Genomic DNA, 112,434 nt, shown 5'->3' on the forward strand with positions numbered 1-112,434 from the left:
AAAACCCCCGACCTTGAATCAAGGCCGGGGGTTTTTGCGTTGGTTTCAAGCCGCAATTTGTATATAACGGATCAATTTAACGTAGCGTCATAATTTGACTTGTCACTCAGAGCAACAGCCGTATAATCGTATGTAATATTCAGGTATATGATAGCCCACCAGCCGGACAAATTATGACCACTTTGCAGCCAATCAAGCGTCAGACACTGACTAGTGCAGTTACCGAGTCCTTGCGCAAGCGCATTCTTTTGGGTGAGTTTGCTGATGGCCAACAATTGAGGCAGGAAGCCTTGTCCAATGAGTACGGAGTCAGTCGTGTGCCTGTACGTGAGGCTTTGCGCCAGTTGGAAGCTGAAGGGTTAATTCAGATCATCGACCACAAGGGCGCCCTGGTTTCCAAGCTGTCGTTCGAGGATGTACAGGAATTACTGGAAATTCGCGCCATGCTGGAAAGCAGTGTATTGATGGCTTCTATCCCGCGCCAGACTCAGGAGGATCTGGATCTGGCCGAGCAGACACTGAAGGCATTCGAGCTGGCGCTTGCCGAGCATGATGTCAAACAATGGGGTGAGCTGAACTCACGCTTCCATCTTGCCCTGTACCGCTCGGCTGACCGGCCCAATACCTTGTCTTTGATTGAGTCACTGCATAACAAAACGGATCGCTATACCCGGATGCAGATTCTGTTTACCCATACGATGGAGCAAGCACATGCCGAGCATACCCGCCTGCTGCAACTGTGCCGTAGTGGTGCGGCAAAAGAAGCCGGCGAGTTTGTTCACTTTCATATCTTGTCTGCCGGGCGCGCCCTGGAAGCGTACCTGAAAGGGCAGTCTGCCGTAGCTGCATAATCCTGTCTTGATTCAAGGTATGGCTGGTGCGGGTTTGGGCAGGGCTCGCATGCGGTCTTGTGGATGGGCAAAGGTCACACTGCCTATCCGGACGATGCCTATTAGCGGGATGCTGTCGTCGATGGCTTCGTGGTCATGACGTGAGTAGGGGCGCTCATAGCGGGCGATCACCCCTTCCACAGGGTTTCTCAATTCTTCCAGCGCTTGCACTAGTTTGACGCCTCCCTCGCCTTGGCTTTCACGCAGGCCTTGTGCCAGCAGTAACATTCCATCGTAACCTTGAGCCACAGCTGATGGCGAGCGCATACGCTTGGTGTGAAAGCGTTGATAAAAGCGCTTGGAAAATGCTTGCTGGCGGATTTCATTACTGTTTTCGATAAAAGTCTGCACCATGCGGGTTCCTTCTGCGTTTGGCCCCGCCTGATCAATGAAGTTGCTCATGGATAAGGTCCAGCTACCCATAATGGGGACGTGCCAGCCCATTTTTTTCATGCCGTTGGCGATAGCTGCCAGCGGGGAGCCTATGCCATAGGTCAGTAGCGTTTCGGCACCGGCATCTTTGCTGCGCGCCAGAGCCAGGTTGAGGTCGCGTTCATTTTGGCCGAAGTTTTCTATATTGACGGGCTTTAACCCGCGCCGGGCCAGTGCCTTCAGTAGCTGGGCTTGGCCGTTGCGCCCGTAGGGCGTGGTGTCGGCAAAAATGGCGACCCGCCTGAGTCCGTCGCGGCGTACGGCTTCCTGCACAATCAGTTCTGCCTGTGTGTCGTCGGGTGCGGAAACGCGAAAAATATAATGAACCGGCGCTTGCTGATGACGCTGCAAAATTTCGGGGGCGGTGGCGATGGTCACCATGACCGGCATGCGGGCCTGTTGGTAGATCCCTATGCTGGCAAGTACGACCGGTGTATTGACGAAGCCGATGACGGCATCCAGTTTCTGCCTGGTTGTAAATTCGTGTGCGATGCGAATGCCCCGCTCGTTCTGGCCGGCATCGTCACGCTCGACCAGTTGCAGTATTCTGCCGCCAATCCCGCCCTGACTATTGATTTCCTCTGTCGCCAGACGAATGCCTTCGCGCATGGACAAGCCCATGGGCGATGAGTTGCCGGTAAATGCTCCTGTAACACCTATACGCAAGGGGGGAGGGGTGGAGGGGGCCGCTTGTGCCGTGCCCAGCAAGAGAGGCAGCATGGCAAGGCAGGCGCGTAAAGTAGGCATTATGTGCTGTTCGCTGGCGTATTTCATTGACGTACAATAAGTCGATAGACCATGTGGTTTCAAGTTTAATGAATTAAATACTAAAAGCATTGAACGGGTGGACTCGGGTAGACTGTCGTCTTCTTTCGCCATTTTTGCTGTGCCTATGTTTTTGTTGCCCTGGTTTTCCCGCCAAACAAGTGGCCGCCGTCTGCCTCGCTGGTTACGGTTGGTTCCCAATACCACCATTGTCCTGTTCTTTCTCATGATGCTGTTGGTGTGGTGGATGCTGGATGTGCGCGAGGCCGAGCAGCGTCAGGTCGAACTGGTCCGCGATGTGCAGTGGGCCGAGCAGACCATACAGTTGCGGCTGGAAGATGATGTGAGCCAGTTGGCAACGCTGGTTTACGCCATTACCCATGAAGAGGTGAAGCGCGCCGATTTTGAACGTCAGGCCGCCGAATTGATGGCCAATGCGCCAGAAATCGTGCAATTGACCCAGTTTGATGCGCAGGGTAATTGGCTGGCTGGAGCCGTTCTACCCGAGCAGTTTTTGCCACGGTTAAAGGGCAAGGAGCAGACCGGTTTATGGCCATCCTTATTGCTTAACGCACGTCCTGTTTTCAGTCGACCCTACAAGCTAAGCAATCAGAACTGGGCGTTTGCCTTGTTGTTGCCTATCCAGCGGCAAGACCGCTTTGCCGGTGCCGTGATGGCAGTGTTTGATGCGACGGCCTTTGTGCGCCATGTGCCGCCGGCCTGGTTTAGTGAAAAGTATCAGCTGGCCTTGCAAGACCAGTCGGGTGTGACGCTGGCGCGTAGCGCCGCACCCGCGCAGGAATACGCCCGCTCTGCCGCCCGCCTGATTTTGCCGGGGACCGGCTTGGTTTTGCGTGCCCATCCCTTGGGGAGTCCTTTCTCTTCTGCCCTGACATTTCAATTGGCTTTGATTGGCGGCTTGGCCTTGCTGACACTGATCAGCCTGATTCTGCTGTCGCGCCATATCGGGCGCCGGATAGAAGCTGAGGATGATCGCAATATGGTTTATCAGATGTCCCAGGAAATGTTGGGCCTGATGCGTGCGGACATGACTTTGCTGGATGTCAATCCGGCCTTTTCTGCCGCATTGGGTTATAGCCAGGCGCAGTTGGTGGGGACTTCTTTGTTGAGTTATTTGCAGGAAGAGGCGCGCGAGTCCGTGCGCGAGAAGTTATTGCGGATACTGGACGGTACCGAGCCGGATATTTTGCTTGAAACCGGGCCGCTTGCAGCGGATGGCCGTGTGCGCTGGGTCTGTTGGGTCATCAGTCCGCTGCGGGATCGCGGGCTGCTGTATATGTCTGGTCGAGACCTTAGCCATATCCGGCAGGTGGAAGCAGCCTTGAGGCAGGAGTCGGCTTATCGCAAGGCGATGGAAGATTCGCTTTCTGCCGGCGTTCGCGCCATCGATCTGGAAGCGCGTATCTTGCATGTCAATCCGGCTTTTTGCCGTATTACCGGCTATTCCGCCGATGAACTGGTGGGCTGCATCCCGCCTTACCCTTACTGGTTAGCTGGCGATGAAGGCCGGCGTTGTCACGAGACGCTCATTCAGGCGATGCAGGGCGCCTACAACGAGGATGGTTACGAACAGGTTTACCGGCGCAAAAACGGCGAGTTGTTTTATGGCCATTTGTTGATGTCACCATTGATTGACGAGTACGGCAATCACAACGGCTGGATGGCGGCATTAACCGACGCCAGCGAGCAGCAAGAGAGCAGGCAACGCCTGATGGCTGCGCATGAACGCTTCGTTACCGTGGTAGAGGGCCTGAATGTGGCGGTGGCGGTGCATGATGCGGCCAGCCACGAGTTATATTTTTCCAACAGACTGTATGCAGAGCAGATGGCTGGGAATCTGGTGCCGGATGCGCCTTGTTGTGATGTCTTTTTGTGGCGTTTGATTCAGACTCAAGGCGATTTTGATTTTGAGCTGCAGTGGGGCACAGAGGGGGGCACGCGCTGCCTGGCTGTGCGTCGGCGTATTGTGCGCTGGGTGAATGGCTGCGATGCTGAAATGATCTTGCTGGATGATATTACGGCTCAGCGTGAAGCTGAGCAGCGCTATCAGTCCCAGTTGATCCAGATGCAGGCGACCAGCCGTCTGGTGACCATGGGGGAGATGGCCTCTACCCTGGCGCACGAGCTGAATCAGCCCTTGGCCGCGATTGCCAACTATCAGGCTGGCTGTGTCGCCCGTATTCGCCAGGGCAAGAGTTCTGCCGAGGCACTGTTGCCTGTAATGCAGAAGATTACCGAGCAGGCGGAACGCGCCGGCAAGGTGGTGCGCCGCGTGCGCGAATTCGTCAAGCAAAGTGAGCCGGATCGACGTCCTTGTCTGCTGGCCGATATCATCGAGGCGACGCTGTCAATTGCCGATATCGAAGCCAGACGCCTGGGGGCGGTGATCGAGTTGCAACTGGCGGCCGATCTGCCTGCCGTGTGGGTTGATCCCATCCTGATCGAGCAGGTTCTGCTCAATCTGATCAAAAATGGTATCGAAGCCATGCAGCAACTGGAGCGTCCGCAACGGGTGCTGACGATTACGACGCATCAACTGGATGCAAGACAGATCAGGCTGGCTATTCGCGATCGCGGTCATGGTGTACCCGAGTCCATACGCGGCCAGCTGTTTGATGCTTTTTTTACCACCAAGCCTGATGGAATGGGAATGGGTCTGAATATTTGCCGCTCCATTATCGAGATGCATCAGGGGCAACTACGGCTGGATGCAGCCAAGGAGGGGGGCAGCGTGTTTTCTATTACCTTGCCGGTAGCGGAGTCTGTATGTCTGAGCGAAGCATGAAAATCCATGTAGTGGACGATGATGATGCTTTTCGTGATTCCTTGTTATGGCTGCTGGAAAGCCATGATTATCAGGTGGAAGGGCATGATAGTGCTGAAGCTTTCCTGATCGGGCGTACGCGCGGGGAAGTGGCCTGCCTGATAGCCGACGTCAGGATGCCGGGGATGAATGGCTTGCTGTTGTTGGGCGAATTGCAGCAGATGGGGATTAACTGGCCGGTCATCTTCATGACCGGGCATGGGGATGTGCCAATGGCGGTGCAGGCCCTCAGAAATGGTGCCCATGATTTTCTGGAAAAACCGTTTGATCAGGCTGCGTTGCTGGCTTCGCTGGATAGTGCATTGGCGGTCGCCCTGGACAGGCAAAGCAAGTTGCTGGCCTACGAGCGGGTTGCTGCGCGTCTGGCGCTGTTGACGCAGCGTGAGCGCGAAGTGCTGGATCTGGTTGTACAGGGCAAGATGAACAAGGTGATCGCCGACGCCTTGGGTATCAGTATCAAAACGGTAGAAGTTCATCGAGGAAAAATGATGGACAAAATGCGTGCCCGTTCGGTGGTTGAACTGGTGCAGGCGCTGGTGAGCGTGCAGGAATAGTGCGTTAAAGCATGGCCGACGCAAATTAAAGCATCTAGCTTTTCTGCCGATAAAGTAACATCTCTTGAAAATAATCGTGGGTGTGCATAATGAGCATTTTCAAACCGAGTGCGGCTGTCTTTTTGCTGGTTTCCTGTGCAGCATGTGCTTCTCCGGCTAAAACCACCTCGGCGACGCCAGCGGGCTGGATGGTGGTGGCCGATGTGCCGGCAGCAACGGGGCGTATCGCGAATGCGCCGACCATGGGGCAAGGTGGTGTTGTGCTGGGTAGCGGTTATACCGGACCCGGGCAGGACCCTAAAGTCATCGTGCAGGAAAAAGTCGTCGTCAAACAGGCACCCGCACCACTTTACGATGCGCTGCGGGTGCGTGTCGTCGGCTATGGCGCACCGCCCGTGACGCGCTCGGTATCGTCCGTTCAGCAGCGTTTGCTGGCTAAACGCGCTTCGCAGCTGGATGCCTACCGTAATATTGCCGAGCAGGTGCAAGGCTTTCGTTTGACCGGCAGCAGTGCGGTGTCCAATCTGGTGGCGGTCAATGATATTTTCCGCGTGTATGTGGATGCTTATCTGCGCGGTGTGCGCGTGATTTCAACGACGCTCAAGCCGGATGGCAGTGCCGAAACCATCGCAGAAATTGTGCTGGACGAGGCATTCTATCAAGCCTACCGCACCGCCTTGGCAGGGCAGGGCCAGCAGGTTCAGCGTGCGGCCGAAGCCATGCCGCATGGTCCTGCGCCGGCCAAGTTGTCCAGTGCCTGTAGCGGCAAGGGCTGCACTTGGGACAATAATTTCTATATGGCGCAATAATGCGCACGACCCCGCACTTGCTTGGCCTGTTGCTTGCCTTGTTGCTCGGGGTGAGCGGGGCCAATGCCGAAGTTTATCAGGCTGAAGGCATGGCCTCGCTGGAAGGCGGGCGTACGGCTGCGCGTGAGCAGGCTATCGATGACGCGCTGGCGCAGATCGCTGTGTCGCATCGTGGACGCTTAGTTGGCGTGAGCGAGCTGGGGCCTGAGGGTTTGGCCGAGTCTTCCTTGCTGGGGCCACGGCGGGTGCCGGGGCGTATGAGTGTAATTTCCGAGCGTGAAGGCGAGCAGTTGCTGTATGTGACTGTCAGTCTGGATACCGGGCAAGCGTCACCGGGGGCGTCCCCCAGAATAACAGTGCCGGATACACAAGCCGGTCAAAATGGCTGTGCCGGCGCAAGCCTGCCTCCGGGGCGTTTTCTTAAACGCCGTGCACTGACAAGCTTCTTTGCGCTAAAGCATCCGCAGCAAAGTAGCGGGCTAGGTGAAATTTCGTACTGGTTGCCTGGCGAGCTGGCGCGCCGATTGTCGCTGCAAAGCAATGTAAGTGCCATGGACGGGGGGCGCTACACGCTGTTTGCGCCCGAGGTGCTGGATGACCCCTTATCCGGGCAAGATAGTGCCCGCAAATTGGGGGCGCGCGAAGGGGCGCAGTTTATCGTTGCCGGTCAGGTGGTGGAGAGCCGGATAAACCGTCAGGCGCCGCGGGTTTCTTTATTCGGTCCTGCCGATAGTCCGGAGGCCGGCATCACCTATAACGGCCCGTTTGCCGGCTTTTTGGGGGCTTCGGTGCGCGTCGCGCCGGTGGCGCGCGAGTTTGCCATGGATATGTGGCTATATGACGGGTTTACCGGTGCTTTGCTTGCGCGCGAACGCTTAAGCGGTGAGGCAAGCGGTGATGTCGCGCCATCTTCGGCACGCAGTCTGACGCCTTATGCGCTGGCAGATAGCGATTATGGCCGCATGATTGATGGCCTGATCGATCAGGCCGTGGAGCGTTTGTCGGTCAATATGGGGTGTTTGCCGTTTACCACGCGCGTGGTGCGCGCACAGGGCGGCAAAGTCTATCTGGGCGCAGGGGCGGTGGATGGTCTGGCCGTTGGCGACCGTTTGCTGGTTTACCGTCAGCAGCCGGATACGCAGATCCGTTCGGCCTCGGGCGAGGCTTTGGGGGTCCCTGAGGTTTTGCTGGGCGATATCTCCATTACTCAGGTGCAGCCCCGTTTTGCCCTCGGCATCATGAATGGCGGGCGGCAAGCGCAAACCGGCGATCTGGCTCGCTTTCCGCGACGACTTTAACCGGGTTTGAAGCAAAGCAAAATATTACAGACTGGTGTTGATAATTATTATCATTCACATTATTATCGCTGCATCACAACCAAGTCGTGCAGGAGAGTAGCTTGAACAAGATGCTGATGATGGGTGCCGTATTGGCATCGCTGTCTACATGGTCGCTGGCGGAAGAGCTGGTGGTATATGGTGCCCGTGGCGAGCAGCTGGTCAAGCCGCTGTTTGATGCCTACCAGAAGGAAACCGGCGTCAATATCCGTTATGTGATGGATAAAGAAGGCCCGTTGATGGAACGGCTCAAGGCCGAGGGCAGCAACTCGCCGGCCGATATTCTGCTGACGGTAGACGCTGGCAATCTGTGGCAGGCATCGCAGATGGGCTTGCTCAAGCCTTATGCTTCCAAGACGATCGACGCCAACGTGCCTGCCCACCTGCGCGACCCGAAAAAGGAGTGGACCGGCCTGTCGATCCGCGCCCGCACCATTTTCTACAACACGCAGAAGGTCAAGCCGGGCCAATTGTCCAGCTATGAAGATCTGGCCGATCCGAAGTGGAAGGGCAAGCTGTGCTTGCGTACCTCCAAGAAGGTGTACAACCAGTCGCTGGTTGCCATGATGCTGGCCGAAAACGGCAAAGTTGCCACCGAGAAGACGATCAAGGGCTGGGTGAATAATCTGGCAACCGATGTTTTCCCGGATGACACCAAAATGCTGGAAGCGATTGCGGCCGGTCAGTGCGATGTGGGCATTGCCAACACCTATTACTACGGCCGCCTGATGGAAAAGAGCCCGAACTTGCCATTGGGTATTTTCTGGGCCAACCAGAAAGCCCGTGGTACGCATGTGAATATTTCGGGTGCTGGCCTGACGCGCTACACCAAGAAAGAACAGGCGGCGACCCGTTTGCTGGAATGGCTGTCGTCGGACAAGGCTCAGAATATGTTTGCCGACGTGAATATGGAGTTTCCGGTGAACCCCAAGGTCAAGCCGGATGCCAAGGTGGCCGCATGGGGGCCGTTCAAGCAGAACGTGATCAATGTCTCCAACGCGGGTAGCCGCCAGACCGAAGCGGTGATGTTGATGGACCGCGCCGGCTATCGCTAAACCGTTTAGCCGTGACTGACAAAAGCCGGACCGCAAGGTTCGGCTTTTGTCTTGGACCGCCGGTATAATAGCGGCGACTCCTAAGCCCAACTAAAGATAGTTCCTGCCTTGCCTAAACTACCTGCCTTGTCCGGCCTTACGCGCTGGCGTGTTTTGCTGCTCTTGCTCAGCCTGCTGACTTTATTGCCTTTGGCCGTGATCATTCCGGCGGTCTTTAGTCCCGATCCGGCCATCTGGTCGCATCTGGTCGATTATCTGTTGCCGCAGTTGTTTCTCAATAGCGCTTATCTGATGTTGGGTGTGGGGTGTGGCGTTCTGCTGATCGGTGTGTCGCTCGCGTGGCTGGTCGCGGTATACGATTTTCCCGGGCGGCGCTTTTTCAACTGGGCGCTGATGTTGCCCTTGGCCATGCCGGCCTATGTGATGGGTTTTTCCCAGCTGGGCTTGTTTGACTATACCGGCCCCTTACAAAGCTGGTTGCGGGCAAGCTGGGGAGACTCGAGCTGGGTGCCGTCCATACGCTCGACGCCGGGCGTTATTTTAGTGCTGACGCTGGCTTTTTACCCCTATGTCTATTTGCTGGCGCGTAATGCTTTTGCCACCCAGGGGCGACGCGCGCTCGAAGTGGGGCAGTCGCTGGGCTTGTCGCGGGTGCAGGGCTTCTGGCGCGTGGCCTTGCCGATGGCGCGACCGTGGATTATGGGCGGGCTGATGCTGGCGCTGATGGAAACGCTGGCGGATTTCGGCACGGTGTCGATTTTCAATTACGACGCCTTTACCTCGGCAATTTATAAGGCCTGGTTCAGTTTCTTCTCGCTGGATACTGCCAAACAACTGGCCTCCATGCTGGTGCTGATTGTGTTCGTGCTGGTGGTGCTGGAGCAGCGCGCCCGTGGCCGGCGTGCCTACACCCAAAGCGGCCGTGCCGCCCCCTTGCATCGCTTGCCTTTGCAGGGCGGGGCTGCTGCCCTGGCGGTGCTGTTCGCCTCGCTGGTGTTGTTGCTGGCCTTTGTACTGCCGTTCGGCCAGATCGTCTGGTGGTCTTATCAGAGTCTGGAGGCCGAACTGAATGGCGACTTGTTGTCCTATAGCCTGCATTCGGTTGTATTGTCGGCGCTGGCGGCGCTGTTGGTATGCGCGGTTGCGCTTTTGCTGTCGTACGCACAGCGGCGCGCACCGTCGCGCGTCAACCAGATGCTGGCCCGTCTGGCTACCATGGGCTATGCCGTGCCGGGTACCGTGCTGGCGGTGGGAATTTTTGTGCCGGTGGCGTGGCTGGACAATGTGCTGCTCGGTCTGTTTTCCAGTGTGCTGCCACAAGGCACCACAGCCATTCTGAAAGGCTCGCTGCTGGTCTTGCTGCTGGCCTATCTTGCCCGTTTTCTGGCCGTCGGGCACACCTCGGTGGATGCCGCCATGCACCGCATTACCCGCTCGCAAGAAGAAGCTGCGCGCAATTTGGGCTGGTTTGGCTGGCGTCTGGTGACGCGACTGCATCTGCCTTTATTGCGTGGCGGCCTGATGACGGCACTATTGATGGTGTTTGTCGATGTAATGAAGGAAATGCCGATTACGCTGATGACTCGTCCGTTTGGCTGGGATACCCTCGCGGTGCGCATTTTTACCCTGACCACCGAGGGAGAGTGGGAGCGGGCCGCACTGCCTGCCGTCGCCATTGTTCTGGCCGGTTTGCTGCCGGTGATTCTGCTGTCGAAAGAGGAAAATTAATATGTCTGCTTTGCTTGAATTTTCCGCTGTATCGCATGCTTATGGTGCACGGCGCGTGATTGATAGCATGAGTTTTTCGCTGCAGGACGGGGAAATCGGTTGTTTGTTGGGGGGGTCCGGTTGCGGCAAGACCACGGTTTTGCGCTGTATTGCCGGTTTTGAGACGCTGGGTGAGGGCGAGATCCGCCTGAGTGGACGGGTGCTGGCCGATGCGGCCATGGCGGTGCCCGCCCATCAGCGCGAAATCGGCATGGTGTTTCAGGACTATGCCTTGTTTCCCCATTTGACGGTCGAAGACAATATCGGTTTTGGCTTGTCGGCTTTGGCGCGCAGTGAGCGCAAGTCGCGGGTAGCGGCGATGCTGGCATTGGTCGGTCTGGTCTCTTATGCCAAAAACTATCCTCATGAGCTCTCCGGAGGGCAGCAGCAGCGAGTCGCGCTGGCGCGGGCGCTGGCCACGCGGCCGCGCCTGCTGCTGCTGGATGAGCCTTTTTCCAATCTGGATGTGGATTTGCGCGAACGACTTAGCCGCGAAGTGCGCGACATCCTCAAGCATGAGGGTGTCAGTGCGATTCTGGTTACGCATGACCAGCATGAGGCATTTGCCGTGGCCGACAAGGTTGGCGTGATGCAAGGCGGGGCTTTATTGCAGTGGGCGACGCCTTATCAGCTTTACCATGAGCCGGTTTCGCGTTATGTGGCCAATTTTATCGGTCAGGGGGTACTGGTGCCGGGCAAGGTGAGCGGGCCGCGCTGCCTGACGCTTGAGGTCGGCGAATTCTGCGGCTTGCTGCCTTTGGGTTTTGCCGGCGGCGACACGGTTGATGTGCTGTTACGGCCCGATGATGTGGTGCATGATGATGCGAGCGAGCAGACGGCTGTGGTGGTGGACAAGGTGTTCCGCGGGGCGGATTTCCATTACACCCTGGCCTTGCCCTCAGGTCAGCATGTATTGGCGCAGGTGGGCAGTCATCACAATCATGCCATCGGGGAGTCTATCGGTATCCGGCTGGAGCTGGATCACCTGATTGCGTTTAAGCGGGAATAGGGAATAGGGGCGGCTAGCGGGTTTCGTTTTTCGGGAACGGGAAGCCGGGATTTGGGAACCGAGGTGTTGACGTGGTTTGGTCTGTCCTAAACACTGAAACCCGAGTCCCGAGTCCCGAGTCCCGAGTCCCGAGTCCCGAGTCCCGAGTCCCGAGTCCCGAGTCCCGAGTCCCGAGTCCCGAGTCCCGAGTCCCGAGTCCCGAGTCCCGAGTCCCGAGTCCCGAGTCCCGAGTCCCGAGTCCCGAGTCCCGAGTCCCGAGTCCCGAGTCCCGAGTCCCGAGTCCCGAGTCCCGAGTCCCGAGTCCCGAGTCCCGAGTCCCGAGTCCCGAGTCCCGAGTCCCGAGTCCCGAGTCCCGAGTCCCGAGTCCCGAGTCCCGAGTCCCGAGTCCCGAGTCCCGAGTCCCGAGTCCCGAGTCCCGAGTCCCGAGTCCCGAGTCCCGAGTCCCGAGTCCCGAGTCCCGAGTCCCGAGTCCCGAGTCCCGAGTCCCGAGTCCCGAGTCCCGAGTCCCGAGTCCCGAGTCCCGAGTCCCGAGTCCCGAGTCCCGAGTCCCGAGTCCCGAGTCCCGAGTCCCGAGTCCCGAGTCCCGAGTCCCGAGTCCCGAGTCCCGAGTCCCGAGTCCCGAGTCCCGAGTCCCGAGTCCCGAGTCCCGAGTCCCGAGTCCCGAGTCCCGAGTCCCGAGTCCCGAGTCCCGAGTCCCGAGTCCCGAGTCCCGAGTCCCGAGTCCCGAGTCCCGAGTCCCGAGTCCCGAGTCCCGAGTCCCGAGTCCCGAGTCCCGAGTCCCGAGTCCCGAGTCCCGAGTCCCGAGTCCCGAGTCCCGAGTCCCGAGTCCCGAGTCCCGAGTCCCGAGTCCCGAGTCCCGAGTCCCGAGTCCCGAGTCCCGAGTCCCGAGTGAAGTCTTAACCTGCCAGCCAATGCCCTGGCTGTGCTTCCAGCCAGGTCCGGATATTTTTGGCGTCATTGGTACGGGCGTTGCTGGCTTTGGAGTCCAGCAGCACGATCACCAGTTGCTGGCCGCCGACGGTCGCATACATGACCAGACAGCGGCCGGCTTCCTGGATATAGCCGGTCTTGGACAGGCCGATATCCCACTCTCCTTCACGCACCAGCGCATTGCTGTTTTTGTAGTGCAGCATGCGCCCGGCGCGGGCGATAGTGTCGTGTTCGGTCGAGGTGCTGAACTGGCGGATCAGGGGGTAGCCGTGTGCCGCGCGCACCATGCGCGCCAGATCCTGTGCGGTCGAGCTGTTGCGCATATCCAGACCCGTCGGATCATAGAACACGGTATTGTTCATGCCCAAGGCGCGGGCCTTGCTGTTCATGCGCGCGACAAAGGCCTGGGTGCCGCCGGGGTAGTAGCGCGACAAGACATGTGACGCGCGGTTTTCCGATGACATCAGCGCCAGCAGCAGCATCTCGCGGCGCGACAAGGTGGTGCCGACGGCAAGGCGCGAGCTGGTATTTTTCAGCCTGTCGATTTCGGCATCGGAAATGGTCAGCATGTCGTCCAGCGGCTGGCCGGCGTCCAGCATTACCATCGCCGTCATCAGTTTGGTGATGGAGGCGATGGGGGTGCGCATGCCGGCATTTTTCTGGTACAAGGCTTCGCCGGTGCTGGTGTTAAGGACAAGAACCGCGTTCGAGCTGAGCTGTGGTGCGCTCTGCTGGAAGGCGGCAAGGTGGTACACTGGCTGGGCCGCATGCACCATAGGGGGGAGGGCCAGCAGGCTTACGCTCAAGGCGGTGATGATTCTCAGCATCCCGTGAACTCCATATAAGGGTGTCTGAACAGATTCTGTGACGGCGATTTTAAACACAAAACTCCCGGATGTCGCTGTTCTTGCGGGGGTTTATCCAAGCGGATGTTTTCATTATGGTTGTCACCTTTCCCGGTAGCCCGTTTCGCCTGCATCAAAGCTTCGAGCCGGCGGGGGATCAGCCTGCTGCGATTCGCGCGCTGGACGAGGGCTTGAGCGATGGGTTGTCCTACCAGACCCTGCTTGGGGTGACCGGCTCGGGCAAGACTTTCACCATGGCCAACGTGATTGCCCGCACCGGACGTGCCGCCATCATCATGGCGCACAACAAGACGCTGGCAGCCCAGTTATACAGCGAGATGCGCGAGTTTTTTCCCGAAAACGCGGTCGAGTATTTCGTGTCCTACTACGACTATTATCAGCCTGAAGCCTACGTCCCCAGTCGCGACCTGTTTATCGAGAAAGACTCCAGCATTAACGAGCATATCGAACAGATGCGCTTGTCAGCGACCAAAAGCATACTCGAGCGCCCGGACTGCATCATTATTGCTACGGTGTCGGCCATTTACGGTATTGGTGACCCTGCGTCCTACCACCAGATGATTCTGCACCTGAAAGAGGGCGAACGTCTGGCACAGCGCGAGATTATCGCGCGCCTGGTGGCGATGCAGTACGAGCGCAACGATGTCGATTTTTCCCGTGGTACCTTCCGTGTGCGTGGTGACGTGATCGATATCTTTCCGGCCGAATCGGCCGAGCTCGCACTGAGGGTCTCGCTATTCGATGATGAGCTGGAGACCTTGACGTTGTTTGACCCGCTGACCGGTGTGACGCGCCAGCGTGTCGGGCGTTATACCGTGTTTCCGTCCAGTCACTATGTCACGCCGCGCGACAAAGTGCTGGCCGCCTGCGAAAAGATCAAACTGGAGTTGGCCGAGCGGGTGGCGTGGTATCAGAAAGAAGGCAAGCTAGTTGAGGCGCAGCGTATCGAACAGCGTACCCGTTTCGATCTGGAAATGTTGTACGAGATGGGCTTTTGCAAGGGTATCGAAAATTATTCGCGCCTGTTTTCCGGTCGCGGCTCAGGCGAGGCGCCGCCGACGCTGATCGACTATCTGCCGAAAAATGCGCTGATGTTTATCGACGAGAGTCACGTCACCATTCCGCAGATTGGTGCCATGTATAAAGGCGATGCAGCGCGCAAATCGAATCTGATCGAGTACGGCTTTCGCCTGCCGTCGGCGGCGGACAACCGTCCACTGAAGTTTCCCGAGTTCGAGCGCCTGATGCCGCAAACCGTATTCGTGTCGGCGACGCCTTCGGTGTACGAGAAAGAGCATGCCGGGCAGGTGGTCGAGCAGGTGGTGCGCCCGACCGGCCTGACCGATCCTGAGATCGAAGTGCGTCCGGTCGCGACCCAGGTGGATGACTTGCTGTCGGAAATCACGCTGCGTGTCGGCCGGAATGAGCGGGTGCTGGTCACCACGCTGACCAAACGCATGGCCGAGCAGCTGACCGATTACTATACGGAGCATGGCGTCAAGGTACGCTATCTGCATTCGGATATTGACACGGTCGAGCGGGTCGAGATTTTGCGCGACTTGCGTCTGGGGATGTTCGATGTACTGGTCGGCATTAATCTGCTGCGCGAGGGACTGGATATTCCCGAAGTGAGTCTGGTCGGTATTCTGGATGCGGACAAAGAGGGGTTTTTGCGTAGCGAACGCAGCCTGATCCAGACCATAGGCCGCGCCGCGCGCAATCTGCATGGCCGTGCCATCCTTTACGCCGACCGGATTACCGACAGTATGCGTCGGGCGATGGATGAAACTGAGCGTCGCCGTACCAAGCAGATTGCCTTCAATCTCGAGCATGGCATTACCCCTAAAGGGATAGACAAGAAGATCAAGGATCTGATTGATGGCGTCTATTCCGCGGCGGCCAGTAAACAGCACCTGGTTGATGAGGCACGGGTGGCGATGATGGACGAAAAAACGCTGGCGCGTGAAATCAAGCGACTGGAGAAGGAGATGCTGGCAGCGGCGCGCAATCTCGAGTTTGAAAAGGCGGCGGCCTTGCGTGACGAGTTGAAATCGCTCAAAGAGCTGGCGTTTATCAATGATCTGTAGGGATTCATGATGCAAAATCCGCCACAAGACAAGAACAAGCGCGACCGGCCGCTGCCGGCGCTGGAGGTGTCGCCCAGCCTGAGTGCCGATGTGATTTTGCCGCGCCAGACTGGGCGCGCACAAGGTCGGGGCGGATTGCTGGCGATGGGGTCGTCCACGGGCGGGACCGAGGCTTTGCGCGTGGTATTGGCCGGTTTGGCAAGGGATACGCCGCCGGTGATCGTGTCGCAACATATGCCCGAGATGTTTACCCGTTCGTTTGCCGAGCGCCTCGACAGCCTGTGTGCCATTCATGTGAAAGAGGCCGTAGACGGCGAAGTTTTACGACCCGGTACGGCTTATATCGCACCGGGGCATTCGCACTTGTTGCTGCGTCTGGCGCCGGATGGTGCTTATACCGTCAGTCTCAATCAGGGGCATCCGGTTAATCGGCATAGGCCGTCGGTCGATGTGATGTTCCGTGCCGCTGCCAATGTCGCAGGTAGCAACTGTATCGCGGTGATCCTGACCGGCATGGGGCGGGACGGCGCCGAGGGTATGCTGGAGCTGAAGCAGGCCGGTGCGTATAATCTGGCGCAGGATGAGAAAAGTTGTGTCGTATTCGGCATGCCGCGCGAAGCCATTTTGCGTGGTGCCGCCGACGAAGTGCTTGCCTTGACCGATATTCCCGCGCGTCTGACGGCCTTGTGCCGGCAGCGCTTCAATTTGCGGTTGCCTTGCTGATGAAATTTTTACCTGTACTGGTGGTTGAGGACGATGCCGACCTCAGGGAAGCGATTGTCGACACGCTGGCGCTGGCCGGTTTTGCCGTGCTCGAGGCGGCGGATGGTCATGCGGCTTTAGCGCTGATGCAAACTGAACCGGTTGGTCTGGTTGTCTCCGATGCGCAAATGGCTCCGATGGATGGCTATACCCTGTTTGCCAAGCTGGCCGAGTCTTATCCCGGCGTGCCTTTTATCCTGATGACGGCATACGGCGTGATTGAGCGAGCGATTGACTTGTTGCGCGCCGGTGCCGCGCATTATCTGCTCAAGCCATTCGAGCCCAAGGCATTGCTGGCCGAGGTGGAAAAATACCTCCTGCCGCTGCCGGCAGCTCAGATGGATGGCGTGGTTGCCGAGTCGCCTGCGATGCAGCAATTGCTGGCACTGGCGCGCAAAGTCGCGCCATCTGACGCGAGCGTACTGATTTCCGGCCCCAGTGGTGCCGGCAAGGAGGTGCTGGCACGCTTTATCCATCGCAATTCACGGCGTATGGCGGGGCCTTTTGTTGCGGTCAATTGCGCGGCGATTCCGGAAAACCTGCTGGAGTCGACGCTATTCGGTCATGAAAAGGGCGCCTTTACCGGTGCGCAAACGGCGCTGGCCGGCAAGTTCGAGCAGGCACAAGGCGGGACCTTGTTGCTGGATGAAGTCACTGAAATGCCGCTGGCCTTGCAGGCTAAGCTGCTGCGCGTATTGCAAGAGCGCGAGTTGGAGCGGGTGGGGGGGAGCCGTACCATCAAGCTGGATATCCGGGTGCTCTCGACCAGCAACCGTGATGTCGCTGCCGAAGTGGCGGCCGGCCATTTTCGCGAGGATCTTTACTTCAGGCTGAATGTTTTTCCCTTGCGCGTGCCGGCGCTGGCCGAGCGCAGTGAGGATATTCTGCCCTTGGCACGAATGCTGCTAGTGAAGTATGGGGATGCCTGTAGCCGGCAGTCTTTGATGCTCTCGCGTGAAGCCGAACGTCATTTGACTGCCTATGGATGGGAAGGTAACATTCGCGAGCTGGAAAACGTGATGCAAAGGGCGGCAATTCTTGCCGCAGCGCCGGAAGTTTCCGCCGCCGACCTGATGCTGGACACGGTTTTTCCGACTGCCGTTACCTTGTCTTCCGTAGCTGGCGACGACACCGACATGAAGGCGCTGGAGCGGCGCCATATACTGGAGACGCTGTCCCAGTTTGGCGGAGTCAGGAAGCTGGCGGCCCAGAAGCTGGGCATGAGTGAACGGACCTTGCGTTACAAGCTGCAACGCTATCGTGAAGAGTCCGGGCAGTAAATAAAGGTAAGCATCAATGTCGACACAGGGAATTAATCAGCTTTTAGGCGAGCTCAGAGCCATGTCGGCGCTGGCGGGGGGGCAGTCTGCCTCTGTGCAGCAGCAGCCGGGGGCAGTCGAGTTCGGCGATGTGCTCAAGTCGACGCTGGAGCAGGTCAATAGTGCGCAAAAGGCATCGCAGGATCTGCAAAAAAGCTTCGAGCTGGGCGATGAGGGTGTCAATGTGCAGGACGTGATGGTGTCCATGCAGAAAGCCAGCCTGTCATTCCAGACCATGGTACAGGCCCGCAACAAACTGGTGTCGGCCTACCAGGAAATCATGAACACCCAAGTCTGACGCTTGCGGCCGGCATCCGCCGCGCGCGGCGGACATCTAACGAAACCACTGTATGGCTGAACTGGTCGATCACGCAGCGCCAGCCTGGAAAAACCGGGCAAATGAGGCGCTGGGGCGTTTCAAGGCTCTGCCCAATAATAAGAAGTTGTTATTCTTTGCCGCTATCGCGGCTGTTTTGTCTATCGTTGTCGGCTTGCTGGTGTTTAACCGCGAGCCTGCGCAGCGCATCCTTTTCTCTGGCTTGTCCGATCGCGATGGCGGACAGATTGCCGCCTCCTTGCAGCAGATGAATGTTCCATACCAGCTGGGTGAGGGTGGCGTTATCAGTGTGCCTTCCGACAAGGTCTACGATGTGCGCCTTAAGCTGGCGGCGCAGGGTCTGCCCAAGACCGGTGGTACCGGCTTTGAGCTGATGGATAACCAGAAATTCGGCATCAGCCAGTTTTCCGAGCAAGTCAATTACCAGCGCGCGATTGAGGGCGAGCTGACGCGCACCATAGAAAGCATCGCCTCGGTCGATTCGGCCCGCGTGCATCTGGCCGTGCCCAAGCAAAGCGTGTTCGTGCGCGAGCAGCAGCTGCCTACCGCTTCTGTCATGCTGACCCTGCACCCCGGGCGGCTGATGGATACGGCACAAACGGCCGGCATCATGCATCTGGTGGCCAGCTCCGTGCCCAATTTGCCCCTGAAAAACATCTCCATTGTCGATCAGGAGGGCAATTTGTTGTCCGGGTCCGCTGACCCCAATAATGCCTCGGGTCTGGATCAGCGCCAGCTATCATTTGTGCGCCAGATCGAGCAGGACTATGCGCGACGTATCGAGGCCATACTCGAACCCATCTTCGGCAAGAGTAACGCGCATGCGCAGGTGACGGCACAGGTTGACTTCTCCGAAGTCGAGCAGACTTCTGAGACCTATCGCCCTAACTCTTCGCCTAATCCGTCCGCAACGCGCAGTCAGCAGATCAGCGAGTCGCTGGGTGGTGGCGCGCCCGTGCCTTCCGGTGTGCCGGGTGCCTTGTCCAATCAGCCGCCATCGGCTGCTTCGGCACCATTGACGCTGCCGCCGGGAGCCGCTCCCGGCACCGTGACCCTGTCCGGTCAGCCCTTGACGGCAGCGGGAGCCACGCGGCGCGATATCACGACCAATTACGAAGTCGACAAAACCATACAGCACACCAAGCTGCCCAAGGGCTCGGTCAAGCGCCTGTCGGCGGCTGTCGTCGTCAATTTCAAGCTGGTGCCGGATAAGGATGGCGAACTTAAGCCGACGGCGCTCACGGCTAAAGAAGTCGAGCAGATCAATAATCTGGTGCGTGAAGCCATCGGTTACAACACCGAGCGTGGCGATTCGGTCAATGTGGTGAATGCGGCCTTTGCCGATGCGGTATTGCCGGCCTCGGTGCAGGACAAGGTGCTGGATTATGTCGGCAACAATAGTAGCGAGTTGCTCAAATATGGCCTGCTGGCACTGGCGCTGCTGTACCTGATGTTTGGCGTGGTGCGCCCCATTATGCGGGATGTATTGCGTCCTGCGCCGGGTGTGCAGCCTGAGGCGGAAGGCGATGCCCGCGTAGCGGCGACCCGCGGCGGCAGCTTGCTGGCTGTGGCAGGCGACGAGGACGAGAGTGAGGATGGTGTGGCCGGCAGGTCCAGTGTGCTGACCGAACGCGAGAAGCAGCGTCTGGAGTATGAGGCCAATTTGCAGGCCGCACGCGAGCTGGTCAGGGCGGATCCACGCATGGCGGCGCAGATAATCAAGGAATGGATAAGCGACGATGAGTGATGCCGGAATCCGTCGCAGCGCGGTGCTGCTGTTTAGCCTGGGGCAGGCCGAGGCGATCGAGGTGTTCAAGTACCTCGGGCCGAAAGAAGTGCAGAAACTGAGCCTGACCATGGCGGCCGTCAATAACGTCAACCATGACGAAATCGAAACCGTGGTCGGCCAGTTCCGTGAAGAGTGCGCTTCGCGCGCCAGTATCGGTGCGACCGACGAGTATCTGCGCAATGTGCTGATCGAGTCGCTGGGTGCGGACAAGGCCGCCAACTTGCTGGACAAAATTACCCAGGGTAATGATCACAGCGGTATCGAAAGCCTGAAATGGATGGATCCGAGTTCGGCCGCCGACCTGATCCGCAATGAACACCCGCAGATTATTGCCACCATTTTGGTCCATCTGGAGCCGGATCAGTCCAGCGGAATTCTGGCGAGTTTCCCCGAGCGCATGCGCAATGAGGTGCTGATCCGTACCGCGACGCTGGAAGGCGTGCAGCCGCAAGCGCTGCGCGAACTGAACGAAGTGCTGACCCAGCTCTTGTCCGGTTCGGATCGGGTCAAGAAAAGTGCGGCTGGTGGTATTGGCATGACGGCCGATATCCTCAACTTCCTTGGTTCGAATGTGGAAGCCTCGGCGCTGAGTTATATCCGCGAATACGACCCCGAGCTGGCACAGCGTATTCAGGACAAGATGTTTGTATTCGAGAATTTGCTGGATATCGATGACCGCGCTATCCAGACCATCTTGCGCGAGGTGCAGTCCGACTCGCTGGTAATTGCCCTGAAGGGGACAACGCCGGAAATGCGCGAAAAAATCTTCAAGAATATGTCGCAGCGCGCTGCCGAAATGTTGCGTGACGATCTCGAATCCAAAGGGCCGGTCAAGCTGTCCGAGGTTGAGGGTGAGCAAAAAGAGATTCTCAAGATAGTGCGCAAGCTGGCTGACGAAGGCCAGATTGTGCTGGCAAGCAAAGGGGGGGATGAGGGCCTTGTCGAGTAATCCCATTATCTCGGCGGAAACTCTGGGGGCCTGGACCAGCTGGCAGCCCGGTGCGCTGGGCGCTTCAGTTCCGCTTGCTAAAAAGCCCGTGGAAGAGCCTGCGCCCGAGCCTGTAGGCATCGCGGTGCAAACTGTGGTGGATGACGCGCAGGCAACACGCGATCTGCTGGACGCGGTGCTTGCCTCTGCCAGCGAGCCGCGCCCGGTCACGATGCAGACCCCTGTGTCGTTAGCGACCGAACCTGCGGTGCTTGAGCCTGTCCCGGCTGCGATGAGTTACCCCACTGCCGCCGAACTGGAGGCTATCCATCAGGAAGCTTGGCAAGCCGGCCATGATGCCGGTTTTGCCGAGGGGCTGGCAGATGGGCATGCCGAAGGCCTGGATCTGGGGCAGGGCGAAGTCAGGGCGCAATTCGAGCAGGCATGGGCGCCGTTGGCGCAGCTGGCGAGCGCCTTGACTGACCAGCTCCCCCATCTGGAGGCTACCTTGTCACAAACGCTGGTGGCACTGGCTATTGAGTGCGGGGAGCGTTTGGCACAGGCGCATTTTGTTCATGCGCCGCAGGCATTGGAAGGCTTGGTGCGCGAGGCGCTGGCTTCTGCCGTTGGCGAGTTGTCGCAGATCCGGGTACGGGTACATCCTGAGGATGCACAGGTGCTCGAGCACTTTTTGAGTCAGGAGTATCCGAAGAGCCATATCAAGTGGCTGCAGGATGCGGCCATCAGCCGTGGCGGCTGCATGATTGAAACGCAGCTGGCGCATTTTGACTTGTCCTTGGAAACCCGTCAGTCAGCCTTGCGCGCCGCTTTGGGTCTGGCCGTTGCCGGGCAGCCGGATGAGTGACTGGCTTGAGCGGCAACTGACGCAGTTGCAAGCCTGTCGTCAGGTACTGGCCGCTGCGCCGACATGGCGTGCTCAAGGTCATCTGACCCGTGTCACCGGTCTGGTGATGGAGGCGGTCGGGCTCAAGCAACCGGTGGGGAGCGCCTGTCTGATTCATGTGGGCGGCGGGCATACGGTAGAGGCCGAAGTCGTGGGCTTCTCCGGCGAGCACCTCTATTTGATGCCGGTTGCCAATATTCACGGCTTGTTGCCCGGTGCCCTGGTCGAACCCCTGCGTACGGCCTTTCCCCCTGTTTACGGACAAAAACCCATGTTGGCGCATACGGGTGCCAGTCAGGGGCGGCAAGTGCCGGTCGGTATGGGGCTGATGGGGCGGGTGCTGGATGCGCTGGGCCGGCCGCTGGATGGAAAGGGGGCGATTGTCCCGGATGCTTGGGCGCCGCTGTATAGCCAACCATTGAACCCGCTGGCGCGCACACCGGTGCGCGAGGTGATGGATGTCGGCGTGCGCGCCATCAACGGTCTGCTGACGGTGGGGCGTGGCCAGCGTCTGGGTTTGTTTGCCGGCTCCGGTGTTGGCAAGTCGGTGCTCTTGGGTATGATGGCGCGCTTTACCCGCGCCGATGTGGTGGTGGTCGGCCTGATCGGCGAGCGGGGGCGCGAGGTCAAGGATTTCATCGAAAACATTCTGGGCGAGGCCGGGCTGGCGCGGGCTATTGTGGTGGCTGCGCCGGCGGATATGCCGCCTTTGATGCGTTTGCATGGCGCGGCTTATGCCACGGCGCTGGCCGAGCATTTTCGTGCCGAGGGTAAGGATGTCTTGCTGTTGATGGACTCGGTGACGCGTTATGCCATGGCGCAGCGCGAGATCGCACTGGCTATTGGCGAGCCGCCTGTGACGCGCGGCTACCCGCCTTCGGTGTTCGCCAAACTGCCGCAATTGATTGAGCGTGCCGGCAACGGGGAGGAGGGGGGCGGTTCCATTACGGCCTTTTATACCGTGCTGTCCGAGGGCGATGACCAGCAGGACCCGATTGCCGACTCTGCACGCGCCATCCTGGATGGTCACTTTGTTCTTTCGCGTGAGCTGGCGGAGTCGGGCCACTATCCGGCCATCGATGTCGAGCAGTCGATTTCGCGGGTGATGGTGGATGTGGTGAGTCGCGAGCATATGGAGCAGGCCCGCAGCTTCAAGCAACTGTTTTCGCGCTATCAGCGCAGTCGCGATCTGATCAGTGTCGGTGCGTATGCCCCCGGCGCCGATCCCATGCTTGACGAGGCGATACGGCGCCACCTGCCGCAAGTCGGTTTCCTGACCCAACCCCAGCACGAATCCCACGATTTCTCCTCCTCGCTTGCGCAGTTGTCGCAGACGCTGGCTGGCTGAGCTTAGAACATGAGCCAGTTCGAGCTGCTGGTGCGTCTGACTACACAGTCCCTGGATACGGCCGCCGAGCGGATGCGGGAGGCGCAGCAGCGCCAGGAAGGGCAAAAATCGCGCCTGGCACAGCTGGATGACTTTATCGGCGACTATCGTGCGCGTCTGCTGGAGCAGGGCGGACGGGGAATGGGGGTCGAGCAGTGGCTGGATTTTCGTGTTTTTCTTAACAAGCTGGACGATGCGCGCGAGGCCCAGCAGCTTGAAGTCGACCGTGCAACTCAGCGCTACTTGCTGGCCAGGGAAGCATGGCTTGCCGAGCGCAAAAAGCTCAAGGCTTATCAGGTGTTGCTGGAGCGCCAGCAGGCCAGGCAAGCGTTGAAAGCGCACCGTGCCGAGCAGAAGCTGGTCGATGAGTTTGCCATGCGCAAGCACAGGGAAAAAGACGGCTCGGGGGTGTAGGGTCGTGCTGTTTTTGGTGGCATATATTTTGCTTTTAATTATGCGTGCTTATCTGATTCGAGGTTGTCCTGATGGCTATACCCTCCTTGTCGCTACAAGCGCCGGCGCGTAACGCGGCATTGGCCCTGCCGCAGTCGGGCGAACTGGCTGCGTCTGGTGATTTGTTCGCCTCCTTGCTCGGTCTGCAAATGGGGGGCAAATCGGTGCTGGCCGGCGTCGAGCCTAAGCTTGCCGAGATAAAGCCTGATGTTAAGCCCGGCAAGGAAGCCGGTGCGGCAGAGCAGCCGCAGTTGTTTTTGTATGGCGCGCAGCCTGCCGTTTTGCCTCTGCATGTTTTGCCATCGGTGCCGCCAGAGGCGTCTGCGTCGCATCAGGCGGGCGATATGCTGGACTTGACGCAGGAGATGCTGGCGGCAAGTCATGTGGCAGGTGGCAAAAAGTTGCCGCATGAAACGCGGCAATTGCTGCAGTTTTTGCCGGATGGCAGCCAGCTTGCACAAAATATCCGCCCGGCGGATGCGCCCCAAGGCGGGCAAATCGTGCAATTAACGGTTAATACGCCGTTAAGTCCGGATAAGGCATGGGGTGAGGCACTGGCCGGGCAGGTGAGCGGTTTGATCCAGATGAAGGCCGAAGGTGCGACCATTAAGCTGAATCCGGCACATCTGGGGCCGATCGAGGTTGCGCTGAAGCTGAATCAGGATCAGGCCCAGATCAGCTTTGTGACCGCCACGCCACAGGCGCGTGATGCGCTGGAGCAGAATTTGTCGCGCCTGACCTCAATGCTGGCTGAAAGCGGTGTGCAGCTGACAGATGCGCAAGTCTCGTATGGCGGGCGTCAGCAACAACAGGAGCAGCAGCAAGCGCGGCGCGGATCGGGTTTTGCTGTCGATGAGGCCTCCGTGATCAGCTCTGCTCTGACGGGGGATGCGGATAATGCCGGGCTGAGTATTCGCGCCTGATAAATTCTTTGGCAATCAACTAGTCATTTCGCCGTTATTTCTGGGACAATAAGAGAATATCAAAATACTCTCTTATCGATAGAAGCGCGGAAGACAATAATCCATGGCGGAAGAAAAGAAAAAAGCAGCAGGCGGGGGCGGCAGCAAGCTGATGCTGATCGTGATCGTTCTGCTGGTTATCCTGATTGCTGCAGTTGGTGCACTGGGAGCCTACCTTTATCTGAATAAGGGCAGCGGGCTCGCGGAAAACGGCGCGCATGCCAGCGAGCAGGTGAAGAAAAAGCCGGAAGGCCCGCCTATTTTTGAAAAAATGGATACTTTTGTCGTCAACCTGGCCGGCGGTTCCGGAGCCCTGCTGCAGGTAGAAATGCAGGCCCAGCTACTGGACATTGAGTCCAAGAAGACGCTGGTCGAATATATGCCCAAAATCCGTAGCGGGCTGATTTTGTTGCTCTCGTCTAAAACTGCGGAGGAGCTGGCCAGCGCCGACGGCAAGGTCAGGCTCAAGGCGCAGGTCAAGAAAATCATCAACGAATCCATTGACCTGCCCGGGCAGGAACCGGTGGAGAGCGTGCTGTTTACTTCCTTTATCATCCAGAATCAGTAAGCCCAGATGGCTGACGATATTTTATCCCAGGAAGAGGTGGATGCCCTGCTGCGCGGGGTGACCGGGGATACTGAGGATGAGGGTGATCATGGCGATACCAGTGGCGTCCGCCAGTATGATATCGGACGCCAGGAGCGCATTGTGCGTGGGCGTATGCCTACGCTGGAAATCATCAACGAGCGTTTTGCGCGCAATTTGCGCATAGGCTTGTTCAATTTCATCCGCCGCAATGCCGAGATCTCGGTAGGTCCGGTCAGGGTGCAGAAGTACAGCGAATTCATTCGCAATCTGGTGGTGCCCACCAACCTTAATCTGGTGCATGTCAAGCCGCTGCGTGGCACCGGGCTGCTGATTTTTGACCCGGATCTGGTGTTCCTGGTTGTCGATAATCTGTTCGGCAGCGATGGCCGTTTCCATGTGCGGGTCGAAGGGCGCGACTTTACCCCGACCGAACAACGCATCATCCAGCGCATGCTGAATGTGGTGTTTACCGAGTACCAGAAGGCGTGGGAACCGGTCTATCCGCTGCAATTCAGTTATCTGCGCAGCGAAATGAATACCCAGTTTGCCAATATCGCCACGCCGACCGAGGTGGTAGTGGCGATGTCCTTTCATATCGAACTGGGGGCCGGCGGCGGGGACTTTCATGTCTGCCTGCCTTACTCCATGGTCGAGCCCATCCGGGATGTGCTGTCCAGTACCATGCAGGCCGACCGTACCGAGGTCGATAACCGCTGGGTCAGCCTGATGTCGCGTCAGGTGCAAACGGCCGAAGTCGAACTGGTCGCGGAGCTGGCGCATACCGAGGTGACGCTGGGGCAGGTGCTGAACCTGAAAGAGGGCGACGTCATTACGCTGGACATACCGGAACGGGTGGTGGCCGATGTGTCGGGCATTCCGGTGCTGGAGTGCAAGTACGGTACGGTTGAGGGCAAGTATGCCCTGAGTGTGGAAAAGATACTGGCCGGGGCGCATGACCTCGGCGATACGGAGTCGGGAGAGCTTAAACATGGCTGAAGAACAGGGCACGCAAGGCGCGGCCGATGATGTAATGGATGACTGGGCCGCCGCGCTGGCCGAACAGGCCGAGCAAGCCGCTGCCACACCGCCGCCAGTACAGCCGGCTTCTGGCCTGTTTCAGGAGCTGGGCGGCGCTGCGCCGGCCAGTGGCACCATTTCCCAGAATCTGGACATGATTCTGGATATTCCGGTGCAGCTGACAGTGGAGCTGGGCCGCACCAAGATCGCGATCCGCAACCTGTTGCAGCTGGCACAAGGCTCTATCGTCGAGCTGGATGGCTTGGCCGGCGAACCGATGGATGTGCTGGTCAATGGCTGCCTGATTGCACAGGGCGAGGTGGTGGTGGTCAATGACAAGTTCGGTATCCGCTTGACCGATATCATTACGCCGGTCGAGCGTATCCGGCGTCTGCAAAAATGAGCATCAAGCCTTTTTTGTTATGGGCCGCGCTGCTGTCCGGCCCCGCATGGTCAGCCAGTGCGCCTCAGGCTGTTGCGGCCCCCTCGGCTTTTATGAGTCTGGTGCAGGTGGTGTTTGCGCTGATGCTGGTACTGGGCGCGATAGTCGGCTGTGCCTATCTGGTACGCCGTCTCGGTGGTGGTGCCTTAGGTGGCAGCCGCGACTTGCGCGTGGTCGGCGGGGTGATGGTTGGCCAGAAAGAGCGGGTGGTGATTGTCGAGTCCGGCGACGAATGGCTGGTGCTGGGTGTGACTGCACACAATGTCAGCCTGCTGTCGCGTCGTGACAAGCCTGAAGGCGCCGAGTTGCCGCCGCAGCCGCCTTTGCCCGAGAATTTTGCCCGCCTGTTCAAAAGCGTACTCGCCAAATCCAAGTCATGAAGAAAAGCCCCTCTTTGCTGCTGGGCGCTCTGTTCGCGCTGGCGCCTGTTCTGGCCGACGCAGCCGGTCTGCCGATGATGAACAGCAGTCCCGCGCCCGGTGGCGGCCAGAACTATTCCTTGTCCTTGCAGATGCTGCTGTTTATGACCGGGCTGTCGTTTATCCCGGCCATGGCGCTGATGATGACTTCGTTTACCCGCATCATTATCGTGCTGTCGCTGCTCAGGCAGGCGCTGGGCACCATGCAGTCGCCGCCCAACCAGGTTTTGGTGGGGCTGTCCTTATTTTTGACGCTGTTTATCATGGGGCCGACGCTGGATCAGGTGTACCAGAAGGCGTGGGTGCCGTTTTCCGACGACAAGATCAGCATGATGCAGGCGGCCGACGAGGCGGCCAGGCCGATGAAGGCCTTCATGTTGTCGCAGACGCGTGAAAAGGATCTGGCCTTCTTTATCGAGGTGTCGCGCTCGCCGGCACCGGCGAGCCCGGCCGATATCTCCCTTAAGACGCTGGTGCCGGCTTATGTCATCAGCGAGCTGAAGACGGCTTTCCAGATCGGTTTTATGATCTTTATCCCGTTTTTGATTATCGATCTGGTGGTGGCCAGTATCCTGATGGCAATGGGGATGATGATGGTGTCGCCGGTGATTATTTCCTTGCCGTTCAAAATCATGTTGTTCGTTCTGGTTGACGGCTGGACGCTGGTGTTGGGTTCGCTGGTAGAGAGTTTTGCCCAGCGTTAAGCGCAAGGAGAGAATATGAGTCCGGAACTGGTCATCAATCTGGTGCAGCAGGCGCTGTTTACCCTGATTATTGTCGCAGCGCCCGTATTGGGCGTGTCTTTGCTGGTGGGCTTGCTGGTGAGCATTCTGCAGGCGGCCACCCAGATCAATGAAATGACCCTGACCTTCATTCCCAAGCTGATGGCGCTGTTTCTGGTGCTGCTCTTGGCCGGGCCATGGATGCTGAACACCATGATGGATTTCACCATCCGTCTGTATCAGAGCATTCCCGGCGCGATCGGTTAAGGCAAGATGGCGGCCAGTCTCGTTATTTCCGATCTGCAGATCAATGCGCTGGTCAGCTTCTTTGTCTGGCCGTTCGCGCGCATTCTGGGCCTGATGCTGTCCGAGCCTATCTTCTCCTCGCGCAGTATTCCGCGCCGCTTCAAAGGCGGCTTTGCCCTGATCCTGACCGTACTGGTCGCGCCCTTATTGCCCCCCATGCCTGCCGTGCCGCTGGTTTCGGCCGAGGGTGTGGCTATTTTGCTCAACCAGCTTTTGATCGGCATTATGCTGGGCTTTGTCATGCGCATCGTGATGACGGCGATGGAAATGGCCGGCATGATCGCCAGTGCGCAGATGGGTCTGGGTTTTGCCATGTTCTTCGACCCGCAGCATTCGGCCTCGGTGCCGGCCTTGTCGCGGGTACTGTCCATGTTTGTGACCTTGCTTTATCTGGCGCTAAACGGGCCGCAGATCGTGCTGTCGGTGCTGATAGACAGCTTCAATACGCTGCCGGTGGGGCAGGCGCTGCCAACGGACAGTCTGCAGGCGCTGGCGGTGTGGGGCGGGCATATCTTTAGCTGGGGCTTGTGGCTGTCGTTGCCGGTGGTGGCTGCGCTGTTGGTGACCAACCTTGCCATCGGCGTGATGACGCGTGCAGCGCCGCAGTTCAACATCTTTGCCTTCGGCTTTCCGCTCACGCTGATGATAGGTTTTATCGCGCTGTATCTGGTCGTGCCCTTGATGGTGCCGGCGATTGAAACCATCTATCAGCAGTCTTTCGGCCTGATGCGCAGCCTGCTGCAGGCCGCGCCGGTGGCTGCGCCTTAAGCGGCTTTTTGCTAGAATCCGGCATCTACAGGATTTTTTGTTACCACAATCCGGGGGCTTGCGTCCGGATTTACGCATACCGAGGCAACTATGGCAGGTCACAGCAAATGGGCAAACATCCAGCACCGCAAGGGTAGGCAGGATGCCCGGCGCGGCAAGATCTTTACCCGCCTGATCAAGGAAATCACCGTAGCCGCCAAAATGGGCGGCGGCGATCTGGCAACCAACCCGCGCTTGCGTCTGGCGGTGGACAAGGCCAAGGCCGAGTCCATGCCCAAGGACAATATCGAGAATGCGATCAAGCGCGGCACGGGTTCGCTTGATGGTGTGAACTATGAAGAGTGCCGTTATGAAGGTTACGGTATCGGCGGTGCGGCGGTGATGGTGGATTGCCTGACCGACAACAAGACCCGTACCGTGGCTGATGTGCGCCATGCCTTCTCCAAGTACGGCGGCAATATGGGTACCGATGGCTGTGTGGCCTTCCAGTTCACCCACTGCGGCTATATGTTGTTTGCGCCGGGTACCGATGAAGACGCACTGATGGAAGCGGCGCTGGAGGCCGGTGCTGACGATGTGGTCAGCAATGAAGACGGCTCGATCGAAGTGATTACCGCGCCTTACGAGTTCTCCGACATCCAGGCTGCGCTGCTGGACAAGGGCTTCAAGTCGGAAATGGGCGAAGTGACCATGCGCCCGCAAAATGAAACCGTCCTTGCCGGTGATGACGCTATCCGCATGCAGAAGCTTTTGGATGCGCTGGAAGATCTGGATGATGTGCAGGAGGTCTACACCTCGGCCGAGCTGGAAGACTAAGCCGGTTTCTCATGATCCAAGACAAGGCTTGCCTGCGGGCAAGCCTTGTCTTTATCCGGAAAGGCCGCCATGCCATCGCTTCGCATGACGCACCTGTTTATGTTGCTGAGTCTGCTGTGGTGGGGTTTCAGCCTGTATATGCTGCTCAAACCCGCCGGTACCGAGCCCTCGCTTATCCCGTATTTCGACAAGATCGGCCATTTTTCCCTGTTTGCAATACAGGCCGTCTTGCTGCGCCTGGCCTTGCCGCAACAGGCGTGGCCGCGCTTATTGCTGATGCTTGCCTTGTGGGCCGTGCTGTCGGAAACCTTGCAGGGCATGTTGACCACGGACCGCTCACCGGAGCTGGCCGATGCCGGTGCCGATATTCTGGGTGCGGCCACGGCGCTATGGGCGGTACGCATGCTGCGGTGTACACTTTCGTCATCTTTGCGGCGCGAAAAATAGCGCCGGCCTGAATCTATTTGCAGGGGGCACCATGTATTCGAATCATGTACGCCGGCGTGCGGCTTTGATGGCGCGGCTGGAAGGGGGCGTAGCGGTGTTGCCGACTGCGCCCGAAGTGCTGCGCAATGCCGACAATCCCTATCCTTACCGTCCTGATAGCCATTTTCTGTACCTGACCGGTTTTACCGAGCCGGAGGCGGTGCTGGTGCTGGATGGCCGCGCCGGGCGCGCCATTTTGTTTTGTCGCGACAAAGACGAGGCCAATGAAATCTGGAACGGCCACCGTTACGGGCCGGATGGCGCGCGCGAAGCCTTCGGCTTTGACGAAGCCTATCCGATTAGCGAACTGGATCAGCGCCTGCCCGATATCCTGTCCGGACAAAGCTGCTTGTACTGGCCCTTGGGACGTCAGGCCAGCTTTGATGCGCGCATCGCGAAGGCGCTGGAGGCGGTGCGTGCGCGCTCTCGCAGCGCTGACATGCCGCCGGCCCGTTTTGGCGATGTTTTGGCCTTGCTGGATGAAATGCGCCTGATCAAGGATGACTTCGAAATCGCTGCCTTGCGTCACGCCGGGCGCATTTCCGCGGATGGGCATATCGCCGCGATGCGCGCCACGCGCCCCGGTCTATACGAATATCAGGTCGAGGCCGAGCTGCTGGCCGTTTTTTGCCGCAACGGCGCACGACAGCCTGCGTATGAAAGCATCGTCGCCGCTGGCGCCAATGCCTGTACCTTGCATTACGTCGGCAATCACAGCCGGCTGGATGATGGCGCGTTGCTGCTGATCGATGCCGGTTGCGAGTTCTCCGCTTACGCCGGCGATATCACGCGCACCTTTCCGGTCAATGGCCGCTTTAGCGGTGCGCAGCGCGATGTCTACGAAATCGTGCTGGCGGCCCAGCTTGCGGCCATTGCCAGCATCCGGCCCGGTGTACGGCTGAATGTGCCGGGCGATGCGGCACTCGCGGTGCTGGCGCAAGGGCTGATCGATCTGGGGCTGCTCTCGGGCAGCGTGGACGGGGTGATCGAGTCCGGTGCCTACCGGCGCTTTTACATGCACGGCATCGGCCACTTTATCGGGCTGGATGTGCATGATGTGGGGGCGCGCAAGCTGGACGGGCAATGGCGCACGCTGGAAGAGGGCATGTGCACCACGGTCGAGCCGGGGCTGTATATCCGCGCGGCCGATGATATTCCGCTTGCGCTACACAATATCGGCATCCGTATCGAAGACGATGTGCTGGTCACCCGCAAGGGGCACGAGGTTTACACCGACAGCGTGCCCAAGCAGATTGCCGAAATCGAAGCACTGATGGAGAGGCTATGACGCACGCCGATGTGATCGTGGTCGGTGCCGGACCGGTGGGCGCACTGGCTGCCTTGCGTCTGGCGCGGGATGGGCGGCGCGTGCTGATGATAGAAGCGCGCGCAGCCGGCGAGACTGTGCGCGATGCGCGGGCGCTGGCGCTGTCCTGGGCCAGTCGTGCGCTGTTGGCCGAGGTTGGCGCTTTTCCAGACAGTGTGCCGGTGTCGATGATTGATACCGTGCATGTCTCGCAGCAGGGACGCATGGGGCGCACGCGCATCAGCCGCGATGATCTGGCCTTGCCGCATCTGGGCGTGGTGGTCGATTATCCGGCATTGACCTGCGCGCTGGCCGGTGTGCTGGAAGAGGCCGGGGTTACGGTGCGCTGGCAGTCGCGGGTTTGCAAAATCAACACGCTGGCGCGTTATGCCACGGTGACGCTGGATAGTGGCGAGCTACTCAGTGCGCGCCTGCTGGTGCTGGCCGATGGCGGCAGCTTGGCCGAAACCCTGCCCGGCATCCGTCGCCATGTGCACGACTATGCGCAAAGCGCGCTCCTGGCGCAGATTGAATTTGAAGAAGCGCCGGCCGGCATCGCTTTCGAGCGCTTTGCCGATGCGGGGCCGCTGGCCTTATTGCCGCATGCCGGCGGCTATATGCTGGTGTGGACGCGCACAAGCGACGATGCTTTGCGTCTGCAAAGTGCTGCGCCTGAGGTGCTGGCGGCCGAATTGCAGCAGTCATTTGGCGAACGTCTGGGGCGGATTGTCGGCGTAGGCGAGCGTGCGCTGTTTCCGCTGGCGCTGCGCCAGTTGAACCGGGTCACGGCGAGTCGGGTGGTGATGATAGGTAATGCGGCGCAAACCATGCATCCGGTCGCCGCCCAGGGGCTGAATCTGGGGCTGCGCGATGCAGCGCAACTGGCCGACAGCTTAAAAGGCGCAGCCGATCCGGGCGAAGTGGCGGGGCTGGCGGCTTATGCCCGCGCGCGCAAGCGTGACAGTCACGCCGTGGTCGGCTTTACCCATGGCCTGATCCGGCTGTTTGACGGCTCATCCACCTTGACCGGCGCACTGCGTGGCGCCGGGATGATGACGCTGGATGCCATCCCGCCTTTGCGCCGGCGTTTTGCCGGTCATCTGGTTTTCGGAGTATGAAATGAGCGGACAACGCAGTGATGTGATCATTGTCGGCGGTGGTTTGGTGGGGGCCGCCAGCGCCCTGGCGCTGACGCGCGCCGGGTGGCGCGTGGTGTTGATAGAGGGCCGGTTGCCTGACTTTTCGGCACTGGAGCAGGGCTGGGATGCGCGCATTTATGCGGTCAGCCCGGCCAACCGCGCCTTTCTTGAGCGCCTGAATGCCTGGCCGGATGGCAGCAGGATAGGCACGATCAACGTCATGGATGTATGCGGAGATGCCGGTGGTCGCATCGCCTTTCACGCCTCCGATGCGGGCGCCGAGGCCTTGGCCTGGATTGCCGAAAACCGCTGGCTGCTGGCCGCCTTGTGGCGCGAGCTTGAAGCGGCGGGGATTGAAGTGGTGTCGGGCGTGCGCCCTGTGGCTTTGCATAGCAGTGCGTCCGAGGCCAGCTTGCAGCTGGATGATGGCAGCACGCGCCGTGCAGCGCTGATTGTCGGTGCCGATGGCGCCAACTCCTGGGTGCGCGAAGCCTGTGCCATCAAGGGCGCCATCAAGCCCTATGGCCAAAGCGGGGTGGTGGCCAATTTTGCCTGCGAAAAACCGCATCAGGGCGTGGCGCGACAGTGGTTTGACGGCACCAGCATTCTCGCGTGGCTACCGATGGCGGGCGCACGCATTTCCATGGTGTGGTCGAGCCCGGACCCGGATGCGCTATTGGCACTGTCGCCGGACGATCTTGCTGAGCTGGTCGCCGCTGCTGGCGGCCATGCCTTGGGCAAGCTTGAATTGCTGGCGCCGGCGGCGGCTTTTCCGCTACGCCTGATCCAGCCCGAAGCGGTCATCGCTCCGCGGGTCGCGCTGGTGGGCGATGCGGCGCATACCGTGCACCCGTTGGCCGGGCAGGGCGTCAACCTGGGCTTTCAGGATGCGGCGGTACTGGCCGAACTATTGGCTGGCGGCGGTGATGCCGGAGAATGGCTGACGCTGCGCCGTTATGAAAGGTCGCGGCGCGAGGCGGTGCGTACCATGCAGCACACCTGCGATGGCCTGTTTACCCTGTTTCACCAGCTGGATAAGCCGCTCTTGGGCTGGCTGCGTAATGCCGGGCTGTCGCTGACCCATAAACTGCCGCTGGTCAAACGGGAACTCGCCCGTCGCGCCATCGGTTTTTGATACTGTCTGATAAGGTTGAACTGAATGAAACGTGTATTTCGCTTGTTGCCTGTCGTGGCTTTGCTGACCCCCTTGCTGGCTTGTTCGGCCACCAATGCTTCGGATAATCCCGATGCGGTGAAAAAGGCCTTCAAGGCGCGCTTTCCTGACCGTGAAGTGGTCAGCGTGGCCGAAAGTCCGGTCAAGAATCTGTTCGAGGTGGTGATCAAGGGGCAGAATCGCGGGCGTGATGTCTATAGCGTGGTGTATAGCGATGCCAAGGCCGACTACTTGCTGGTCGGTGACCTGATCGATGCCAAGGCGCGCAACAGCCTGACCGAGGCGCGTATGGAGAAGCTCAACAAGGTCAGCATTGATGTCAGCAAATTGCCGCTGAACAAGGCGATCAAGGATGTGCGCGGCAACGGCAGCCGCCAGCTGGTGGTGTTCTCCGATCCGGATTGCCCGTTTTGCAAACAGCTGGAACGTGAAAGCATCGCCAAGCTGGATAATGTAACGGTTTACACCTTCTTGCTGCCGCTGGCGCAACTGCATCCGGATGCCGAGCGCAAGAGCCGTGCGATCTGGTGCAGCAAGGATCCGGCCAAGACCTGGGCTGGTTTTATGCGTGAAGGCAAGGCTTTGCCGGATAACGTAAATTGCGACGCGCCGCTTGCCGAGGTCGCTGCCCTTGCCGAAAAGTTCGGCATTTCCGGTACGCCGGCGCTGATTTTCGCCAATGGTGATCTGGTGCCCGGCGCGATTCCTGTCGCCGAAATCGAAAAACGCCTGTCGGCCAAGAAGTAAGCCGCCATGTCTTGGAAAACGGCCGGATTGCCGTTGGCACTGGGTTTGTCGGTGCTGCTGCATCTGGCCGTTTTGCTTTTGGCGTACACGCCCACCCCTCCGTCCGTGGGCAGGCCCTTGCAGGTCGGCTTGCTCGCTCCCGTTGCCAGCCCTGCCAAGCCCTTGTCTGCGCCCATCCCTGCTTTGCCTGCGCCAGAGGCCAAGCCCGTACTGTCATCTGCGTCCATTTCGCAGGCCCCGCCGTCGGTGGCGAACTCCATGCCGATGCCGGCCTCGGCCGAGATGGCGAGTGCCCCGTTGCCTGAGCTTGCCGCCTTGCCGATTGATGTGGAGATGGCAGCGCCAGCGGACACTGTATTTGGCCTCTTGCCGCAAGCAGGGGATGAGAGCCAGATGCTGGGCTGGAATGTTTATGTGCCGGCCCGTCTGCTGGATGGTCCTTCCTTGCCGCTGGAAGAAATCCTGCTGCCCGAACCGGATGAAGAGGGTGCTGGCTCGGGGGAGATGGCCGAGGCCGAGATCAGGGTTTACGTTAATGAGCGAGGCGAGGTGGATGGGGTGGATATTGTGCGCTCCGAGCCGCCAGGGGTGCTGGACGATATCGCGCGCGCGGCATTTTCCCGGGCGCGTTTTGAGCCGGGTATGCAGCAAGGGCGTGCGGTGCGGCACTACAAGCGTATTGTCATTAATAAGATGCTGTAAGGCCAAAGATTCGGGTAAGATGGCAGCAAGCCTTCATAGAGCGGCTATTGTTGCTAATCACTGCGTCAAGTACGAGCGCAAACACTACGAGGAACTATCATGTCCGATTTGCAGACCCTGTTCGCCCAAGCCCAGCAAGACGTTACCTCCTTGGCCGAGCGCCCGGATAATGCTGCCATGCTGCAGCTGTATTCCTTGTTCAAGCAGGCGACGAGCGGTGACGCAACTGGCGAGCGTCCGGGAATGATGGATTTTGTTGCCCGTGCCAAATTCGATGCATGGGAAAAATTCAAGGGCCTGAGCGCCGACGAAGCCATGCAGAAATATATCGATCTGGTCGCTGAACTGAAGGCCTGATCGTCACGCCTGTGTGTGCTTGCCCGCCACCCCCGATAAGGGGCTGGCGGGTTTTTCTTGCCTGACGCTCAAGGAGGAGGTGCTATTGTGATGTTCTTGAGTTTCGGATGATGACGCCATGCCTGCACCTATGCCAGATCGAGGTTTAAGTTCGGCCAAGGCCGCAGCCTTGCTGCAGCGCTATGGCTACAACGAGTTGGCCACCGACCAGCGTCGGGCCTTGTTGCATATCGTGCGGGAAGTTGCCTGCGAGCCTATGTTTTTGCTGCTTTTGGCGGCAGGCGGTCTCTATTTTCTGACTGGCGACCGGCATGAGGCGCTGATCCTGCTGGGCTTTGTCTGCGTGATTATTGCCGTGACCGTGGTGCAGGAGCGGCGCACCGAACACGCGCTGGCCGCACTGCGCGATTTATCCAGTCCGCGGGCACTGGCGCTGCGTGACGGGGTGCCGCTACGCATTCCCGGGCGCGAAGTCGTGCCGGGCGACTTGCTGATGTTAAGCGAGGGCGACCGCGTGCCGGCTGATGCGCGCATTCTTGAGTCGCACGAGTTGGCGCTGGACGAGTCGTTGCTTAGCGGCGAGTCGCTGACCGTATTCAAGCATGCGGCGGGTCAGGGTAGCGACGCGCAGGTTTTTGCCGGCACTTTATTAAGCTCGGGGCAGGCACTCATCGAGGTGTACGCCACTGGGCCGGCTACCGAACTTGGCCGTATCGGCAAGTCCTTGCAAGGCATAGACAGCGCATCGCGCTCGCCCTTGCAGGGTGAAATTGCCGCTTTGACCCGGCGCCTGGCACTGATAGGCGTGGGCCTGTGTCTGGTCTTGACGCTGCTGTTTATCTGGCTGCGCGGGGGCTATCTGGAAGGATTGCTGGCCGGGATTACGCTGGCCATGGGGATTTTGCCGCAGGAGTTTCCGGTCATTATGATCGTGTTTCTGGCCCTGGGCGCGCGGCGTCTGGCGGTGGCACGCGTGCTGACGCGACGCCTGTCTGCGATCGAGGCGCTGGGCTGTGCGACCGTTTTGTGCGTGGACAAAACCGGTACGCTGACGCAAAACCGCATGGCGGTGGCGGCGCTGGTCGTGGGCGATGAATGGCTGGATGTGCCTGATGCCGCAGCCTTGGCCGATCTGCCGGAAAGCTTTCATCCTTTGCTGGAGTATGCCGTCCTGGCAAGCGAAACCGAGCCGCACGACCCGATGGAGCGGGCATTTCATGCCTTGGCCAATACCTGTCTGGCCGGCACCGAGCATCTGCATCCCGATTGGCGTCTGGCGCACGAGTATGAACTTTCTCCCGAATTAATGGCGATGTCGCACCTGTGGCAAAGCCGCGAGCGCAGCGCCGATACGGTCGCCAGTAAGGGTGCCCCCGAGGCGATTGCCGATCTGTGCCATTTGCCGCCGGCCATGCTGGATAAGGTGCTGGCGCAGGCGGCGCAACTGGCTGACCGTGGCTTGCGGGTTTTGGGGGTGGCATATGCCCGCTACGATGGCCAGGCGTGGCCGGCGGGGCAACATGATTTCGATTTTGAATTTGTCGGTCTGATCGGCCTGGCGGACCCGCTGCGCGCCGAAGTGCCTGCTGCGGTCGCGCAATGCCATCAGGCGGGTATCCGTGTGCTGATGATGACGGGAGACCATCCGCGTACCGCGCGCGCAATTGCTTTGCAGGCTGGCTTGCCCGCCGGGCGGATACTGACCGGTAGCGAATTGCAGGCTTTGCCGGCGGCGCGTCTGCATGCCGAACTTGCCGAAGTCGATGTATTTGCCCGGGTGACGCCGCAGCAAAAGCTGTTGCTGGTTCAGGCTTTGCAGGCACAAGGCGAGCTGGTCGCCATGACCGGGGACGGGGTCAATGATGCGCCGGCGCTCAAGGCGGCACATATCGGCATTGCCATGGGCAAGCGCGGCACCGATGTGGCGCGTGAGGCGGCTGCGCTGGTGTTGCTGGATGACGACTTTGCCGCCATTGTCGGTGCCATTCGCCTCGGGCGGCGCATTTTCAGCAATTTACGCCAGGCGATGATTTATACCCTGGCCGTACATATCCCCATTATTGGCTTGTCCATTGTGCCGGTGTTGCTGGGCATGCCGCTGGTGCTGGCGCCTTTGCATATTGCTTTTCTGGAGTTGGTGATAGACCCCGCCTGTTCCGTGGTGTTTGAAGCCGACAAAGGCAGCCCGCATTTGATGGCGCAAGCGCCGCGCCGTCAGGGCGATCCGTTACTTTCTTCGCGCCAGTTGGTGCTGAGCCTGAGTCTTGGGGGCTTGGCAACGCTGATGGTGATCGCTTTATATGGGGTATTGCTCGCGCAAGCCACGGCGGTGGACGAGGCGCGCACCTTGGCGTTTGCCGCTTTGCTGCTGCTCAATTCGGTGCTGATTTTCAGCAGCCGCTCATCCGGGCCGCAGTGGATGCAGGCTTTTTCCGGGCTTAGCCCGGTGACGTACTGGGTATTGTCCGCGAGTTTGACTGCGCTATTGGCCATCTGCCTGATTCCTGCGCTGGCCAGTCCCTTCGGTTTTGTTGCGCCCTCGCTCGCCGGCTGGCTGGGCGTATGCGTATTAGGCCTGATTGGGTTTTTGGGTTTCGAGTCGGTCAAGCTCTTGTTGCAGCGGCGCTGGGGCTAAGTGCATAGCGTGTGGTGCCGTACCTGTCTTTAGTTGTTGTGAAGCGTTTTGCAGATAGATAACCTGCCGGTTTTTGCCGGGCGCGAGTGGTGGATGTGCTGGCTGCGCAGATGGGTGAATGACCGTGAAAATATAATGCCGTACTCATTTCTTTTATATAGAATGACCAGCTAAATCAATAGATTTAATAAAATAAAATGGAGAGGAAATGGCATATTTTTGGCGGATTTATACCCTGATAGAACGTACATTCTGGTTCTCCCTCGGTCGAAAATTATGTAGTTTTTTCTTCATCAGCCTGCTGCAGCTCGGTCTGGTGGTATACGTTTACTTTGCACTTGAAGATATCCGGCAGTTGCTTTCTGCCGCCGGCATTCCTGCCGCGACAATGCTGGAAATCAATGCCGTTCTGGGGCGGGCCTTGTGGTGGTCGCTGGGGATCTGGGGTTTATGTTTTGTTTTTATCGGTTTTATGGTCTGGTATCTGCGTTACCTGATTGTCCGGCCGCTCAAGACAATCATTCATATTCTTCGTGATATCGGTGCAGGAGAAGGTGATCTTTCCGGGGAAATCCCTGCGTCGACTTATGACGAAATCCGTGATCTGTCCGAGGCGCATAACCAGTTTTTGCGGAAAATGCGTGAAATCATCGGAAAGGTGCAGCAAAAGACGATACATATCGCGATAGATTCGGTGCGCTCCCGTATCAATATGGCGGACTCTCTGGCAGTGGCCAGACGTCAGGATGCGCTGACAGCCGAAGTGAGAGCGGTCAGTGAAAAGACATCGGACGGCATTCATCAGGTTTCTGGCGAAACGCAACATATTTCGGCCAGTACCAGCGATAACCTGCAGGTTGCGCGAGAGTCTTACACCGAACTATGTGCCGTTGCGGCAACGATAGGGGCAATCAGTAGCAAGGTTGAGCGTTTTAATCAGACAGTGACTGACCTGAGTCAGCGTTCGGCCAGCATCAAGGATATTGTCGGGCTGATCAAGGACGTTTCCGATCAGACCAATTTGCTGGCGTTAAATGCGGCAATCGAGGCCGCCCGTGCAGGAGAGAGCGGGCGCGGCTTTGCCGTGGTGGCAGATGAAGTGCGCAAACTGGCGGAAAAGGTCAAGCTTGCAACCGATGAAATTTCCGGCAATATCGACGGTATGCTGCAGCGGGTCGGGGAGACCGAGGACGAAACCGGACAGATCTGCCGGGATACCGGGGCCGCCTTGCTTGTAGTAGGCAAGGCATCCGAGCATTTCGGCAAGATGGTTGTCGATTTTGAGCGTGCTGCCAGCGGTTTATCCGGCATTGCCGCGACCATGGAGTGCTTTGCTGTCAGCAACCAGCAAGTCAATCAAAATGTGCAGGTGGTCAATGAGCTAAGCCAGCAGGTCAGTGCCCAGCTTAAACAGTCAAGTGATGTGTCCCGGCAGTTGTCGGGAGAGGCGGAGGAGATTCAGGAACTGGTGTCGCGTTTTGTCTTGGGAGAGGGCGCGCTGGATCATCTCAGCCAGCAGACTAGAGGCTTGCGTAATCGTCTGCAGGACATGCTGGAGCGCTGGCGTAATCAGGGCTTGAATGTGAGTGACAGCCATTATGTACCGGTGGCTGGCTCTTTTCCCCTTAAATACCATACCTCATATGATGGAGCCGTCGAGGCGGATATACAGCCACTGCTGGATCAGATTGTACGCAGCAATCAGGGTGTGATCTATAGCGTGCTGGTAGATGGCAATGGTTATGCGCCTACGCATAACTCGTTTTATTCCAAAGCGCCAACCGGCGATGCGGCCAAGGATTTGCTGTATAGCCGCGATAAGCGTTTATTCGATGACCCGGTTGGTATTCGTTCTGCCCGCAATACGCGATCGATGTTGCTGCAAACTTATGCGCGCGATACCGGTGAGGTTTTGTCCGAGATTGCCTTGCCTGTGCAATTGAATGGACGGCATTGGGGGGCATTGCGCCTGGGGTTTGATCCGCAGCAGCTATTAAAGTAGCAAACGGCTCTGGCGAAGGTTGCGGGGTTTTGAAAAAGAGCGGCACATGCAAAGATGCATTGCCGCTCTTTTTATCAGATTGCCAGCGTGACGATGCCAAGCACGGCAAACAGGCTGGCCGCTACGCGGTGGACGATATGCTTGGGGAGCTTGCGCGCCGCCACTTCACCCAGTAATACGGCGGGCACATTGGCTATCATCATGCCCAGCGTAGTTCCGACAACGACCATAAACAGGTCGTGATAGCGGGCGCTTAGTGCAACGGTGGCAATTTGGGTTTTGTCGCCCATTTCGGCGAGAAAGAAAGCGATGAGCGTTGCGCCGAATACACCAAAACGATCCAGCAGTTTGGTGTCGTCGTCCAGCTTATCGGGAATCAGCATCCAGACCGCCATGGCAATGAATGAGCCGCCCAGTATCCAGCGCAAGGTATCGGCACCGAAGAAGCCGGTAATCCATGTGCCCAGTGCTGCAGCACCTGCGTGGTTGAGGATGGTGGCAACAAAAATACCGAGAATAATGGGGATGGGTTTTTTGTAGCGGGCGGCGATCAAGAGTGCCAGCAGTTGGGTCTTGTCGCCGATTTCGGCAAGCGCCACGATGCCGGTGGAGAAAAACAGAGCTTCCATGAGGGGTCCTAAGGGGCTGCAGACAAGCCATGACGCAGCCGCGCGGCAGCCCCTGAACGGGCGCGCGGTACGTCATGGGTCTTGCCAAACCTTCTCAGGTCGCGCATGCCATGGCCGTTAAGCCAAGTGTGTTGACATGCACCGGTGCTGTCCCGCACCGAGGCTACTCCCCCAGAGTCGGCGCATGATAAAGCAATTTAATCGCGTGATCAAGCTGCCGTTCTCCGGATTCAGCCCAGTTGGGAAGTGCAGTGCGGGCAGCGACTGGCTTTTAAAGGAATGCTGCTCAGGCAATAAGGGCAGTCTTGTGTGGTTGCGGGTGCTTCAGCCTGAACTTCTTCACGTTTCAGACGGTTGACGACTTTGACCAGCATAAAAATGGCAAAGGCGACAATGGTAAAGCTGACCATTGCATTAATGAACAGGCCGACATTGAGTGTGACGGCTCCGGCATCTTTGGCTGCAGCAAGCGAAACATAGGGGCCTGCCAGTTTGCTGCCTTGCTTGAGGACGAGAAACAGATTGGAAAAATCGATATTGCCCAGCAAGATGCCGATTGGCGGCATGATGATGTCGTCAACTAGCGATTTAACGATGGTGCCGAATGCGCCACCAATAACCACTGCAATGGCAAGGTCTAGTACATTGCCACGTACGGCAAAATCACGAAACTCTTTCAAAATGGACATGTCGCGACCTCTTTATGATATAGGGGGGAGATGACATCTTAGTACTAAGGGTAAGCAATTTTTTTGTTACATGCTGTTTTTTTGATGCATCAAGGTGAGCATGATGTAAATGGATATGCAGGGGGAGGCTTGTGTTTGTGGATGGGTCTGGAAGGGTGGTGCGGGTATGGAAAAAGCCGAACGTTTTATCGTCCGGCTTTTTTAATTCTGGCTCCCCGAGCAGGGCTCGAACCTGCGACCTGCGGATTAACAGTCCGTCGCTCTACCAACTGAGCTATCAGGGAATTGCTGAGGCACAAACTATACCCCGGTCGTTTTTTTGAGTCAACACCATGGGCAAATTTGTTTGGCCGGAGTGTCGTGATGCATCCGTTTGGCGGATTGAAATTTCCGGATTTGTCCTAAGTTACCAATCATTGAGCCTCTATAAAGAGGGGGCTTGCCAACAGCACGGTAAATGATATGAATGCAATGGTAAAACAGTGGCTGGCGCAAAATGGCGCGGTGTTCAACGAGGAGGGGACGCTGGCGGTGGCCGATACGACCGCCGCCTGGCAGGGGCTATCAGAACGGGCTGTACTTGCGCCGCTGGCTGGTTTTGCCGTGTTGAACGTATCCGGTGAAGATGCCGAAGCCTTCCTGCAGGGGCAGCTGTCGAATGATGTGCGCGAGTTGAATGGAGCGAATGCACAGTTCACGACTTACTCAACGGCAAAAGGGAGAATGCTGGCCAATTTTCTGATGTGGAAGGATAAGGGGGAATATCGCTTATTACTGCCGCTGGATCTGTCTGCTGCCATTATAAAAAGGCTGCGCATGTTCGTGATGCGCTCCAAGGTGAGTATTGAGCTGGCTGATTGCATGCCAGCTTTGTTATCAGGCCCATTGGCTGCCGATGCGCTCGCTGGTGCCGGTTTTGCTGTCGGCGCTGATGGAATGGGGCTGCATGCTGTGAATGGCGGTGTGGTCGTGACCTTGCCGTTTCCATCTTATTTGCTGGTGCTTGAGCCGGATGATGTTTCGATGCAATGGCAAAAGCTATTGTCTTATTGTGCACTGGGTGGGCATGATGTCGTTAATTTAGTCTTTGTCCGATCCGGTTTTGCCTGGGTCGTTGCGGCAACCCAGGAGGCATTTGTGCCGCAAATGGCTAATATGGAGCTTGTTTCAGCGATCAACTTTCGTAAAGGTTGTTATCCAGGTCAGGAAATCGTTGCCCGCATGCAATATTTGGGCAAGACCAAACGCCGTTTATACCGGGTTGAAGCCGATGAAGGTGGGTTGCTGGTAGGGGACGAGGTATTTGCTCAAGGGGATGCTGAGCATTCGTTGGGGGTAGTGGCGGCTGTTGTGACGCTGGAAAATGGCAAGCAGGAGGCATTGGTTGTGATGCTGATCTCCGCTTGGGATAATAAGGTTTGCGCCGGGCGCAATTCAGTTTTGTTGCATTGTTTGACCTTGCCTTATGTCGTTCCTGATATTATTTGAATATATGGCAGCTAACCGGTTGTCAGTATTATTGACGTAATAAGTAAAAATAGCTAACTTGTAAAAGCTACAAATAAACAATAGGCGCTCACCATGCAAATCGAAACACTGTCTTACCCTGAACTTCTCCAGCTGAAATCCGATGTTGAGTCGGAGATTGCCAAGCGCGAGCAAGAAGAGAAGTCCAAGGCACGCAAGCAAATTCTAGAAATCGCCCGCACTTATGGGCTAAGTGTCGAAGAAGTACTGAGCAAGTCGGTCAGCGTACGCAAGCCAGTTGAGGCCAAATATTGCCATCCTGAGCACCCTGATATGACTTGGACAGGTCGTGGCCGCAAGCCGGTATGGGTTGTCGAGTTGCTGGCAGCTGGAAAGACGCTGGCAGATCTGGCTATCTGATCTGTGTTTTGAGTTCAGGAAAAGCCGCGATTTGTTCGCGGCTTTTTTATTGATGAATGTTCTATTGCAAAGAGTGTGACGGGTTATACTTGAAAAGCATTCAGGGTCGGGTTGTGTTGCGGCCAAAGCTACCATGCCAATACTAACGAGATGCACATAGTGATGAGCAGGCTTGATTTTCTTTCTTTTGGTGCCGGCAAGAAAAACCCGGCAGGTCCTTTTTCCGATGGGAAAAATGCCGCGCAGTGGTTGCAGCAGCAACGAGATGAGCATGGTGCTGCTGCGCATGAAATATTGTGTGATGAACTGGCGCGCTTCAATGAGGCCGGGCAGGCTCACCAGCATGATGCCGACACCTTAGAGGCTCTGCTGGTATTGAATCGTCTGTCCCAGCCCTTGCAATCACAGTTGCGCACTCAGTATTTGATGAGTGCCCGCATGCCTAAAGTGATGGAATCACAACTGCGCAATCAGATGTTGCGCTATAGCCAGCTGTTTTGTACCGCTTATCAGCGTTTTCTCGTCATCGAGATGAAGGACGATGAAGGCATTCGGGCATTATTGCCGGAGGCTATGGCGTGCATGATGCATTATCAGGCAGAGCATGCTTTGTGGCTGTATTTTCGCCACTTCTCGCCGGACAAGGTGTTCTGGACAAATGTGCATCAGCTATACCGGCTGGCAGAGACGCGTGGCATGGCTATTGCACCGGTCTTGTTATTCGGTCAAGAGACTGGGACGACAGTTCAGGACCAATACCTGGTGCTGTTGTTGGTATCCTTGCTTGGTAGTGGCAATTTGCAGCCTCGGCAGATCAATATGGCCTATATGCTGGCTCAACGCTTAAGCAGTTATGTCAGTCTGGTTGCCGAAAATACGGGCGAGCTTAGTTTTTGCGTGAATCTTGCCGTAGGCTTGCCGCCTGCCCGTCCTTCTATACCCAATGTTCCGACAATGCGTTACTGGGGAACTTCTGCGCTGATTGAGCAAGTAAATACCTGGCTGATTATGCTCGATAGCAGCCGGATGCCGGAGGCGCTTAAATCCCTGCGGGAACCTGGTCTGGATGCGGCTTTATTGCGCTATTTGCAGCGAGAGTGGGCATCACAGCCTTATCGTTTTGAGCGTGCCGAGCGTTTGCCGGTCTCCGGTAAAATGCTGGAGCTCGCTTACCGTCTGCCTTTGTTGCATAAACTGGTACGCGAACCCGACGAGAAAAAACATGCCAGCGAAGCGGCTTCGTCTTCCGACGAGATGGCCGAGATCCGGATTTATGGTTTTGTCACCAGTCGTAGCAGACCTCCGGCACCGGTTAGCCGGGAAGGTGCAGAACCGAAAGAAGTCCTGCCACAGTGTCTCGTTGACAATCAAAGTGCAAGCGGCTTAGGCGTTTCTCTGGCCACTATAGGCAATGAGTGGGTTTCTATTGGTGGTTTACTTGGTTTTCGCAGTGGAAGCGAGGCTTCATGGAGCCTGGGTATCATGCGCCGGATCAACCGGCCGACTGCCGAAAAAATATATCTTGGGGTAGAAATCCTGTCAGAACGTCCGGTTGCCGCTTCTATCCGGCCGGAGGGTGGGGGAATGCCCGAGTTGCCGGCTGAGCGAATGTGGCTGGGCGGGGAGGCTGCTCTGTTTGTGCCCTGTATTCGTGAGGGGCGCAAGATAAATGCGATGGTGCTTGCCATATCTTCATATTCGCTGGGAAAGCAGTTTTATATGACTGCGCGTGGCAAGCATTTTTTGGTGGCACTGGGCAAAGTGCAGGAGAGGGGAAGCGACTGGTGCTTATGCGAGATCGAGTTGATCAGGCAGGTTGAAGCGCTGCCTTAAGTTTTTTGCCGGAAAACATTGCCGCCCTGAATAGGCCGGGCCGGCTTGGTCAGGAAATCTGCTTGCCTTATGGCAGGCAGATTTCGTTTGGGTCTCTGATTTGATTAGTATGCGCTGAGGTAGGCATCAGCCGGGTATAGCGCGCTTTCCATGCCGCTATGCGAGCGGAAGGTTACTTCGACCCGGCGGCCAGCGGGCTGGACATTCACCACTTCGAAGTGCTGGATATCGCCATTGTCTTTGTGTTCGCTGATCCGGAAGCCGGCTTTCAGTTCGCTGATTTTCATCATCATAATAATATTTTCTTTCTTGTCGGATTTCCTGCCATCCGGCTTATGCCGGATTTGCCGATTATCTGTGACTGCCAATAGTGTCAATGTGTGGTATTCAACCGATAGCAGAAGGCCAGAGTCGGGCCTGAATTGTGTAAAGCAGGATAATATTTATAAAAAAATGGAAGCGCGTCGTGCAGACAAAGCTGCCGGACGTAAACATCAAGGAAGACCGGGAATACAATGAAGTGCCGCTAGAAAAGGGGGACTACGATGAACTGCTGGAGTCTGCTGCTTGAAATCTTGCTTGCGGCGTTTATACCGGCTTGTGTGTAGCGGGTCAAGCAGTTTTTGTCTGATAAGTTAAAGATACGGCGTTTAAATGGCCGTCATGATGTCTGTAGAAAGATCCTTTGTGCAAACTGTTCTGATTCTGGGAGCCAGCGGCGCCGTCGGCCAGCAGGTGCTGGCGCAGGCCTTGGCTCACCCCGGTATTGCCCGTGTGGTTGCCCCGACGCGGCGAGCGTTACCACCGCATCCTCATCTGGATAATCCTCTCGTCGATTTTTCCGCCTTGCCGGATAGCGCCCCGTGGTGGCAGGCCGATGCCGCCCTGTGCGCGCTGGGAACAACACGCAAGCAGGCCGGTTCCGCCGCCGCCTTTTACCGGGTTGATCACGATTATGTGCTGGCGGCGGCGCGCTTGGCTCTTGCCGCTGGAACGCCTACGTTCGTGCTCAATTCTTCACTGGGCGCAGATGAAAAATCATACGGCTTGTATCTCAAGACCAAGGGCGAGACCGAACGAGACCTGTCGGCGCTGGGCTTTGCTTCGCTGGCATTGGTGCGCCCATCCTTGCTTGATGCCGGTACCCGGGCCGATTTTCGTCTGGGGGAGGAGGTTGGGCTATGGCTAAATCGCCATCTTGGCCGTTGGCTGCCAGATGCATGGCGTGCGGTGGCCGTGGGCGATGTAGCAAAAACGATGCTGGATGCGGCGCTTGCGCCGGTACCTGGCATCAGGATCATTGCATCAAGCGAGATTACCGCCTCGCAGTGAGGGAGTTGGTGCAAGGTGCTCGGACTCCACCTTGCGTGAGTCATCCTGCCGGATGGCGTTAACTTAGCATCGGCATGTGAATGGCAGATGATATGTGTGTGACCTTTATATGAAATGGCCGCGTTGATATATATTTTTGGCCTTCCGGTTTATCTTGCCCCATCAGCCTATACTCGGTCAGCACCTGCATTTGTGGGCGCTTATAAGGAGCAGCATCATGGGCAAGATCAGACAGAGCACCAAGGAAGCCAAAAAGCCGGCGGCGATGACCGCCAAAGAAAAGAAAGCCGCCAAGGCGATCAAGAAGCATCCCTTGAGCATCGCGCCGATCATTCCGCGTTAAACCGCGTACCGCGCGCGGCCCTTGCCAGTTGAAGCCATGCCCGCCCGGGAGTAGCCGGAAGCCGGTATGGCTTCTGTCTTTTACGCCATTTTGTCAACGGTGCTTTATTGGCTGAATCTGCTTACACTCACGCCCTTGTTATCGGGAGCGGGTACATGGAAACCAAATGGCTGCAGGATTTTCTGGTATTGGCCGAGGTGCGGCATTTTTCGCGTGCGGCTGCCCTGCGCCATATTACCCAGCCGGCCTTTGGCCGCCATATCCAGGCGCTGGAGCAGGCCGTCGGGCAGCAGCTGGTCGATCGCAGCACGACGCCAATCAGCCTGACGGCTGCCGGCCGGCAGTTTCACAGCCTGGCGCGCTCGCTGGTGATGCAGCTGGAGCAGGGGCTGGATGCACTGAACGGGGCCGATCCTGCCCTGTTTCACCCCATCCGTATCGCCTCGCCGCATGCACTGGCTTCACCCCTGCTGCTGGATTTGATTTCCCCGCCGGATGCGGCACCGTCCGGTGACGGTTTTGCCGTCGATATCATGCGGGTCGATGAAGCCGAGGCCGCGCTGACCGAGGGGCGTTGTGATTTCGTGCTGGCCTTTGATGTGCTGGCATTGCTCAAGCCGCCTTATCGCAGCCTGTTGCTGGGGGGCGGCGATTTTCTGCTGGTGTCGGCGCCCGGTGCCGATGGCCAGGCGGCTTTCAATCCCCGTGAAGAACAGGTTCCCTATCTGCGCTACAGCGCCGATGCCTATAGTGCCCGCTTGTTGCACCGGCATAATGTCGATGCGGCGCTCAGCCTGCGCCCGGTATTCGAGACCTCGATGTGCCAGCTGCTGGCCGAGATGGCGCTGCGCGGCGAGGGCGTAGCCTGGTTGCCGGATGCGCTGATTCGTCCCCAGCTTGCTGCCGGCACGCTGTGCCCCGTTGCGCCGGAATGCCTGCATGTGCCGTATCAGGTACGGCTGTATCGTCAGCAAGGCCGTCTGGCCGCCGCGGCCGAAACTTTCTGGCAGCATCTGGAAACCCGCCTGGCCGGCGGCTGGCGTCTGCTGGCGCCATGGCATGAGAGCTCAGGCGAGGGCGTTTGTCAGGTAGTCGATAAAAACACGGCATTTGGGTGGCAGCCGCCGGTTGGGTAAATTCATCAGCCAGACCGTGCCCTGATACGGGCCGCTAAACGCCCATTGCGGCAAGATGGCCTGCGCGGCGCCGGATTGTAGCGCTTCATGCGCAATAAAGGATGGCAGGCAGGTAATGCCCATCCCGTCCAGCATGGCCTCCAGCCTGACCTCGCTGTGATTGCAGGCATAAGGCCCTGTTACGGCCACGCTGACTTCCTCCTCGCCCTTGCATAGCGTCCAGCTATTGTCGCCGGGCATCTCGGCTAGCAGCAGGCAGGCGTGCCTGGCCAGTTCCAGCGGGTGTCTGGGTTCGCCATGCTCAGCCACATATGCGCTTGAGGCACACAGTTGTTGCCTGACCTGCATCAGGGGCCGTGCGACCATCGCTTCGGGCGGCGTATCACTGATAAGCAGCATCAGATCAATTTCATCCTTGACGGGGTGCGGGCTGGCGTCCTGCAGGAGTAGTTGCAGTCTGACCTGGGGGAAGCGCTGCAAGAATCCGCTCACCAGCGGGTGAAGTACCCGCCGGCCAAAGGCCTTGGGTGCACTGACGCGCAGCGTGCCTGCTGGCTGTGCTGCAGACTGTTGTGCCAGGTCAACGGCGGCTTGCGCCGAGGCCAGCATTTCTTTGCACAGCATGTAGATTTCTTTGCCGTGTTCACTCAAGCGCAATTGGCGGGTGGTGCGCTCCAGCAGTCGCATGCCCAATGCCTGTTCCAGGCGGCCAATCATGCGGCTGACGGCCGATGGTGTCAGATTCAGTGTCCGTGCCGCTCCGGAAAAACTGGCGCAATCGACGACACGCACGAAAACAGCCATGTCGGGCAGGGATTCATTCAGGTGATTGTTGTTCATGGGGCATCAATCCTGTTCCGGAGATGCTGATTATCATGCAAATGGTCGCGGCAGATAATCCCATTTGAATTTAAATGGGAGGCGGGAATGGCTGAAATCTTGTTGCTGATGTTGGCGCTGGTCTGGGGGACGAGTTATGGCGTCACCAAGCAGGCCTTGTTATGGTTTCCGCTGCTGGGTTTTCTGACCCTCAGGTTCGCGCTCACTTTCCTGCTGTTGGCCCCTGCGCTCTGGTCGGCTCTGAAAAACGACAGGCGTGATTGCCTGCAGGCGGGCTTGCCGCTGGGGGTATTGCTGTGGGCGATCTTTGTATGCGAGACCAAGGGGGTCGCGCTGACCAGTGCCGCCAATGCGGCCTTCCTGATCAGCCTGTGCATTGTGCTGACGCCTTGGCTCGAGTGGGCTTTTACGCGGCGCAGGCCGGATGCCGGCATGGCCTTGGCGGCGCTGGTCTGCTGCCTAGGCACGTTCCTGCTGGTCGGTGGCGGGCTGGGGTTCGGCGCCGGGGACGCGTGGATGCTGGCCGCCGCCATCTTGCGCGCACTGATGGTCTGCCTCAGCCAGCGCCTGCTGTCTGGCAGTCGTTTGTCTTTGCTGGCGGTGACCGGTTTGCAGACCGGTGTTCCCGCCTGCTTGTGCGCCTTGCTGTGGTGGTGCGAGGGCAAGCCTTTGCCGGCCTTGCCGGCCAATCCGGGGTTCTGGCTGGCACTGGCTTATCTGGTCCTGTTCTGTACTTTGTTTGCCTTCTTTGTCCAGAATTGGGCGGTGCGCCGTTGCAGCCCATCCCGGGTGGTGGTGCTGACAGGAAGCGAGCCCTTGTTTGGTGCCTTGTTTGCCAGCGCCGTGCTGGGTGAAATCCTGTCGCTTCAGGGGGCGATGGGGGGCGGATTGATTTTTCTGGCTACGCTGTGGGTGTCACTGACAGGTAAAGCAAAGGCCAAACCTGTCAGCCGCGCCCGGCCTGCTGTGCCGGAGGTTTAGCCATGCTTTCGCTCCGGGCTTGCTGTGCGGGTGTCGGGTCGGGCAGGGTATGATGCCGATCCGGCATGGCCATACCGTTTTTGGCACTTCACATCGCCTGCATGATCCGGACAATTGCTTGGGTCGTCCATCCTCACCGCAGATCATGAATTCATCCCCGCTGACGCTGGCCGATTTTTACCGGGCCTTTCCCAAAGTCGAACTGCACTACCATCTGCTAGGCGGTGTGCGTCTGGCGACCATGCTCGATCTGGCACGCAAATATGGTGTCGCCCTGAGCGAGCGCGAAGCCAAGTGTTATTACCGTGCCCATCAGGCCGAAACCGGCGAAAGCCGGGGCGGTATCGATGCGCTGACCTTGCTGTACCGCCTGATGCGAGAGCCCGACGACTATGTGCGCGTATTGCGCGAGGTGGCCGCCGATGCCCATGCCTGCGGTGTGCGCTATCTGGAAACCTTCTGGAATCCGTCCGATACCGAGCTGGCTTACGAGGTGGTGACGGCGGCGCTTTTGTCGGCGATTGACCAGGTTCGGGCTGAACTGGGGCTGGTGATCCGCCTGATTCCGTCCATCAACCGTGAAAAATCACCGGAAGAGGCGGTGGCGATGGTCGAGGCCATGCTCGCCCATCCGCATCCCTGTGTGCCGGGTATCGGCATTGATTACCGCGAGGGTAATGCGCCGGTCGAGCAGTTCTGGAAGGCCTATCGTCTGGCGCGGCAAGGCGGGCTGAAGCTGACCGCCCATTGTTCAGAATTCGGCCTGCACTGGCGCAATGTCGAAACCGGCATCGAGCTGATCGGGCTGGACCGCATCGACCACGGCTACACCATTGTCGACAATCCCGCGCTGGCGGCGCGCTATGCCGCTTCGGGCATCCCGTTTACCGTGATTCCTTCCAATACCTTTTATTACCGCCAATGGCCGGATGCGCGCCAGTGGCGCGAGCAGCACCCTATCCGCCAGATGGCCAGACTGGGCCTGTCGATTATCCCGGGCACCGACGACTGGCACATCCACGATACCGATGCCGCCAATTGCTACCGGGTGATGGTGGAGGAGTTCGGTTTCGATCTGGACAGCCTGCGCCATATGCTGGCGCTGGCTGTGCGTGCCAGCTGGATGAACGAGGCGGACAAGGCCGCGTGTGCATCCGCGTGGCTGGCCGAGTTTGATGCGCTGCGTGCCAGCCTGCAGGCCGAGCCCGTCATTCCGGCCGAACAGCTGATCCGTTACCGCCCGCGGGCAATCGACCCAATACAAGGAGAGGGCGCATGAATGCTACCCGTCAACGTATCGCACACTGGTTCGGCTTTGCCGAAAACGCGACCGGATTCCGTCAGGAAATCATCGCCGGGCTGACCACCTTTGCCACCATGGCGTATATGGTGGCGGTGGTGCCGGGCATGCTGGCCAAGGGCGGGTTGCCGTTCGATGCGGCGCTGACCGTGACCATCCTGATGACGGTGGTCACCACGCTGGCGATGGGCATCTATACCAACCGTCCCTTCGTGCTGGGGCCGGGGCTGGGCAGCGTGGCGATCTTCTCGTTTACCCTGCTGGGCAGCGGTGTGCCGCTGCCGGTAGCCAACGGCATTGTGCTGGTCAGCGGCGTGCTGTTCATGCTGGTTTCCTTCCTCGGCGTGCGCGACTTCGTGGTGCGTGTGATTCCGCACGGGGTCAAGGTCTCGGTCGGGGTCGGCATCGGCCTGTTTATCGCGCTGCTGGGCTTCAAGCAGGCCGGCATTATCGTGGCCGATGCCAGGAAGAACGTGCTGGTGTTCGGCGACTTGCTGGCGCCGCCTACGCTATTGGCTATCGCCGGCTTTTTTCTGGTGCTGTGGCTGACCACGCGCAAGGTACGCGGCGGCATCATTCTCGCCATTGCGCTGATTACCGCGCTGGCCATCCCCTTGGGCCTGGCGCGCGTGCCGGATAGCCTGATCTCTCTACCGGCCGACTTCAGCGCGCTGGCTTTCGATATGGATGTGATGGCGGCGTTAAGTCCGGCCTATCTGCCCTTTTTGCTGGCCTTTTTCATTCCCGACTTTTTCTCGACTCTGGGCACCTTGCTCGGGGTGGGGGCGCAGGCGGGCTATCTGGACAAAAATGGCAATCTGCCGGGCATCGACCGCAATTTCCATGTCGACTCCTGTGCCACCACTTTGGGCGCATTTTTCTCCTGCCCGGTGCTGACGACCTATGTCGAGAGTTCGGCCGGGGTGCAGGCAGGCGGGCGCACCGGCTTTACCGCGGTGGTGACGGCGCTGTGCTTTGCGCTGACGCTGTTTGTCGCGCCGCTGGCCGGCATGATCCCGGCGGCGGCGACCGCGCCGGTGCTGATGTTTATCGGCATCAGCATGATGGGCTCGATTCGCAAGGTGGATTTCGATGATGTCACCGAATACCTGCCGGCCTTTGTCTGTGTCGCCATCAGCATCTTCAGCTTCAATGCCGGCAACGGTATCGCGGCGGCCATGCTGGTGTATGCCTTCCTGAAGGTGGCAGCCGGGCGCTGGCGCGAGGATCACTGGTCGGTGTATCTGATTGCGCTGTTGATGATTTATTACTTCTATATCGTGGCGCAGCATTAACAGCCGGCCGGCAGCAGCTAGGCCAGCTGCTGCCGGCGGCGTGCGCGCAGGCTGTCGTACAGCCAGTTAAATGCCAGCGCATACACCAGGAAAAATAGCGCCGTGCCCGCGTCAAGCAAGAAGGCCTGCCACAGGCTGCATTTCATCAGCCAGGCCACCAGCGGCACCGAGACCAGCAGCAGGCCGGCTTCGAAGCTGATGCTGTGCAAAATGCGTAGCGGCAGCTTGCGATTGATGCGTTCGCCCGGCACCAGTCGGTCGAAAACATAGTTGAATACAACATTCCACGCCATCGCGGTGAGCGAGACCGAGATCATCACCACGCTCATCAGGCTGTGGTTTTCGCCCATGATCCAGCTGGTCGCCGGGATCAGCATGGCAAGCGCAATGGCTTCGAACAGGATGGCGTGCAGGCAGCGCTCCCAATAACTCATGTCTGCAAGGCCTGGGCGTGAAACGCCAGATGATCGTCGATAAAGCTGGCGATAAAAAAGTAGCTGTGATCGTAGCCGCTCTGCATGCGTAGTGTCAGCGGATAGCCGGCTTTGCCGGCGGCGGCCAGCAGGGCAGTCGGTTGCAGTTGTTGCGCCAGAAAAGCGTCCGCCTCGCCCTGATCGATCAATAGCGGCAGGCGCTCGCTGGCCTGTGCCATCAGTTCGCACGCATCCCATGCCAGCCAGCCGTCCTTTTCAGTGCCCAGATAGGCGCTGAAGGCCTTGATGCCCCACGGGCAGTCCATGGGGTGGCAGATGGGGGCGAAGGCTGATACCGAGTGGTAGTGGCCGGGGTTGCGTAGCGCACAAACCAGTGCGCCATGCCCGCCCATCGAATGGCCGCTGACGGATTTCTTTGCACTTAGCGAGAAGTGGGTGGATACCAGCGCCGGCAACTCGTGCACCACATAGTCGTGCATGCGGTAGTGCGACTGCCATGGTGCGGCGCTGGCATTGAGGTAAAAGCCGGCGCCTTGCCCCAGATCCCAGGCACCATCATCCGGCACCTGATCACCGCGCGGGCTGGTGTCCGGGCAGACGATGGCGAGGCCAAGTCTGGCGGCCATGCGCTGGGCGCCGGCCTTTTGCACGAAGTTTTCATCGTTGCAGGTGAGGCCGGACAGCCAGTACAGCACCGGGGTATGGGGGCCGGCATCGGGCGGCAGATAGATGGAAAACGTCATCTCGCAGCCCAGCGTGCTGGATGCGTGACGCCAGCGTTGCTGGTTGCCGTCAAAGCAGCGCTGATCGGAGAGCAGGTTTGCTTGGGTATTCATCTCTATCCTTGCCGGCATCAGAAATGGATCACCGAGCGTATGCTCTTGCCTTCGTGCATCAGCTCGAAAGCGGTGTTGATGTCTTCCAGCGCCATGGTGTGGGTGATGAAGGTATCCAGCTCGAACTCGCCCTTCAAATAACGCTCGACATAGTCGGGCAGCTCGCTGCGCCCGCGTACGCCGCCAAAGGCCGAGCCGCGCCAGACGCGGCCGGTCACCAGCTGGAACGGGCGGGTGGCGATTTCCTCGCCGGCACCGGCGACACCGATGATCACCGATTCGCCCCAGCCCTTGTGGCAGCATTCCAGCGCCGAGCGCATCACCTTGACGTTGCCTATGCATTCGAACGAGTAATCGACGCCGCCGTCGGTCAGCTCGACGATCACTTCCTGTATCGGACGGTCGAAGTCCAGCGGGTTGATGGTGTCGGTGGCGCCCAGCTGCCGGGCAATCTCGAATTTGGCCGGATTGATGTCAATGCCGATGATGCGGCTGGCGCCGGCCATGACCGCGCCTATGATGGCCGACAGGCCGATGCCGCCCAGCCCGAAAATGGCGACGGTGGCGCCGGCTTCAACCTTGGCGGTATTGAGCACCGCCCCCATGCCAGTGGTGACGCCGCAGCCCAGCAGGCAAACTTTTTCCAGCGGTGCGGCCTTGTTGATTTTGGCGACGGCGATTTCCGGCAGCACCGTGTATTCGGAGAAGGTCGAGGTGCCCATATAGTGGTAGATGGGCTTGCCGTGCAGCGAGAAGCGGCTGCTGCCGTCCGGCATCAGGCCCTTGCCCTGGGTTGCGCGTATCGCCTGGCACAGATTGGTCTTGCCCGACAGGCAGTATTTGCACTGGCCGCACTCGGGGGTATACAGCGGAATCACATGGTCGCCCGGCTTGACCGAGGTGACGCCGGCGCCGACTTCTTCGACGATGGCGCCGCCCTCATGACCCAGAATGGCGGGGAAGATGCCTTCCGGGTCGGCGCCTGACAGGGTGTAGGCATCGGTGTGGCACACGCCGCTGGCCACCATGCGCAGCAGCACCTCTCCGGCCTTGGGGCCTTCCACATCCACCAGTTCGATTTCCAGCGGGCGTTGGGCTGCCCAGGCAATAGCGGCACGCGACTTGATCATGAGGGTCTTCCTTGATGTAAGGCTGGTGTCCAACATCCTAGTCTTAAAGCATGACTTGTGGCCAGTGCCAGCCATCATTGTCATTAGCTGAGGATTCGCTTCGCGTTCCGGCGCGTCAGGCGCTAAAATTGCCGCCCTTGCGGTGTTGCCGCGCCACAAACTGAAGCCTGCCTTGAACGATATGCCGAACCGCCCGCGCGTGCTGTCCATCATCCCGCCGATGACCCAGCTCAATACCCCGTACCCGTCCACCGCCTATCTCACCGGCTTTTTGCGCCAGCAGGGCTTTGCTGCCGTGCAGGAAGATCTGGCGCTGGCATTGGTGCTGGCGCTGTTTTCGCGCCCGGGGCTGGCGGCCTTGCGCGACGCCGCGCAAAAACTGCCGGCGAAAAAACGCAGCGCACAGGTGCGGCATTTTCTGGAGCAGTACGACGCCTACGACGCGACCATCGCGCCGGCGCTGGCCTTTTTGCAGGGCAGCGACCCGACCATTGCCCACCGTATCGCCAGCCGCAGCTTCTTGCCCGAAGGGCAGCGCTTTGCCACGATCAATGCCTATATCGACCCCGAGTATCCGGATGAAGATCCGCTGACCTGGGCCTTTGGCGCCTTGGGCAGTACCGATCGTGCGCGCCATTACGCGACCCTGTATCTGGACGATCTGGCCGATGTGCTGCGCGATGCCGCCGACGAGCGCTTTGAATTTGTGCGCTACGCCGAACGTCTGGCGATGAGCCAGCCCACGTTCGAGCCGCTGGCCCGCGCCTTGGCTGGTGCGCCGACACTGGTGGATGACACGCTTTCGCGTCTGACCCGTGCCGCGCTGGATCGCCATCAGCCGGATGTGGTGCTGCTGTCGGTGCCGTTCCCGGGCTCGGTGTATGCGGCGTTCCGCATTGCGCAGACCATTAAAAGCATCAATCCGGCGATCAAAACGGTGCTGGGCGGCGGCTTCGTCAATACCGAACTGCGCGAACTTAAAGAGCCGCGCGTGTTCGATTACTTCGACTTTGTCACGCTGGACGATGGCGAGCGCCCGTTGCTGGCGCTGCTTGACCATGTCGCCGGCCAGCGTTCGCGCGAGCGTCTGGTGCGTACTTTCGTGCGCGACGAGAGCCGCGTGCGCTATGTGAATTTCCCCGAGCCGGATGTGCCGTTTGCCGAAGTGGGCACGCCGACCTGGGACGGCTTGCCGATACGCAAGTATCTCAGCCTGCTGGACATGCTCAACCCCATGCACCGGCTATGGTCGGACGGGCGCTGGAACAAGCTGACCGTAGCGCATGGCTGCTACTGGAAAAAGTGCAGCTTCTGCGATGTCTCGCTTGACTATATCTCGCGCTATGAAACCGCATCAGCCGAACTGCTGGTGGACCGCATCGAGGCCATCATTGCCGAGACCGGGCAGAGCGGTTTTCATTTTGTCGACGAAGCCGCGCCGCCCAAGATGCTCAAGGCGCTGGCGCTGGAGCTGATCCGCCGCAAGGTGGCGATTACCTGGTGGGGCAATATCCGCTTCGAAAAATCGTTTACACCCGAGCTATGCCAGCTGTTGGCACAAAGCGGTTGCATTGCCATTTCCGGCGGGCTGGAAGTGGCTTCCGACCGCCTGCTGAAACTGATGAAAAAGGGCGTGTCGGTCGAGCAGGTGGCGCGGGTGACGCGCGACTTTACCGAGGCCGGCATTCTGGTGCATGCCTATCTGATGTACGGTTTTCCGACGCAGACGGTGCAGGACACGGTGGACGCGCTGGAGTATGTGCGCCAGCTGTTCGAGGCCGGCTGCATCCAGTCCGGCTTCTTCCACCGCTTTGCCTGCACCGTGCACTCGCCGGTAGGCCTGCATCCGGAAGAGTACGGCATCAAGCTGATTCCATTGCCCGAGGTGAGCTTCGCCAAGAACGATGTCGGCTTTACCGACCCGACCGGTACCGACCACGCGCTGATGGGCGAGGCGCTGACCAAGGCGCTGTACAACTATATGCACGGCATTGGCCTCGACTGGGAGGTGCGGCGCTGGTTTGGTGTACGCGTGCCCAAGACCCGCGTGCCTAAGCACTTTGTCGCGCGGGCGCTGGGCTGAGTTTCTGTTAGCCCCAGCATTGCCCCAATGCTGGGCTAGGTTGCGGGTCCGGGGCGCTATGCTGATGGTGGCTGTCGTTGCGCCTTTGGGCGATGGGCAGACGGAAGTCAGCTGCATGCTGCTGACTGGCATGCTGATATCCGTTAGCATATGACGAATTTTTGATAAAAGGGGCCGCAATGTCCGCTCACCAACTTCCGCGCTGGAGCTGGATTTTCCCGCTACTGGCCTGTGTGTTGCTCGGGGTCGCTTTTAGCGGCGTCAGTTCGGCCTGGTTTCTGGCCGCTGTGGCCGTGTGTCTGGGCGGTGCGGTTTTTGCTGCGGTCCATCACGCCGAGGTGATTGCGCACCGCATCGGCGAGCCTTTCGGGACGCTGGTGCTGGCGCTGGCGGTGACCATTATCGAGGTTGCGCTGATCCTGTCCATGATGCTGTCCGGCGGCGAGGACAAGCTGGCGCTGGCACGCGATACGGTCTTCTCGGCCATCATGATTATCTGCAACGGCATTGTCGGCCTGTGTCTGTTGCTGGGCGGCCTGCGTCATGGCGAGCAGGAGTATCAGCAGCAGGGCGTGAGTGCCGCCATGGCGGTATTGACCTCGATGGCGGTGCTGACCCTGGTGTTGCCCAATTACGGCCTGAGCGAAGCGGGGCATATGCTGTCATCCAAACAGCTGGCCTTTACCGGCGTGGTCTCGCTGGTGTTGTATGGCGCTTTCGTCTTTGTCCAGACCGTTCGCCACCGCGACTATTTTCTGGATGAAGCCAGCAACGAGGGTACACACGCAGCCACCGGCAACAAGGTCGCATGCTGGAGTGCCGGCTTGCTGCTGGTGTCGCTGGTCGCCGTGGTCGGTCTGGCGAAAGTGCTGTCGCCCTCTATCGAACAGATGGTCGGTGCGATGGGGGCGCCGCAAGCGGTGGTCGGTATTATCATTGCCGCCATGGTGTTGCTGCCCGAAGCGCTGGCGGCCACGCGTGCCGCCCGTGCCAACCGTTTGCAGACCAGCCTGAATCTGGCGTTAGGTTCGGGTCTGGCCTCGATCGGGCTGACTATTCCGGCCGTGGCCCTGATTTTCGTCATGACCGGCCGGCCTTTGGTGCTGGGCCTGGAAATGAAGGAAACCGTACTGCTGGGGCTGACTTTACTGGTGGGCTCCATGAGCCTTGCGACCGGAAAAACCACCATCCTGCAGGGCGTCGTGCATCTGGTGCTGTTTGCCACCTTCCTGTTTTTCGCGATTTCGCCGTAAGGGCAGGGCATCGGTTTGTAGTTGCACCGCTGCGCCGGTTTCAGCTTGAGTGGCTGCTAAGCTGTTTGTTTGTAACGCATGGCTAGCGGCTGCTAGCCTTTGTCTTAATGATGGGGGGTGATATGCAATTGCGTACGCTGTTATTGCTGGTGGTGGCGGGATTGATCGCCGTGTTTGTGGCGCTGAACTGGGCGGTGGTGATGGCACCCAGCACGCTGTCGCTGGGCTTTATGGATATCCAGGCATCGCTGGGCCTGGTGATGCTGGGGCTGATGGTGCTGCTGGCGACCCTGTTTCTGGTCTACATCGTTTATCTGCAAGGCTCGGTACTGATGGATGGCCGCCGCCATGCGCGCGAACTGCAGGCCAACCGCGAGCTGGCCGACAAGGCCGAGGCTTCGCGTTTCAGCGAGCTGCGCGCCTTTTTGGAGGCCGAACTGACCAAGCTGGCCGCGCAGAACGTGGCCCTGAAAACCGAACTGGGCCAGCGCATCGAAGAATCGGGCAACGGCATTGCCGCCTGTATCGGCGAGCTGGAAGACCGGCTGGAGCACAAGACGCCACCAGCCGGCAATTGAACCGTTTTACACCGCTTCCAGCGGCACCGCGCAACTGCCGCAGATCAGCACCACTTCCTTGGAAATCCACGCGCTGGCACCGCACTGCGGGCAGGCCAGACGCGAGCGGTTGCTGGGGCGTGGTGGTGGTGGCGCCACTATAGGTAGGGGCTTGCCCTGCGCCTCGGCCGCTTCCATCGGTGCCTCGTTCAAGGCCGCAGCCGGCTCCGGCCGGTAAGGCTCGATATCGTTCATGCCGTCCGGCGCGGGCGGCGCATTCTCGTTGAAACTCACCATGCTGCGCGCCAGTACGCGCTCCGGCGGCTCGGGCGCGTGCCTGTCGTACACCGGCAGGACGAAGCCTTGACCCAGCAGCGCTTGGCATGCCTTGGCAAACGGCCCGCCCTCGATAATGTAGTGGCTGACGCGCGAGCCCGATTCTTCACCGCCGGGCGCACCGGTGGTGCTGGGCATCAGCCCGACTTCCTTCATTTTCTCGGCCCACTCGCGGTTGTGGTGGTTGGACGGCGTGACCGATCCCTTGTTTTCCTGCCAGTGGTGCACCATCTCGTGCGCCAGCGTCGACAGCACAGTTTCGACCGGACGCAGGGCAAAATAGCCGGGGTTGAGCGCCAGCTCGTCCAGCGAAGCGCCATCGCGGCTGACAAAGCGCGCATGCTGGTGGTGGCCGTAGCGGGTGCGCTGCGCGCGCAGCGTGATCATGCACGGCGGCAGCTCGCCGGCAAACAGCGTGCTATTGAAGTGGTCGAACGCGCGTTGCAGTGCGCCGTAAAGTTCGAGGCTGGGCGTGCTGGGGCTGGCCATGCGGGTCTTCCTTTCATCCATGGGCAAAGGGTCCCGCTTGCGCCGGGAACAGGGGCGGTATTGTCGACGCAGCCATGGGCTTTGTCCATGCCGGCATCGGCCTGGCCCGCCGGTTTGCCGTCTACATGTTAATAAGTGTGAAGCTGGCGGCGCATACCAACATTCAGCAACAAAGCGCAGCCTATGCCATGGTCAATTTTCTGCATCGGCATGATCTAATGAAAGCATCCAGTCTCGATGAAAGCCGACCATGCTCAAGCGCCCGCTGACCCTCATTCTTCTCGTGTCTTTCCTGCTGTATGGCGTCTGCAGCGTATGGGCGCACGGCTGGCCTGCCGATTATTGGGCATGGCGTTCGCAATTGCGGCTGTTGAGCGGCGTGATGCTGCTGGCGGTCATGGCCGGTTCCATGCTGCTGGCCATGCGTCCCATGTGGCTGGAGCGCGCGATGGGCGGGCTGGACAAACTTTATGCCCAGCACAAACGCTTCGGCATCGCCTCGGGTCTGCTACTGGGGGCGCACTGGCTGATCGAGCTGTCCCCCAAGCTGTTTGTGGCCATGCAATGGGCAGAGCCAAAAATCCGCCGTGCCGGTGGCGGCGGGGTGCGCGACCCCTTGGTCAGCCTGGCCAAGGACATGGGGGAGTGGGCCGCCTGGCTGATGCTGGGCATGGTGCTGCTGGCGCTATTGCGGGCCCTGCCTTATCGCATCTGGCGCCCATCACACAAGCTGTTTGCACCGATTGCGCTGGCCGGCGTGTTTCACGGCCTGATGCTGGCCGACAAGGCCTTGTGGCTGACCCCGGCCGGCGCTTTGCTGGCGCTATTGCTGCTGCTCACGACGCTGAGCGCACTGTGGTCGCTGTCTGGCCGCATCGGCCGTTCGCGCCGCCATCGCGGTCACATCACGGCGCTACACGCCTTGCCCGGTCAGTCGCTGGAAGTCTGCTGCCGCGTTGCCGGCTGGCCCGGCCATAAAGCCGGCCAGTTTGCACTGGTGAGCTTCGATGCCGGCGAAGGCGCCCACCCGTTCACCATTGCCAGCGCCGAGCGTCAGGGCGGCGAGTTGCGCTTCATCATCAAGGCGCTTGGGGATTACACCGCCACTCTGCCATCCATTCTGAAAGTTGGGGATGGCATCGAGGTGGAAGGGCCGTATGGTTGCTTTGATCACGCCGGCAGCACGCGTCAGGCCTGGATCGCCGGCGGTATCGGCATCACCCCGTTTCTGGCATGGCTGGAGGCACGCGACAAGGGCGGCGAGGGTGCGTCAGTGGATTTCTATTACTGCGTCAGAAATAGCGCCGAAGCCGCCGCACTGGACGAGGTGCGCGCCGCCTGCCTGCGCTCAGGCGTGAGCCTGCATCTGATAGAGAGCGATCAGGGGGCGCGGCTGGATGTGGCGATGTTGCCCGAGGTCGATGCGGTGTGGTTTTGCGGGCCGGCAGGCATGGGAGATGTCTTGGCGCGCGGTCTGGCGGCACGGCAGCAGGCGCCGGTCTTCCATCGCGAAGCTTTCAGTATGCGTTGATGGGGGGCAGGTAGGCGTTAAGGACTTCGGTGTGGAGTCCGCTGCGCGGACACTTTTTTACTTGCCGCTTCCGCGCGGCATGCGGGCAGGGGCCGGACGCGCTCGGCCCCTTGCATCCCCGGCGCCCCCGAAGTCTCGCGAAACCCCGGTGTAAAAGGCGCTGGCGAGGCGCTGGCCAACTCGCGATTCGCTACCGTCGAATCGCTCAAACAAGGGCCAGCTTAAAACCTCGCCAGCGTCTTTTGCACCGGCGCGAGCCTGACGGGGAAGGGTGGCTGGCGTATGGGCTGGCGGCATGGCCAACAGCAAATCGGAAACCCAATTTGCATGTTATCATCCGCTGCGTAGCTTACAGTGCTTACCTAGCGCCGACCGCGCAGCAGTCCCGTCTGGATGTGTTCACTTCGGGTGTGTGCGTATCTAAGTGTTTGAAAAATAAATGTAAATAGTGGTTTTCGCCTGGTTGTGCACATTCATCAATCCGATGTACACCTGAATCAGGTGTGTATTTCACGTTAGATATCCATGCCCGACTACACCGTTATTGACTCGACGAAAGTCTTGGATGGGCATTACTTGAAAAAGCTTTTCTGGCGTGCTGAGCCATTGAAAAATGAGGTTTCTGCATGCAAATGGCTTTGGCTCACGGCTGTGGAAATTGTATTCGGAAAAGAAATCCTAGAGCACATGGTCATCAACGCATCCGTTGCTTCTGTTGGAAATCATCCACACGTTAAAGACCACGGAAAGATCATGCATCTTTCTCGGCACATCCCCGCCGGGATTGTGACAAACCTGTTCAGAAAACATATTGTTGAGGTTCTGTATTACAAGTTTTATCGCCAATACGGAATACTTTCACCGGAAGAAAGTCCATACCCAAAAGAAGGAAAGCGGATCATTGATTGCTCGCAAAATAGGTTTTGCGTGGATAAGACGTATTTAGAGCAATTCATTTCATTCAGAAGAGCTTATGATTTTTCATGGTTGATCATCAATATATTGACTGATGCCATTATTTACTTTGTGTCTAGCGACTTAACCTTGGCAATGCTTTCCGCACTCGTGGTGGAAGCGTTTCGGCGATTCCTGAAGGCGTAAAGTGACAGAAATATCTAACACTACAGTCGAGAGGGACAGCCACAAGCTGCGCTTGCGCTTCCCTCCGGTGGTCCCTTACTTCTAGGTTAGAGAGTCCGTACATGTTCTGTCTCCGTGCAGAAATACGGAATGGGGAACATCACCTTATACCTGCCTAGCGCTGCCCATGGGGAACGCCAACAGCCGCTAGAACGACGAGCCGGGCAGGGCGAGGAATGCGATCTCTTCCGCGCTTGATGCCCGCCCCAGTATCGCGTTGCGGTGCGGAAAGCGGCCGAAGCGGGTGATCACCGCCTGATGGCGCAGCGCGTAGTCGGCAAAGGATTCGAACACGGCGTGCTGTGCGGCCGGCACCGCGTCGGCCAGTTCGCGAAACAGCTGCACGCTGTGCGCCTGATGTGCCGGGTCTTCCGCATGTTCCAGCGGCAGGTAGAAGAAGACGCGCTCTACCGGCCTGAGCGCCTGGTCTTGCCCTGCGGCCAGGCCTTGCCGGCACAAGGCCAGCGCGATGTCGTCAAAAGCGAAGGCGTCGGCCGTGCCGCGATAGCTATTGCGCGGGATCTGGTCGGTCAGCAGGATCAGCGCCAGCGCCCCTCTGGGTGTGGCGCGCCAACTATCCAGTTCGCCCTTGCGTGCGGCCGGCAGCAGCGGCGCGAAACGCTGGCGTATGGTCGCGTCGGTGTCCGTACTTTTGCCCCACCATAGCGCGGCCTGTGTGGTGGCGGTCTGGGCGTCGTCGTCTGACTCGCCAAACCAGAAGGCGAGCAGGCTGTCTTGGATTTCCATGATGACCTTTCTTGCGGGCGATGCCCCAGTTGCGGGTTGATGCTTATTATTGGCTATTTCCTCGTTACGAGTTGGCGCAGATAGGTTTTGGACTTTGTGTCCGCTGCGCGGACGTGTTTTTTACTTGCCGCTTCCGCGCGGCATGCGGGCAGGGGCCGGTCGCGCCCGGCCCCTTGCATCCCCGGCGCCCCCGAAGTCTCGTGAAACCCCGGCGCAAAAGGCACTGGCGAGGCGCTGGCCAACTCGCGATTTGCTACCGTCAAATCGCTCGAACAAAGGCCAGCTTAAGACCTCGCCAGCGTCTTTTGCACCGGCGCGAGCCTAACGGGGATGGGTGGCTGACGCACTGGTAGCGCGCATCGCATGGCGTAAACCCCAACTTGTGTGGGACAACGCCTTATTATTGGCCATGCCGCTAGTTCATACGCCAACTTCCACTCTCGTTCGTATTCCTTCGCGCTGCTGCGCTCGGTCAGCGGAAGCGGCAAGTAAAAAGCGTCCGCGTAGCGGACACTAAGCCCACACCCATCGGTGCCCGTTCGTAACGGGGATATGAGCTTTTAAATGTCTGCCAGCCCCAGCCTTGCCATGCGCGAGATCAGCGTGGTACGCGGCAGGCCCAGCTCGCGGGCGGTGGCGGCCAGCCTGTTGCCGTTGGCGGCCAGCACCTGGCTAATGATGTGGCGCTCCTGTGCCGCCAGACGTGCCTTGAGCGGGCCGCTGCCTGCCGGTGCCGTATCGGGGGGCAGGGCCGCTACGGCGGCAGATGCGCTGTCGTGCATCAGCGCGATGGCGTCCAGCGTGCTGCCGCTTTTGTCCAGCAGCAGGCTGCGGCGGATCACGTTTTCCAGTTCGCGCACATTGCCAGGCCAGGCCTGGGCTTCCAGCGTGGCGATGGCCGCATCCGACAAGGTGGTGACGGCCGGATTGAGGCTGGCGGCGTGCTTGTCGACAAAGCGGCGGGCGAGCAGAGCGATGTCGCCACGGCGCTCGCGTAGCGGCGGAATAAAGATGTAGCCGACGTTGAGGCGGTAATACAGGTCTTCGCGCAGGCGGCCGGCGGCGATGGCATCCAGCGGGCGCTGGTTGAGCGCCGCGATCAGGCGCACATTGGCGCGCAGCGGCTGCTGGCTGCCCAGCGGCTGGAAGCTGCCGTCCTGCAGCACGCGTAGCAGCTTGCTTTGCAGCGCGATCGGCATGGAGTTGATTTCATCCAGAAACAGCGTGCCGCCATCGGCCAGCGCAAACAGCCCCTTCTTGTTTTCTGCACCGGTAAACGCGCCACGGGTGGTGCCGAACAGGGTGCTCTCCAGCAGGTTTTCCGGTATCGCCGCACAGTTCAGGCACAGCATGGGCGCGCGTGCGCGCGGGCTTTTGGCGTGGGCGCGGCGCGCGAACAGCTCCTTGCCGGTGCCGGTTTCGCCATAGATCAGTACCGGCAGTTCGCTGTGGCCGTAGATGTCGATGGCGTCGATCTGCAGGCGCAGCCGTGCGTCGTGGCCGACGATGTCGGGCACCGGGCTGGGGTCGTTATTGTCCGATGGCTGGTTGTCTACGGTGCGGCCGATCTCGATGGCGCCGATCACGTCGCCGCTGCGGCCGAACAGCGGCATGGCCGAATGCAGGTAGTGCAGCTGGCGGCCATCGCTGCCGTGATAGGCCTGATAGTGGTCGACAAAGCGGCTGTGCTGCGACAGGCAGCGCAGCAAGGTGCTGTCTTCCGTTTTCAGCCACGGGCTGACATCAAGGATGTGGCGGCCGAGGATATTGGCCGGGTCTACGCCATCCATGCGTGCGCTGGCGCGGTTGTAGTACACGAAGTGGCCGCTGCGGTCGACCATGGTGACAGGCTGGTTCAGGGTGTCGAGCAGCTCTTTCATGCTCAGTACCAGCCACTGGATCTCTTCCATTGCGCTTCCTTGTCTGATTTTCGACGCATCGCGGCCAGACCTTGCCGCAGCGGGTGCGGGCGGCTGTCCATTTTTCGACGCCTGTCGATTTTACGACATATTCATCGCGCTGCGTTCCGTTTTATGGCCATGAACTGCCATTTTGCGGGTGGTTTCATGGCTTTTTGCCGCTGATTTTGGGAGAAAAATTGCAAGATGACGGCGATAGTTGGCACGCTTCTCGCTAAAACCCAGGTGTGAACGATTTTTAACTGACTACCCACTTTTATCTTGAGGACTCACACCATGTTCAAGCACATCATCGCCCGCACCCCTTGCCGCGCCCTGGTCGACGGCCTGTCTGCTTCCGATCTGGGCAAGCCGATTTATGAAAAGGCGATCGAGCAGCACAACACCTATATCCGTGCGCTGCAGACTTGCGGTGTCGACATCACCATCCTGCCGCCAGCCGAAGAGTTTCCGGATTCGGTGTTCGTCGAAGACCCGGCACTGTGCACCCCGCATTGCGGTATCGTCACCCGCCCGGGTGCCGACAGCCGCCGTGGCGAAGCCGAACTGATGGCCCCCATCCTTGCCCGCTTCTACAAGAATGTGGAGCGCATCGTCGAGCCGGGCACGCTGGACGCCGGCGACGTGATGATGGTCGGCAACCACTACTACATCGGCAACTCGGCCCGCACCAACGAAGATGGCGCGCGCCAGCTGATCGCCATTCTGGAAAAGTACGGCATGACCGGCTCTGTTGTTTCCATGGACGAAGTGCTGCACCTGAAGACCGGTCTGGCCTATCTGGAAAACAACAACCTGATGTGCGCCGGCGAATTCCTGACCAAGCCCGAATTCCAGAAGTACAACATTATCGAGCTGCCGGAAGACGAGATCTACGCCGCCAACTGCATCTGGGTCAACGGCAAGGTGATCATGCCTTCCGGCTATCCGAAGACTGCCGCCAAGATCGCCGCGCTCGGCTACGAGGTGATCGAGGTTGATACCTCGGAATACCGCAAGGTGGACGGCGGCGTCAGCTGCATGTCGCTACGCTTCTGAGCCCTGACGAATCGTAGGCAGGCAGCCGCTGCGCACTCGCGTCGCGGCTGTTTTTTAGTCTTCAAGAAAGAATCCCTATGTCTCAGACACAAGACAAGAAGCTGGGCGTGGTGGCGATGACCGCGCTGGTGGTGGGCGCCATCGTCGGCAGCGGCATTTTCAGCCTGCCGCAGAATATGGCCGAGGGTGCCGGCGCCGGCGCCATCCTGATCGCCTGGGTGGTTACCTTTGTCGGCATGCTGGCGCTGACGCGCATTTTCCAGTGGCTGTCGCTCAACCGTCCCGACATCGGCGACGGCGTGTACGGTTATGCACGCTCGGGCTTTGGCGACTACATGGGCTTTAACGCCGCCTGGGGCTACTGGATCTCGGTGTGGGTGGGCAACGTCGGTTATCTGGTGGTGATGTTCAGCGCGCTGGGCTCGTTCCAGGCGCTGGGTTTCTTCGGCGAGGGCAGCACGCTGCCGGCGCTGGCCTGCGGTTTGGTGGTGCTGTGGACGCTGCATGTATTCGTGCTGCGCGGTGTGCAGTCGGCGGCCATCCTTAATATGGTGGTGACCATTGCCAAGATCGTGCCGCTCGGGCTCTTTATCCTGTGCGTGGCGCTGGCGTTCAGGGTCGATGTATTCCAGATCGACTTCTGGGGCAGTGCAGAGCTTGGCAGTGTGGCCGATCAGGTGAAAAACACCATGCTGTACACGGTGTGGGTGTTCCTTGGGATCGAGTGCGCCACGGTGTATGCCAGCCGTGCCAAAAATATGGCGGTTGTCAGCCGCGCCACCATTCTCGGTTTTCTGATCACCATCCTGCTGCTGATCTGTGTGTCGGTGCTGTCGCTGGGCGTCGTGTCACAGCCGGAACTGGCGCAGATGAAGAACCCGTCGATGGCGGCGGTGCTGGCACATGTGGTTGGCCCGTGGGGCGGGATGCTGATCAATATCGGTCTGGTGCTGTCGGTTGGCGGCGCTTTGCTTGCCTGGACCATGATCTCGAGCGAGATGCTGTATCTGGCTGCGCGCGGCGACAACAATACGGCACCCAAGGCGTTCGGCAAGCTTAACAAGAACGGCACGCCGGCCAATGCGCTGTGGCTGACCAATGGCCTGATCTCGCTGGTGCTGGTGATCAACCACCTGAACGATGCCGGCTACAACATCCTGATCCAGCTGGCCTCGTCGATGGCGCTGATTCCCTACCTGCTGTGTGCCGGCTTTGGTCTGCGTCTGGCGCTCAAGGCAAAGGTCAAGTCGGTGATGCTGGTCGCTCTGACCGCGCTGGGCACGGTATACGGCATCTGGCTGATCTACGCTGGCGGCCTGAGCTTTTTGCTGCTGTCGATGATCCTGTATGCGCTGGGCCTGCCGTTTTATCTGAAGGCCAAGCACGAGCGGGGCGAGAAGTTCTTCTCCCATCCGCTGGAAGCCGCGCTGGGCTTGCTGGTGCTGGCCTTGGCCATCGCTGCGCTGTACATGGTGTCGCAGGGGACGCTGAGCCTGTAAAACCCGTTCACGGACGTTCATGCAGGAGATAGACGTAAAAAAGCCAGCCGTTCATCCGGCTGGCTTTTCCTGGTCAAGCGCTGCTTGGTGCAGCGTTAAATCAGGCGCGCTTCTTGAATTCGTTGGTGCGCGTGTCGATTTCGATCTTGTCGCCGGTGTTGACGAAAGCCGGAACCGGGATTTCGAAGGTAGTGCCTGCCAGACGGGCCGGCTTCAGTACTTTACCCGAGGTATCGCCACGCACGGCAGGCTCGGTGTATTCAACTTCGCGCACAACCGTCGTCGGCAGTTCAACCGAGATGGCCTTGCCGTCGTAGAAGGTGACCTGGCAAACGTCTTCCATGCCGTCAACGATGTAGTTCAGGGTGTCGCCCAGGTTGTCGGCTTCGACTTCGTACTGGTTGAATTCGGTATCCATGAACACATACATCGGGTCAGCGAAGTAGGTGTAGGTGCAGTCCTTGCGGTCCAGAACCACGACGTCGAACTTGTCGTCAGCGCGGTAAACGGTTTCGCTGCCTGCGCCGGTCAGCAGGTTCTTCATCTTCATCTTGACGACGGAGGCGTTACGGCCCGACTTGGTGTATTCGGCCTTTTGCACAACCATCGGCTCGCTGCCGACCATAAAGACGTTACCTGCGCGGAGTTCCTGTGCGGTTTTCATGACTAAACATTCCCAAAGCTTGAATTGATTTCGGGGAATGCTTTCCCCAAGAGGGCGCTATTGTAGCTGTTTTTCAATCATTTGCACCAGCCTCGCGGCAAGTGAGCTGCGCCCCAGTGCCTGTTGCGGCCAGATGCGGGCATGCCCCGCCAGTTCAGGCAGATATTCCTGCAAAGCCATCCACGCGTCTGCCATGCCTGTGCCGCGGTTCCAGCCATGGGCGCAGTTTGTCAGAGCCTGTCGTGCCGGCGTGGACAGGCTCTGGCTGTAGCGTTGCAAAAAGGCATCGAGCTTGACGATATGGGCGTCTTCGTCCTGCGGGTAGATATGCCACAAGAAGGGGCGCGCGGCCCACTGGGCGCGCATAAAGCTGTCTTCGCCGCGCACGATATTGAAGTCGCACGACCATAACAGCTTGTCGTATTCGCTTTGCTCGCTGAACGGCAATACATGCACCGTGAGCGAACCCAGGCTGAGCGTCTCGCCGGCCATCAGCGTGTCGCGCCCGAACAGGCGGGCGACATCGGCAATCACCCGCCCGTGCGGCACCATCACCCGCACGGCTTGCGCGCCCATGGCGCAGGCTTGCAGCCAGTCACCGACGGCAGGGCTTTCATAGGTAAACAGGCTGACGATCAACTCGCCGCTCTGGCGCGGCGCAAGGCCCAGGCTGTGCCAGTAGGCTTGCTGCCCGGCAAGATCCGCCTGCCAGGCATCGCGCCTGGCAAACAGGCCGGCTTCGCAGATCAGGCCGCCGCTTTGTTCGCTAAAGCCGGGAAAGAAAAACCATTTGGTCAGCGCCAGACGCGGGTGGGGCGAGGGCAGGGCGTGACAGCCCTCTATCCAGTCTTCGGCCGACAGATACTCGAGATTGACCCAGACCGGCTTGCGGCTGCGTGCCGCCATCGCCGTGACATAGGGTTCGGGCAGGGTGCAGCCGAAGGCTTCGATCACGATATCGGCGGCATCGACCTTGTGGGGAAAGGCGCGCGGCCAGTGGCGGATTTCTACGCCTTCCAGCATCTGCTGCGCCTGGGTGGCATCCAGCATGGGCTCGATACGGGCGAAGCTTTGCATGTCGTCGACCCATAGCCTGACTGTCTGGCCATACTCATGCGCAATCTGGTGCGCCAGACGCCAGGCGATGCCGATATCGCCGTAGTTGTCGATCACATTGCAGAACACGTCCCACTGCTGGCGCTTCATCTGCCGCTCTCCTGCAAAAGGCCGCCATGGTAGCGCCAGCGGCAGCGCGGGGAAAGTGGTGCTGAACAATATCCTGCCCCGGTTGGTGTTGCGGGCGCTGGCCGATAGCCTGTCGCTGGCAATTGGCAGGCCATTTCCATTCTACAGGCTTAAAAACAATTCTTATGGCATTATTTGTGTCAGGGTTTTTTGGTACCCGTCAGCTCTGCAAGGGAGAAAAATAATGCAAAACGTATTGGATCTTTATCGGCAAAAGCAGCTTGGTGCAGCGGATGCGCTGGGCTGGGTGAAGGATGGCGACAGTATTATCGTGCCGACGGCGGCGAGTGAACCGCCCGAGCTATTGACTGCGCTGGGCGAGGCGCGGCGAAAATTCAGGGATGTGAAGGTTTACCAGTTGCTGGGACTGGGCAATTACGGCTACTACGATCCGGAAACCACCGACCATGTGCGCCATGTGGCCTACTTTCTGAGTGGAACGACCCGCAAGCCTTGCCAGGAAGGGTGGGCGGATCTGGTGCCCAACCATTTTTCCGAAATTCCACGCATGATCAAGCGCGGCGAATTGCCGGCCGATGTGCTGTTCGCGCTCGCGTCACCTATGGACGAGCATGGCTATTTCTCCCTGAGCCTGGGGGCGGATTATGCGATGGCCGCTGTCGAGCGCGCCCGCGCCATCGTGCTGGAAGTCAACCCGAATGTTCCCTTTGCCTATGGCGAGTGCCATGTGCACATTTCGCAGGTGGCGGCCGTGGTGGAGAGCAGCCTGCCGCTACGCGAAGTGAAAATGGCGGAAATCGGCGAGGTACAAAAGGCCATCGGTGCGCATGTGGCCGGACTGATCAACGATGGCGATACCCTGCAGATTGGCTTTGGCGGCATCCCAGATGCCGTCGTGACCCAGCTGACGCACAAACGCGATCTGGGTATCCACACCGAGATGATAGGCGACGGCATTATTTCCCTGTGGGAGAGCGGCGCCATTACTTGCCGCAAGAAGAACTTTATGCCGGGCAAGATGATTGCGACCTTCGCGCTGGGCACCCAGCGTCTGTATCGGGCGATGCACCACAACCTGATGCTGGAGATGCGGCCATCCGATTTCGTCAATGACCCGGCCATCGCCGGCATGAACGATAATCTGGTGGCGATCAACGGCACCTTGCAGCTGGATTTTGCCGGCCAGTGCGGCTCGGAAAGTCTGGGCTACAAGCCGTTTTCCAGTACCGGCGGGCAGACCGATTTTATCCGTGCCGCCAACCGCTCCAAAGGCGGGCGCGGCATTATCGTGACCCCGTCCACCGCCAAGAACGACACAATTTCGCGCATTGTACCGACCCTGACCGAGGGGACTTTCGTTTCGTGCAGCAAGAATGATGTGAACTATGTGGTGACCGAATACGGCGTTGCGCAGTTGCGCGGCAAAAGCCTCAGGCAGCGCGCGCAGGAGCTGATCGCGATCGCCCACCCCAATTTCCGTGCCGAGCTGACCGAGGAGGCCAGAAAGATGAAGCTGCTGTAAGACCTGCATCAAGCGGCTGATTTCTGCATAAGGGCTGGCATGTGCCAGCCCTTGTTTTTATGTTTACACGTGCAGCAAGAGGAAGCGGCGCTCCCACGGGCTGATTACATCAAAATACTCGCGGTATTCGGCCTCTTTGATCGCGCAATAGGTGTCGATAAAGTGGCGGCCGAATACCTGGGCCAAAGGCTCGCAGGCGCGCAGCAGATCGGCCGCGTCGTCCAGATGGCGCGGCAGCTGGTGTGGCTGTTCGTAGGCGCTGCCGGTCAGCGGCTCGGACGGCTTGATCTTCTCCTGCATGCCCAGATAACCGCAGGCCAGGCTGGCGGCGATCGCGAGATAAGGGTTGACGTCGACACCGGCCAGACGGTTTTCCACGCGCCGCGCCTCGGGGCTGGAGTGCGGGACGCGCAGGCCGCAGGTACGGTTGTCAAAGCCCCAGCTCAGGTTGATTGGTGCCGAGGTATAGCGCGACAGGCGGCGATAGGAGTTCACATACGGGGCGAAAAACGGCATCGCCGGTGGCAGATAGGTCTGCAGGCCGCCGATAAAGTGGTAGAACGCATCCGATGGTGTGCCATCGCTATTGGAGAAAATATTCTGTCCGGTCTTGATGTCGACCACGCTCTGGTGGATGTGCATCGCGCTGCCGGGCTGGCCCTGCATGGGCTTGGCCATAAAAGTGGCGTACATATTGTGGCGGATGGCCACTTCGCGCACGGTGCGCTTGAATAAAAACGCCTGGTCGGCCAGCGCCAGCGGATCGCCGTGGTCGAGGTTGATCTCCATCTGGGCGGTGCCCATCTCGTGGATCAGCGTATCGAGCTGGATGCCCTGGGCTTCGCACCAGTCATACATCACATCGAAGATGTCTTCGTATTCGTTGACGGCGTCAATCGAAAAGCTCTGGCGTCCGGCTTCGGTGCGGCGGGTGCGACCGACCGGCGGGGTGAGCGGGATGTCTTCATCCGGCTGTACTTCGACCAGATAAAATTCCATTTCGGGTGCAACCACGGCCTTCAGGCCGGCATCTTCATATAGCTTGAGGATGCGTTTCAATACATTGCGTGGTGCAAGTTCGGCCGGCGTGCCGTCAAAATTCAGGCAGTCATGGATGATCTGCGCGGTTGGCTCTTTTTCCCACGGTACCGGGCGTACACTGGCCGCATCGGCAAGCAGGCGCATATCGGGGTCGGAAACGGCGGTGAAGTCCTGCTCGGGGTAGTCGCCGGTGACGGTCATCGACAGGACGGCTTCGGGCAGGCGCAAGCCTTCGGCGGGGTTGTACTTGTGGCGCGGCACGATCTTGCCGCGGGCCAGTCCGGTCATGTCCGGGATCAGGCATTCGATTTCGGTGATGTGATTGTCGTCCAACCACTGGTTGATCTGTTCGGCGTGATGCATGGCAAGTCCTTGACGGTGATTACGGGTGAGCGCCGGAGCTGGTGGCCCGGCGGGCAAAATTGACCAGTGCGCCTTTGCGCTGGGCGAGAATCAGAAAAGCGCGCCTGTCGTTTAAATCGTCGATGCTGGCGAGGGCAAGGTTGGCTTTGGGGGCAGGCCATGGGACTGGGGGCATAAGCGTCTCCGTTTGGGCTGTGCGGTGCACAGCTGTTTAAAATGCTCAACACGCATCCTATGACTAATGCGTGAGTTTGGCAGGAAAAACTGCATGGCAGGCCAAGAGTGTGGCATCTGTGCCATCATTGGCATCACGACACGATAACAAACCCAAGAACTCCATGAATCAAGCTGCTCCCGAACACATCGCCAGGCCGGCCAGGCGCTGGCGTGGCCTTCGCCTGTTGGCCATGACCTTGCTGGCGCTGGTGGCGCTGCTATGGGGGGCCTTGTACACGCTGGCGCCGCGCCTTTTGCAAAAAGGCGCAGCCGACTGGGCGCAGGGCATAGGTTACAAGCTGCAATTGGGGCAGGTGGATATCGCCCCGTGGGCCATGCGCGCCGAGCTGGGCGACATCGAGCTTAGCGACAGCCAGGGCGCGCCGCTGTTTGCGGCCAAGCGCCTGCTGATTAATGCCGAACTCTGGGCGCTTTTGGCCGGGCGCTGGCAAGTGTCCGCACTGAATCTGGATGCGCCCAGGTTGACCTTGGCGCGCGATGCAGCCGGGGTGTGGAACTGGGCGCGTTTACTCGACGCAGCGAGCAGTCAGGGTAAGAAAGCCAAGACCAGCGACGACAGCCTGCCTTCCCTTCTGATCGAAGCGCTGCGCATCAGGCAAGGGGTGATTGCGCTGGACGATGCGGGCACCCAGGGCGGCAGGGCGGCGCTCACCCCGTTTGATCTGTCGCTCAATGAGCTGTCCACCCTGAGCGGGCGCGATGGGCTGCTGCAACTGAATGCCCGCCTGAACGACGGGGCGCGCCTTACCTGGCAAGGCCGGGTGGGACTGTCGCCTCTGGCATCACAGGGCGAACTGTCGCTGCAGGGCTTGAAACTGGCCAGTGTCTGGCCATGGGTTGCCCCGCATCTGCGCCTGGCAAGCCCGCAGGGCAGTGTCTCGCTGAACACGCGCTACCGTTTTGCCATGCCGGGCAGCAAGCCTGAGCTTGTCTTGCCGCACCTTGCGCTGCAAGGCAGCGATCTGGCCTTCAAGGCGCCGGGCAGCGGCAATCCGCTTTTGCTTAAAACGCTGGATGTGAGCGGTGCCAGTTTTGTGCTGGATGGCATGCGCGCCCGCGTGCAGGGCGTGAGGCTTGATGGCCTGAGCTTTAATGGCCTGCGTAATCAGCAAGGCTTGCTTGACTGGCAGGCGGCCTTGCCGGTGCCGGATATGAGCAGGGCCAAGTCCGCCACGGCAACGCCCGGCTTAAGCCTGTCACTGGATAAGCTATGGCTTAAAAATGCGCAGTTCCAGCTGGATGACGCAGGCTTTATCCGGCCTTTGCGTGTATCTGGGCAGTTGCCCGAAGCATCGGCACGGGTGCGGCTGGATAGCGCCGGTGCAGTTCGCGTCGATCAGGTTCAGGGGCAGTTGGCGGCGCTGACACTGCAAAGCGAGGAAGCACGCTGGCTGCAGCTGTCTTCGCTTGCGCTGCAAGATCTGGATGTGGACACCGCCACGCGCAAGCTTGACGCCGGCACGCTTAATTTGGCCGGCTTGCAGCTGGACGTAGTACAGACACGCGGCGGGCAGATCAATATTGCCCGTTATCTGCAGCAGCGCCCGGGCTTGCCTACGTCCAAGGCCGCGCCGGCAAGCGGCCGTGCATGGCAGACGCGTTTGCCGCAGCTGACGCTGGCGGACAGCAGTGTGCGCTGGCGCGACGAGGCGATGGCCAAGCCGCTGACGCTTGCGCTCACCGGCCTTGCCGGCACGGTCACGCCGGAAGAGGGAGCGCTGGCGCTGGCGCTTAACGGTCGCCTGGAGGGCGGGCAGCTTGATCTGAACGGCCGCGCCAGCTTAGAAAACGCCAGCGGCCAGGCCAGACTGGCGCTTAAGGGCGTGCCGTTACAAGCGCTTGCGCCTTATGCCTTGGCCGGTACCCCTTTGCTCCTGCGCTCGGGGTCGCTGGCGACGGCGCTGGATGCGCGCTGGCAAGAGGCAAACTGGTCGGTGCGCGGCAATGGCGATATTGCACGGCTAGCGGTGATGGAGCCGGGCCAGACGCAGCCTCTGCTAGCCTGGCAGCGTCTGCAAATACAGGGCATACAGGCCGACGCCAAACGCGCGCGCATCGCAGAAATCCGCCTGGACAAGCCGGTGGCGCGGTTCTTACTGGATGAAAAGCGCAGCAGCAATGTAGAAAAGCTGTTCGCCGGCAAGATGGCGACTGCCAGGCCTGCCGCCGCCAAACAAGGCCCGGGCTATGCCGTGGATATCGCCAGCGTGCGTGTCATCCAGGGCGATCTCGAGTTTTCCGATCAGGGCATGAAGCCGGCTTTTGCCACGCGCATGCACGACTTGAACGGTTCGGTGCTGGGCATTTCCAGCCGCGCCGGCCGCCGTGCCAGCCTGTCTTTCAATGGTGAAGTCGACCGCTACGGCGATGTGCGCATCAAGGGTGCGCTGTCGCCACAGGCGGTGACCGATGACCTCGATATTGCGCTGGCGTTTCGCAATATTCCGATACACAGCCTGAACCCGTACTCGATGAGTTTTGCCGGCTGGCAGGTGGACGACGGTCGCCTGAGCCTGGATGTCAGCTACCGCCTGGATCGGCGCGCGCTCAAGGCGGAAAACCGCGTGGTGATAGACAGCCTCAAACTGGGAGAAGAACTGCCCGACTATAAAGGCACGCGCCTGCCGCTGCGTCTGGCAATCGCGCTGCTGGAAGACGGTGACGGGCGCATCGATCTGGATCTGCCTGTCAGCGGCAGCCTGGATGATCCCGAGTTCAGTGTCGGTCATCTGGTGTGGCAGGCGGTCAAGAATGTGGTGACCAAAGTGGCGACCGCGCCGTTTCGCGCGCTGGGTGCCTTGCTCGGTGGCGAGGGATTTGACGCGGTGTATGCCGTGCCGGGCGAAGCGGCGGTGTCGCCACCCGAGCGCGAAAAGCTGGACCAGCTCGCCACGCTGCTGCAAAAACGTCCGCAGCTGAAGCTGGAAATAGCCGGGCGCTATGCCGAGGCCGATCGCAAGGCGCTGGCGCGCTCCAGGATAGACCGCGCCATTCTGGCCGCTGGCCGCTTCCAGCTATTGCCGGGCGAGCCTTTGCCATTGCCGGACATGGGCGACCCTGTCATGCAGGACGCGGTGAAGTCGGTGTACGTCGACAAGATAGGGCGTATCAAGCTGATGCAGCGCCTGTTGGCACTGCCGGACAATGATGCGCGCTACCAGGCTTTGCGCGAAGAAATGATTGCGGCAACGCCGGTAGCAGATGCCGAGCTGGCCACGCTGGCACAGGCGCGCGCTGCGGCTGCGCGCGCCATCATGCTGGAGGTGGATGCAGCACTGGCCGGGCGCATTACTTTGGGCGCAGCGGACAAGGCAGGCTCTGATGCCAATGGTGTCGAGCTGGGCATCAAGCTGGATACGGCAGGGGCGTGAAGCCCGGTTTGAGTCTGCTGTGCGGACGTATTTGACTTGCCGCTTTCACGCGGCGAACGGGCAGGGGTTGCTGGCGCATGGCACGGGAGGGGCGGATAAGTGCAGTGCGGATGATCGCCACAACGCCGTTTCGGATGAACAATAAGTCCCGGCGCGTGCCGGGCAAGGAGGCCGTATGGCTGTCGAGATAGAACGCAAATTTCTGGTGACGGGCGATTTTCGCGCTGAAGCGCATGCGCAGCAGCGCATCACCCAAGGCTATCTGTCATCGGTGCCCGAGCGCACCGTACGCGTACGCATCAAGGGTGAGCAGGGCTTTATTACCGTCAAGGGCATAGGCAATGCTTCCGGCGCCAGCCGTTACGAGTGGGAGCGGGAAATTCCGCGCGCCGAAGCCGAGGCCTTGCTGGCTTTGTGCGAGCCGGGCGTGATCGACAAGGTGCGCCATCTGGTGACGGCTGGCGCCCATACTTTTGAAGTCGACGAGTTCTTTGGCGACAACCAGGGGCTGATTGTCGCCGAGATCGAACTGGGGCATGAAGACGAAGACTTCCTGCGCCCGGCATGGCTGGGCGCGGAAGTCACGGGCGAGGTGCGCTATTACAATTCGGCGCTGATGCAGAACCCGTTCAAAAACTGGTAAGGCTTCAGGTTTTCAAGCCTTGTACCCATACGCGGTAGGCGTGTTCGGCCAGACGGTTGGAGCCCAGCACCCTTTGCGTGGCATTGCCCTTGAGTTCTAGTGCTTCTTGCACCCCCGGTTTGCCCAGATGCGGCGCCAGTTCGTCTTCGCATTCGCTCCAGTGTTCCAGCATATGGCTGGTCATCTCGATATGGAACTGCATGCCCAGATGGATGCCGTGACTGAAGGCCTGGTGCGGGCAGTGGGCACTGGACATTAATAGCTGTGCGCCTCTTGGCAGGGTGAAATTTTCGCTGTGCCAGTGGAACACTTCGACACCGTCGGCTGCGCCAAACCAGTGCGCGCCTGCCGGTTCATGGCTGGATAATGGATGCCAGCCGATTTCGCTGCCGCCGGGGTTGTCTGTAATTTCGCCGCCCAGTACTTCGGCCAGCAGTTGTCCGCCCAGACAGTGACCGATCACCGGTATTTCCAGTTTGACCGCCTCGGCAATCAGCCTTTTTTCCGCCTCGACAAAGGGCAGGCGGTCGCGCACGCTCATCGGTCCGCCCATGACCACCAGACCTGCATAGTCGCGGCAGCTTTCGGGCAGTGTCTGGCCTTCATAGCCTTGGAACAGGCGGGTTTTCAGGTGGACGCGTTCGGCGAATTCGGCAAAATAACCGGGGCCTTCACCCGGATAGTGCTGGAAAATGGCGACCGGTTTCATGTTTTCCCCTTGCGAAACAAGCAAAAAAAGGCCGCCCCGAAGGGCGGCCATGGTGTTATTCGATTTTCAGCGGAATGAACAGCGTGTTGTCCATGCGCCGCACCAGCAGCGCGATATTGCCGCGTGCGGCATTCAGCTCGCGCTCGAAGCCTTTGACCGTGCCCACCTCGTTCTGGTTGATGCCGATAATCACATCACCCATCATCAGGCCGGAGCGCGCCGCGATGCCTTTTACTTTTTGCACCAGCAAGCCGCCTTTGACGCCCAGCTCTTTTTTCTGCTCGGGCGTGAGCTCGGTCACGATCAGCCCTATCTTGTCGAAGTTGAACGGCTGAACTTCGCCTGACGGGGCTGAGGCGGCTTCATTCGGCTCGGTGCTAAGCTCGGCCAGTTTGGCGGTGACGACCTGCTCCTTGCCCTTGCGCCATAGCGTCAGCTTCACCTCGGTGCCCGGCTGCATGGCGCCAACCAGAATAGGCAGGTCGCGCGAGCTGTCCACCACCTTGTCGTTGAGCTTGATAATGATATCGCCCAGCTGCACGCCGGCCTTGGCTGCGGCGCCATCGGGTTCAACCCGCACTACCAGTGCGCCATGCGGCCGGTCAAGGCCGAAGGACTGGGCCAGTTCCTGTGTCAGCTCCTGAATATGGATGCCCAGCTGGCCGCGGCTGACCTTGCCCTTGGTCTTGAGCTGCTCGACCACATTCATGGCGATGTCGATAGGAATGGCGAAGGAAATGCCCATAAAGCCACCGGAGCGGCTGTAGATCTGCGAGTTGATGCCGACAACCTCGCCCTTGAGGTTGAATAGCGGGCCGCCGGAGTTGCCCGGGTTGATGGCCACATCGGTCTGGATAAACGGCACATAGCTCTCGTCCGGCAGGCTGCGGCCTTTGGCCGAGACAATGCCGGCGGTGACGGTATTTTCAAAACCGAATGGCGCGCCGATCGCGGCTACCCATTCGCCGACCTTGAGTTCGGCCGGATTGCCTATCTTGACTGCCGACAGGCCGGTCACATCGATCTTGAGCACGGCCACATCGGTGCGCTTGTCCAGGCCCACCAGTTTGGCCTTGACCTCGCGCCGGTCGGTCAGCATCACCTTGATCAGACTGCCGCCGGACACCACATGGGCATTGGTCAGGATGTAGCCGTCTTCGCTGATAATAAAGCCGGAGCCAAAGGACACGCCCTCGTCAGGCGGATTGTCCTGCTGGTCGGGCGGTACAAAGCGTTTGAAAAATTCGTAGAAGGGATCGTCTTCCGGAATGCCGCCGGGCAACTGGCTCTGGCGCGGGCTGGCCAGATTGTCGCTGCCGCGTGTGGCCTGAATATTGACTACCGACGGGCCATCGCGCTCGACCAGCAAGGTGAAGTCGGGCAGCAGCATTTGCACGCGCCCGTCCTGTGCCGGTACCGCGACTTTGGAAATAGGCTGCTCGCCCTTGATCAACTGGCTGATCTTGTCGCAGCCGGTGAGGACGGACAGTGCAAGCAGGGCGATGGCGAAGGTGCGTAGGCTGGTATTCACAACAAATCCTTTACAGTGGCAACAGCGGCTGCCAGCCCCTTTTACATGCAGCGCGGGGCCATGATTTCAAGTGCTGCATTGCTTAATCATAACGGTTTTGCCCGGTATTCACAGAGCTCGCGAATAATGCAGCGTCCGCATTCGGGTTTTCTCGCCTTGCAGGTGTAGCGTCCGAGCAGAATCAGCCAGTGATGGGCGTCCTGGCGGAATTCGGGCGGGGTGAAGCGCGTCAGCTTGTCTTCCACCTCGCGCACGTCCTTGCCCGGCGCGAGGCCGGTGCGGTTGGACACGCGAAAAATATGGGTGTCAACGGCGATGGTCGGTACGCCAAAGGCGGTGTTGAGCACCACATTGGCCGTCTTGCGCCCGACGCCGGGCAGGCTTTCCAGCGCTTCGCGCGTTTGGGGTACTTCGCCGCCGTATTTTTCCAGCAGCAGGCGGCAGGTGGCGATGGTATTGCGTGCCTTGGTGCGATAAAGACCTATGGTCTGGATCGCCTCGGCCAGACGCTCTTCGCCCAGCGCCAGCATCGCTTGCGGGGTCGGTGCGACGGGAAAAAGCCGGCGTGTGGCCTTGTTGACGCCCACATCGGTCGCCTGCGCCGACAGCAGTACGGCGATCAATAGCTGGAACGGGCTGCCGTACTCAAGCTCGGTGGTCGGTTGCGGGTTGTCGTGTTGCAGAGTCTGGTAAATGGCGCGGCGTTTGGCAGGATTCATCAGGCACTGACCGTTTCATTGTCTGTCGCTGCCGGGAGGCTTGCGCGTTTGCGCGCACGGGCGTCCAGATAGTTTTTGCCGGCAATCAGCAAGGCCAGACCGAAAAAAGCGCCCGGTGGCAGCAGTGCCAGCAAAAACTGGTAATTGAAAGCCGGCGGCACCACATGCAGCACCAGCGCGTGGCCGATATCGCCCAGCACCAGTTCGGCGCCGGAAAACAGCGTGCCGCGCCCGATCAGTTCGCGCATGCCGCCCAGAATGCCCAGTACGCCGGTGAGCCCCAGCCCCATCATCAGCCCGTCCAGCGCGGCTTCGGGCACTGTATTGCGCGAGGCGTAGGCCTCGGCGCGCGCCATGACGATGCAGTTGGTGGTAATCAGCGGAATAAAAATCCCCAGTACCAGATACAGGCTGTGCATCCAGGCATTCATTGCCAGATCGACGCAGGTGACCAGAGCCGCGATCAGCATGATGAAGACCGGGTTGCGGATCTCATTGGGTATGGTATGGCGAAAGGTGGCTACCGCCGCGCCGGACACCGTGGTGACCAGTGTGGTGGCCAGCCCAAGCGATACGCCGTTGACCACGCTGGTGCTGACCGCCAGCACCGGGCACAGGCCCAACAGCTGTACCACGCCGGCGTTCTGTTTCCATAGCCCGTTATGGACAATGTCACGCCAGGGTCTGGCGTCCGTGTTTGCTTCCATTACGCTTTCCTTTACGGTTGGGCCAGAAAGTGGCGGCGATTGGCATCAAACAGCGTGACCACGCGTCCGACTGCGGCGCTGACGGCGCGCGCCGAGATGGTGGCACCACTCATATAGTCGAAGTCGCCACCGTCCTTGCTCACTTTCCAGCGCGCCTCCATGCCCTTGCCGGTGAACTGTTCGCTCCAGCGGCTTTTGGCGTGGTCGATATAGTCGCCCAGCCCCGGTGTTTCCTTGTGCGCGATCACGCGCACGCCGCTGACTTTGCCATTTGCCAGAATGCCGACCAGGAGGCGGATCTTGCCGCCGTAACCGTTGGGTGCCACGCTTTCAAACACCAGACCGACCGGCTTTCCATCCTGGCGCGCGATAAAGGCCGTGGCGTTTTCAGGCAGGCCCAGCGTCTGGCGCTGTGCCTGATCCAGCGCCACCGGGTCGGCAATCAGGTTGTTGTCAAAGCTGCCCTCGGGCAGGGTTTGTGCCATCAAGCGGGTGCGTGCCGCATCTTCGTTGGCGCGTACCGTGTCATGGGTCAGCGCATAAGTCAGCGCCAGCACGGCGGTGGTGACCAGGGCAAAGACCAGCAGGGTCAGCGCGCTGCGTCTGGCTTGGCGGGCGGCGTTAAGCATGCTGGCCTGCCTTTTTTGTGCGCTTGCGCTTGCCAAAGGCAGGCGGGCGGGTGAGCTGGTCTATCAGCGGTACGGCGATATTCATCAGCAGCACGGCAAAGGCCGCCGCATCGGGGTAACCGCCAAACACGCGGATCACATAGATCAGCAGGCCGACACCGAAGCCGAAGATCAGCTTGCCACGGGCGCTGGTCGGGCCGGAGACCGGATCAGTCACAATAAAGAAGGCGGCCAGCAAGGTGGCGCCGGCCACCAGATGAAACAGCGGGTCGACATAATGCGCCGGCTGCCATAGCCACAAGGGCACGGCCAGCGCCGTGAGCCCCGCGAGCATCGCCAGCGGCGCCTGATAGCTGATCACGCGCTGCTGCAGCAAAAACAGACCGCCGCCCAGATAGGCCAGCGCCACCCATTCGCTGCCAACGCCGGCAATATGGCCGAACATGGGCGCCTGCTTCAGGCTGGCGATATCGCTGCCGCCCAGCAATAGCTGGGTTTTCAGATAGTCAAGCGGCGTCGCCATGGAAATGGCGTCCAGACTCAGCCCGGCGGGCAGCTCGCGGCTGAAAATCCACGCCAGCTGCGCCGCGCTGTCCAGCGGGCCGTGCGGCATGCCCCAATGCGCCATCTGCGCGGGAAACGACACCATGGCCACGGCAAAGCCGACCATGGCCGGGTTGAACGGGTTATTGCCCAGTCCGCCATAGAGCTGTTTGCCCACCACAATGGCAAACAGTGTGGCCACCACAATCAGCCACCAGGCACCCAGTGCAGGCATGGACAGCGCCAATAGCCAGGCGGTGAGCAGAGCGCTGCCATCCTTGAGAAAGGGCGCAACCGGCACGCCGCGCAGGCGCAGCATGGCCGCTTCGGCCAGCAAGGCGGTGGCGCTGGCTAAGCTCAGCTGCACCAGCAGCGCGATGCCGTAAAACCAGACGCTGACGGCAATGGCCGGCAGCAGGGCCAGCAGCACCTTGAGCATGATGACGGACACGGTGCTTGGCCGGGCGATATAGGGAGCGTGCATCTTAGTTGTCGCCTTTCTGTGCCGCATCGCGTTCGGCTTTTTTAGCCGCTGCGCGCGCCATGGCCGCTTCAATTGCGGCGCGCTTGGCGTCGTCGATGGCGGGTTTAGCTTGGGAAGGCATCGCGGCTGACGCCGCTCCTACCTCTACCCCCTGTTCGGCTTTGCGTGCCGCCGCGCGCGCCATGGCCGCTTCAATTGCGGCGCGCTTGGCGTCGTCGATGGCAGGTTTGGGTTGTGAAGGGCTGGCCGGCATCGCAACTGGCGTCGCGCCTGCCTCCGCGCCTGCCGCTGCCCCTTGTGCGGCTTTGCGCGCGGCGGCGCGCGCCATCGCAGCTTCAATCGCCGCACGTTTGGCTTCATCGCCCGGCGCAGCCGCTGTGCTGACGGCGGATTCGCGCGCGGCCTTGTTGGCAGCGGCGCGCGTCATCGCCGCTTCAATCGCCGCACGTTTGGCGTCGTCGCTTAATGGTGTTTTGGCGGGCGCATGACTGTCTTCGGCTTTTTTCTCGGCGGCGCGCGCCATGGCGGCGCGGATGGCGGCCGCCTTGTCCGGGTCGGGTGCGGCACTGCTGGCCGGTGCGGGTGTGGCGCGTGCGGCCAGACGCTGCGCTTTTTCCGCCTTGTCGCGTTCCAGACGTAACTGGCGGAAGTCGTGGCGCATGCGGGCGCGATCGGCGGCTTTTTTGTCGCGCTCGGCCGCCCAGATCTCGTCCTTGGCAAATTTGTAAAAATCCACCAGCGGCAACTGGCTGGGGCAGACGTAGCTGCAGGCACCGCACTCGATGCAGTCGAACAGGTCGGCTTCCTGCGCCCGGCCCAGATCTTTGGCCTTGGCAAACCAGTAAAGATCCATCGGTTGCAATTCGGCCGGGCATACGCTGGCGCATTCGCCGCAGCGTATGCAGGGCAGGGCAGGCGGGCGCGGCGGAAACAGCGCGCGGCTCTTGGCAATCAGGCAGTTGCTGGCCTTGGATACCCCTGCTTCCAGCGAAGGCAGGTCGAAGCCCATCATCGGCCCGCCCATGATCACGCCTTCGCTATCTGGCTGGATGCCGGCCCAGGCCAGCAGATGGGCAAACGGTGTACCGATGCGCGCTTCGATATTGCCGGGGCGAGCCAGATCGCCGCTCAGGGTGAGGATGCGGCTGATCACCGGTTCGCCATCCATCATGGCGCGCTTAAGCGAATACAAGGTGCCGACATTGAAACACTGCACGCCCATATCCGTCGCCCGCACGCCATGCGGCACTTTCTTGCCGGTGAGGATGCGGATCAGCTGCTTGGCGCCGCCTGACGGATACAGGGTGGGAATGGCGACCACTTCAAAACCGCTGCCGGCGCAGGCCGCGCGCATCGCGGTGATGGCTTCGGGTTTGTTGTCCTCTATGCCGATCAGCACCGTGCGCGGGCGCATCAATTGCGCGGCGATGCGGATGCCGTCCACGATCTCGCCGGCACGTTCGCGCATCAGCCTGTCGTCGCAGCTGATAAACGGCTCGCACTCGGCACCGTTGACGATGAGTTGCTCCAGCGTATTGACGCCCAGCTTGAGGCTGGTCGGGAACACGGCACCGCCCTGGCCCACCACGCCCATATCGCGCAAAAAGGTGCGGATTTCGTCGTCACCGGCATCTTGCCAGTTTGGCAGCGGGCTAGGTGCGCACCAATTATCCAGCCCGTCGCTGTCGATCACGATGCAGTCCTGCAGCAGGCCCGAGGGGTGAGCCACGGCGTGCGGGCCGATGGCGCTGACCACGCCGGAAGTCGGCGCATGCACCGCTGCCGAGATGCGGCCGTCGGCGTCGCCTATGCGCTGGCCGGCCAGAACCCGCTCGCCAAGTGCGACGCAGGCCTTGGCCGGATTGCCCAAGTGCTGGGACAGCGGCACGGCAAAGCGCGCCGGCAGAGGCGGGGTTGCGATCGGCGTGCCATTGGACAGGGCCTTGAATTCGGGCGGATGGATGCCGCCGTGAAAGCGAAAAAGCGCGCTCATGCCTTCACCGCCTTGATCGGGATCACCGGATACGACCATTTCCAGTTGGCCACCGTGGTACCGACGGGCACCATCTGTATGCAATCGACCGGGCAGGGCGGCAGGCACAGCTCGCAGCCGGTACATTCGCTGGCAATGATGGTGTGCATCTGCTTGGCCGCGCCGACGATGGCATCCACCGGGCAGGCCTGTATGCACAGGGTGCAACCGATGCAGGTAGTCTCGTCTATCAGTGCCACCGATTTGGGTTTGACTTCAATCGCCCCCTCGTCAAACGGCTTGAAATCCACGCCCAAGAGTTCGGCCAGCTTGCGGATACCGTCTTCGCCGCCGGGCGGGCACTGGTTGATATCGGCCTCGCCGCCGGCAATCGCTTCGGCGTAAGGGCGACAGCCGGGAAAGCTGCACTGGCCGCATTGCGTCTGCGGCAGGATGGCGTCGATCTTGTCGACCAGTGGGTCGGCCTCGACGCGAAAACGCACCGAGGCAAAACCGAGAATTGCACCGAGCAAGATGGCAAGAGCCGCCATGATGGCCAGCGCAGTCAGAAAACCGCTCATGCTTTACTTTCTTATTTGACCAGGCCGGAAAAGCCCATAAAAGCCAGGCTCATCAGCCCCGCCGAGACAAAGGCAATGGCCGAACCCTTGAACGGCGCCGGCACATCCGCGCCTTCCAGCCGTTCGCGCATGGCGCCGAACAGGATCAGGATCAGGGAAAAACCGACTGCGCTGCCAAAGCCGAAAACCAGCGACTCGGCAAAACTGTGCCTCTCCTGCGCATTCAGTAGCGGCACGCCCAGTACCGCGCAGTTGGTGGTAATCAGCGGCAGATAGATGCCCAGCACCTGATACAGCATGGGGCTGGTCTTGTGGATCACCATCTCGGTGAACTGCACGATGGCGGCGATGACCACGATAAAGGACAGGGTGCGCAGATACTCCAGCCCCAGCCCTATCAGCAACTCGTTGATCAGATGGCTGGTGCCGGATGCCAGCGTCAGCACAAAAGCTGTGGCTGCACCCATGCCGATGGCGGCGTCCAGCTTTTTGGAAACGCCCATAAACGGGCACAGGCCCAGCACGCGCACCAGCACCACATTGTTCACCAATACGGTGGCGACGAGGATGAGCAGGTAGTGTCCGAAGTCCATGACAAAGGCTCGCGTTCGGGCAAAGGACGAAATTATCCTGTTTTCGAGCAAGTGCTACAAGTTTTGTGCGGCAGGGCGTGCCGACTGCCTGGCGTGTGCCGTGGCATGGCTAACTTTTATGCATAAAACAACACTTAAATGGTGCATATATGGCATTGGTGTTTGGCCCTTGTTAATATCAATTTAATAAAATCATTATTTTTTATAGAGATTTTTGTTTTGATGATGGGGCTTGTGGTCATGCAATAGAGAGGGCTGGCATGAAACGGATATTGAAAGTGGGTGTGACGGCAGTATGCTTGGCCTTGCAAGGCATGGCCGCACAGGCGGCCGATGCAGATCTGCTTACCGGTTCGCTCGATGACTTGCTGGCCACCGAAGTGGTGGGCGCCTCCAAGAGCCGGCAGCCGATCGCCGAGGCACCGGCTAACGTGACGGTGATCACCACCGACGAGATTCGCCGCTATGGCTACCGCACGCTGACCGACGCGCTGGTGCGCGTCGCCGGTGTGGTGGCCGCTCACACACCGCACGGTTCGGCGCTGGCGGTGCGCGGTAGCAGTGCCAATCAGTCTACAGACTGGGGGGCTCGCATCCTGCTGATGATCGACGGTCATCGCGTCAACGACGGCATATATGACCAGGCGCTGTTCGGTTACGACAGTCTGGTCGATATCGAGGCGGTCGAACGCATCGAGTTTATCAAGGGGCCGGGCTCGACGCTGTATGGCGGCAACGCGCTCTATGGCGTGGTCAACGTGATCACCCGCCGTGGACGCGCGGCCGAGGGGGCGGTGCTGTGGTCGCAGGCGACGCCGGGCGCAACAGCGTTTGGCACCACGCTAGGCGGGGTCAGCGAGCGCGGGACCGAATGGCGGCTGTCGGCCGCGCGGCGCGCCAATCCTACTTTTACCAGCACGGTTGGCGGCCAGCAGCTGGCCGACCTGGGCACCTATAGCGAATCCGTTGACTATGCCGAGCGCAGCGAGCAGGCATCGTTGACAGTCGACGCCGGGCAGTATCGTCTGGTGGCGCTGGCCTCGCGCTGGCGCCCTGATGCTAGCGGGCAGCGGCATAACGATGTCGACGGCGAATATTATCCGTTTCATGCCGATGGCGAGAACAGCCAGTACCTGTTGGGCGGCTCCGGGCGTTGGGCGTTGGGGAGCACTACAGAACTGGTCGCGCAGTTCAGTGTGGGTCAGAGCGAGCGCACATTTGTAGAAGCGTGGGAGGAGGTCGGGCATGTGCCGTGGCAGGTGCGCTGGCGTGCGGCGTCGCGTTGGAGCGGGACCGAGCTGCGGCTGACGACCGAGGCATTCGCGCGTCAGCGTCTGAGTCTTGGGGTCGAGTGGCGGCGCGATTTTTGGCGTGATTATGCTGATCAGTATCTTGTCGAAGGAATGGCGCAGCCCCCCTGGAGTGCACGCTCGGCGCGCGACAGCGTCGGCGTCTACCTGCAGGACGAGATCGCGCTGGCCGAGCGCTGGGCACTGACGCTGGGCGGGCGACTGGACAAGGTAAGCGATTACGCCAGCGAGTTTTCGCCGCGGCTGGCGCTGATATGGGCACCGACTGCGGCGACCACGGTCAAGCTGATCCACGCCGAGGCGTTCCGTCCGCCCAACGCCTTCGAGTACGAGCCGACCCTGAGCGAGGGCGGGCTACCCATGCCGCAGCAACGTCCCGAGCTTGAGCGGGTGAAGAGTGACGAACTCTTGCTCGAGTACCGACAGGGTGGCTTCACCGGCAGTGCTTCGCTGTTTGTCAACCGCAATCAGGGGATGATCACTTATCTGGGGGGGATAGAGACGCTTAACCAGACGCAGGTGAAGACGCATGGCATCGAATTGTCGGCCAGTGCGCGCGATGTTTCCGGCTTCGGCGGCTATGCCAACCTCGCTTGGCAGAAGAGCCGCGACGCGGCGGGCGAGCAGCCCGTCGGTACGCCCGTGTGGGTGGCCAGCGCCGGCGTCGACGTCGCGACGGCAGACGGGCGCTATCAGGGCGCGCTGGAGTGGCAGGCGGTGGCCAAGCGTCAACTGGTCGACACGCAAGAATGGGCGCGCGCTTATGGTGTTGCCAACCTGCGCCTTGCCGCACGGCCGTGGCACAAGGGGCTAGAGCTGAGCCTGCAGGTAGTGAACCTGACCGACCACCGCTACCTGCAGCCATCGCAGGCAACTCAGGCTTATGCCCGCGGTCGCACTGTCTGGCTGGGGGGGCGCTACACGCTATGAGGCGGATCTGTCTGGGCTTGTTGGCTTCGCTCGCGCTGGCTGGTTCTGTCTGGGCCGGGGAGGCTGCGTACAAGGCGGTGTTTGTTTACAAGCTGCTCGACTTTGTGCAATGGCCCGATGCGACGACAAGCGGGCGCCGCCTGTGTGTGGCGGTCTCCGACACCGACTGGCCGGCATTTCGTGCGCTTGAGGGCCAAGACGGGCTCAAGGTCGAGCGTCTGCTTCGCGATGCTTCGCTGGCCAACTGTTCGGTCGTCTATCTCGGTGAAATGCCGACTGCCGAATTGTCCGGCTGGGCGCGCCGTATCGAGCGTGAGCCGGTGCTGTCGGTATGCGAGAACTGGCGCTGCGCACGCGATGGCGTGATGCTGGGGCTGGGGCTGGAAAACAGCCGGCTGTATTTCGAATTCAATTCGCAGGTAATGAGCCGTTCGGGATTGAAGCTCAGCTCACGCCTGTTGCGCCTTGCGCGTACCGTCTATTGAGGTAGGCATGCGCTTAGACTATCGAACCTTGCCGGTAAGACTGAAGCTGCAGCTGATCGGGCTGAGCACGCTGGCCGTCTGTATCTTGCTGTCTACCTTGCTGCTGATCGCCAATGATTACCGCACATCGCTGACCTTCATGCAGCAGGGCTTGCAGACCCAGGCACGCATCATCGCCGACAACAGCGCGGCTGCGCTGCGCTTTGATGATGCACGGGCGGCTGAAGAAACGCTGGCGGCGCTGCGTGTCTCGCCGATGATACACAGTGCCGAAATACTGGGGCCGGATGGCGAGCTGTTTGCCGCCTATCCGGATCAGGTGGCGGTGGCTGCCGGACGCGAGCATCTGCTGGGCAACCGCACGCTGCAACTGCGTGAAAAAATCATGCAGCGCGATCAGGTGCTGGGCGAACTGGTGATCCACTATCATCTGACCCGTTTTTATCAGGATATGCTCGGCAAGGCCGGGGCCGGTGTGCTGCTGGCCTTGCTGGCGATGGCGGCTGCCTTCCTGATTATGCGGCGGCTACTGGTGGATGTTGCCGATCCTATTACGCAACTGTCTGCCCTGATGGAAAAAGTGGCGGCAGATCAGGACTACAGCCTGCGCAGCAATCTGCAGCGCACGGACGAGCTGGGAGAGTTGGCGCGGGGGCTGGATACCATGCTCTCGCATATCGAGCGCTACCGGACCGACGAGTTGCATCGCGCCGAGGCCAAATTGTCCGAGAGTGAAAACCGCTACAACACGCTGGTCGAAAGCGTGCCGGTGGGGGTGGTGCAACTGGAGCGGGATGGCAGCCTGGCTTTTGCCAACCGCATGTTCTGGCACATCGCCGGGCAGCCGCCCGGCTTGTATGCGGGCGAGTCTGTGCTTGCATTCGTTCACCCCGATGACAGAGCCGCTTTGTTTGTGCTGTTCCGGTCGGTCATGAGTGGGCAGCCGGTGGCCGAGCTGGCGTTCCGCCTGCAAAGCGCGGGCGGGACAAGATGGGTCGCGCTGGAATTCAATGCCTTGCGCGGCCTTGATGGCCGCGTGCAAGGCGCGGTCGGAACCTTGCTGGATGTGACCGAGCGCAGGTACAACGAGGCGCAGTTGCGCCTGGCTGCCAGCGTGTTCGAGGCTTCGCACGAGGCGATCATGATTACCGATGCTGACGGGCGGATCGTATCGACCAACCGCGCGTTCACCCGCATCAACGAATATGCCGCAGACGAGGTGATCGGCCTGAAGCCGGCCGTGCTCAGTGCCGGCTCCACTCTGTCCGAGGTTTACCGCGATATGTGGCAGCAACTGGCGCATGAGGGGGCGTGGAGCGGAGAACTGCTCAACCGGCGCAAGAGCGGCGCGACCTATACGGCCTGGGTGTCGATTGCTGCGGTGTGCGACGGGAACGGGCAGACCTCGAACTATATCGGCATCTCACGCGACATCACCGGCATCAAGGAAGAAAACGACCGTATCGCTTATCTCGCGCATTACGATGGCCTCACCGGCCTGCCCAACCGCACCCTGTTCTATGACCGGGCGCGAGTCGAACTCGCGCGTGCTCAGCGCGATGGTTTGGGTTTTGCCGTGCTGTTTATCGATCTGGATCGCTTTAAGTGGGTGAATGATACGCTGGGGCACGCCGTCGGCGATGCCTTGCTGCGAGAAGTTGCCCGCAGGCTGGAAGCGGGGGTGCGCGCCAGCGATACGGTATCGCGTTTTGGCGGTGACGAATTTGTGTTGCTGCTCTCTGCCGTGCCCGCAGAAGAAGCCGCTGCAATAGCGGCCAAACTCCTGGCGGAAGTGGGCGGGGAAGCCATATGCGGCGGACACACCTTATATATCACGCCGAGTATTGGCCTGTCTTTGTGGTCACCACAGACGCAGGATCTGGAGAGCCTGATCCGCGAGGCGGACGAGGCGATGTATCTGGCCAAACGCGGCGGACGCAACAAGGTCTGTATCTATGAACATGGCGTGCCGGCTTAAGCTTGGAGCCGGCACGCCATGGCAGGGCAAAGGCGACCGCGGGGTGTGCGTTGCCGCCGGCAGGATACGCGTCAGCGCGCGGCGGGGGAGGGCGACAGCGCCAGCTGCGGGCGGCTGATGGCGGGTTCTGTTTTGCCGTCCCTCCGTGCTGATGAGGTGGGGGTGCCGAAATGCGCCGCCTTGCCCAGAAAAGCGAAGCAGCTCTCCAGCCTTGTCTTTTCATTGGCCGACAGTTGTGCCGTGTAATTGAGTGCCAGCATGGTTTGGCCTGCTACATCTTTTTGCCAGACAATCTTGCCTTTAAGGCGTAAAGGCTGCTGATTACGGTAGTCCTCCAGATTGGCAAACGGGGTCATGATTTCCAGTTGCACATCGCCATCGGGCTGTGTCAGAGGTTCGGGCAGACGCAGCTTCATGCCACAGAGCGACAGATCGGTGCTGATGCATTCGAGTTGCTGCTGGTGATGGCTGAGTTTGACCAGCAGGTTGTTATCGGCCCGGGGCTTGGTGCGCTGCTCGTTGACCGGCAGCAGTGCTTCCGGTTCGCGTTCAAACTCGAAGCTGGCCAGCAGGTCGCGCAATTTTTGGGTGACTTCGTACAAATCGTGGCTGATCAGGCCGGTGGTGTGTACGCGCGCCGTACTTTGTTCCAGCGTGTCGTACAGGCCGGACAGGCGCATCTGCTGACGCAAGACGCATTCGTTTTGCTGATCGACCACATGGTGGATCTGGCGGGCGACCTGGCGTGTGTCTTCGGCACTTTGGGCGATGGCATCTATCGTTGCCAGCGTGTTGGCGGATTGCGCCAGCCCGCTTTGGGTGCTGCTGGCGATGGCGTTGATGGCATGGCCGCTCTCGGCCAGCAAAGTGGAAAAACGCTGGATGATGGCCATGATGTCATTGGTGGCGCTGGCAGTACGCTGGGCCAGATTGCGCACTTCATCGGCGACAACGGCAAAGCCGCGCCCGGATTCTCCTGCGCGTGCCGCTTCGATGGCCGCATTGAGCGACAGGATATTGGTTTGTTCGGTGATATGGCGGATCACATCCACGATATTGCCTATTTCTTCGCCTGCCTGCATGAGTGCCCTGACTTTGTCCTCTGCCTCTTGCGTGCGTTCGCCTATCGTGCCCATTTCGGCCTGGCTGTTCTGCACCGCTTTCAGCCCGTCCAGCGCGCGTAGCCGGGTTTCTTCGACCTGTGCGATAGCCTGATCAGACAATAGCTTCACCTCGCTGACAGCCGTTTGCACCGCATTGGATGCCTCGCTCACCTCCTGTGCCTGTTCCGACTGGGTGCGGTTGACGCTGACGATGTCGCCACTGATTTCGGAAATCTGGTAAGAAGAGACGGCAATTTGCTGGCTGGCCTGATGGATATTGCGCAAATGCTGGGCCAGTTGCCTGACCATCTGGTCCAGACTGCCCAGTACGCTGTCGCCGCGCGGGTTTTCATGCGTTTGCAGACGCCCGTTTGCTACGGCGCGCACCAGTTGCTGGGCCAGTGCCGGTTCGCCGCCCATGATGGAAAAAAGACGTTTTCCCAGGCGGATATTGCCGCCCAGCAGTAACAGCAGTGCCAGGAGCGAGACTGCGCAACTGGTGTAGATCAGATCGCGCATGCTGGCATCGGCTTGTGCGGCATCCGCGGCGACTTTGGCGTCCAGCCTGCTGGCCAGTTGATCGAGCGTGCCGGCCAGGCGGGCAGCGGCGGCATCAAATCCGGTTTCCGGCTGTTTCATAATGGCATTGCCGGCTTCCCGCCCGCTGCCGATATAGGCATGCGTCATACGCTCGCCGGTGTTGTACAGCGGATCTATCAGTGCGGAAGCAGCATGGATTTCGCTGGCAAGTTCCGTTTGCTGCTGGCCCAGTTGTTGCAGTAGCGCTTTGGCACTGTCGCGATGCTGGCGCGCATCGTTAAACTCGGCCACGCCGACGGCGGAGGCATCGGTCAAAAATTGCTGAATCTGGACGACGTGAAAGCGCACATCCTTGAATGCCGCGATGGCGGCGCTGGTTTGGCGGTTAGCGGCTTCGGCCTCATTCAGGTGGACGCTTTGTTGCACTACCAGCAAAGCCCCCGCCAGAATGACGGCGGCAATCAACAGGGTTTGTCGCAAGAGCAAAGTACGCAGTGAAAACATGGACAGACTTTCGGGATTTGAATGGGCTGTTTTAGCCGCGAATTTTCTGGATCAGACTGAAGCTCGCCAGTGCCACTGCACCGGCGATGATGCCGACCAGTGCATTCAGCAGGGTAGGCAGCATGAAAAACAGTTGGCCCTGTTGTTCGATTGCATGGTGCAAGGGGGCGATGCCGTGTACCAGAATGCCGCCACCGACCAGAAACATGGCGACGGTGCCGACCACGGTCAGCGTTTTCATCAGCCAGGGAGCGGTCGCCAAAATGGCGCGCCCCAGAGTGCGCAGGGTGGGGCTTGGACGTTGCAGCAGCCAGAGCCCGCCATCATCCAGTTTGACAATGCCGGCTACCAGCCCGTACACCCCGACGGTCATCAGCACTGAAATGGCGGCAAGGACGGCCAGTTGCTGGCTGAAGCTCGCGCCGGCCACGGTGCCCAGCGAGATCACGACAATTTCGGCCGACAGGATAAAGTCGGTACGGATTGCACCCTTGACCTTGTCTTGTTCCAGTGCCAGCAAGTCGGTGTCGGGCTGCGCCAGTGCAGCGGCCAGTTCGGCGGCGTGACTTTGTTCTTCGGCCGGGTGCAGCATCTTGTGCGCCAGCTTTTCCACGCCTTCAAAGCAGAGAAACAGCCCGCCCAGCATCAAGAGCGGCGTGATGGCCCATGGAGCGAGCGCGCTGATGGCCAGCGCCAGCGGCACCAGAATCAGCTTGTTGATGAAAGAGCCTTTAGCGACTGCCCATACCACCGGCAGCTCGCGGCTGGAATCCACGCCGGACACCTGTTGTGCATTCAGGGCCAGATCGTCGCCCAGTACCCCGGCGGTTTTTTTGGCGGCGACCTTGGTCATCAGCGCGACATCGTCGAGGATGCTGGCGATGTCATCGAGCAGGATAAGCAGACTGCTGGCCATGGCATACTCCGCGCGGGGAAATAAATTGCCATTTTAGCCGGCCATGCCGGATTTTGCTATGGATTCGTCATTTTGCAGTGCGTTAAGAAAAATACCCGCACCGAAAGGGTGCGGGTAGAGTCAGACCTCTGACGGAAGGGGCTTACAGACCTTGCTGCAATTGCTCAAGGATCTGCGGGTTTTCCAGCGTAGAGACGTCCTGGGTGATTTCCTCGCCCTTGGCAATGGAGCGCAACAGGCGGCGCATAATCTTGCCGGAGCGGGTCTTCGGCAGGTTTTCTCCGAAACGGATATCGTCCGGCTGCGCGATCTTGCCGATTTCATGCGCCACCCAGCTCTTGAGTTCGGCCGCCAGTTTCTTGGCTTCTTCGCCTTCCGGACGGGCGCCCTTGAGCACTACGAAAGCGACCACGGCTTCGCCCTTGACGTCGTGCGGCTTGCCGACCACGGCAGCTTCCGCTACCAGCGGGTTGGCAACCAGTGCCGACTCGATTTCCATCGTGCCCAGGCGGTGACCGGAGACGTTCAGTACGTCGTCGATGCGGCCCATGATCCAGAAGTAGCCGTTCTCGTCACGGTTGGCCGAGTCGCCGGCGAGGTAGTACTGGCCGTTGAATTCTTCCGGGAAGTAGGTCTTCTTGAAGCGGTCCGGGTCATTCCAGATGGTGCGCACCAAGCTAGGGAAGGGCTTCTTGATCACCAGGAAGCCGCCACGGCCCGGCTCGACCTGCGCGCCGGACTCGTCGACGATGTCGGCGATAATGCCTGGCAGCGGCAGGGTGCACGAGCCTGGCTTGGTCGGTACCGCGCCTGGCAGCGGCGCAATCATGGCCGAGCCGGTTTCGGTCTGCCACCAGGTGTCAACGATAGGGCAGCGGCCGCCGCCTACCACTTCGTAGTACCACATCCAGGCTTCAGGGTTGATCGGCTCGCCCACGGTGCCCAGAAGGCGCAGGCTGGACAGGTCGTACTGCTTGGGCAGGTCGCCACCCAGCTTGATCAGCGAGCGGATTGCGGTCGGCGCGGTATAGAAAGTGGTGACCTTGTGCTTTTCGATCATGCGCCAGAAGCGGCCTGCATCCGGGTAGGTCGGGATGCCTTCGAAAATGATCTGGGTTGCGCCATTGGCCAGCGGGCCGTAGCAGACATAAGAGTGGCCGGTGATCCAGCCCACATCGGCCGTGCACCAGAACACATCGTTCGGCTTGTAATCGAACACCCAGCGGAAGCTGTTGGCTGCGCCCAGCAGGTAGCCGGCGCTGCTGTGCTGGATGCCTTTAGGTTTGCCGGTGGAGCCGGAGGTGTAGAGGATGAACAGCGGATCTTCGGCATTCATCCACTCGGGTTCGCAATGCTCGCTCTGGCCTTCGGTCAGCTTGTGCCACCAGATATCGCGGCCTTCAACCCAGTTGGCGCCGCTATTGGTGCGCTGGTAAACAATGACATTGCGTACGGTCTCGCAGCCTTCCATGGTCAGTGCTTCGTCGACGGTAGCTTTGAGCGGAACGGTCTTGCCGCCGCGCAGGCCTTCGTTGGCGGTAATCACGGCGACGGCGCCTGCATCCTGGATACGGTCGCGCACTGCGCCGGCGGAGAAGCCGCCGAATACCACCGAGTGAATGGCACCGATACGGGCACAGGCCTGCATCGCGACGATGGCTTCAACCACCATCGGCATATAGATGACGACGCGGTCGCCCTTTTTGATGCCTTGAGCCTTGAGGCCGTTGGCGAACTGGCAGACGCGCTGATACAGCTCGGCGTAAGTCAGACGGGTGACTTCACCGTCGTCTGCTTCGAAAATAATGGCGATCTTGTTGGCGTTCAGCGGCAGGTGACGGTCGATGCAGTTGTGCGAGACGTTCATTATGCCGTCGTCGAACCACTTGAAGAACGGGGCGTTGCTGTCGTCCAGCACGCGCGAAAACGGTTTTTTCCAGCTGATGACTTCACGGGCCAGGTCGCCCCAGAACGACAGATAATGATCGTCGGCTTCTTCGCACAGGACATTGTAAGCTTCCATCCCCGAGATGGCGGCCTTGCGGCGGAAGTCGTCCGATGGATCAAAGCTGCGGGTTTCTTTGAGGATAGATTCGAGGGCGGACATGGATGAATTCCTTTTCAACTTGGGTGTATTTCAAGCCGCACCCTCGGGAAGGGTGCGGCCCGGTCAAACGCGTTAAGGCTTAGTGCTTGGAAGCGCCGCTGGCACCGATACCGGTCATGGCACGGACAAACTGTGCGCCGAAGCGGGCTTTTTCTTCTGCGGCCTGCTTGGAGCTGTCGGTGACAGAGAACAACCAGGTAAAGAAGAAGGCCAGGGTCATCGAGAAGATGGCCGGGTTCTTGTACGGGAAGACGGCGGCTTCATGCTTCATTACATCTACCCATACTGCCGGGCCGAGGATAATCAGCACGACTGCGCTCACCAGACCGATGGCGCCGCCGATCACGGCACCACGGGTGGTCAGACCTTTCCAGAACATGGACAGGAACAGCACCGGGAAGTTGGCCGAGGCGGCAATAGAGAACGCCAGGCCGACCATGAAGGCGATGTTCTGCTTCTCGAACAGGATGCCCAAGAGCATGGCGATCACAGCCAGTGCAATGGTGGTCATCTTGGAGACGCGCATTTCGTCTTTTTCGTTGGCTTTGCCTTTCTTGATCACCGAGGCGTAGATGTCATGCGACACCGCGGATGCGCCGGACAAGGTCAGGCCTGCAACGACTGCCAGAATGGTGGCGAAGGCGACGGCCGAGATAAAGCCCAGGAACAGGTTGCCACCGACCACTTCGGACAGGTGGATGGCTGCCATATTGTTGCCGCCGATCAGCTGGGTCACTTCCTTGCCGTTCTTCATCACGGTTTCCATCATGCCTGGCTGGTTCAGTACCAGGAAGATCGCGCCAAAGCCGATGATGAAAGTCAGGATGTAGAAGTAGCCGATAAAGCCGGTGGCGTAGAACACCGATTTGCGGGCTTCTTTGGCATCAGACACGGTGAAGAAGCGCATCAGGATGTGTGGCAGGCCGGCGGTACCGAACATCAGCGCCAGACCCAGCGAGATCGCGTCGATCGGGTTGGAAACCAGACCGCCCGGCTCCATGATCTTGATGCCTTTGTCGTGTGCATCGACGGCCAGCTGGAACATCTTGCTGAGGCTGAAGTCAGCCTTGCCCAGCACCATGAAGGCCATGAACGAAGCGCCGGAGAGCAGCATGATCGCCTTGATGATCTGCACCCAGGTGGTGGCCAGCATGCCGCCGAACAGCACATACAGCATCATCAGGATGCCAACCAGAATCACCGCCGAGCCGTAGCTCATGCCGAACAAGAGCTGGATCAGCTTGCCGGCACCGACCATTTGCGCGATCAGGTAGATGGCGACCACCACCAGCGTGCCGGTGGCGGCAAACAGGCGTACCGGGGTCTGGCTCAGGCGATAGGAGGCGACGTCGGCAAAAGTGAATTTGCCCAGGTTACGCAGACGCTCGGCGACCAGGAACAGGATGATGGGCCAGCCCACCAGAAAGCCCATGGAGTAGATCAGGCCGTCGTAGCCCTTCTCGTACACCATGGCGGAAATACCCAGAAAGGAGGCTGCCGACATATAGTCGCCGGCAATGGCCAGGCCGTTCTGGAAACCGGTGATGCCGCCACCAGCGGTGTAAAAGTCGGAAGCGGACTTGGTCTGGCGTGCTGCCCAGTAAGTAATGAACAGGGTGCCGGCCACGAAGATGAAGAACATCACGATGGCCGAGATGTTGAGCGGTTGCTTCTCGACTTCGCCGGTCATGGCTTCACCGGCCAATGCCAGCGCAGGCAAGGCGGCCAGCAGGCCGGCAGTGAGGGAGGTCAGGCGAGCTTTCATTATTTGCGGGCCTCTTCGACGATTTGCTGGTTGAGGGTGTCGAATTCGCTGTTGGCCTTGCGCACATAGATGCCGGTGAGCAAAAAGGCCGAAACGATGATGAATACGCCGATCGGAATACCGATGGTGATGACCGAACCCGCTGCTATCGGCGTGCCGAGTAGTGTCGGGTCAAAGGCCAGGGTCAGGATAAAGCCGTAATAGATCACCAACATGATGATCGACATCTTCCACCCGTAGCTGGTTTTCTTGTGAACCAGTTCGATGAACTTCGGGTTGGACTGTACTTTCTTGAGCACGTCCTCGTTCATTGTGTCCTCCTTGCCTTTTGTAGGGGCGGAACCGCTTTGGCGCCGCGTGCAAGGAATCTAAGTGAACAGGCGAATGCACGGCTAATCGCTTTTTTTGATTGAGTGAATTAGTGTGGCGAATGATGCACTGCAATAGTTGTTTTTATTCAATGACTTGCAGTTGATTTAAAACTCTAACTCGGGCGAAAAATATTTGATTCGAGTATGGTGTTTTTGGGTTTTTCTTGTTCTGCTGTAACGTGACGCGCGTTTTGGTATGGCTTCGCCAACGATTTGGCACAAGAACGAAAAATGAGCAGTTCTAAAATTCGCGCAGTAATTGGCAGGCAGAAAACTCGGGGCTTAATGAGGAGGGATTTCCTTCAGACGTGATAGCGCTCCAGTGTGCCAACGCCGCGCGCTACAAGGTGTGGGCCGCCTTGTAGATTCCATCCAGGCCTCGTTCGCATTGCAAAAACATTCGTCCAGCCGCCAGAAATGGCGGCTTTATTGCGTTCAGTAGCTCTACATGCTGACACCTATCGAATGCTTTTCTTGTTGTGCGGTGCGGTTCAATGCGGTTTCAGGTGAGGCACACCGCCCAGCCACATGAACGGAGCAAATCCACATGAACACCACCCCACAAATCGACGCCATAGCGGCATTCGACCAAGTAAAGCAGGCCGTGGCAGCCTTACGCCACGAGTATCGCCAGGCCGGCGAGGCTGTCGCCAAGCTGGAAGCCGATATGGCGACCTTGCCGCAAATGCGCGCGCCGTTCGATGACATGAAGCGCGGCATTGTGGAACTGATTGACACCGCCGGGCAGCGATATACCGACGATCACATCAAGCCTGCACTGATGCGCTTCGCTACGAACGGCATGGGCAGCATATCGAGAAGTAACGAGGAGAGCGGTAAGCCGCTGACTTTGGCCGCACTGGACGGCGCGGTAAGCGGATCACGCTTCCCGGAAGCCAGAGCCCAGCTTGTCCACCCGGACAAAAGCCAGTTTGATGATCTTGTTTTTTACGCGCTATGTGCCGATGCGGTAAAGGCCGCGCTGGTGCGCGTGCTAGACAACATCACCCCGGAGGAATTCGGATACAACACTGTCCACCCAGACAAGATCGGCCCGACCCGCGCCGAGATGTTCCGCCAATTGGACCAGTGGCAGCAGCAGCTTGACGCGCACAAGGCCCGCCGCGCCGACATTCGCAGCCAGCTTGCCCAATTGGGCGTTAACGTCGCGTAAGGATCAGCCATGAACACCGCCGCTTGCTCTACGCAACCGCTCACCGCCCCTGCCCGCGTGTTCCGCCTGATTCCTGCCGGCCAGTTCCGCGCCGTGGATGGAAGGCCGCAAGGATTGCCTTGCTGGACGATGGACAGCGAGGCTGCACGCCAGATCATCGCTACCGTGTCCGCTTTGGCGGGGGATGTCGTTATCGACTACGAACACCAGACCCTCAAGGCCAGCACAAACGGCACGCTGGCCCCAGCAGCAGGATGGTTTAAGGAACTTGAATGGCGTGAAGGGGATGGCCTGTACGTCATGGATGCACGCTGGACGGAAAATGCTGCCGCCATGCTGACCGCACGCGAATACCGCTACATATCGCCCGTGTTCAGCTACGGACAGGCCAGCGGGCGCGTGATAAGCATCCATTCCGCAGCCATTACCAACACCCCAGCGCTGGACGGCCTAACCGACCTTGCCGCCGCAAACCGGAAAGGGTTCGCCACCATGCAACCAGAAGGCATCAGTGCCAATGACCACGCCAAGCTGCAGCACATTTTCGGGGCTGACTATGCACAGCGCGCCGCAGCGCATGAGGCCGCAGCGTGCGCCGCCGCCCTACCGCCAGACGGAATCAGCGACCACGACCACGCCAAGTTGCAAGCAGTATTTGGCGAGGACTACGCAATTCGCATGCAAGGGAAATAATTATGCTTTCTCACGTTACACCCGCCACGATTCAGCACACCGGCTATATCCGGGGAAAGCAGATCCTCGCCAGTATTCTTCCGGTAGGTAGAACCACGCTATGGCGCATGGTCAAGCGTGGCCAGTTCCCGGCACCGGTACGGCTTGGTCCCAACATCTCCGCATGGCGTGCAGAAGACGTGCGCGACTGGCTGGAGCAGCGCAAGGGCGAGCAGCTGTGAACGCGCATTCCCGTCCGGCGTGTGCCAAAACTGGCGCAAAACCGCTTGACGCGCCCCAATGGGGCTAGTATCGTTTGCCGGTCGCGGTCAATCCCGCGACCGGGTTTAGCAGCCCGAATGCAAAGGCGGACAGCCGCCCACCAGCGGCATTTTTTATGTCCGTCACCAACACCATTGGTGCGCTCATTTCTATGGCGGGCCGTGGTGGGGAGGCCTTAGGGCCTGCCGGTCTCCTTTGCGCCGGTCTGCTAACCCTGCCACGTGCCTGCCACCCCCGTTTAGCAGCGGACGGCAGGTCTCTACTAGCAAAGAGAGCCACCATGCCTAATTCCATCCGTCGCGCCGTTCGTGCGCTGTTCCCGCTCACCGCTCGCCCTGTTTCCACTCTGCCCAACTTGTCCGAAGCGCGCGCGCTCGCCGCTCTGCTGGTGGCACAAGGCCGCCGCGTCAGCATCGCCCCTGCCGCCCACGGCTTTACCGTGTCGGAGGTGGCAGCATGATTGAACACAACAAAGAGCGCAGCATTTCAGAGCTTATTTGCATGCAATTTGGCACGTTAGAACCGTCAGACATCGCTGATCGCATGCTAATTGCAGAGCAGGCCGCGCACGCTTCCATGCGTCTTGCGGAAGGTATTCAAGGGCTTGGCAGGCTAATGACGGTAAGCGACGTATTGCTTGATGACGGCGAGTCATTGAAACAAGCCGGACTCTTGGTGCAAGAGGTGTCCGGGATTATTTCTAGCCTCGCATCTGTCACGCTGGATGCCGTGCATTCTGCCCGAGACAAGCAGGCATGCAACTCCAACTTGAGTTAACGCACCATAGGCGAGAGGACACCACATGGGGTACATCATCGCCTATCCAAAGCATAAAAACGCGCTACGGCGCGTTTTTGTCGATTTGCACATCATTCACCCAAAGCCGCAAGTAGTCGCTAACGGTCTCTTCGATGTCTTGCACGTTGGCCTCTGCCAGGGCGAGGAAGGGGCGGGCCGGGATGATGCTGGTCGTTCTGTTGCACTTACTCCATGAATCTGCCGGCCTTGAGAGCTTGTGTATCCACAAAAAAAGCACCGTGCCCATGCTTGGAGACGGTGCTTTTCTCTTAAGTGAACGGCATTACCGTATACTGAGGAATTTTTGTGGTTAGAGTTTTTTGATAATTCTCCAAATTTCTCTATCACTAATTTTAAACTCGATGCTCAGTATGAAAACGGCATTATTTCCACTTATCTTTTTTGTCAATTCATCGAACTTGATCCGAATGCATGTATCTCTTTTCCATCGTGTAGTTTTTTTACACGTTGGAATATAAAGAATACTTCCGCCATAAGCTTTCATCATTCTTTCTAGCGCCGCATCATCAATCGCGTCTTTAAGGTATCCGCTGTAAATTTCACTATTTATAACAGGGACTTTTATTGAACACCCTCCAAGAGCATTGATAATGCTTGCTGCATTGAATCTTCCTAAATGCAAGGCGAGCTCTATTGCGGATGCAGGCATATCGTGGCGGTCAAAGTCATCCTCCACGATTGCCGCGCTTGTGCTGGTGTGCGGGTAAGTACGGTCCATAACGTTATGGTGCGTATTGACCCAGAAAAGCAGGAACGTGCTATTTGTCAGTACCTATTTATTGACACGCATGTTCCTATCCTATGGATTTAAGAAAGGTGCTCAAAACACCTCGATTAGCGGAACTCCGCGCCCGAAAGACGTGGCTTTTTACTAACCTTCAGCCACAGGCTGTCTGTAAGCTGGTTTCCACCTTGATCGTTATTTTCTTGACTGGCTACCTCACGTAGGTTTCCACCTATCTTTGTGTCTGGATTGTTCATCTCGTCCTATTTTTCCTGAAAACGCTATTTAATCAATGGCTTGTTTGTGGTGGAAACCTCGCTTACGGGTTTCCACCCTTGTTTCCACCTTGGTCATGCTCGGTGGAAACTTTGTCCATGATTTCGAGGGTGATAAATGTCTTCACCTACACCAAATTTCCCCTTGCGACGGCCATGGTGAACTTTCCCTGCTTACATGCTTTTTGCACGGCACGTTCTGATACGCATATCAAGTTCGCAGCTTCACGGTGGAAACCAATGCTCGCCATGGATTTGGTTCGCACCTAGTTCTGATTATGAAGTAGGATTTGCTTTGGCTGTTTGCAAAACTTACATGGAAAATCAATGACTTGTGATGGCTGCGAACGCGTCATTACTGGTTCGCACCTTTGTTCGCACCTTTGTGTTCGTGCAGCGAACTTCCGTGACTATCATTTGTAGCTTTCCGAGCTTTCCGAGCTTTGTCGGCTTGCGCGACAGCCGCCAGATCCCGGATATCTCCACCATTTTGGTGTTCAAAGAGCGGCTTATTGCCGCCCAAGCCAGCGAGGCCATATTTAGTGCGATAAACCAGCAACTGAACCAGCAAGGCTATATCGCCCGGGACGGCCAGATCATAGACGCCAGCATTGTGCCGGTGCCGCGCCAAACCATCCGCAGCGCAGAGAAAGCTTGAAAGGTGGCTTGCTACAACCTGAAGCGGCCGTGCTACCTGAAAGTGGATGGGGATTCGATGGATCCTGTGCTGAAGGATCGCGATGTAATCATGCTCGATACTTCGCGCCGCGATGCGAACCATGAGGGCATCTATGTGATACGCTTGGATGACATGCTCATGGTGAAGCAGCTGCAAAGGCTTCCAGGCTGGAAGCTCAGGGTTTCTAGCGCTAATCCGGCCTATGCATCCTTCGATGTTGACCTTTCTAACGCGGAAGAGGGTGTTGCGGTCATCGGTAAGGTGGTCTGGTTTGGTCGTCAGACCTGATTTCGCAGTTGCTGCCATAAGCTGACAAATAACAGGTGAAAGCATGTCCGTGACACGTTTTTGCGGTGAAAATTTCGCGTATTGGCAGTAATTGCAAAGACTCGGCGCAAACCCGCGCCGCTGCTCGTTTCAGCTCAGATTAACTCGCTTCTGCTCGCTGATTTCCCTCTGCCAATACTCCCACCTCACCACATCTGCTTGTAACGTGACGCGCGTTTTGGTATGGCTTCGACAACGATTTGGCACAAGCGCGAAAAACGTGCAGCCCTGAAATTCGCGCAGTAATTGGCAGCCTCGGGGTGACTTGCAGGGTAAGTCTGCGGGTCAGCTAACCAGCCGGGTGTTCCTAGCACCTGGCCGGTTGCTGTCTCTATGTATTACAACTCAGGCCAGCCAGACTGGATATCAATCGCAGCCAGTGCGGTCTTGTACGTTGCGGCGTCAACTGCCGCCTTCAGGGTACGAGCATGTGCGTGAAGCGCTGCAGCATGCTGGGCCAAGGCAAGGGGCATACCGATAACGGCCGGTGCATCTAGTGTCAAAACGCTATTGTCTGCGCACGTCCAGTCCACCGTAAAAACCTGGCCTGTCGCCACTGCCGCTTGAGCGCCCAGCGCCGCCGCCGTGATGCGTTGTACGCTCAGCGGATTAGAGTCCAATACCCGCCCGTGGTACGGGAAACCTATTGCCTCGCGTCGATCACGCTCAGCTGTAATCGCGGCCGACAAGCTAGCCTTGATTGCCGCCAGACTTGGCTCTGGCTGAGTCATCGCGACCGGGTTGCCATGCTCGTCCTGACCTATCTGCAGCCCCTGCGATTGGGCAGCTTGCAACTCCCGGTAGCGTTGCTCTGGCACAGGCACTGCATCCGCCGGCAATCGGCACTCCGGATTGTCGATTTCGACAAGCGGCGGCGTGACAGAGTCACCTGGCTCCTTATGCGTGATGACCAGCACATCATCCAACGCTTCCCAGCCCACCAATGCATCACCGTAATAAGCTGCGATGGTTGCGGGGTCTTCGCCTTCGACCAGCGGTCGTTGCGTGGTTTTCTCAATGAGCGGGCACTGCCACGCTGGGTCGGGCACCATGATGCGGCGCGCACCAAACAGTTTTGCGCTGTAGAACAGGCCGGTTGAAGGACTGAAATAGTTATCCATAATCATCACCATCCGATTACCACTGCTGTCAGTTTGATGTTTTGCTGTTTTGCCGCCCACTCACCCGCCATTAGCCGGATCTGACCGTTACTAACGCGGCGGGCAGCAACCGATGCGGCGACATCCGACGTGTCGTCCTGCATTTCGATGCCAGGGATGATGCGCAGCACACCATTCGGGAAAGCCGTTGGCAGCGTGATGAGGTAGTTATTGCCATTGAAGGCCGTGCCATTCAGATCTCCGACCTGCGCGCCGGCAGACGGCGTCACCTCAACCCACTGGATGATCAGCGGACCGATCTGCATCCAGTCATTTGCTGAAAACGACGCCTTGTTGCCGAGCAATGCCCGTACCCACGCCGTGGTTGCCAGCAGGTTGTTGTTAGCACCGGCCGCAGGGGAGTCAGCGCGAACAGCACCGTAAAACTGAAAAGGCGTGCCATCGTCTGTCGTCGGTGTCGGTGTGTTCCATACTTGGTTGCCAGACTCAGCGATGCGATACCGGCTGACAGATATACCAGCGCGTAGAGCCCGAAGCTCAATTTCTACATGTCGTGTCGCCGCGTTGGCACCATCGTACGATGACCCGGTCCTTGCCGCGATGAAAGCAAGCAACCCTCGGGGGTTAACCCAAGTCAGTGTGCCCACTGCCGAATTTGGCAAGTCAGCACCACTGGTCAGAATGGAGTGCGCCTGCGAATTGATATTCGCCATCGCATTTTTTACTTCGCACACAACATTGGAACCACCATGAGTGTACGAACTCGGCGCATCAGTCCCGACACCAATCGACCCAGGGTGCGAGTGGTTAACGGCTGTAGCGTCCGTGATACCGTAGCCAGCCAGTGTTGTTGGCCTGGCAGCGCCAGTTCCACCCCAGGCAATTTTCTTTATTGCGTCGAGCAGCTGGTTAGATTTCGCTGGATCAACCGTAATACCACGGTCAGCCAACACTGAAATCAGTTCGGCCTGAACGGCATTCAACCATGCGGCGGACAGAGTAGTGCCCAACTCACCAATGCTAGGGTTGCCATCTCGGAACAGCCCATCAGGGGTATCTGGTCGTTGCATCTATGCTCCCTTATAAACGAAGTAAACGAAGGTATGAGCCGGCTTCAATTCATTCAGTACGGTTTCGATGACCGCATCACCAAACTGGCTAAGCCGCTCACCGGCCACCGACTGACCGACACGCAGTCGATAGACGCGGCCACCAGCCCCCTGCACTGTGACCTGCCAAACCCATACGATGTCTGCCACCTGGATACGATCACCGGCACAGCCAACGCCAGCCCTAAACGGTTGCGGCTCATCAATCGTGATTTGATAGCCCATACCGGCTGCTAACTTTTTGAAGTACGGGATAGATAGTCCGCCGGTTTCGGCCAGCTTGGTCAGTACAGTCTGCAGGCGCTGTTGGTAGCCGGCGCCGGCCGGTGGCGTAATGCCGCAAACCCGCTCCCAGTCCGGTAGCAGCTGCTCGGCAAAATACGGGGTCACCGCCGCCGTTACCCTGTTGGCGCTGCGCTGGGCGGTGTCCAGCGCCAGGCCTTCGGCCCCCAGCTCGCCGGCCAGTGTCGGCGCGCTGGGCGTGTAGCTCACCGGCGGCAGCAGCAGGGCCAGCAGGTTGGCGTGGCTCATGGCATCAAGCCCAGGGTGATGCTGCCGAGGCGCACCCATTCCACCTTGCTGGCGTCCACCACCGGCACCACGTTGGCCGCAGGCAGCGACACGCTGCGGTCCACCACACCAGGCACCGCCGACACCAAGGCTTCGATGCGGCTTTTGATGGCCGGCTCGCCCGGTGCCAGGCTGGCGAAGTAGCCGGTAATGGCCACCTTAATCAGCGGGGTAGCCACCGCCAACGTGGTGCCGGCCAGCTGTACCAGCACGCTGACGTTGGCCGGCTTTTCGGTGGGGGCCAGCACCAGGGCGTTCTTGGCCGTCACCGGCCGCACGTCATCGATATAAGCCTGTATCGCCGCTACGGTTACCGGCGACGGCAAGCCACCGGCGGAGGTCACTACCACGTCCACCGTGCCCAGGCCACGGCGCAGCGGGTACACGTAGGCGGCCGATACGCCCGGCACCTCCAGCGCCCAGCGGCGGTAGTCGTAACGGTTGCCACCAGCCGGCGGGCGGCGGATCAGCTCCAGCAAACGCGCCAGTAGCTCGGCGTCGCTTTCTGCCTCCACGCCACCGCTCATACTGGCCAGCAGCACCTGGCTGCTGACGCCAGCTGGTGCCGCCATCAGCGTGGCCTGGTTACCGGCCGGCAGGTTGGCCGCCGTGCCGGCTACGTTGGCCTCAATGGCGACCGTGGCCAGCCCCGCCGCGTCCAGCACCGAGCTGGCGCTGGTGGTGTAGCCTTGGCTGCCGGCCTTTACCACCAGCCCGGCCGGTACCGCACTACCAGGTACACCGTTTAACTGCAGCAGGCCACTGGCCGCTACCGCCGGCTTGGGCTGCAAGCCGCGCAAGCGGGCGTGCAGCAGCAGGTAGTCGCGGTCGGCAGTGTCGGGGAATATCTGGCGCACGATCCACGCTTGATGCTGGTACAGCCCCTCGACGGCGCTGGCCACCGAGGTGGCTCGGATGAAATAGTCGCTGTCCGGGCCAGTGTCGGCATCGGGAAGCTGGTTTTTTAGGTCGCGCAGCAGGGCGTCGCGGATGGTCGAGAAGGCGGGGACGGTGAATGGCATCAGGCAACCCTCACCGGATGCTGGAAGCGCTGGGTGCGACCGCTGGCATCTTCCACTTCGATATGGAGTTCCAGCCAGCCAGGCTGTTGGCGCGAGGTGGTGACGGTGACGCTATCGGCGCGACCATCTGTGACCAGCGTTTCCAGCGCTTGCTCCGTGTACTGGCGTGCCAATACGGCCACGCGGCTGACATCCTTCTCGCGCTGCAGTTCGTGCAGGCGCGAGCCCAAGGTCGGGTCGGCCCACCAGCTACCCAGCGGCGTCATCAGCCGCAAGTAGACTGCGTTGGCTAGGGTATCGGTGCGGGTGCCGGCGTAGTCGCCGGTCGCGGGGTCGAGTAAAGCATCCATGCCCCGATTGTCGGGGCATGAGGGGGTATGCGTTTAACCGATGTGCTTCAGTACCCGCGTACCCGGCTTTGCCAAGGGTACGGATTTATAGCGGTGTACTGGTTTGTCCGCCTGAGTCGCCATTGTGCTTGTGGCCATGCACGCTGGTGCCGCTGGCGATGACATCACCATCGGTTGAGTAGCTGCCACCAGTCTGACTGACACTCCCCACAAAACTTACGCCGCTTCCGCCTTGTACTTCCAGACCGCCATTGCCGGACAACTGCTGCTGCACGGTCACTTGTCCGGTGAATTCGGTGGTCGGGCTGTCGAATTTCATGCTCTTGGTCGCGGTCAGATTGAAGGTCTGGGTCGTGCCGTCGATCTGCCCGTCCTTGAAGACAAAATGATCGCCAAAAGCGTTAAAAATGGCGGTCTCACCCGGTGCCAGCCCCTTGATCCGGAATTGGCCGTTTTCGGTGGCGATGATGATGCCATGACTGGTACGACCGCCCATGGGCAAGACGATCACTGCAGTACCGGGTGGAGGGTTGCTGGTGAAACCGAACTGCTGGAAGAGCTCGGCATCCTGCAGCCGTTCATCCGACAGGGCATCAACTTGCGCCAGCTGGCTGCCCGCGCCATTGGATGTTCGGGTCAGTGTTCCCCTGAATGCTTGGCGAATGCCAGAAACCGCCCGGCGGATACGCTTGTCTACGTCAGCCCACATCGACAATCTCCAGTTCCTCACCTTTCTTGGTGCGGCCTTTTGCACGATTTTTGGCACGCTGGTGCGGATGGGCATCCAGCACCCAGACGCCATCTTCCTTGAGCGTCAGCGTGGTGGTCGTGCCTTGGCTGCGGCCACCCTGGAACTTGCGCGCCATCAGGAAGAACACTGCATCAATCCCGTGCGGCTCGCTCACCACGTGGATGCGCTGGCCCGGCTGCCACAGCAGGCCGGCACTGGTGCGGTGGCCTTTAACCTTGGCCACCAGGGTAAAGCCCTTCAGGCGGGCGTCTGACAACAGTTTGCGCGCCCGGGCGCGGGCGGTGTCGGTGTTCTCGGCATCGTGGTCGACCACGATGCGTGGGCGGTAGAGGGTGACGCCGGGGTCGCGCACCGTGCTTTTGAGCGCGTTTTTGCCGCCCTCGATGCTGGTGCCGTGAGCCTGCCCCAGTACGGTGATATCCGAGTAGCGCTCGGCCATATTGCGGCTGCGTTGCAGGCTGATCAGGTTATTGCCCTTGCCATCCCGCCGCATCACCAGGCTGGCGACGGGCGGCTTGCTGTAGTCCGGGCCGCCGATCACCAGCGTGCCGTCCGGCTCGAACCACGGCCACAGTCCATTAGCTTCGGCTGCGTGCACCAGTGTGTCCCAGGCGGTATCGCCTGGCTCGACGTTGACCTTGTCGCGGGTGGTCGTTTTGGCTGCATCAATACGGATCTTGCTGATGCCCAGAGGCTTGACCACGTTGGCGACGATCTCCGCCAGCGTGGACTGCTTGGCGGTAAAGACAGGCGAGGAACAGTCGACCAAGACGCCCGCACCATCGCGTCCGCTGATGTTCAGAGTGTGGCTATTCTTGTCGATACTGTCTTCGATGTCATCGATATAGCCGGTCATGACCGGATCGTTGCCAATCCGCACCTGGACAGCTGCACCCTCAGTGACTTGTGGCGGAAACTGGCCTTGTGGCAGCCCAAGTTCCACGCGCCAGGCATCGGCTGGTATCAGCAGGTCCGAGTCGATCTCATAGCTGCTCCATTGGCTGTGGACCTTGCCGCCAATCAGCAGGCTGACGGTGTTATCGGGCGTAGGCATACAGCGTGTCTCCCGCCTGCAGGGCGTTCGGGTTGGTCAGTTGTGGATTGAGCCGGGCTAGCTCTTGGGCGCGGGTGTAGTCGCCATACCAGCGAAAGGCCAGCAGGTGCAGGTTTCCCGGCGCGGATACTGTGCGCGTTACCAGGGGCGGCCTCTGTTCGATGACGGCAACGGCAGCTTCCTGAACAGCAAATGCGGTGTCTTTTAGTGCTTCTATCACAGGTCGTGCATCTTCAACCGAGAGCAGCACCCGGTGGATGTCGATGGTTTCTTGCAGTGCATCGCGTACATTACTGGCGATCTGTTCAATCTCTTGGGGGGACAATGTCGGTTGCGTGGACTCTTCCGCTAGGATCAGTCCTGCAGCTTCTGCCAGCACTGTCGATGCAGCTAGCTGCACCAGCGCTGTCACCAAGAGCACATCATCCGGTATGGCCTGTATAGGCTTTCCATTGTCCGCACTTCCTGCGCTATTACCAGGCGTGACTGGTGCTGACTCCACGCCGGATGACACCTTGGCAGGCAGCTTGACGACGTTGTTTAGCTGTCCTGTCAGACTTTTCCAGTCCGACATGATCACGCCGACATCAAAGCCACGTAGGTCCACCATGCCACTGACCATCCCGACCAAGTCTGCCGCGAAAGCGCGCGGAAAATCGATGGCGTCCAGAACGCCACTGATAACACCCTGCACAAATCCGCGAATCGCACCCAATGTTCCGGTCAACATATTGCGTAGTGCATTCAGTCGGGCCATGCCACCCTTGATGCCTTTTATGGTATCCATGGCCTTGGCAAAGGCTTCGATGCCGACGTTACGGCTGGCCGCTGCCAGCTGGCCGACAGCGGCTGCCTTCTGCATAGGGTGCTGCTGCACAAAGAGCGGCGCACTTGGCGTGGCCACCATAAAAACCAGCTCCATCAAGCAGTAGTCTGGCGTATCGGCATCGTGGATTGCGCGTATGGAGATCAGCTGCACGTCCTTGGTGCTGCCAAAGACGGGGTGTATCAATTCTCCGCTGCCAGGCACTTTGAACGCGGAAGTGCATGCATTCATCCGGTTTTCGTAGCCCTCGCCGAAGAATACGGCTGTCATCGAAATCCGCTTTGCATGGCGTCCCATGTCCTCTATATCCGCACCATTCATATAGGGGTATTCATGGCTGACGGTCGCGATATCGATATCGTCTTCAGTTCGCAGGCAGTCGAATGTCGCCCCCCGAAACGAGGCTTCATGCAGAGTGTCCTCCCAAGCCATCAGTGCCTCCTTGCTTCATCGCGATTACTTTGATTGACCACCGCCACAAAATCACTAGCGCGCAGCCGAAACTCGCCTTTGACCTGCACTTCTAGTGGTTTACTAGACGCCTGCTGTATCTTGGCGGTCGCCGCATCCAGCTTGCTGGCCGCGCGGTTGACCGGCTGGCTCAGGTCGCCTTGCGGCACCGGGGCGGCCGCGCTTGGGGCGTTGCGCGTAACCAAATCTTTGCCAAATCGACTGCGCATCTGGCGCGGTGTGGCATTTTTGCGGTCTTCATCGGTAATAGAGGCCGCGATGGTCGCCAGGGTGCCGGCAAAGAGAACCGGCGCGATGGTGCCTGTCCCCATGCCGGCTACGGTGCTGGCGACGGCGGGAGCGGCTCTGGCGGCAATATTGGTAACCGGTTTGGCTATTTTGGTGAGCGCCCCCACCTTGCCGCCGTTCATCAGCAGCATGGGCAGGGCAGCTGCGCCGGCCGCTGCGGCCAAGGCGGTCACCGCCACAGTGGCCCCTACAATGGACGTCGACAGCGCAGGGTATTTGTCCGCATATTCAACCAGCTTGAGCTTGACGTCCCCGACTGTGGCCGATAATCCGGATAGGGCATCAAACTGCTTCTCTGCCAAAGTGTTGTCGGCTTGCTGGGTCTTCCAGGCAGCGCTGTCTTTGACCAGTGCCAAGTTGGTATCCGATGCCTGTCCGGGCTTGACCGCAAGAATGCGGCTTTCCTGATCCCCTTGTTGGCGACGGTTATTCAAGTAGGCGATCACTCCCATCAGCTCCTGCTGATCAGATGAAATCTGACCAACCACTGCCCCTTGCAAGATGCCGCTCATTTGCTTGAGCGTTTCTTTTTTCTGTTCGCCCGTTTCGCCGGACAGCCTGCTTTGTAGCTTCTGATAATCACCGCGTTTTTTCAGAAGCTCATCGATAGTTTCGCCGAATACATCAACAGCATCCTTACCTTGGGATGCACCTTTGATTAGGCGTTGCCGCCATTTAACACCGACCTTTTCGAAGTCCTTCGCAGTTTCTTCTGCATTGAGCTTGCCCAAGAAGTTGATGACGTTGTTGCCAGCCTGATCCTTGGAGCCTGCGGTAACGACTGCGCTCTGGTTCAGTGCAATCAGTTTTGCGAGGGTCTTTTCACCACTCATGCCGGCCATTGATGCGAAGGCCATCTGTTGTGGCAGATGTTTGGCCATATCCTTCATCTCGAAGCCGCCCAGCTGCCCGCCAAGTAAGACCATTTCTAGTGATCGTGCAGGATCAGTGATGCCTAAGGTCTTCTTGGCCTTCAAGCCGATATCGACCAGCTCGTTTGGATTGGCATTACCAGCGGTGGCATATTTCATCACGACAGGCAGCATGTCGAATGCCGCTTTGCGACCTGCTGCCCCCTCACCTAGGCTGCCTGATGCAATCATATTGTCCAGGGTTTCTGCCGCAGCATCGCGATTACCCCCAGACTTTCGGATTGCCTCCCTAATTTCACGCATACCAACCTGACGGCCGCTAACACCTTGTTCGGCATAGGCGATGTTGGCCATATAGCGCAGGCGCAGATCGTAGTCTTCGACTTTCTGAAGCGGGCGATTTAAAACATACGCCCCGGCAGCCGCCCCCGTCGCAAGTGCTGCCATTCCTTTCGCACCCGCCGCCATGCCGCGCTGCAGCTGGCTGACGCCGGCCATCTCGCGGCGCAGGCCTGCCACCTTGTCGCGCATGGCATCGTAGGCGCGCGATTGCTCCTTGACCGACAAGGTGCCGCTGGCGGCCAGACGCTTGTAGGCCGCTTCGGTCTGGCGCAGTTCGCGCTGGATCGCACGTTCGGAACGCACACCTAGTTGCTCGCGGGCGCTAGCCATGCGCTGGCTTTCACGCGACAGGCCCACCACTGCCTTCTCGGCGCGTTGGGTCTGTCGCTCCAGATCCTGCATGGCACGGGCGATAGGACGTGAGGCCTCATCGCGGGCTTTTAGGGTCAGGGCAAGGTCAAGATTGGTCGACATGATTAACGGGGCTTTGTCTTGCGCTGCGATTTAATGTGGCGGGTCTCGCTGCCAGGCGCCGGAGCGCTCTTGCCGCCATAGAGGCGATTGACGGCAGCGAGATAGCCTTCGAACTGGGCTGCGCTCAATTCGTGGATGCGGGATTCGGGGATGCCGTGCTTGCCAAGGGCGACGACGGCGAGCCGGAACCCGGCGAGGTGGGCCTCGATTGCATCCGCTTTTTTTTAAGCCGCTCGCGGGCCTCGGACAGCACGTCGTAGTCGTCGTCGATCAGGTGCTGTTCCAGCAGGGTGTAGGTGATCGCTTCGCGTGGAATCGTCCCTAGCCTGACCAGGCCGCGCGCCAGCATGGCCGTGTTCAGCTTGAGATTGGAGCCGACCCCCATCTCCTCGATGGCGGCGATATTGTCACCCACGGTCGGCAAGCGCATTTCGAAGTCGTAGTGCAGCTGGCCGGAGCCTTCCGGGTACTCAACGCCAAAGATCAGGGTATCTTTTTCGGTCATGTCTTATTCCTTCACCTTGCGCAGTGCCTGCAGCTTGAGGTCGCGCCGTCCTTCGTTGTCCACGCTGTACTTTTCGCTCACCTCGGTGGTGAAGCAGTCAAGATAGCTCTCACGCTGACCGCCGCTGCTTGCCGGGTAGACGGTCAGCTTGGCGCCTTCGATAGCTTCCCAGTCCAGATCACCCGTCAACGGGATGGCGACGGTGACCGACAGGTCATATTCGGAGATGCCCTTGGCAAAGCCCTTGGCGCGACCGGTCTTGTTCATGGTCTTAACCAGCTTGCGCCCGGTCTTGGTGTTGACGCCAAGGTCGAGTACCTCGACCTCCTTGCCATCCACTTCCAGCACGATGGCGCCGGCGTATTCCTGAAGTGCCATTTGGTTCTCCTTGTCTTACAGCAACAGGTCAATGCGACCGGCAAACACATGCAGGCCGTTGACCACGTCGGTCGGGATCTTGGCGTTGAGACGGTTCACATCCTGTAGGTCACGCTCGACTAGCAGGCCGTTCTTGTTGTCCTCGACGGCCTCGATGATTTCCAGCTCTTCCAGCTTGAGCAGCACGTCATAGAGCTCGGAGCGCACCTTGTCCGGGGTGCGTTCGGACAGTTTTTCGCGTGGGAAGCGTAAGCTGATGCGTTCGCGGCATGCCTTGCGCACATAGTCCAGAGTGCGGATGGTGGTGATATCCAGCAGCGAGACGTCGGCGACGTTTTGCGGGTCCTTGGTGTAGGTGCTGATCGCTCGCACGATCTGCACCCGGTCGCCCGGGCCAATCTCTAGCGGGGTCAGGCCGTTGTAGAGCGCATTTTCTTGCTCGGTACGGGTCGGGCGCTGATCGATGCCGGTGACGTCCATGCCGACCAGTTCCAGCGTATTGAGCGGGCGGGCCGGATCTTCCTCGCTGGCCAGTACGGCAGCGTAGGCGGCAGCAATCTCGCACGGCAGGCGCAGACTGCCACGGTGCCAGGCTCCCGTGATGCGGCCGCTGTTAATCTGCCCGGTCAGCGTGGTGCCGGTGGCGAGCGAGCCGGACCAGCCGAACACCCCGATGGCACCGCGCTGCTCCATCGGGCCGGATACGAAGTCCAGGTGCGTGCGCAACACGGTCAACTGGGTCTGGCTGGACAGT

The 112,434-nt window shown here is 59.5% G+C and carries 108 protein-coding genes, 1 tRNA gene and 1 riboswitch (1 of these 110 only partly in view); of the genes, 65 read left to right on the top strand and 44 right to left on the bottom strand.

The window, feature by feature from the left end:
* Positions 1 to 173: 173 nt before the first annotated feature.
* Complete coding sequence (locus GQF02_RS06425; protein ID WP_124736739.1) at positions 174 to 851, top strand: GntR family transcriptional regulator; 678 nt, start codon at positions 174 to 176, stop codon at positions 849 to 851.
* 12 nt (positions 852 to 863) lie between these two features.
* Here the strand turns inward: GQF02_RS06425 and GQF02_RS06430 are convergent, their stop codons facing one another.
* Positions 864 to 2,315, bottom strand: coding sequence for an ABC transporter substrate-binding protein (locus tag GQF02_RS06430; RefSeq protein WP_235930089.1), 1,452 nt, complete (start codon positions 2,313 to 2,315; stop codon positions 864 to 866).
* Here GQF02_RS06430 and GQF02_RS06435 point away from each other — a divergent pair.
* From GQF02_RS06435 to GQF02_RS06465, 7 genes are all read left to right on the top strand, one after another.
* Positions 2,314 to 4,893: a PAS domain S-box protein gene (locus GQF02_RS06435; RefSeq protein WP_235930091.1), complete on the top strand. Its 2,580-nt coding sequence runs from the start codon at positions 2,314 to 2,316 to the stop codon at positions 4,891 to 4,893. The genes GQF02_RS06430 and GQF02_RS06435 overlap by 2 nt on opposite strands.
* Entirely contained in the window at positions 4,875 to 5,486 is a 612-nt protein-coding gene (locus tag GQF02_RS06440) for a response regulator transcription factor (protein WP_160795733.1), read from the top strand. Before GQF02_RS06435 ends, GQF02_RS06440 begins: the two co-directional genes overlap by 19 nt.
* An 89-nt stretch (positions 5,487 to 5,575) precedes the next feature.
* Complete coding sequence (locus tag GQF02_RS06445; RefSeq protein ID WP_160795735.1) at positions 5,576 to 6,295, top strand: LPP20 family lipoprotein; 720 nt, start codon at positions 5,576 to 5,578, stop codon at positions 6,293 to 6,295.
* Positions 6,295 to 7,593 carry a flagella assembly protein FlgT middle domain-containing protein gene (locus tag GQF02_RS06450; RefSeq protein WP_160795737.1) on the top strand — a complete coding sequence of 433 codons (1,299 nt, stop codon included), beginning with the start codon at positions 6,295 to 6,297 and terminating at the stop codon, positions 7,591 to 7,593. The genes GQF02_RS06445 and GQF02_RS06450 overlap by 1 nt, the downstream gene beginning before the upstream one ends.
* Before the next feature lie 101 nt (positions 7,594 to 7,694).
* The gene (locus tag GQF02_RS06455; protein WP_124736743.1) at positions 7,695 to 8,687 is read left to right on the top strand and encodes an extracellular solute-binding protein; all 993 of its coding nucleotides are present in this window, start codon (positions 7,695 to 7,697) and stop codon (positions 8,685 to 8,687) included.
* Between the two features lie 108 nt (positions 8,688 to 8,795).
* Positions 8,796 to 10,415, top strand: a complete 1,620-nt coding sequence (locus tag GQF02_RS06460; RefSeq protein WP_235930093.1) for an ABC transporter permease — start codon at positions 8,796 to 8,798, stop codon at positions 10,413 to 10,415.
* A 1-nt stretch (position 10,416) separates the two neighbouring features.
* Positions 10,417 to 11,463, top strand: coding sequence for an ABC transporter ATP-binding protein (locus GQF02_RS06465; protein WP_160795739.1), 1,047 nt, complete (start codon positions 10,417 to 10,419; stop codon positions 11,461 to 11,463).
* Positions 11,464 to 12,359: 896 nt separating this feature from the next.
* Here the strand turns inward: GQF02_RS06465 and GQF02_RS06470 are convergent.
* Positions 12,360 to 13,220, bottom strand: a complete 861-nt coding sequence (locus GQF02_RS06470) for a serine hydrolase (protein ID WP_124736579.1) — start codon at positions 13,218 to 13,220, stop codon at positions 12,360 to 12,362.
* Positions 13,221 to 13,333: 113 nt separating this feature from the next.
* On the opposite strand from GQF02_RS06470, the gene uvrB reads away from it, so the two are divergent.
* From uvrB to GQF02_RS06605, 27 genes are all read left to right on the top strand, one after another.
* Positions 13,334 to 15,346, top strand: coding sequence for an excinuclease ABC subunit UvrB (gene uvrB / locus GQF02_RS06475; RefSeq protein WP_124736578.1), 2,013 nt, complete (start codon positions 13,334 to 13,336; stop codon positions 15,344 to 15,346).
* Positions 15,347 to 15,352: 6 nt separating this feature from the next.
* Positions 15,353 to 16,069: a CheB methylesterase domain-containing protein gene (locus GQF02_RS06480; RefSeq protein WP_235930094.1), complete on the top strand. Its 717-nt coding sequence runs from the start codon at positions 15,353 to 15,355 to the stop codon at positions 16,067 to 16,069.
* Entirely contained in the window at positions 16,069 to 17,388 is a 1,320-nt protein-coding gene (locus tag GQF02_RS06485) for a sigma-54-dependent transcriptional regulator (protein WP_124736577.1), read from the top strand. The genes GQF02_RS06480 and GQF02_RS06485 overlap by 1 nt, the downstream gene beginning before the upstream one ends.
* Positions 17,389 to 17,404: 16 nt before the next feature.
* Positions 17,405 to 17,725 (top strand): flagellar hook-basal body complex protein FliE, encoded by a 321-nt coding sequence (gene fliE, locus GQF02_RS06490; protein ID WP_124736576.1) that lies wholly within the window; start codon positions 17,405 to 17,407, stop codon positions 17,723 to 17,725.
* Between the two features lie 52 nt (positions 17,726 to 17,777).
* Entirely contained in the window at positions 17,778 to 19,511 is a 1,734-nt protein-coding gene (gene fliF, locus GQF02_RS06495; protein ID WP_160795741.1) for a flagellar basal-body MS-ring/collar protein FliF, read from the top strand.
* A complete protein-coding gene (gene fliG, locus GQF02_RS06500; protein WP_160795743.1) occupies positions 19,504 to 20,502 on the top strand; it encodes a flagellar motor switch protein FliG in 999 nt (332 codons plus the stop codon). Before fliF ends, fliG begins: the two co-directional genes overlap by 8 nt.
* Complete coding sequence (locus GQF02_RS06505; RefSeq protein WP_160795745.1) at positions 20,492 to 21,346, top strand: FliH/SctL family protein; 855 nt, start codon at positions 20,492 to 20,494, stop codon at positions 21,344 to 21,346. The genes fliG and GQF02_RS06505 overlap by 11 nt, the downstream gene beginning before the upstream one ends.
* Positions 21,339 to 22,733, top strand: coding sequence for a flagellar protein export ATPase FliI (gene fliI, locus GQF02_RS06510; RefSeq protein WP_160795747.1), 1,395 nt, complete (start codon positions 21,339 to 21,341; stop codon positions 22,731 to 22,733). The genes GQF02_RS06505 and fliI overlap by 8 nt, the downstream gene beginning before the upstream one ends.
* Positions 22,734 to 22,742: 9 nt before the next feature.
* The gene (fliJ, locus tag GQF02_RS06515; protein WP_160795749.1) at positions 22,743 to 23,186 is read left to right on the top strand and encodes a flagellar export protein FliJ; all 444 of its coding nucleotides are present in this window, start codon (positions 22,743 to 22,745) and stop codon (positions 23,184 to 23,186) included.
* Between the two features lie 71 nt (positions 23,187 to 23,257).
* Positions 23,258 to 24,148 (top strand): flagellar hook-length control protein FliK, encoded by an 891-nt coding sequence (locus GQF02_RS06520; protein ID WP_160795751.1) that lies wholly within the window; start codon positions 23,258 to 23,260, stop codon positions 24,146 to 24,148.
* A 103-nt stretch (positions 24,149 to 24,251) separates the two neighbouring features.
* Positions 24,252 to 24,755, top strand: coding sequence for a flagellar basal body-associated FliL family protein (locus GQF02_RS06525; RefSeq protein WP_124736569.1), 504 nt, complete (start codon positions 24,252 to 24,254; stop codon positions 24,753 to 24,755).
* A 6-nt stretch (positions 24,756 to 24,761) separates the two neighbouring features.
* Positions 24,762 to 25,772 (top strand): flagellar motor switch protein FliM, encoded by a 1,011-nt coding sequence (fliM, locus tag GQF02_RS06530; RefSeq protein WP_124736568.1) that lies wholly within the window; start codon positions 24,762 to 24,764, stop codon positions 25,770 to 25,772.
* The gene (fliN, locus tag GQF02_RS06535; protein ID WP_160795753.1) at positions 25,765 to 26,196 is read left to right on the top strand and encodes a flagellar motor switch protein FliN; all 432 of its coding nucleotides are present in this window, start codon (positions 25,765 to 25,767) and stop codon (positions 26,194 to 26,196) included. The genes fliM and fliN overlap by 8 nt, the downstream gene beginning before the upstream one ends.
* Positions 26,193 to 26,615, top strand: coding sequence for a flagellar biosynthetic protein FliO (gene fliO, locus GQF02_RS06540; RefSeq protein ID WP_220789369.1), 423 nt, complete (start codon positions 26,193 to 26,195; stop codon positions 26,613 to 26,615). The genes fliN and fliO overlap by 4 nt, the downstream gene beginning before the upstream one ends.
* On the top strand, positions 26,612 to 27,358 hold the full coding sequence (gene fliP, locus GQF02_RS06545; protein WP_160795755.1) for a flagellar type III secretion system pore protein FliP: 747 nt from the start codon (positions 26,612 to 26,614) through the stop codon (positions 27,356 to 27,358). Before fliO ends, fliP begins: the two co-directional genes overlap by 4 nt.
* A gap of 15 nt (positions 27,359 to 27,373) precedes the next feature.
* The gene (gene fliQ, locus GQF02_RS06550) at positions 27,374 to 27,643 is read left to right on the top strand and encodes a flagellar biosynthesis protein FliQ (protein ID WP_124736565.1); all 270 of its coding nucleotides are present in this window, start codon (positions 27,374 to 27,376) and stop codon (positions 27,641 to 27,643) included.
* Between the two features lie 6 nt (positions 27,644 to 27,649).
* On the top strand, positions 27,650 to 28,450 hold the full coding sequence (gene fliR / locus GQF02_RS06555; protein ID WP_160795757.1) for a flagellar biosynthetic protein FliR: 801 nt from the start codon (positions 27,650 to 27,652) through the stop codon (positions 28,448 to 28,450).
* A 90-nt stretch (positions 28,451 to 28,540) separates the two neighbouring features.
* The gene (locus GQF02_RS06560; RefSeq protein ID WP_124736563.1) at positions 28,541 to 29,266 is read left to right on the top strand and encodes a YebC/PmpR family DNA-binding transcriptional regulator; all 726 of its coding nucleotides are present in this window, start codon (positions 28,541 to 28,543) and stop codon (positions 29,264 to 29,266) included.
* A gap of 69 nt (positions 29,267 to 29,335) precedes the next feature.
* Positions 29,336 to 29,713 carry a VanZ family protein gene (locus tag GQF02_RS06565; RefSeq protein ID WP_235930095.1) on the top strand — a complete coding sequence of 126 codons (378 nt, stop codon included), beginning with the start codon at positions 29,336 to 29,338 and terminating at the stop codon, positions 29,711 to 29,713.
* 31 nt (positions 29,714 to 29,744) lie between these two features.
* Positions 29,745 to 31,040, top strand: coding sequence for an aminopeptidase P N-terminal domain-containing protein (locus GQF02_RS06570; RefSeq protein ID WP_160795759.1), 1,296 nt, complete (start codon positions 29,745 to 29,747; stop codon positions 31,038 to 31,040).
* On the top strand, positions 31,037 to 32,176 hold the full coding sequence (locus tag GQF02_RS06575) for an FAD-dependent oxidoreductase (protein ID WP_160795761.1): 1,140 nt from the start codon (positions 31,037 to 31,039) through the stop codon (positions 32,174 to 32,176). Before GQF02_RS06570 ends, GQF02_RS06575 begins: the two co-directional genes overlap by 4 nt.
* A 1-nt stretch (position 32,177) precedes the next feature.
* The gene (locus GQF02_RS06580) at positions 32,178 to 33,332 is read left to right on the top strand and encodes a UbiH/UbiF family hydroxylase (RefSeq protein ID WP_160795763.1); all 1,155 of its coding nucleotides are present in this window, start codon (positions 32,178 to 32,180) and stop codon (positions 33,330 to 33,332) included.
* Positions 33,333 to 33,356: 24 nt separating this feature from the next.
* Entirely contained in the window at positions 33,357 to 34,118 is a 762-nt protein-coding gene (locus GQF02_RS06585; protein ID WP_124736559.1) for a DsbC family protein, read from the top strand.
* Positions 34,119 to 34,124: 6 nt separating this feature from the next.
* Positions 34,125 to 34,820: an energy transducer TonB gene (locus GQF02_RS06590; RefSeq protein WP_160795765.1), complete on the top strand. Its 696-nt coding sequence runs from the start codon at positions 34,125 to 34,127 to the stop codon at positions 34,818 to 34,820.
* Positions 34,821 to 34,919: 99 nt separating this feature from the next.
* Positions 34,920 to 35,177 (top strand): acyl-CoA-binding protein, encoded by a 258-nt coding sequence (locus GQF02_RS06595; protein WP_124736557.1) that lies wholly within the window; start codon positions 34,920 to 34,922, stop codon positions 35,175 to 35,177.
* 118 nt (positions 35,178 to 35,295) lie between these two features.
* Entirely contained in the window at positions 35,296 to 37,812 is a 2,517-nt protein-coding gene (locus tag GQF02_RS06600; protein ID WP_160795767.1) for a cation-translocating P-type ATPase, read from the top strand.
* A 208-nt stretch (positions 37,813 to 38,020) separates the two neighbouring features.
* Positions 38,021 to 39,814 carry a methyl-accepting chemotaxis protein gene (locus GQF02_RS06605; RefSeq protein ID WP_124736555.1) on the top strand — a complete coding sequence of 598 codons (1,794 nt, stop codon included), beginning with the start codon at positions 38,021 to 38,023 and terminating at the stop codon, positions 39,812 to 39,814.
* A gap of 74 nt (positions 39,815 to 39,888) precedes the next feature.
* Here the strand turns inward: GQF02_RS06605 and GQF02_RS06610 are convergent, their stop codons facing one another.
* From GQF02_RS06610 to GQF02_RS06620, 3 genes are all read right to left on the bottom strand, one after another.
* Positions 39,889 to 40,443, bottom strand: coding sequence for a TMEM165/GDT1 family protein (locus GQF02_RS06610; protein WP_124736554.1), 555 nt, complete (start codon positions 40,441 to 40,443; stop codon positions 39,889 to 39,891).
* 4 nt (positions 40,444 to 40,447) lie between these two features.
* A riboswitch (yybP-ykoY riboswitch) is annotated at positions 40,448 to 40,621 on the bottom strand.
* Between the two features lie 52 nt (positions 40,622 to 40,673).
* Positions 40,674 to 41,132 carry a large conductance mechanosensitive channel protein MscL gene (mscL, locus tag GQF02_RS06615; RefSeq protein ID WP_124736553.1) on the bottom strand — a complete coding sequence of 153 codons (459 nt, stop codon included), beginning with the start codon at positions 41,130 to 41,132 and terminating at the stop codon, positions 40,674 to 40,676.
* Between the two features lie 208 nt (positions 41,133 to 41,340).
* Positions 41,341 to 41,416, bottom strand: a tRNA-Asn gene (locus GQF02_RS06620).
* Positions 41,417 to 41,594: 178 nt separating this feature from the next.
* Here GQF02_RS06620 and ygfZ point away from each other — a divergent pair.
* The 3 genes from ygfZ (at position 41,595) to GQF02_RS06635 (ending at position 44,852) form a co-directional block, all read left to right on the top strand.
* Complete coding sequence (gene ygfZ / locus GQF02_RS06625) at positions 41,595 to 42,620, top strand: CAF17-like 4Fe-4S cluster assembly/insertion protein YgfZ (RefSeq protein WP_160795769.1); 1,026 nt, start codon at positions 41,595 to 41,597, stop codon at positions 42,618 to 42,620.
* A 93-nt stretch (positions 42,621 to 42,713) separates the two neighbouring features.
* Positions 42,714 to 43,019, top strand: a complete 306-nt coding sequence (locus GQF02_RS06630) for an H-NS histone family protein (protein WP_124736647.1) — start codon at positions 42,714 to 42,716, stop codon at positions 43,017 to 43,019.
* Between the two features lie 162 nt (positions 43,020 to 43,181).
* Positions 43,182 to 44,852: a hypothetical protein gene (locus GQF02_RS06635; RefSeq protein WP_160795771.1), complete on the top strand. Its 1,671-nt coding sequence runs from the start codon at positions 43,182 to 43,184 to the stop codon at positions 44,850 to 44,852.
* A 104-nt stretch (positions 44,853 to 44,956) separates the two neighbouring features.
* Here the strand turns inward: GQF02_RS06635 and GQF02_RS06640 are convergent, their stop codons facing one another.
* A complete protein-coding gene (locus GQF02_RS06640; protein ID WP_235930096.1) occupies positions 44,957 to 45,145 on the bottom strand; it encodes a hypothetical protein in 189 nt (62 codons plus the stop codon).
* Between the two features lie 394 nt (positions 45,146 to 45,539).
* On the opposite strand from GQF02_RS06640, the gene GQF02_RS06645 reads away from it, so the two are divergent.
* The 3 genes from GQF02_RS06645 to GQF02_RS06650 all read left to right on the top strand — a co-directional run bounded on the left by GQF02_RS06645 (position 45,540) and on the right by GQF02_RS06650 (position 47,663).
* The gene (locus GQF02_RS06645; protein ID WP_220789370.1) at positions 45,540 to 46,184 is read left to right on the top strand and encodes a Rossmann-fold NAD(P)-binding domain-containing protein; all 645 of its coding nucleotides are present in this window, start codon (positions 45,540 to 45,542) and stop codon (positions 46,182 to 46,184) included.
* A 217-nt stretch (positions 46,185 to 46,401) separates the two neighbouring features.
* On the top strand, positions 46,402 to 46,527 hold the full coding sequence (locus GQF02_RS16065; protein ID WP_268890998.1) for a hypothetical protein: 126 nt from the start codon (positions 46,402 to 46,404) through the stop codon (positions 46,525 to 46,527).
* A 155-nt stretch (positions 46,528 to 46,682) separates the two neighbouring features.
* The gene (locus tag GQF02_RS06650; RefSeq protein WP_160795775.1) at positions 46,683 to 47,663 is read left to right on the top strand and encodes a LysR substrate-binding domain-containing protein; all 981 of its coding nucleotides are present in this window, start codon (positions 46,683 to 46,685) and stop codon (positions 47,661 to 47,663) included.
* On the opposite strand, the gene GQF02_RS06655 is transcribed toward GQF02_RS06650, so the two are convergent.
* On the bottom strand, positions 47,595 to 48,503 hold the full coding sequence (locus GQF02_RS06655; protein ID WP_160795777.1) for a LysR family transcriptional regulator: 909 nt from the start codon (positions 48,501 to 48,503) through the stop codon (positions 47,595 to 47,597). The two genes, GQF02_RS06650 and GQF02_RS06655, sit on opposite strands and share 69 nt — an antisense overlap.
* Positions 48,504 to 48,590: 87 nt before the next feature.
* On the opposite strand from GQF02_RS06655, the gene GQF02_RS06660 reads away from it, so the two are divergent.
* The 3 genes from GQF02_RS06660 to GQF02_RS06670 all read left to right on the top strand — a co-directional run bounded on the left by GQF02_RS06660 (position 48,591) and on the right by GQF02_RS06670 (position 52,079).
* On the top strand, positions 48,591 to 49,484 hold the full coding sequence (locus GQF02_RS06660) for a DMT family transporter (RefSeq protein ID WP_160795779.1): 894 nt from the start codon (positions 48,591 to 48,593) through the stop codon (positions 49,482 to 49,484).
* 145 nt (positions 49,485 to 49,629) lie between these two features.
* Positions 49,630 to 50,763, top strand: a complete 1,134-nt coding sequence (locus GQF02_RS06665; protein WP_160795781.1) for an adenosine deaminase family protein — start codon at positions 49,630 to 49,632, stop codon at positions 50,761 to 50,763.
* Positions 50,760 to 52,079 carry an NCS2 family permease gene (locus tag GQF02_RS06670; RefSeq protein ID WP_124736654.1) on the top strand — a complete coding sequence of 440 codons (1,320 nt, stop codon included), beginning with the start codon at positions 50,760 to 50,762 and terminating at the stop codon, positions 52,077 to 52,079. The genes GQF02_RS06665 and GQF02_RS06670 overlap by 4 nt, the downstream gene beginning before the upstream one ends.
* 17 nt (positions 52,080 to 52,096) lie before the next feature.
* On the opposite strand, the gene GQF02_RS06675 is transcribed toward GQF02_RS06670, so the two are convergent.
* Genes GQF02_RS06675 through GQF02_RS06685 form a run of 3 tightly spaced genes read right to left on the bottom strand, consistent with a single transcriptional unit; the run spans position 52,097 to position 54,479 of the window.
* The gene (locus GQF02_RS06675) at positions 52,097 to 52,513 is read right to left on the bottom strand and encodes a PACE efflux transporter (RefSeq protein WP_160795783.1); all 417 of its coding nucleotides are present in this window, start codon (positions 52,511 to 52,513) and stop codon (positions 52,097 to 52,099) included.
* Positions 52,510 to 53,349 (bottom strand): S-formylglutathione hydrolase, encoded by an 840-nt coding sequence (gene fghA, locus GQF02_RS06680; protein WP_160795785.1) that lies wholly within the window; start codon positions 53,347 to 53,349, stop codon positions 52,510 to 52,512. The genes GQF02_RS06675 and fghA overlap by 4 nt, the downstream gene beginning before the upstream one ends.
* A gap of 17 nt (positions 53,350 to 53,366) precedes the next feature.
* Positions 53,367 to 54,479: an S-(hydroxymethyl)glutathione dehydrogenase/class III alcohol dehydrogenase gene (locus GQF02_RS06685; RefSeq protein ID WP_160795787.1), complete on the bottom strand. Its 1,113-nt coding sequence runs from the start codon at positions 54,477 to 54,479 to the stop codon at positions 53,367 to 53,369.
* Positions 54,480 to 54,660: 181 nt separating this feature from the next.
* Here GQF02_RS06685 and GQF02_RS06690 point away from each other — a divergent pair, with 181 nt between their 5' ends.
* The 3 genes from GQF02_RS06690 (at position 54,661) to GQF02_RS06700 (ending at position 58,393) form a co-directional block, all read left to right on the top strand.
* Positions 54,661 to 56,562, top strand: a complete 1,902-nt coding sequence (locus GQF02_RS06690; protein ID WP_160796099.1) for a B12-binding domain-containing radical SAM protein — start codon at positions 54,661 to 54,663, stop codon at positions 56,560 to 56,562.
* Positions 56,563 to 56,741: 179 nt separating this feature from the next.
* Positions 56,742 to 57,815, top strand: coding sequence for a calcium:proton antiporter (locus GQF02_RS06695; RefSeq protein ID WP_124736658.1), 1,074 nt, complete (start codon positions 56,742 to 56,744; stop codon positions 57,813 to 57,815).
* Positions 57,816 to 57,937: 122 nt separating this feature from the next.
* Positions 57,938 to 58,393 carry a LapA family protein gene (locus GQF02_RS06700; protein WP_160795789.1) on the top strand — a complete coding sequence of 152 codons (456 nt, stop codon included), beginning with the start codon at positions 57,938 to 57,940 and terminating at the stop codon, positions 58,391 to 58,393.
* Between the two features lie 6 nt (positions 58,394 to 58,399).
* Here the strand turns inward: GQF02_RS06700 and GQF02_RS06705 are convergent, their stop codons facing one another.
* A complete protein-coding gene (locus GQF02_RS06705; protein WP_160795791.1) occupies positions 58,400 to 59,197 on the bottom strand; it encodes a SprT-like domain-containing protein in 798 nt (265 codons plus the stop codon).
* A gap of 250 nt (positions 59,198 to 59,447) precedes the next feature.
* Here GQF02_RS06705 and GQF02_RS06710 point away from each other — a divergent pair, with 250 nt between their 5' ends.
* On the top strand, positions 59,448 to 60,728 hold the full coding sequence (locus tag GQF02_RS06710) for a ferredoxin reductase family protein (protein WP_160795793.1): 1,281 nt from the start codon (positions 59,448 to 59,450) through the stop codon (positions 60,726 to 60,728).
* A gap of 525 nt (positions 60,729 to 61,253) precedes the next feature.
* Entirely contained in the window at positions 61,254 to 61,829 is a 576-nt protein-coding gene (locus GQF02_RS06715) for a hypothetical protein (protein WP_160795795.1), read from the top strand.
* A gap of 186 nt (positions 61,830 to 62,015) precedes the next feature.
* Here GQF02_RS06715 and GQF02_RS06720 read toward each other — a convergent pair whose 3' ends face one another.
* On the bottom strand, positions 62,016 to 62,615 hold the full coding sequence (locus GQF02_RS06720) for a DUF924 family protein (protein WP_160795797.1): 600 nt from the start codon (positions 62,613 to 62,615) through the stop codon (positions 62,016 to 62,018).
* A 560-nt stretch (positions 62,616 to 63,175) separates the two neighbouring features.
* Positions 63,176 to 64,525 (bottom strand): sigma-54 interaction domain-containing protein, encoded by a 1,350-nt coding sequence (locus GQF02_RS06725; protein ID WP_160795799.1) that lies wholly within the window; start codon positions 64,523 to 64,525, stop codon positions 63,176 to 63,178.
* Between the two features lie 285 nt (positions 64,526 to 64,810).
* Here GQF02_RS06725 and ddaH point away from each other — a divergent pair, with 285 nt between their 5' ends.
* A complete protein-coding gene (gene ddaH / locus GQF02_RS06730; protein WP_160795801.1) occupies positions 64,811 to 65,572 on the top strand; it encodes a dimethylargininase in 762 nt (253 codons plus the stop codon).
* A gap of 77 nt (positions 65,573 to 65,649) precedes the next feature.
* A complete protein-coding gene (locus GQF02_RS06735) occupies positions 65,650 to 67,071 on the top strand; it encodes a basic amino acid/polyamine antiporter (RefSeq protein ID WP_160795803.1) in 1,422 nt (473 codons plus the stop codon).
* A gap of 100 nt (positions 67,072 to 67,171) precedes the next feature.
* Here the strand turns inward: GQF02_RS06735 and efp are convergent, their stop codons facing one another.
* Both efp and earP read right to left on the bottom strand, forming a co-directional pair.
* On the bottom strand, positions 67,172 to 67,735 hold the full coding sequence (gene efp / locus GQF02_RS06740) for an elongation factor P (RefSeq protein ID WP_124734448.1): 564 nt from the start codon (positions 67,733 to 67,735) through the stop codon (positions 67,172 to 67,174).
* Positions 67,736 to 67,792: 57 nt separating this feature from the next.
* On the bottom strand, positions 67,793 to 68,941 hold the full coding sequence (gene earP / locus GQF02_RS06745; RefSeq protein ID WP_160795805.1) for an elongation factor P maturation arginine rhamnosyltransferase EarP: 1,149 nt from the start codon (positions 68,939 to 68,941) through the stop codon (positions 67,793 to 67,795).
* A 223-nt stretch (positions 68,942 to 69,164) separates the two neighbouring features.
* Here earP and GQF02_RS06750 point away from each other — a divergent pair, with 223 nt between their 5' ends.
* A complete protein-coding gene (locus tag GQF02_RS06750) occupies positions 69,165 to 70,463 on the top strand; it encodes an acetyl-CoA hydrolase/transferase family protein (protein WP_124734446.1) in 1,299 nt (432 codons plus the stop codon).
* Between the two features lie 63 nt (positions 70,464 to 70,526).
* Here GQF02_RS06750 and GQF02_RS06755 read toward each other — a convergent pair whose 3' ends face one another.
* Both GQF02_RS06755 and GQF02_RS06760 read right to left on the bottom strand, forming a co-directional pair.
* Positions 70,527 to 71,867 (bottom strand): glutamine synthetase family protein, encoded by a 1,341-nt coding sequence (locus GQF02_RS06755; RefSeq protein WP_160795807.1) that lies wholly within the window; start codon positions 71,865 to 71,867, stop codon positions 70,527 to 70,529.
* A gap of 19 nt (positions 71,868 to 71,886) precedes the next feature.
* Complete coding sequence (locus GQF02_RS06760) at positions 71,887 to 72,042, bottom strand: hypothetical protein (protein WP_160795809.1); 156 nt, start codon at positions 72,040 to 72,042, stop codon at positions 71,887 to 71,889.
* A gap of 163 nt (positions 72,043 to 72,205) precedes the next feature.
* Here GQF02_RS06760 and GQF02_RS06765 point away from each other — a divergent pair, with 163 nt between their 5' ends.
* Positions 72,206 to 75,475 (top strand): DUF748 domain-containing protein, encoded by a 3,270-nt coding sequence (locus tag GQF02_RS06765; protein ID WP_160795811.1) that lies wholly within the window; start codon positions 72,206 to 72,208, stop codon positions 75,473 to 75,475.
* 175 nt (positions 75,476 to 75,650) lie between these two features.
* A complete protein-coding gene (locus GQF02_RS06770) occupies positions 75,651 to 76,118 on the top strand; it encodes a CYTH domain-containing protein (RefSeq protein ID WP_160795813.1) in 468 nt (155 codons plus the stop codon).
* A gap of 4 nt (positions 76,119 to 76,122) precedes the next feature.
* Here the strand turns inward: GQF02_RS06770 and GQF02_RS06775 are convergent, their stop codons facing one another.
* From GQF02_RS06775 to rsxA, 9 genes are all read right to left on the bottom strand, one after another.
* The gene (locus GQF02_RS06775; RefSeq protein ID WP_160795815.1) at positions 76,123 to 76,827 is read right to left on the bottom strand and encodes a type 1 glutamine amidotransferase; all 705 of its coding nucleotides are present in this window, start codon (positions 76,825 to 76,827) and stop codon (positions 76,123 to 76,125) included.
* 55 nt (positions 76,828 to 76,882) lie between these two features.
* Positions 76,883 to 78,358, bottom strand: coding sequence for a DegQ family serine endoprotease (locus GQF02_RS06780; RefSeq protein WP_160795817.1), 1,476 nt, complete (start codon positions 78,356 to 78,358; stop codon positions 76,883 to 76,885).
* A gap of 86 nt (positions 78,359 to 78,444) precedes the next feature.
* Positions 78,445 to 79,077: an endonuclease III gene (gene nth, locus GQF02_RS06785; protein WP_160795819.1), complete on the bottom strand. Its 633-nt coding sequence runs from the start codon at positions 79,075 to 79,077 to the stop codon at positions 78,445 to 78,447.
* Entirely contained in the window at positions 79,077 to 79,784 is a 708-nt protein-coding gene (locus GQF02_RS06790) for an electron transport complex subunit E (RefSeq protein WP_124734439.1), read from the bottom strand. Before GQF02_RS06790 ends, nth begins: the two co-directional genes overlap by 1 nt.
* A gap of 11 nt (positions 79,785 to 79,795) precedes the next feature.
* Positions 79,796 to 80,413: an electron transport complex subunit RsxG gene (rsxG, locus tag GQF02_RS06795; RefSeq protein ID WP_160795821.1), complete on the bottom strand. Its 618-nt coding sequence runs from the start codon at positions 80,411 to 80,413 to the stop codon at positions 79,796 to 79,798.
* Entirely contained in the window at positions 80,406 to 81,440 is a 1,035-nt protein-coding gene (locus GQF02_RS06800; RefSeq protein WP_160795823.1) for an RnfABCDGE type electron transport complex subunit D, read from the bottom strand. The genes rsxG and GQF02_RS06800 overlap by 8 nt, the downstream gene beginning before the upstream one ends.
* Position 81,441: 1 nt before the next feature.
* A complete protein-coding gene (gene rsxC / locus GQF02_RS06805; RefSeq protein ID WP_160795825.1) occupies positions 81,442 to 83,433 on the bottom strand; it encodes an electron transport complex subunit RsxC in 1,992 nt (663 codons plus the stop codon).
* Positions 83,430 to 83,993 (bottom strand): electron transport complex subunit RsxB, encoded by a 564-nt coding sequence (gene rsxB / locus GQF02_RS06810; protein ID WP_124734435.1) that lies wholly within the window; start codon positions 83,991 to 83,993, stop codon positions 83,430 to 83,432. The genes rsxC and rsxB overlap by 4 nt, the downstream gene beginning before the upstream one ends.
* Before the next feature lie 11 nt (positions 83,994 to 84,004).
* Positions 84,005 to 84,586 (bottom strand): electron transport complex subunit RsxA, encoded by a 582-nt coding sequence (rsxA, locus tag GQF02_RS06815; RefSeq protein ID WP_124734434.1) that lies wholly within the window; start codon positions 84,584 to 84,586, stop codon positions 84,005 to 84,007.
* Between the two features lie 260 nt (positions 84,587 to 84,846).
* Between rsxA and GQF02_RS06820 the strand changes: the two genes are divergently transcribed.
* The 3 genes from GQF02_RS06820 to GQF02_RS06830 are packed head-to-tail and all read left to right on the top strand — an operon-like array spanning position 84,847 to position 89,289.
* On the top strand, positions 84,847 to 86,826 hold the full coding sequence (locus GQF02_RS06820; RefSeq protein ID WP_160795827.1) for a TonB-dependent receptor plug domain-containing protein: 1,980 nt from the start codon (positions 84,847 to 84,849) through the stop codon (positions 86,824 to 86,826).
* On the top strand, positions 86,823 to 87,311 hold the full coding sequence (locus tag GQF02_RS06825) for a YfiR family protein (protein ID WP_160795829.1): 489 nt from the start codon (positions 86,823 to 86,825) through the stop codon (positions 87,309 to 87,311). Before GQF02_RS06820 ends, GQF02_RS06825 begins: the two co-directional genes overlap by 4 nt.
* A gap of 7 nt (positions 87,312 to 87,318) precedes the next feature.
* Positions 87,319 to 89,289 (top strand): diguanylate cyclase domain-containing protein, encoded by a 1,971-nt coding sequence (locus GQF02_RS06830; protein WP_124734431.1) that lies wholly within the window; start codon positions 87,319 to 87,321, stop codon positions 89,287 to 89,289.
* Between the two features lie 71 nt (positions 89,290 to 89,360).
* Here GQF02_RS06830 and GQF02_RS06835 read toward each other — a convergent pair whose 3' ends face one another.
* The 5 genes from GQF02_RS06835 to GQF02_RS06855 all read right to left on the bottom strand — a co-directional run bounded on the left by GQF02_RS06835 (position 89,361) and on the right by GQF02_RS06855 (position 96,535).
* Positions 89,361 to 91,436, bottom strand: coding sequence for a methyl-accepting chemotaxis protein (locus GQF02_RS06835; protein WP_160795831.1), 2,076 nt, complete (start codon positions 91,434 to 91,436; stop codon positions 89,361 to 89,363).
* Between the two features lie 31 nt (positions 91,437 to 91,467).
* A complete protein-coding gene (locus GQF02_RS06840) occupies positions 91,468 to 92,352 on the bottom strand; it encodes a DUF808 domain-containing protein (RefSeq protein ID WP_124734429.1) in 885 nt (294 codons plus the stop codon).
* A 142-nt stretch (positions 92,353 to 92,494) separates the two neighbouring features.
* The gene (acs, locus tag GQF02_RS06845; RefSeq protein ID WP_160795833.1) at positions 92,495 to 94,459 is read right to left on the bottom strand and encodes an acetate--CoA ligase; all 1,965 of its coding nucleotides are present in this window, start codon (positions 94,457 to 94,459) and stop codon (positions 92,495 to 92,497) included.
* A 79-nt stretch (positions 94,460 to 94,538) separates the two neighbouring features.
* Complete coding sequence (locus GQF02_RS06850; protein ID WP_160795835.1) at positions 94,539 to 96,224, bottom strand: cation acetate symporter; 1,686 nt, start codon at positions 96,222 to 96,224, stop codon at positions 94,539 to 94,541.
* Positions 96,224 to 96,535 carry a DUF485 domain-containing protein gene (locus GQF02_RS06855; RefSeq protein ID WP_124734426.1) on the bottom strand — a complete coding sequence of 104 codons (312 nt, stop codon included), beginning with the start codon at positions 96,533 to 96,535 and terminating at the stop codon, positions 96,224 to 96,226. The genes GQF02_RS06850 and GQF02_RS06855 overlap by 1 nt, the downstream gene beginning before the upstream one ends.
* A 607-nt stretch (positions 96,536 to 97,142) precedes the next feature.
* On the opposite strand from GQF02_RS06855, the gene GQF02_RS06860 reads away from it, so the two are divergent.
* The 6 genes from GQF02_RS06860 (at position 97,143) to GQF02_RS15815 (ending at position 99,717) form a co-directional block, all read left to right on the top strand.
* On the top strand, positions 97,143 to 97,769 hold the full coding sequence (locus GQF02_RS06860; protein WP_160795837.1) for a hypothetical protein: 627 nt from the start codon (positions 97,143 to 97,145) through the stop codon (positions 97,767 to 97,769).
* A 9-nt stretch (positions 97,770 to 97,778) separates the two neighbouring features.
* Entirely contained in the window at positions 97,779 to 98,462 is a 684-nt protein-coding gene (locus GQF02_RS06865; protein WP_160795839.1) for a phage protease, read from the top strand.
* A 2-nt stretch (positions 98,463 to 98,464) separates the two neighbouring features.
* A complete protein-coding gene (locus GQF02_RS06870) occupies positions 98,465 to 98,683 on the top strand; it encodes a helix-turn-helix transcriptional regulator (protein ID WP_160795841.1) in 219 nt (72 codons plus the stop codon).
* Between the two features lie 320 nt (positions 98,684 to 99,003).
* Entirely contained in the window at positions 99,004 to 99,183 is a 180-nt protein-coding gene (locus tag GQF02_RS06875) for a hypothetical protein (RefSeq protein WP_160795843.1), read from the top strand.
* Positions 99,180 to 99,500: a hypothetical protein gene (locus GQF02_RS06880; RefSeq protein WP_160795845.1), complete on the top strand. Its 321-nt coding sequence runs from the start codon at positions 99,180 to 99,182 to the stop codon at positions 99,498 to 99,500. The genes GQF02_RS06875 and GQF02_RS06880 overlap by 4 nt, the downstream gene beginning before the upstream one ends.
* Before the next feature lie 25 nt (positions 99,501 to 99,525).
* Complete coding sequence (locus GQF02_RS15815) at positions 99,526 to 99,717, top strand: hypothetical protein (protein WP_220789371.1); 192 nt, start codon at positions 99,526 to 99,528, stop codon at positions 99,715 to 99,717.
* A gap of 114 nt (positions 99,718 to 99,831) precedes the next feature.
* On the opposite strand, the gene GQF02_RS06885 is transcribed toward GQF02_RS15815, so the two are convergent.
* Entirely contained in the window at positions 99,832 to 100,260 is a 429-nt protein-coding gene (locus GQF02_RS06885) for a Mor transcription activator family protein (protein WP_160795847.1), read from the bottom strand.
* Between the two features lie 618 nt (positions 100,261 to 100,878).
* Between GQF02_RS06885 and GQF02_RS06890 the strand changes: the two genes are divergently transcribed.
* Both GQF02_RS06890 and GQF02_RS06895 read left to right on the top strand, forming a co-directional pair.
* Positions 100,879 to 101,199: a transposase gene (locus GQF02_RS06890; protein ID WP_160795849.1), complete on the top strand. Its 321-nt coding sequence runs from the start codon at positions 100,879 to 100,881 to the stop codon at positions 101,197 to 101,199.
* 42 nt (positions 101,200 to 101,241) lie between these two features.
* A complete protein-coding gene (locus tag GQF02_RS06895; protein WP_328698600.1) occupies positions 101,242 to 101,508 on the top strand; it encodes a S24 family peptidase in 267 nt (88 codons plus the stop codon).
* 377 nt (positions 101,509 to 101,885) lie between these two features.
* Here GQF02_RS06895 and GQF02_RS06900 read toward each other — a convergent pair whose 3' ends face one another.
* From GQF02_RS06900 to GQF02_RS06955, 12 genes are all read right to left on the bottom strand, one after another.
* Positions 101,886 to 102,668 (bottom strand): DUF4376 domain-containing protein, encoded by a 783-nt coding sequence (locus GQF02_RS06900; protein ID WP_160795853.1) that lies wholly within the window; start codon positions 102,666 to 102,668, stop codon positions 101,886 to 101,888.
* Between the two features lie 5 nt (positions 102,669 to 102,673).
* On the bottom strand, positions 102,674 to 103,738 hold the full coding sequence (locus GQF02_RS06905; protein WP_160795855.1) for a hypothetical protein: 1,065 nt from the start codon (positions 103,736 to 103,738) through the stop codon (positions 102,674 to 102,676).
* Positions 103,739 to 104,308 carry a YmfQ family protein gene (locus tag GQF02_RS06910; RefSeq protein ID WP_160795857.1) on the bottom strand — a complete coding sequence of 190 codons (570 nt, stop codon included), beginning with the start codon at positions 104,306 to 104,308 and terminating at the stop codon, positions 103,739 to 103,741.
* On the bottom strand, positions 104,305 to 105,369 hold the full coding sequence (locus GQF02_RS06915) for a baseplate J/gp47 family protein (protein ID WP_160795859.1): 1,065 nt from the start codon (positions 105,367 to 105,369) through the stop codon (positions 104,305 to 104,307). The genes GQF02_RS06910 and GQF02_RS06915 overlap by 4 nt, the downstream gene beginning before the upstream one ends.
* Complete coding sequence (locus tag GQF02_RS06920) at positions 105,369 to 105,719, bottom strand: phage GP46 family protein (protein WP_160795861.1); 351 nt, start codon at positions 105,717 to 105,719, stop codon at positions 105,369 to 105,371. Before GQF02_RS06920 ends, GQF02_RS06915 begins: the two co-directional genes overlap by 1 nt.
* An 85-nt stretch (positions 105,720 to 105,804) precedes the next feature.
* Positions 105,805 to 106,428 (bottom strand): phage baseplate assembly protein V, encoded by a 624-nt coding sequence (locus GQF02_RS06925; protein ID WP_160795863.1) that lies wholly within the window; start codon positions 106,426 to 106,428, stop codon positions 105,805 to 105,807.
* Positions 106,418 to 107,524 carry a phage baseplate assembly protein gene (locus tag GQF02_RS06930; RefSeq protein ID WP_160795865.1) on the bottom strand — a complete coding sequence of 369 codons (1,107 nt, stop codon included), beginning with the start codon at positions 107,522 to 107,524 and terminating at the stop codon, positions 106,418 to 106,420. Before GQF02_RS06930 ends, GQF02_RS06925 begins: the two co-directional genes overlap by 11 nt.
* Positions 107,508 to 108,782, bottom strand: coding sequence for a DNA circularization protein (locus tag GQF02_RS06935; RefSeq protein WP_160795867.1), 1,275 nt, complete (start codon positions 108,780 to 108,782; stop codon positions 107,508 to 107,510). Before GQF02_RS06935 ends, GQF02_RS06930 begins: the two co-directional genes overlap by 17 nt.
* Positions 108,782 to 110,797, bottom strand: coding sequence for a phage tail tape measure protein (locus GQF02_RS06940; protein WP_160795869.1), 2,016 nt, complete (start codon positions 110,795 to 110,797; stop codon positions 108,782 to 108,784). The genes GQF02_RS06935 and GQF02_RS06940 overlap by 1 nt, the downstream gene beginning before the upstream one ends.
* 124 nt (positions 110,798 to 110,921) lie before the next feature.
* Positions 110,922 to 111,302 carry a hypothetical protein gene (locus GQF02_RS06945; RefSeq protein ID WP_160795871.1) on the bottom strand — a complete coding sequence of 127 codons (381 nt, stop codon included), beginning with the start codon at positions 111,300 to 111,302 and terminating at the stop codon, positions 110,922 to 110,924.
* Positions 111,303 to 111,305: 3 nt separating this feature from the next.
* Complete coding sequence (locus GQF02_RS06950; RefSeq protein ID WP_160795873.1) at positions 111,306 to 111,680, bottom strand: phage tail protein; 375 nt, start codon at positions 111,678 to 111,680, stop codon at positions 111,306 to 111,308.
* A gap of 15 nt (positions 111,681 to 111,695) precedes the next feature.
* A protein-coding gene (locus GQF02_RS06955) for a phage tail sheath subtilisin-like domain-containing protein (protein ID WP_160795875.1) crosses the window boundary here: on the bottom strand, positions 111,696 to 112,434 show its 3' portion. Its footprint extends 680 nt past the window's final position; only the last 739 of its 1,419 coding nucleotides appear in the window; its start codon lies off the right edge, out of view; its stop codon occupies positions 111,696 to 111,698.

Origin of the sequence: Craterilacuibacter sinensis, from assembly GCF_009831765.1 — a bacterium.
Taxonomy (GTDB): domain Bacteria; phylum Pseudomonadota; class Gammaproteobacteria; order Burkholderiales; family Chromobacteriaceae; genus Craterilacuibacter; species Craterilacuibacter sinensis.

Bases quoted from the DNA above. Each gene is read 5' to 3' on its own strand.
- GQF02_RS06425 (WP_124736739.1), top strand. From the start codon at position 174: ATGACCACTTTGCAGCCAATCAAGCGTCAGACACTGACTAGTGCAGTT.
- GQF02_RS06435 (WP_235930091.1), top strand. From the start codon at position 2,314: ATGATGCTGTTGGTGTGGTGGATGCTGGATGTGCGCGAGGCCGAGCAG.
- GQF02_RS06430 (WP_235930089.1), bottom strand. From the start codon at position 2,315: ATGAGAAAGAACAGGACAATGGTGGTATTGGGAACCAACCGTAACCAG.
- GQF02_RS06440 (WP_160795733.1), top strand. From the start codon at position 4,875: ATGTCTGAGCGAAGCATGAAAATCCATGTAGTGGACGATGATGATGCT.
- GQF02_RS06445 (WP_160795735.1), top strand. From the start codon at position 5,576: ATGAGCATTTTCAAACCGAGTGCGGCTGTCTTTTTGCTGGTTTCCTGT.
- GQF02_RS06450 (WP_160795737.1), top strand. From the start codon at position 6,295: ATGCGCACGACCCCGCACTTGCTTGGCCTGTTGCTTGCCTTGTTGCTC.
- GQF02_RS06465 (WP_160795739.1), top strand. From the start codon at position 10,417: ATGTCTGCTTTGCTTGAATTTTCCGCTGTATCGCATGCTTATGGTGCA.
- GQF02_RS06470 (WP_124736579.1), bottom strand. From the start codon at position 13,220: ATGCTGAGAATCATCACCGCCTTGAGCGTAAGCCTGCTGGCCCTCCCC.
- uvrB (WP_124736578.1), top strand. From the start codon at position 13,334: ATGGTTGTCACCTTTCCCGGTAGCCCGTTTCGCCTGCATCAAAGCTTC.
- GQF02_RS06480 (WP_235930094.1), top strand. From the start codon at position 15,353: ATGATGCAAAATCCGCCACAAGACAAGAACAAGCGCGACCGGCCGCTG.
- GQF02_RS06485 (WP_124736577.1), top strand. From the start codon at position 16,069: ATGAAATTTTTACCTGTACTGGTGGTTGAGGACGATGCCGACCTCAGG.
- fliE (WP_124736576.1), top strand. From the start codon at position 17,405: ATGTCGACACAGGGAATTAATCAGCTTTTAGGCGAGCTCAGAGCCATG.
- fliF (WP_160795741.1), top strand. From the start codon at position 17,778: ATGGCTGAACTGGTCGATCACGCAGCGCCAGCCTGGAAAAACCGGGCA.
- fliG (WP_160795743.1), top strand. From the start codon at position 19,504: ATGAGTGATGCCGGAATCCGTCGCAGCGCGGTGCTGCTGTTTAGCCTG.
- fliI (WP_160795747.1), top strand. From the start codon at position 21,339: ATGAGTGACTGGCTTGAGCGGCAACTGACGCAGTTGCAAGCCTGTCGT.
- fliJ (WP_160795749.1), top strand. From the start codon at position 22,743: ATGAGCCAGTTCGAGCTGCTGGTGCGTCTGACTACACAGTCCCTGGAT.
- GQF02_RS06520 (WP_160795751.1), top strand. From the start codon at position 23,258: ATGGCTATACCCTCCTTGTCGCTACAAGCGCCGGCGCGTAACGCGGCA.
- GQF02_RS06525 (WP_124736569.1), top strand. From the start codon at position 24,252: ATGGCGGAAGAAAAGAAAAAAGCAGCAGGCGGGGGCGGCAGCAAGCTG.
- fliM (WP_124736568.1), top strand. From the start codon at position 24,762: ATGGCTGACGATATTTTATCCCAGGAAGAGGTGGATGCCCTGCTGCGC.
- fliN (WP_160795753.1), top strand. From the start codon at position 25,765: ATGGCTGAAGAACAGGGCACGCAAGGCGCGGCCGATGATGTAATGGAT.
- fliO (WP_220789369.1), top strand. From the start codon at position 26,193: ATGAGCATCAAGCCTTTTTTGTTATGGGCCGCGCTGCTGTCCGGCCCC.
- fliP (WP_160795755.1), top strand. From the start codon at position 26,612: ATGAAGAAAAGCCCCTCTTTGCTGCTGGGCGCTCTGTTCGCGCTGGCG.
- fliQ (WP_124736565.1), top strand. From the start codon at position 27,374: ATGAGTCCGGAACTGGTCATCAATCTGGTGCAGCAGGCGCTGTTTACC.
- fliR (WP_160795757.1), top strand. From the start codon at position 27,650: ATGGCGGCCAGTCTCGTTATTTCCGATCTGCAGATCAATGCGCTGGTC.
- GQF02_RS06560 (WP_124736563.1), top strand. From the start codon at position 28,541: ATGGCAGGTCACAGCAAATGGGCAAACATCCAGCACCGCAAGGGTAGG.
- GQF02_RS06565 (WP_235930095.1), top strand. From the start codon at position 29,336: ATGCCATCGCTTCGCATGACGCACCTGTTTATGTTGCTGAGTCTGCTG.
- GQF02_RS06570 (WP_160795759.1), top strand. From the start codon at position 29,745: ATGTATTCGAATCATGTACGCCGGCGTGCGGCTTTGATGGCGCGGCTG.
- GQF02_RS06575 (WP_160795761.1), top strand. From the start codon at position 31,037: ATGACGCACGCCGATGTGATCGTGGTCGGTGCCGGACCGGTGGGCGCA.
- GQF02_RS06580 (WP_160795763.1), top strand. From the start codon at position 32,178: ATGAGCGGACAACGCAGTGATGTGATCATTGTCGGCGGTGGTTTGGTG.
- GQF02_RS06585 (WP_124736559.1), top strand. From the start codon at position 33,357: ATGAAACGTGTATTTCGCTTGTTGCCTGTCGTGGCTTTGCTGACCCCC.
- GQF02_RS06590 (WP_160795765.1), top strand. From the start codon at position 34,125: ATGTCTTGGAAAACGGCCGGATTGCCGTTGGCACTGGGTTTGTCGGTG.
- GQF02_RS06595 (WP_124736557.1), top strand. From the start codon at position 34,920: ATGTCCGATTTGCAGACCCTGTTCGCCCAAGCCCAGCAAGACGTTACC.
- GQF02_RS06600 (WP_160795767.1), top strand. From the start codon at position 35,296: ATGCCTGCACCTATGCCAGATCGAGGTTTAAGTTCGGCCAAGGCCGCA.
- GQF02_RS06605 (WP_124736555.1), top strand. From the start codon at position 38,021: ATGGCATATTTTTGGCGGATTTATACCCTGATAGAACGTACATTCTGG.
- GQF02_RS06610 (WP_124736554.1), bottom strand. From the start codon at position 40,443: ATGGAAGCTCTGTTTTTCTCCACCGGCATCGTGGCGCTTGCCGAAATC.
- mscL (WP_124736553.1), bottom strand. From the start codon at position 41,132: ATGTCCATTTTGAAAGAGTTTCGTGATTTTGCCGTACGTGGCAATGTA.
- ygfZ (WP_160795769.1), top strand. From the start codon at position 41,595: ATGAATGCAATGGTAAAACAGTGGCTGGCGCAAAATGGCGCGGTGTTC.
- GQF02_RS06630 (WP_124736647.1), top strand. From the start codon at position 42,714: ATGCAAATCGAAACACTGTCTTACCCTGAACTTCTCCAGCTGAAATCC.
- GQF02_RS06635 (WP_160795771.1), top strand. From the start codon at position 43,182: ATGAGCAGGCTTGATTTTCTTTCTTTTGGTGCCGGCAAGAAAAACCCG.
- GQF02_RS06640 (WP_235930096.1), bottom strand. From the start codon at position 45,145: ATGATGATGAAAATCAGCGAACTGAAAGCCGGCTTCCGGATCAGCGAA.
- GQF02_RS16065 (WP_268890998.1), top strand. From the start codon at position 46,402: ATGGGCAAGATCAGACAGAGCACCAAGGAAGCCAAAAAGCCGGCGGCG.
- GQF02_RS06650 (WP_160795775.1), top strand. From the start codon at position 46,683: ATGGAAACCAAATGGCTGCAGGATTTTCTGGTATTGGCCGAGGTGCGG.
- GQF02_RS06655 (WP_160795777.1), bottom strand. From the start codon at position 48,503: ATGAACAACAATCACCTGAATGAATCCCTGCCCGACATGGCTGTTTTC.
- GQF02_RS06660 (WP_160795779.1), top strand. From the start codon at position 48,591: ATGGCTGAAATCTTGTTGCTGATGTTGGCGCTGGTCTGGGGGACGAGT.
- GQF02_RS06665 (WP_160795781.1), top strand. From the start codon at position 49,630: ATGAATTCATCCCCGCTGACGCTGGCCGATTTTTACCGGGCCTTTCCC.
- GQF02_RS06670 (WP_124736654.1), top strand. From the start codon at position 50,760: ATGAATGCTACCCGTCAACGTATCGCACACTGGTTCGGCTTTGCCGAA.
- GQF02_RS06675 (WP_160795783.1), bottom strand. From the start codon at position 52,513: ATGAGTTATTGGGAGCGCTGCCTGCACGCCATCCTGTTCGAAGCCATT.
- fghA (WP_160795785.1), bottom strand. From the start codon at position 53,349: ATGAATACCCAAGCAAACCTGCTCTCCGATCAGCGCTGCTTTGACGGC.
- GQF02_RS06685 (WP_160795787.1), bottom strand. From the start codon at position 54,479: ATGATCAAGTCGCGTGCCGCTATTGCCTGGGCAGCCCAACGCCCGCTG.
- GQF02_RS06690 (WP_160796099.1), top strand. From the start codon at position 54,661: ATGCCGAACCGCCCGCGCGTGCTGTCCATCATCCCGCCGATGACCCAG.
- GQF02_RS06695 (WP_124736658.1), top strand. From the start codon at position 56,742: ATGTCCGCTCACCAACTTCCGCGCTGGAGCTGGATTTTCCCGCTACTG.
- GQF02_RS06700 (WP_160795789.1), top strand. From the start codon at position 57,938: ATGCAATTGCGTACGCTGTTATTGCTGGTGGTGGCGGGATTGATCGCC.
- GQF02_RS06705 (WP_160795791.1), bottom strand. From the start codon at position 59,197: ATGGCCAGCCCCAGCACGCCCAGCCTCGAACTTTACGGCGCACTGCAA.
- GQF02_RS06710 (WP_160795793.1), top strand. From the start codon at position 59,448: ATGCTCAAGCGCCCGCTGACCCTCATTCTTCTCGTGTCTTTCCTGCTG.
- GQF02_RS06715 (WP_160795795.1), top strand. From the start codon at position 61,254: ATGCCCGACTACACCGTTATTGACTCGACGAAAGTCTTGGATGGGCAT.
- GQF02_RS06720 (WP_160795797.1), bottom strand. From the start codon at position 62,615: ATGGAAATCCAAGACAGCCTGCTCGCCTTCTGGTTTGGCGAGTCAGAC.
- GQF02_RS06725 (WP_160795799.1), bottom strand. From the start codon at position 64,525: ATGGAAGAGATCCAGTGGCTGGTACTGAGCATGAAAGAGCTGCTCGAC.
- ddaH (WP_160795801.1), top strand. From the start codon at position 64,811: ATGTTCAAGCACATCATCGCCCGCACCCCTTGCCGCGCCCTGGTCGAC.
- GQF02_RS06735 (WP_160795803.1), top strand. From the start codon at position 65,650: ATGTCTCAGACACAAGACAAGAAGCTGGGCGTGGTGGCGATGACCGCG.
- efp (WP_124734448.1), bottom strand. From the start codon at position 67,735: ATGAAAACCGCACAGGAACTCCGCGCAGGTAACGTCTTTATGGTCGGC.
- earP (WP_160795805.1), bottom strand. From the start codon at position 68,941: ATGAAGCGCCAGCAGTGGGACGTGTTCTGCAATGTGATCGACAACTAC.
- GQF02_RS06750 (WP_124734446.1), top strand. From the start codon at position 69,165: ATGCAAAACGTATTGGATCTTTATCGGCAAAAGCAGCTTGGTGCAGCG.
- GQF02_RS06755 (WP_160795807.1), bottom strand. From the start codon at position 71,867: ATGCATCACGCCGAACAGATCAACCAGTGGTTGGACGACAATCACATC.
- GQF02_RS06760 (WP_160795809.1), bottom strand. From the start codon at position 72,042: ATGCCCCCAGTCCCATGGCCTGCCCCCAAAGCCAACCTTGCCCTCGCC.
- GQF02_RS06765 (WP_160795811.1), top strand. From the start codon at position 72,206: ATGAATCAAGCTGCTCCCGAACACATCGCCAGGCCGGCCAGGCGCTGG.
- GQF02_RS06770 (WP_160795813.1), top strand. From the start codon at position 75,651: ATGGCTGTCGAGATAGAACGCAAATTTCTGGTGACGGGCGATTTTCGC.
- GQF02_RS06775 (WP_160795815.1), bottom strand. From the start codon at position 76,827: ATGAAACCGGTCGCCATTTTCCAGCACTATCCGGGTGAAGGCCCCGGT.
- nth (WP_160795819.1), bottom strand. From the start codon at position 79,077: ATGAATCCTGCCAAACGCCGCGCCATTTACCAGACTCTGCAACACGAC.
- GQF02_RS06790 (WP_124734439.1), bottom strand. From the start codon at position 79,784: ATGGAAGCAAACACGGACGCCAGACCCTGGCGTGACATTGTCCATAAC.
- rsxG (WP_160795821.1), bottom strand. From the start codon at position 80,413: ATGCTTAACGCCGCCCGCCAAGCCAGACGCAGCGCGCTGACCCTGCTG.
- GQF02_RS06800 (WP_160795823.1), bottom strand. From the start codon at position 81,440: ATGCACGCTCCCTATATCGCCCGGCCAAGCACCGTGTCCGTCATCATG.
- rsxC (WP_160795825.1), bottom strand. From the start codon at position 83,433: ATGAGCGCGCTTTTTCGCTTTCACGGCGGCATCCATCCGCCCGAATTC.
- rsxB (WP_124734435.1), bottom strand. From the start codon at position 83,993: ATGAGCGGTTTTCTGACTGCGCTGGCCATCATGGCGGCTCTTGCCATC.
- rsxA (WP_124734434.1), bottom strand. From the start codon at position 84,586: ATGGACTTCGGACACTACCTGCTCATCCTCGTCGCCACCGTATTGGTG.
- GQF02_RS06820 (WP_160795827.1), top strand. From the start codon at position 84,847: ATGAAACGGATATTGAAAGTGGGTGTGACGGCAGTATGCTTGGCCTTG.
- GQF02_RS06825 (WP_160795829.1), top strand. From the start codon at position 86,823: ATGAGGCGGATCTGTCTGGGCTTGTTGGCTTCGCTCGCGCTGGCTGGT.
- GQF02_RS06830 (WP_124734431.1), top strand. From the start codon at position 87,319: ATGCGCTTAGACTATCGAACCTTGCCGGTAAGACTGAAGCTGCAGCTG.
- GQF02_RS06835 (WP_160795831.1), bottom strand. From the start codon at position 91,436: ATGTTTTCACTGCGTACTTTGCTCTTGCGACAAACCCTGTTGATTGCC.
- GQF02_RS06840 (WP_124734429.1), bottom strand. From the start codon at position 92,352: ATGGCCAGCAGTCTGCTTATCCTGCTCGATGACATCGCCAGCATCCTC.
- acs (WP_160795833.1), bottom strand. From the start codon at position 94,459: ATGTCCGCCCTCGAATCTATCCTCAAAGAAACCCGCAGCTTTGATCCA.
- GQF02_RS06850 (WP_160795835.1), bottom strand. From the start codon at position 96,224: ATGAAAGCTCGCCTGACCTCCCTCACTGCCGGCCTGCTGGCCGCCTTG.
- GQF02_RS06855 (WP_124734426.1), bottom strand. From the start codon at position 96,535: ATGAACGAGGACGTGCTCAAGAAAGTACAGTCCAACCCGAAGTTCATC.
- GQF02_RS06860 (WP_160795837.1), top strand. From the start codon at position 97,143: ATGAACACCACCCCACAAATCGACGCCATAGCGGCATTCGACCAAGTA.
- GQF02_RS06865 (WP_160795839.1), top strand. From the start codon at position 97,779: ATGAACACCGCCGCTTGCTCTACGCAACCGCTCACCGCCCCTGCCCGC.
- GQF02_RS06870 (WP_160795841.1), top strand. From the start codon at position 98,465: ATGCTTTCTCACGTTACACCCGCCACGATTCAGCACACCGGCTATATC.
- GQF02_RS06875 (WP_160795843.1), top strand. From the start codon at position 99,004: ATGCCTAATTCCATCCGTCGCGCCGTTCGTGCGCTGTTCCCGCTCACC.
- GQF02_RS06880 (WP_160795845.1), top strand. From the start codon at position 99,180: ATGATTGAACACAACAAAGAGCGCAGCATTTCAGAGCTTATTTGCATG.
- GQF02_RS15815 (WP_220789371.1), top strand. From the start codon at position 99,526: ATGGGGTACATCATCGCCTATCCAAAGCATAAAAACGCGCTACGGCGC.
- GQF02_RS06885 (WP_160795847.1), bottom strand. From the start codon at position 100,260: ATGGACCGTACTTACCCGCACACCAGCACAAGCGCGGCAATCGTGGAG.
- GQF02_RS06890 (WP_160795849.1), top strand. From the start codon at position 100,879: ATGGCTGCGAACGCGTCATTACTGGTTCGCACCTTTGTTCGCACCTTT.
- GQF02_RS06900 (WP_160795853.1), bottom strand. From the start codon at position 102,668: ATGGATAACTATTTCAGTCCTTCAACCGGCCTGTTCTACAGCGCAAAA.
- GQF02_RS06905 (WP_160795855.1), bottom strand. From the start codon at position 103,738: ATGCAACGACCAGATACCCCTGATGGGCTGTTCCGAGATGGCAACCCT.
- GQF02_RS06910 (WP_160795857.1), bottom strand. From the start codon at position 104,308: ATGAGCCACGCCAACCTGCTGGCCCTGCTGCTGCCGCCGGTGAGCTAC.
- GQF02_RS06915 (WP_160795859.1), bottom strand. From the start codon at position 105,369: ATGCCATTCACCGTCCCCGCCTTCTCGACCATCCGCGACGCCCTGCTG.
- GQF02_RS06920 (WP_160795861.1), bottom strand. From the start codon at position 105,719: ATGGATGCTTTACTCGACCCCGCGACCGGCGACTACGCCGGCACCCGC.
- GQF02_RS06925 (WP_160795863.1), bottom strand. From the start codon at position 106,428: ATGTGGGCTGACGTAGACAAGCGTATCCGCCGGGCGGTTTCTGGCATT.
- GQF02_RS06930 (WP_160795865.1), bottom strand. From the start codon at position 107,524: ATGCCTACGCCCGATAACACCGTCAGCCTGCTGATTGGCGGCAAGGTC.
- GQF02_RS06935 (WP_160795867.1), bottom strand. From the start codon at position 108,782: ATGGCTTGGGAGGACACTCTGCATGAAGCCTCGTTTCGGGGGGCGACA.
- GQF02_RS06940 (WP_160795869.1), bottom strand. From the start codon at position 110,797: ATGTCGACCAATCTTGACCTTGCCCTGACCCTAAAAGCCCGCGATGAG.
- GQF02_RS06945 (WP_160795871.1), bottom strand. From the start codon at position 111,302: ATGACCGAAAAAGATACCCTGATCTTTGGCGTTGAGTACCCGGAAGGC.
- GQF02_RS06950 (WP_160795873.1), bottom strand. From the start codon at position 111,680: ATGGCACTTCAGGAATACGCCGGCGCCATCGTGCTGGAAGTGGATGGC.